Origin of the sequence: Micromonospora sp. NPDC005173 (genome assembly GCF_040608515.1) — a bacterium.
Lineage (GTDB): Bacteria > Actinomycetota > Actinomycetes > Mycobacteriales > Micromonosporaceae > Micromonospora.
Window position 1 is genome coordinate 1 of record NZ_JBEXIK010000024.1, and the last position, 101335, is coordinate 101335.

The 101335-nt window shown below is 71.2% G+C and carries 101 protein-coding genes and 1 riboswitch; of the genes, 22 read left to right on the forward strand and 79 right to left on the reverse strand.

The window, feature by feature from the left end; all coding sequences use genetic code 11:
* Positions 1 to 260: 260 nt before the first annotated feature.
* Positions 261 to 926 carry a helix-turn-helix transcriptional regulator gene (locus ABZV00_RS23775; protein ID WP_355609778.1) on the forward strand — a complete coding sequence of 222 codons (666 nt, stop codon included), beginning with the start codon at positions 261 to 263 and terminating at the stop codon, positions 924 to 926.
* Here the strand turns inward: ABZV00_RS23775 and ung are convergent.
* Positions 909 to 1625 (reverse strand): uracil-DNA glycosylase, encoded by a 717-nt coding sequence (gene ung, locus ABZV00_RS23780; protein WP_355609780.1) that lies wholly within the window; start codon positions 1623 to 1625, stop codon positions 909 to 911. The two genes, ABZV00_RS23775 and ung, sit on opposite strands and share 18 nt — an antisense overlap.
* A gap of 265 nt (positions 1626 to 1890) precedes the next feature.
* Between ung and ABZV00_RS23785 the strand changes: the two genes are divergently transcribed.
* Positions 1891 to 2796, forward strand: a complete 906-nt coding sequence (locus ABZV00_RS23785; RefSeq protein WP_355609782.1) for a lipase family protein — start codon at positions 1891 to 1893, stop codon at positions 2794 to 2796.
* Positions 2757 to 3167 (forward strand): lipase family protein, encoded by a 411-nt coding sequence (locus ABZV00_RS23790; protein ID WP_355609873.1) that lies wholly within the window; start codon positions 2757 to 2759, stop codon positions 3165 to 3167. Before ABZV00_RS23785 ends, ABZV00_RS23790 begins: the two co-directional genes overlap by 40 nt.
* Here ABZV00_RS23790 and tsaE read toward each other — a convergent pair.
* The 5 genes from tsaE to ABZV00_RS23815 all read right to left on the reverse strand — a co-directional run bounded on the left by tsaE (position 3164) and on the right by ABZV00_RS23815 (position 7954).
* Complete coding sequence (gene tsaE / locus ABZV00_RS23795; RefSeq protein ID WP_355609784.1) at positions 3164 to 3694, reverse strand: tRNA (adenosine(37)-N6)-threonylcarbamoyltransferase complex ATPase subunit type 1 TsaE; 531 nt, start codon at positions 3692 to 3694, stop codon at positions 3164 to 3166. The genes ABZV00_RS23790 and tsaE overlap by 4 nt on opposite strands.
* Positions 3691 to 4782, reverse strand: a complete 1092-nt coding sequence (locus ABZV00_RS23800) for an alpha/beta hydrolase (protein WP_355609875.1) — start codon at positions 4780 to 4782, stop codon at positions 3691 to 3693. Before ABZV00_RS23800 ends, tsaE begins: the two co-directional genes overlap by 4 nt.
* 70 nt (positions 4783 to 4852) lie before the next feature.
* Positions 4853 to 5971 (reverse strand): alanine racemase, encoded by a 1119-nt coding sequence (gene alr / locus ABZV00_RS23805; RefSeq protein ID WP_328420402.1) that lies wholly within the window; start codon positions 5969 to 5971, stop codon positions 4853 to 4855.
* Between the two features lie 89 nt (positions 5972 to 6060).
* Positions 6061 to 7530 carry an NAD(P)H-hydrate dehydratase gene (locus ABZV00_RS23810; protein ID WP_355609786.1) on the reverse strand — a complete coding sequence of 490 codons (1470 nt, stop codon included), beginning with the start codon at positions 7528 to 7530 and terminating at the stop codon, positions 6061 to 6063.
* 55 nt (positions 7531 to 7585) lie between these two features.
* Complete coding sequence (locus tag ABZV00_RS23815) at positions 7586 to 7954, reverse strand: holo-ACP synthase (protein WP_355609788.1); 369 nt, start codon at positions 7952 to 7954, stop codon at positions 7586 to 7588.
* A gap of 286 nt (positions 7955 to 8240) precedes the next feature.
* Between ABZV00_RS23815 and ABZV00_RS23820 the strand changes: the two genes are divergently transcribed.
* On the forward strand, positions 8241 to 8423 hold the full coding sequence (locus tag ABZV00_RS23820) for a hypothetical protein (protein ID WP_355609790.1): 183 nt from the start codon (positions 8241 to 8243) through the stop codon (positions 8421 to 8423).
* Entirely contained in the window at positions 8420 to 10012 is a 1593-nt protein-coding gene (locus ABZV00_RS23825) for an alpha/beta hydrolase (RefSeq protein ID WP_355609792.1), read from the forward strand. Before ABZV00_RS23820 ends, ABZV00_RS23825 begins: the two co-directional genes overlap by 4 nt.
* A gap of 153 nt (positions 10013 to 10165) precedes the next feature.
* Here the strand turns inward: ABZV00_RS23825 and glmS are convergent, their stop codons facing one another.
* The gene (gene glmS, locus ABZV00_RS23830) at positions 10166 to 12079 is read right to left on the reverse strand and encodes a glutamine--fructose-6-phosphate transaminase (isomerizing) (RefSeq protein ID WP_355609794.1); all 1914 of its coding nucleotides are present in this window, start codon (positions 12077 to 12079) and stop codon (positions 10166 to 10168) included.
* A gap of 823 nt (positions 12080 to 12902) precedes the next feature.
* On the opposite strand from glmS, the gene ABZV00_RS23835 reads away from it, so the two are divergent.
* Together ABZV00_RS23835 and ABZV00_RS23840 are read left to right on the forward strand one after the other, a co-directional pair.
* Positions 12903 to 13391 carry an MmpS family transport accessory protein gene (locus ABZV00_RS23835; protein WP_355609796.1) on the forward strand — a complete coding sequence of 163 codons (489 nt, stop codon included), beginning with the start codon at positions 12903 to 12905 and terminating at the stop codon, positions 13389 to 13391.
* 79 nt (positions 13392 to 13470) lie between these two features.
* A complete protein-coding gene (locus ABZV00_RS23840) occupies positions 13471 to 14628 on the forward strand; it encodes a pyridoxal phosphate-dependent aminotransferase (RefSeq protein WP_355609877.1) in 1158 nt (385 codons plus the stop codon).
* Here the strand turns inward: ABZV00_RS23840 and ABZV00_RS23845 are convergent.
* Entirely contained in the window at positions 14594 to 15226 is a 633-nt protein-coding gene (locus ABZV00_RS23845; RefSeq protein ID WP_355609798.1) for a PadR family transcriptional regulator, read from the reverse strand. The two genes, ABZV00_RS23840 and ABZV00_RS23845, sit on opposite strands and share 35 nt — an antisense overlap.
* A 75-nt stretch (positions 15227 to 15301) precedes the next feature.
* Between ABZV00_RS23845 and ABZV00_RS23850 the strand changes: the two genes are divergently transcribed.
* Positions 15302 to 18127, forward strand: a complete 2826-nt coding sequence (locus ABZV00_RS23850) for an FtsX-like permease family protein (protein WP_355609800.1) — start codon at positions 15302 to 15304, stop codon at positions 18125 to 18127.
* 6 nt (positions 18128 to 18133) lie between these two features.
* A complete protein-coding gene (locus ABZV00_RS23855) occupies positions 18134 to 18880 on the forward strand; it encodes an ABC transporter ATP-binding protein (protein ID WP_355609802.1) in 747 nt (248 codons plus the stop codon).
* Positions 18881 to 18904: 24 nt separating this feature from the next.
* On the opposite strand, the gene glmM is transcribed toward ABZV00_RS23855, so the two are convergent.
* The 7 genes from glmM to ABZV00_RS23890 form a co-directional block, all read right to left on the reverse strand.
* Positions 18905 to 20260, reverse strand: coding sequence for a phosphoglucosamine mutase (glmM, locus tag ABZV00_RS23860; protein WP_328420424.1), 1356 nt, complete (start codon positions 20258 to 20260; stop codon positions 18905 to 18907).
* Positions 20261 to 20376: 116 nt separating this feature from the next.
* Entirely contained in the window at positions 20377 to 20841 is a 465-nt protein-coding gene (gene rpsI / locus ABZV00_RS23865) for a 30S ribosomal protein S9 (RefSeq protein ID WP_328420426.1), read from the reverse strand.
* A gap of 20 nt (positions 20842 to 20861) precedes the next feature.
* Entirely contained in the window at positions 20862 to 21305 is a 444-nt protein-coding gene (rplM, locus tag ABZV00_RS23870) for a 50S ribosomal protein L13 (RefSeq protein WP_109815637.1), read from the reverse strand.
* Positions 21306 to 21514: 209 nt separating this feature from the next.
* Positions 21515 to 22864 carry a nitrate/nitrite transporter gene (locus ABZV00_RS23875; protein ID WP_355609880.1) on the reverse strand — a complete coding sequence of 450 codons (1350 nt, stop codon included), beginning with the start codon at positions 22862 to 22864 and terminating at the stop codon, positions 21515 to 21517.
* A gap of 174 nt (positions 22865 to 23038) precedes the next feature.
* On the reverse strand, positions 23039 to 23332 hold the full coding sequence (locus tag ABZV00_RS23880) for a hypothetical protein (RefSeq protein ID WP_328420431.1): 294 nt from the start codon (positions 23330 to 23332) through the stop codon (positions 23039 to 23041).
* Positions 23322 to 23609: a DUF6364 family protein gene (locus ABZV00_RS23885; RefSeq protein WP_355609805.1), complete on the reverse strand. Its 288-nt coding sequence runs from the start codon at positions 23607 to 23609 to the stop codon at positions 23322 to 23324. Before ABZV00_RS23885 ends, ABZV00_RS23880 begins: the two co-directional genes overlap by 11 nt.
* A gap of 57 nt (positions 23610 to 23666) precedes the next feature.
* Positions 23667 to 24392, reverse strand: a complete 726-nt coding sequence (locus ABZV00_RS23890; RefSeq protein WP_355609807.1) for a class I SAM-dependent methyltransferase — start codon at positions 24390 to 24392, stop codon at positions 23667 to 23669.
* Positions 24393 to 24612: 220 nt separating this feature from the next.
* Between ABZV00_RS23890 and ABZV00_RS23895 the strand changes: the two genes are divergently transcribed.
* The 5 genes from ABZV00_RS23895 to ABZV00_RS23915 are packed head-to-tail and all read left to right on the forward strand — an operon-like array spanning position 24613 to position 32210.
* Positions 24613 to 26832, forward strand: coding sequence for a molybdopterin oxidoreductase family protein (locus ABZV00_RS23895; RefSeq protein WP_355609809.1), 2220 nt, complete (start codon positions 24613 to 24615; stop codon positions 26830 to 26832).
* Positions 26829 to 28268, forward strand: a complete 1440-nt coding sequence (locus tag ABZV00_RS23900) for an FAD-dependent oxidoreductase (protein ID WP_355609811.1) — start codon at positions 26829 to 26831, stop codon at positions 28266 to 28268. Before ABZV00_RS23895 ends, ABZV00_RS23900 begins: the two co-directional genes overlap by 4 nt.
* Positions 28265 to 30778, forward strand: a complete 2514-nt coding sequence (gene nirB, locus ABZV00_RS23905) for a nitrite reductase large subunit NirB (RefSeq protein WP_355609813.1) — start codon at positions 28265 to 28267, stop codon at positions 30776 to 30778. Before ABZV00_RS23900 ends, nirB begins: the two co-directional genes overlap by 4 nt.
* A complete protein-coding gene (nirD, locus tag ABZV00_RS23910; RefSeq protein WP_355609815.1) occupies positions 30775 to 31122 on the forward strand; it encodes a nitrite reductase small subunit NirD in 348 nt (115 codons plus the stop codon). The genes nirB and nirD overlap by 4 nt, the downstream gene beginning before the upstream one ends.
* Complete coding sequence (locus tag ABZV00_RS23915; protein WP_328420445.1) at positions 31122 to 32210, forward strand: uroporphyrinogen-III synthase; 1089 nt, start codon at positions 31122 to 31124, stop codon at positions 32208 to 32210. The genes nirD and ABZV00_RS23915 overlap by 1 nt, the downstream gene beginning before the upstream one ends.
* A 42-nt stretch (positions 32211 to 32252) precedes the next feature.
* Here ABZV00_RS23915 and ABZV00_RS23920 read toward each other — a convergent pair whose 3' ends face one another.
* From ABZV00_RS23920 to ABZV00_RS23935, 4 genes are all read right to left on the reverse strand, one after another.
* Positions 32253 to 32876 (reverse strand): ATP/GTP-binding protein, encoded by a 624-nt coding sequence (locus ABZV00_RS23920; protein ID WP_355609818.1) that lies wholly within the window; start codon positions 32874 to 32876, stop codon positions 32253 to 32255.
* On the reverse strand, positions 32857 to 33222 hold the full coding sequence (locus tag ABZV00_RS23925) for a DUF742 domain-containing protein (protein ID WP_328420448.1): 366 nt from the start codon (positions 33220 to 33222) through the stop codon (positions 32857 to 32859). Before ABZV00_RS23925 ends, ABZV00_RS23920 begins: the two co-directional genes overlap by 20 nt.
* A gap of 89 nt (positions 33223 to 33311) precedes the next feature.
* Entirely contained in the window at positions 33312 to 33719 is a 408-nt protein-coding gene (locus tag ABZV00_RS23930) for a roadblock/LC7 domain-containing protein (RefSeq protein WP_007465177.1), read from the reverse strand.
* Complete coding sequence (locus tag ABZV00_RS23935; protein ID WP_355609820.1) at positions 33716 to 36829, reverse strand: nitrate- and nitrite sensing domain-containing protein; 3114 nt, start codon at positions 36827 to 36829, stop codon at positions 33716 to 33718. The genes ABZV00_RS23930 and ABZV00_RS23935 overlap by 4 nt, the downstream gene beginning before the upstream one ends.
* A 445-nt stretch (positions 36830 to 37274) precedes the next feature.
* Between ABZV00_RS23935 and ABZV00_RS23940 the strand changes: the two genes are divergently transcribed.
* Complete coding sequence (locus tag ABZV00_RS23940; RefSeq protein WP_328420452.1) at positions 37275 to 38456, forward strand: ABC transporter substrate-binding protein; 1182 nt, start codon at positions 37275 to 37277, stop codon at positions 38454 to 38456.
* A 107-nt stretch (positions 38457 to 38563) separates the two neighbouring features.
* Here ABZV00_RS23940 and ABZV00_RS23945 read toward each other — a convergent pair whose 3' ends face one another.
* On the reverse strand, positions 38564 to 39424 hold the full coding sequence (locus ABZV00_RS23945) for an ABC transporter permease (protein WP_328420454.1): 861 nt from the start codon (positions 39422 to 39424) through the stop codon (positions 38564 to 38566).
* 92 nt (positions 39425 to 39516) lie between these two features.
* Complete coding sequence (locus ABZV00_RS23950; RefSeq protein ID WP_328420456.1) at positions 39517 to 40548, reverse strand: ABC transporter substrate-binding protein; 1032 nt, start codon at positions 40546 to 40548, stop codon at positions 39517 to 39519.
* A gap of 271 nt (positions 40549 to 40819) precedes the next feature.
* Here ABZV00_RS23950 and ABZV00_RS23955 point away from each other — a divergent pair, with 271 nt between their 5' ends.
* The 4 genes from ABZV00_RS23955 to ABZV00_RS23970 all read left to right on the forward strand — a co-directional run bounded on the left by ABZV00_RS23955 (position 40820) and on the right by ABZV00_RS23970 (position 45457).
* On the forward strand, positions 40820 to 41605 hold the full coding sequence (locus ABZV00_RS23955) for an ABC transporter ATP-binding protein (protein WP_328420458.1): 786 nt from the start codon (positions 40820 to 40822) through the stop codon (positions 41603 to 41605).
* A gap of 2 nt (positions 41606 to 41607) precedes the next feature.
* Positions 41608 to 42558, forward strand: a complete 951-nt coding sequence (locus tag ABZV00_RS23960) for an LLM class F420-dependent oxidoreductase (protein WP_328420460.1) — start codon at positions 41608 to 41610, stop codon at positions 42556 to 42558.
* On the forward strand, positions 42555 to 42863 hold the full coding sequence (locus ABZV00_RS23965; RefSeq protein WP_355609824.1) for a cupin: 309 nt from the start codon (positions 42555 to 42557) through the stop codon (positions 42861 to 42863). The genes ABZV00_RS23960 and ABZV00_RS23965 overlap by 4 nt, the downstream gene beginning before the upstream one ends.
* Positions 42864 to 42940: 77 nt before the next feature.
* A complete protein-coding gene (locus ABZV00_RS23970; protein ID WP_355609826.1) occupies positions 42941 to 45457 on the forward strand; it encodes a hypothetical protein in 2517 nt (838 codons plus the stop codon).
* 77 nt (positions 45458 to 45534) lie between these two features.
* Here ABZV00_RS23970 and thiC read toward each other — a convergent pair whose 3' ends face one another.
* From thiC to thiE, 7 genes are all read right to left on the reverse strand, one after another.
* Positions 45535 to 47127 (reverse strand): phosphomethylpyrimidine synthase ThiC, encoded by a 1593-nt coding sequence (gene thiC / locus ABZV00_RS23975; RefSeq protein WP_355609828.1) that lies wholly within the window; start codon positions 47125 to 47127, stop codon positions 45535 to 45537.
* 17 nt (positions 47128 to 47144) lie between these two features.
* Positions 47145 to 47930 (reverse strand): bifunctional hydroxymethylpyrimidine kinase/phosphomethylpyrimidine kinase, encoded by a 786-nt coding sequence (gene thiD, locus ABZV00_RS23980; RefSeq protein WP_355609830.1) that lies wholly within the window; start codon positions 47928 to 47930, stop codon positions 47145 to 47147.
* A complete protein-coding gene (locus ABZV00_RS23985; RefSeq protein ID WP_355609882.1) occupies positions 47927 to 48553 on the reverse strand; it encodes a thiamine phosphate synthase in 627 nt (208 codons plus the stop codon). The genes thiD and ABZV00_RS23985 overlap by 4 nt, the downstream gene beginning before the upstream one ends.
* A 113-nt stretch (positions 48554 to 48666) precedes the next feature.
* A complete protein-coding gene (locus ABZV00_RS23990) occupies positions 48667 to 49446 on the reverse strand; it encodes a thiazole synthase (RefSeq protein ID WP_328420471.1) in 780 nt (259 codons plus the stop codon).
* Positions 49443 to 49643 (reverse strand): sulfur carrier protein ThiS, encoded by a 201-nt coding sequence (gene thiS / locus ABZV00_RS23995; RefSeq protein ID WP_355609833.1) that lies wholly within the window; start codon positions 49641 to 49643, stop codon positions 49443 to 49445. Before thiS ends, ABZV00_RS23990 begins: the two co-directional genes overlap by 4 nt.
* Complete coding sequence (gene thiO / locus ABZV00_RS24000) at positions 49643 to 50842, reverse strand: glycine oxidase ThiO (RefSeq protein ID WP_355609835.1); 1200 nt, start codon at positions 50840 to 50842, stop codon at positions 49643 to 49645. The genes thiS and thiO overlap by 1 nt, the downstream gene beginning before the upstream one ends.
* The gene (gene thiE, locus ABZV00_RS24005; protein WP_355609837.1) at positions 50836 to 51462 is read right to left on the reverse strand and encodes a thiamine phosphate synthase; all 627 of its coding nucleotides are present in this window, start codon (positions 51460 to 51462) and stop codon (positions 50836 to 50838) included. Before thiE ends, thiO begins: the two co-directional genes overlap by 7 nt.
* Positions 51457 to 51566: riboswitch (TPP riboswitch) on the reverse strand. It overlaps the preceding gene by 6 nt.
* A 311-nt stretch (positions 51567 to 51877) precedes the next feature.
* On the opposite strand from thiE, the gene ABZV00_RS24010 reads away from it, so the two are divergent.
* On the forward strand, positions 51878 to 57730 hold the full coding sequence (locus tag ABZV00_RS24010) for a ThuA domain-containing protein (RefSeq protein ID WP_355609839.1): 5853 nt from the start codon (positions 51878 to 51880) through the stop codon (positions 57728 to 57730).
* A gap of 71 nt (positions 57731 to 57801) precedes the next feature.
* The gene (locus tag ABZV00_RS24015) at positions 57802 to 58341 is read left to right on the forward strand and encodes a hypothetical protein (protein ID WP_355609841.1); all 540 of its coding nucleotides are present in this window, start codon (positions 57802 to 57804) and stop codon (positions 58339 to 58341) included.
* Between the two features lie 62 nt (positions 58342 to 58403).
* Here ABZV00_RS24015 and ABZV00_RS24020 read toward each other — a convergent pair whose 3' ends face one another.
* From ABZV00_RS24020 to ABZV00_RS24035, 4 genes are read right to left on the reverse strand one after another with little or no spacing between them, the layout of a single operon-like run.
* Complete coding sequence (locus tag ABZV00_RS24020; protein ID WP_328420482.1) at positions 58404 to 59366, reverse strand: aldo/keto reductase; 963 nt, start codon at positions 59364 to 59366, stop codon at positions 58404 to 58406.
* A gap of 37 nt (positions 59367 to 59403) precedes the next feature.
* Positions 59404 to 60204: a nucleotidyltransferase domain-containing protein gene (locus ABZV00_RS24025; protein WP_355609844.1), complete on the reverse strand. Its 801-nt coding sequence runs from the start codon at positions 60202 to 60204 to the stop codon at positions 59404 to 59406.
* Positions 60201 to 61880: an ATP-binding cassette domain-containing protein gene (locus ABZV00_RS24030; RefSeq protein WP_355609846.1), complete on the reverse strand. Its 1680-nt coding sequence runs from the start codon at positions 61878 to 61880 to the stop codon at positions 60201 to 60203. Before ABZV00_RS24030 ends, ABZV00_RS24025 begins: the two co-directional genes overlap by 4 nt.
* Positions 61881 to 61920: 40 nt before the next feature.
* Positions 61921 to 62526 carry a methyltransferase gene (locus ABZV00_RS24035; protein WP_355609848.1) on the reverse strand — a complete coding sequence of 202 codons (606 nt, stop codon included), beginning with the start codon at positions 62524 to 62526 and terminating at the stop codon, positions 61921 to 61923.
* Positions 62527 to 62628: 102 nt separating this feature from the next.
* On the opposite strand from ABZV00_RS24035, the gene ABZV00_RS24040 reads away from it, so the two are divergent.
* On the forward strand, positions 62629 to 63693 hold the full coding sequence (locus tag ABZV00_RS24040) for a hypothetical protein (protein WP_355609850.1): 1065 nt from the start codon (positions 62629 to 62631) through the stop codon (positions 63691 to 63693).
* Between the two features lie 68 nt (positions 63694 to 63761).
* On the opposite strand, the gene truA is transcribed toward ABZV00_RS24040, so the two are convergent.
* The 47 genes from truA to rplK form a co-directional block, all read right to left on the reverse strand.
* Complete coding sequence (truA, locus tag ABZV00_RS24045) at positions 63762 to 64592, reverse strand: tRNA pseudouridine(38-40) synthase TruA (protein ID WP_355609852.1); 831 nt, start codon at positions 64590 to 64592, stop codon at positions 63762 to 63764.
* A gap of 67 nt (positions 64593 to 64659) precedes the next feature.
* Entirely contained in the window at positions 64660 to 65217 is a 558-nt protein-coding gene (gene rplQ / locus ABZV00_RS24050; RefSeq protein ID WP_328420494.1) for a 50S ribosomal protein L17, read from the reverse strand.
* Positions 65218 to 65251: 34 nt separating this feature from the next.
* Positions 65252 to 66274 (reverse strand): DNA-directed RNA polymerase subunit alpha, encoded by a 1023-nt coding sequence (locus ABZV00_RS24055; RefSeq protein WP_089018953.1) that lies wholly within the window; start codon positions 66272 to 66274, stop codon positions 65252 to 65254.
* Positions 66275 to 66373: 99 nt separating this feature from the next.
* Complete coding sequence (rpsD, locus tag ABZV00_RS24060) at positions 66374 to 67000, reverse strand: 30S ribosomal protein S4 (RefSeq protein ID WP_089018952.1); 627 nt, start codon at positions 66998 to 67000, stop codon at positions 66374 to 66376.
* A 13-nt stretch (positions 67001 to 67013) separates the two neighbouring features.
* Positions 67014 to 67421, reverse strand: a complete 408-nt coding sequence (gene rpsK, locus ABZV00_RS24065; RefSeq protein WP_007073011.1) for a 30S ribosomal protein S11 — start codon at positions 67419 to 67421, stop codon at positions 67014 to 67016.
* A gap of 18 nt (positions 67422 to 67439) precedes the next feature.
* Positions 67440 to 67820, reverse strand: coding sequence for a 30S ribosomal protein S13 (gene rpsM, locus ABZV00_RS24070; RefSeq protein WP_184178702.1), 381 nt, complete (start codon positions 67818 to 67820; stop codon positions 67440 to 67442).
* A 266-nt stretch (positions 67821 to 68086) separates the two neighbouring features.
* A complete protein-coding gene (rpmJ, locus tag ABZV00_RS24075; protein WP_012184307.1) occupies positions 68087 to 68200 on the reverse strand; it encodes a 50S ribosomal protein L36 in 114 nt (37 codons plus the stop codon).
* A 91-nt stretch (positions 68201 to 68291) separates the two neighbouring features.
* Entirely contained in the window at positions 68292 to 68513 is a 222-nt protein-coding gene (gene infA, locus ABZV00_RS24080; RefSeq protein WP_007073013.1) for a translation initiation factor IF-1, read from the reverse strand.
* 300 nt (positions 68514 to 68813) lie between these two features.
* Positions 68814 to 69407, reverse strand: a complete 594-nt coding sequence (locus ABZV00_RS24085; protein ID WP_328420505.1) for a DUF1707 domain-containing protein — start codon at positions 69405 to 69407, stop codon at positions 68814 to 68816.
* A 173-nt stretch (positions 69408 to 69580) separates the two neighbouring features.
* Positions 69581 to 70432 (reverse strand): type I methionyl aminopeptidase, encoded by an 852-nt coding sequence (gene map, locus ABZV00_RS24090; RefSeq protein WP_355609856.1) that lies wholly within the window; start codon positions 70430 to 70432, stop codon positions 69581 to 69583.
* Between the two features lie 87 nt (positions 70433 to 70519).
* Positions 70520 to 71173, reverse strand: coding sequence for an adenylate kinase (locus tag ABZV00_RS24095; RefSeq protein WP_328420509.1), 654 nt, complete (start codon positions 71171 to 71173; stop codon positions 70520 to 70522).
* Positions 71174 to 72502: a preprotein translocase subunit SecY gene (gene secY / locus ABZV00_RS24100; RefSeq protein WP_328420511.1), complete on the reverse strand. Its 1329-nt coding sequence runs from the start codon at positions 72500 to 72502 to the stop codon at positions 71174 to 71176.
* A 233-nt stretch (positions 72503 to 72735) separates the two neighbouring features.
* Complete coding sequence (gene rplO / locus ABZV00_RS24105) at positions 72736 to 73179, reverse strand: 50S ribosomal protein L15 (protein ID WP_112584816.1); 444 nt, start codon at positions 73177 to 73179, stop codon at positions 72736 to 72738.
* Positions 73179 to 73361: a 50S ribosomal protein L30 gene (gene rpmD, locus ABZV00_RS24110; RefSeq protein ID WP_151488125.1), complete on the reverse strand. Its 183-nt coding sequence runs from the start codon at positions 73359 to 73361 to the stop codon at positions 73179 to 73181. Before rpmD ends, rplO begins: the two co-directional genes overlap by 1 nt.
* On the reverse strand, positions 73361 to 73975 hold the full coding sequence (gene rpsE, locus ABZV00_RS24115) for a 30S ribosomal protein S5 (RefSeq protein WP_328420521.1): 615 nt from the start codon (positions 73973 to 73975) through the stop codon (positions 73361 to 73363). Before rpsE ends, rpmD begins: the two co-directional genes overlap by 1 nt.
* A gap of 33 nt (positions 73976 to 74008) precedes the next feature.
* Positions 74009 to 74386: a 50S ribosomal protein L18 gene (gene rplR / locus ABZV00_RS24120; protein WP_354995205.1), complete on the reverse strand. Its 378-nt coding sequence runs from the start codon at positions 74384 to 74386 to the stop codon at positions 74009 to 74011.
* A gap of 8 nt (positions 74387 to 74394) precedes the next feature.
* Positions 74395 to 74937 carry a 50S ribosomal protein L6 gene (gene rplF, locus ABZV00_RS24125; RefSeq protein ID WP_328420525.1) on the reverse strand — a complete coding sequence of 181 codons (543 nt, stop codon included), beginning with the start codon at positions 74935 to 74937 and terminating at the stop codon, positions 74395 to 74397.
* 16 nt (positions 74938 to 74953) lie between these two features.
* Complete coding sequence (gene rpsH, locus ABZV00_RS24130; protein ID WP_007465270.1) at positions 74954 to 75361, reverse strand: 30S ribosomal protein S8; 408 nt, start codon at positions 75359 to 75361, stop codon at positions 74954 to 74956.
* Between the two features lie 116 nt (positions 75362 to 75477).
* Positions 75478 to 75663 (reverse strand): type Z 30S ribosomal protein S14, encoded by a 186-nt coding sequence (locus ABZV00_RS24135; RefSeq protein WP_007465272.1) that lies wholly within the window; start codon positions 75661 to 75663, stop codon positions 75478 to 75480.
* A gap of 1 nt (position 75664) precedes the next feature.
* Positions 75665 to 76231: a 50S ribosomal protein L5 gene (gene rplE, locus ABZV00_RS24140; protein WP_196929473.1), complete on the reverse strand. Its 567-nt coding sequence runs from the start codon at positions 76229 to 76231 to the stop codon at positions 75665 to 75667.
* Positions 76231 to 76551: a 50S ribosomal protein L24 gene (gene rplX / locus ABZV00_RS24145; RefSeq protein WP_355609861.1), complete on the reverse strand. Its 321-nt coding sequence runs from the start codon at positions 76549 to 76551 to the stop codon at positions 76231 to 76233. Before rplX ends, rplE begins: the two co-directional genes overlap by 1 nt.
* Positions 76548 to 76916: a 50S ribosomal protein L14 gene (gene rplN, locus ABZV00_RS24150; protein ID WP_015619002.1), complete on the reverse strand. Its 369-nt coding sequence runs from the start codon at positions 76914 to 76916 to the stop codon at positions 76548 to 76550. The genes rplX and rplN overlap by 4 nt, the downstream gene beginning before the upstream one ends.
* 97 nt (positions 76917 to 77013) lie before the next feature.
* Complete coding sequence (rpsQ, locus tag ABZV00_RS24155; RefSeq protein ID WP_328420534.1) at positions 77014 to 77292, reverse strand: 30S ribosomal protein S17; 279 nt, start codon at positions 77290 to 77292, stop codon at positions 77014 to 77016.
* Complete coding sequence (rpmC, locus tag ABZV00_RS24160; RefSeq protein WP_007465283.1) at positions 77289 to 77525, reverse strand: 50S ribosomal protein L29; 237 nt, start codon at positions 77523 to 77525, stop codon at positions 77289 to 77291. The genes rpsQ and rpmC overlap by 4 nt, the downstream gene beginning before the upstream one ends.
* Positions 77525 to 77950 carry a 50S ribosomal protein L16 gene (gene rplP, locus ABZV00_RS24165; RefSeq protein WP_007465292.1) on the reverse strand — a complete coding sequence of 142 codons (426 nt, stop codon included), beginning with the start codon at positions 77948 to 77950 and terminating at the stop codon, positions 77525 to 77527. Before rplP ends, rpmC begins: the two co-directional genes overlap by 1 nt.
* 3 nt (positions 77951 to 77953) lie before the next feature.
* The gene (gene rpsC / locus ABZV00_RS24170) at positions 77954 to 78826 is read right to left on the reverse strand and encodes a 30S ribosomal protein S3 (RefSeq protein ID WP_328420536.1); all 873 of its coding nucleotides are present in this window, start codon (positions 78824 to 78826) and stop codon (positions 77954 to 77956) included.
* Entirely contained in the window at positions 78826 to 79284 is a 459-nt protein-coding gene (rplV, locus tag ABZV00_RS24175) for a 50S ribosomal protein L22 (protein WP_089018943.1), read from the reverse strand. Before rplV ends, rpsC begins: the two co-directional genes overlap by 1 nt.
* 41 nt (positions 79285 to 79325) lie before the next feature.
* Entirely contained in the window at positions 79326 to 79607 is a 282-nt protein-coding gene (gene rpsS / locus ABZV00_RS24180) for a 30S ribosomal protein S19 (RefSeq protein ID WP_007465299.1), read from the reverse strand.
* Positions 79608 to 79619: 12 nt separating this feature from the next.
* Entirely contained in the window at positions 79620 to 80459 is an 840-nt protein-coding gene (rplB, locus tag ABZV00_RS24185; protein WP_053653944.1) for a 50S ribosomal protein L2, read from the reverse strand.
* 12 nt (positions 80460 to 80471) lie between these two features.
* Positions 80472 to 80774 (reverse strand): 50S ribosomal protein L23, encoded by a 303-nt coding sequence (gene rplW, locus ABZV00_RS24190; protein WP_007465304.1) that lies wholly within the window; start codon positions 80772 to 80774, stop codon positions 80472 to 80474.
* Positions 80771 to 81421: a 50S ribosomal protein L4 gene (gene rplD / locus ABZV00_RS24195; protein WP_234583436.1), complete on the reverse strand. Its 651-nt coding sequence runs from the start codon at positions 81419 to 81421 to the stop codon at positions 80771 to 80773. The genes rplW and rplD overlap by 4 nt, the downstream gene beginning before the upstream one ends.
* Entirely contained in the window at positions 81418 to 82083 is a 666-nt protein-coding gene (rplC, locus tag ABZV00_RS24200; protein ID WP_328420545.1) for a 50S ribosomal protein L3, read from the reverse strand. The genes rplD and rplC overlap by 4 nt, the downstream gene beginning before the upstream one ends.
* Positions 82084 to 82094: 11 nt before the next feature.
* On the reverse strand, positions 82095 to 82403 hold the full coding sequence (rpsJ, locus tag ABZV00_RS24205; RefSeq protein ID WP_007073037.1) for a 30S ribosomal protein S10: 309 nt from the start codon (positions 82401 to 82403) through the stop codon (positions 82095 to 82097).
* A 352-nt stretch (positions 82404 to 82755) separates the two neighbouring features.
* Positions 82756 to 83949, reverse strand: a complete 1194-nt coding sequence (gene tuf / locus ABZV00_RS24210; RefSeq protein WP_328420547.1) for an elongation factor Tu — start codon at positions 83947 to 83949, stop codon at positions 82756 to 82758.
* 213 nt (positions 83950 to 84162) lie between these two features.
* Complete coding sequence (fusA, locus tag ABZV00_RS24215; protein ID WP_328420549.1) at positions 84163 to 86259, reverse strand: elongation factor G; 2097 nt, start codon at positions 86257 to 86259, stop codon at positions 84163 to 84165.
* Positions 86260 to 86333: 74 nt separating this feature from the next.
* A complete protein-coding gene (gene rpsG / locus ABZV00_RS24220) occupies positions 86334 to 86804 on the reverse strand; it encodes a 30S ribosomal protein S7 (RefSeq protein WP_007465317.1) in 471 nt (156 codons plus the stop codon).
* Between the two features lies 1 nt (position 86805).
* Entirely contained in the window at positions 86806 to 87180 is a 375-nt protein-coding gene (gene rpsL, locus ABZV00_RS24225; protein ID WP_014440718.1) for a 30S ribosomal protein S12, read from the reverse strand.
* A gap of 521 nt (positions 87181 to 87701) precedes the next feature.
* On the reverse strand, positions 87702 to 88082 hold the full coding sequence (locus tag ABZV00_RS24230) for a hypothetical protein (RefSeq protein WP_328426107.1): 381 nt from the start codon (positions 88080 to 88082) through the stop codon (positions 87702 to 87704).
* Between the two features lie 461 nt (positions 88083 to 88543).
* Entirely contained in the window at positions 88544 to 88912 is a 369-nt protein-coding gene (locus ABZV00_RS24235; protein WP_355609865.1) for a hypothetical protein, read from the reverse strand.
* 93 nt (positions 88913 to 89005) lie between these two features.
* Positions 89006 to 92896 carry a DNA-directed RNA polymerase subunit beta' gene (locus tag ABZV00_RS24240; RefSeq protein WP_328420553.1) on the reverse strand — a complete coding sequence of 1297 codons (3891 nt, stop codon included), beginning with the start codon at positions 92894 to 92896 and terminating at the stop codon, positions 89006 to 89008.
* Positions 92897 to 92976: 80 nt separating this feature from the next.
* Positions 92977 to 96408, reverse strand: coding sequence for a DNA-directed RNA polymerase subunit beta (locus tag ABZV00_RS24245; RefSeq protein ID WP_328420555.1), 3432 nt, complete (start codon positions 96406 to 96408; stop codon positions 92977 to 92979).
* A 573-nt stretch (positions 96409 to 96981) separates the two neighbouring features.
* Entirely contained in the window at positions 96982 to 97365 is a 384-nt protein-coding gene (gene rplL, locus ABZV00_RS24250) for a 50S ribosomal protein L7/L12 (protein ID WP_328420557.1), read from the reverse strand.
* A gap of 55 nt (positions 97366 to 97420) precedes the next feature.
* Entirely contained in the window at positions 97421 to 97966 is a 546-nt protein-coding gene (rplJ, locus tag ABZV00_RS24255; RefSeq protein WP_328420559.1) for a 50S ribosomal protein L10, read from the reverse strand.
* A gap of 346 nt (positions 97967 to 98312) precedes the next feature.
* On the reverse strand, positions 98313 to 99002 hold the full coding sequence (locus ABZV00_RS24260; RefSeq protein WP_355609868.1) for a hypothetical protein: 690 nt from the start codon (positions 99000 to 99002) through the stop codon (positions 98313 to 98315).
* The gene (locus ABZV00_RS24265) at positions 98999 to 99811 is read right to left on the reverse strand and encodes an ATP-binding cassette domain-containing protein (protein WP_355609870.1); all 813 of its coding nucleotides are present in this window, start codon (positions 99809 to 99811) and stop codon (positions 98999 to 99001) included. The genes ABZV00_RS24260 and ABZV00_RS24265 overlap by 4 nt, the downstream gene beginning before the upstream one ends.
* Before the next feature lie 79 nt (positions 99812 to 99890).
* Positions 99891 to 100607, reverse strand: a complete 717-nt coding sequence (gene rplA, locus ABZV00_RS24270) for a 50S ribosomal protein L1 (protein WP_328420565.1) — start codon at positions 100605 to 100607, stop codon at positions 99891 to 99893.
* A gap of 79 nt (positions 100608 to 100686) precedes the next feature.
* Entirely contained in the window at positions 100687 to 101118 is a 432-nt protein-coding gene (rplK, locus tag ABZV00_RS24275; RefSeq protein WP_354964806.1) for a 50S ribosomal protein L11, read from the reverse strand.
* Positions 101119 to 101335: the final 217 nt, after the last annotated feature.

The window sequence follows — 101335 nt, forward strand, 5'->3', positions numbered from 1 at the left end:
CTCGGCGGCCACCGACCCGAACTACCCCGAAGATGACCACCCCACCCACACACCCGACACAAGACCCATATTTATGCCTCACAGGTATCACGCTCATCAGGGCGAGGCCCGCCGTCCGGAGCCGGGTCATCGCCGAGGCGATCCCCCGGCCAGGAATGTCGGCGAGTCATCAATCTTGCTCAGCGGTATCGCCGTCAGTTCGGCCTGGTCCACCATGCCGGGATGTCATCCACTCGCCTCGTCACCTCCTCGGTGCCACCGTGCGACGACAACGACACCTGCGCGAGCTGAGTCAGCGTGAGCTTGCCGAACTGGCCGGGGTCAGCCAGGCTGCGGTGGCCCGGATCGAAAGCGGCGACCGGGCGCCCAGCATCCTGGTGTTGGAGCGGTTGCTCGCCGCCATGGATGTCCAGTTGGCCGTCGGGGTCGAGCCGCTCGACGCCCACCTCGACGCCCGGATCGCCGAACTGGCCGCCCGACCGCTTGCCGAGCGCATCGACGAGCTTGGCCTGGATTGGGCGCTGGACCGGCTCGCCGACTTCCCGCAGGTGATCACCGGAGGCACGGCGGCGCTGTTGCAGGGCGCGCCGGTGCCCGTCGACGCACTGGAGATCGCCGTGCGTTGGCACGACTCGGAACGGTTCACCCGCTGGCTGGAGGCGGCCTACGGCCAGCGGTGGAACGCCCGTTGGGGTGAGTTCGGCGGGGTGCGGTTGGAGCCCGAGGAGCAGGGCGAACACCTCTGGTCGACCCGCTACGGCGAGATCAGGGCGACGATGTGCGACGAGCTGCCCGAGACGATCGAGGTGCGCCACGCTGGACGGGGTTACCGAGTGGTGCCGCTGGCCCAACTGGAGCTGACCGACCCGCGGGCCGGCGACCTGCTGCGCCGCTACCGGGCCCGGCAGCTAGCCAGCGGCCGGTAAGCCGGCGGTGCGCTCCCAGTCGATGGTGGGCAGGCCGGCGTCGGCGAGCGCCTTGTTGGCCGCGCTGAACGGGCGGCTGCCCAGGAAACCGCGCGGATTCATCGGGCTGGGGTGCCCGGCCTCCAGCACCACGTGCTGCGGGCTGGCGACCAGGGCGGCCTTCTTGCGCGCGTAGCCGCCCCAGAGCAGGAAGACCACCCGGGAATCCAGCGCGTCGAGCGCCCGGATGGTGGCGTCGGTGAACTCCTCCCAGCCGCGGTTGGCGTGCGAGCCGGGCGTGGCCTCACGGACGGTGAGGACGGAGTTGAGCAACAGCACGCCCTGCGCCGCCCAGCCACTGAGGTTGCCGCCGCGCGGCTTCGGCACGCCGAGATCCTCGCCCAGCTCCTTGAAGACGTTGCGCAGCGACGGCGGCACGGTCACGCCCTCCCGCACGCTGAAGCTGAGCCCGTGCGCCTGCCCCGCCTTGTGGTAGGGGTCCTGCCCGAGGATCAGAACCCGGCAGTCGGCCGGCGCGCAGAGCCGGTAGGCCGAGAAGAGGTCCTCGACCGGCGGGAAGACAGCGCGGGTGGCGTATTCCCCCGCGACGAACGCGGCCAGCTCCGCGGTGCGGGACGGGTCGAGGTGCGGGGTGAGCGCGGTATGCCAGCCCTGCGGCAGCAGCGCCGGCAGGTCCAGGGTGGGGCCGTCGTCGGACATCGGCAACCTTTCGTAGTCGATCGCCATCTTCCTACCAGTCGCCACCGACACCGCACGGCACCGGTCACTGAGCGACGACGCGGAGCCGACCCACGAAAGTTACCGTAGCGTAACTTACTGGCGGGTCACTTAAGGTATGGGCCGCTGTTAGCTTGCATTCACCTCCATCAATGCTCGTGAGGAGTGAACTGTGAGCCACAGGAACCCCCGTCCCCGTTCCTCTCGTGTGCTGGCCGTCGCGGCGGCAGCGGCAGTCTGCCTGGGCGTGTCCGGTGCACCGGCCGCCGCCGCCGACGGGTCGACGCCCGTCGTCTCCCGCGGTGTCACCATCCCCGCCTTCTACAACCCACCGGCCCAACTGCCCGCCGCCAACGGCACGCTGATCCGCAGCGAGCCCCTGCCGCTCGGCCTGAGCATTCCCGGGCTCGACGGTCGCCCGATGCCGGGCACGGCGACCCGGCTGATGTACCGGTCCACCGACTCCAACGGCCAGGCCGTCGGGGTGACCGGCGCCTACATCGAACCGTCGGCGGCGTGGCGGGGCACCGGCCCGCGCCCACTGGTGGCCGTCGCCTCCGGCACCATGGGCCAGGGCGACCAGTGCGTGCCCTCGCTGGCGTTGCAGTACCCGTTGACCCTGCGCGGCGACACCGTGTCGGTCGGCTACGAGTCCCTGGCCATCTACCGCCTCCTCTCCAGCGGCGCGGCGGTCGTCGTCACCGACTACGTCGGTCTGGGCGCCACCGACCGGGTGCACACCTACGTCAACCACCTCGACCAGGGGCACGCCCTGCTGGACGCGGCCCGCGCCGCGCGCGCCGTGCCGGGCGCGTCGGTCACCCGGGACTCACGCGTCGGCCTGTACGGCTACAGCCAGGGCGGCGGCGCCAGCGCCGCGGCCGCGGAACTTCAGCCCACCTACGCACCCGAGTTGCCACTGGCCGGCAGCTACGTTGGCGCGCCGCCCGCCGACCTGACCTCGGTCCTCAAGGGCATCGACGGCAGCGCCCTGACGGGTGCGCTCGGCTGGTCGATGAACGGCTTCGCCCAGTCCGACCCGGCCCTGCGGGGCGTCATCGAGGCGAACATCAACAGCACCGGCAGGGCGGTTCGCTGGCGGACGTGTCGACCATGTGCGTCGGCGACGTGCTCTTCGGTTACGGCTTCGTGAAGAGCACCAGCTGGACCGTCAGCGGCAAATCCGTCGGTGACGTCATCGCGGGCTCGCCCCCGGCGCAGGCGGCGCTCGACCGCCAGCGCATCGGCACGCTCAAGCCCGCCGGCCCGGTACGCCTGGTGACCGGCATCCAGGACGACATCGTTCCCCACCGGCAGGCCCGCCAGCTGGCCGTGGACTGGTGCCGCAAGGGTGCCAACATCACCTACGAGGCCATCAGCCTGCCGAACCTCGGGGACAAGATCCTCACCAACCACCTGGTTCCGCTCATCACCGACCAGGGCGACGCGGTGTCCTGGATGACCGACCGGCTCGCGGGCCGGACCGCCTACTCCAACTGCTGGACGATGCCCCTTCAGCCCTAGCGCTCCAGATCGGCCGGGCCGGCGCCCCTCGTCGATAGTGGCGAGGGGTGCAGGGCCGCCAGGCGCCGCGCCCAGTCGCCGCCGACCGGGTCCAGCTCGACCACCCGCGTGTCGTCGTCGCGGCGGTCGATGCGCACCCGCAGGTGGGCGTCGACCAACTGCTCGACTAGGCCCTCGCCCCACTCGACCACGGTCACCGACTCGTCGATCGAGGCGTCCAGGTCCAGATCGTCGATCTCGGCACGCGGGTCGGTGGCGTCGCCCAGCCGGTACGCGTCGGCGTGCACCAGGGCCACCCGACCGCCCCGGGCCAGGTCGGGTCGGTGCACCCGAGCGATCACGAACGTCGGCGAGGTGATGTCCCCGAGAACCCCGAGCCCGACGCCGATGCCCTGGGTGAGCGCGGTCTTGCCGGCGCCCAGCGGGCCGGTCAACAGCACCAGGTCACCGGCGCGCAGCAGCCCGGCCAGTTGGAGGCCGAACTCCCGAGTGTCTTCGACGGTCGACAGCTTGACGACGTGACTCACCGTTCCTCCGCGCTCTCCAGTGACTCGAGGAACCGCGCCAGCGCGGCGTTGACCTCGTCCGCGTGCTCCAGCATCACCACGTGTCCGCTGTCCTGGATCTGCACGAACTCGGCGTGCGGCAGCCGCCGGACGATCTCCTCGGAGTGGGTCACCGGAGTGATCATGTCCTTGTCGCCGACCACCACGAGCACCGGTGTGTCGGCCAGCGCCGCGAGCGCCGGGAAGCGCGAGTGGGTGGCCAGGGTCCGCAGATAGCGGGTCACCGTGTCGGCCGACGTCCGGGAGTTCATCATCTCCACGTAGGACACCAGTGCCGGGCTGGGCTTGCGGGTGCCGAAGCCGTACTTGCGGGTGAGCAGCCAGGCCACGTTCGAGGTCGACTTGCGGGCCTTGTCGATCACCGGCCCGCCGTACCGGGTGGCATTGCTCACCATGAACAGCACCGGGCCGCCGACCCGGCCGAGCAGCGCCGGCGCGACCAGCTTGGTCTCCGCGATCAGCCCGCCCGAGGTGGCCATCAGCACGGTGCCCACCACCCGGTCTCCGAACAGCTCCGGGAACAACTCGGCGAACGCCATGATGGTCATGCCGCCCATCGAGTGGCCGACCAGCACCAGCGGCCCGTCCGGGGCGGTCCGGTCGATCACCTGACGCAGCGTCCGGCCGAGCACCGCGAGGTCGTACTCGCCGGTCTCCAGCCGGCCGGACCGGCCGTGACCGGGCTGGTCGTACGCCACGATCCGGTAGTCGCCGCGCTCGGCGAGCATCTGCCGCTGGAAGTGGAACGTGCCCATGTCCAGGCAGAAGCCGTGCACCAGCACCACCGTCGGATGTCCGGAGACCGGGCGGGTCGGCTCGACCACCTCGACGTGGATGTCGGTGCCGTCCGGCAACTCCAGCCGGAACGCGTCGTCGTACCGCTGCTCGTCGAACTTCTCGTGCGCGTAGCGGTCGGCCGGGTCGGCCTTGAGCCGGCGGACCAGGGTGCGCTCGGTCGCGACGCCGGCGGCCAGGCCGGCCGCGGCCACCCCGACCGCGGCGCCGACGATTCCGGCGACCCGGCCAGCCGCGGTCCGCGGACGCGGGATGCGCCTCGCGCTCACGGTGCCACCTCGGTTCGCGACTGCGGGGCTCGCAACCCCGGCTCACTCCTCGCGCTCACGGCCGCTCGCCGTCGTAGACCCGGGGCACCCGGGTGCCGCCGAACCGGGTGACGATCTCGTAGTTGATGGTGCCGGCCGCTTCGGCCCAGTCGTCGGCCGTCGGCTCGCCGTTGGCGCCGCTGCCGAAGAGCGTCGCCACGTCGCCGTCGGCCACCGGGTCGTCGCCGCAGTCGACCACGAACTGGTCCATGCAGACCCGACCGGAGATGGTCCGCCGCGCGCCGGCGAGCTGCACCGGCCCGCTGTTGGACGCGTGCCGGGGTACTCCGTCGGCGTATCCGAGTGGCACCACGGCCAGGTTGGCGTCGGCCTCCGTGGTGTAGGTGTGCCCGTAGGAGACACCGGTGCCGGAGGGCACCCGCTTGGTGAGCATCACCCGGGCCCGCGCGGTCATCGCCGGGCGCAGCCCGTACGTCTCGCCGGCCACCGGGGAGAGGCCGTAGACGGCCAGGCCGGGGCGGACCAGGTCGAAGTGGGTGTCCGGGCGGGTCAGGGTCGCCGCCGAGTTGGCCAGGTGCCGCCAGCGCGGGCGGAGCCCGGCCCGCTCGACCATGGCCAGCCCCTCGTGAAAGACGGCCAGTTGCCGGTCGGTGGTCGGGTGGCCGGGCATGTCCGCGTACACGAAGTGGCTCCACACGCCGACCACCTCGACCAGGCCGTCGGCCTGCGCCTTGGCGGCGGCGTCCAGCAGCGCCGGCCAGTCCGCGACGGTCGCCCCACCCCGGGAGAGCCCGGTGTCGATCTTCAGGTGCAACCGGGCCGGGCGCTCGGCGCGCCGGCTCGCCTCGACCATCTCGTCCAGTTGCGGCAGGCTGGCCGCGCCCAGATCCACCCCGGCGCTGACCCCCTCGTGCAGCGGCAGCCCGGGAGCGAGCAGCCAGGCCAGCACCGGCGCGGTCACTCCGGCCCGGCGCAGCGTGAGCGCCTCGTCGAGGGTGCAGACACCGAGCCAGTCCGCCCCGGCGTCGAGCGCGGCCCGGGCGGCCGGAAGCATGCCATGGCCGTACCCGTCGCCCTTGACCACCGCCATCAGCTCAGCGGTGGTGCCGGAGCGGAGTCGGCTCACGTTCTCACGGATCGCGTCAAGATCGACGCGTACCTCGGCCTGCCACATACGCCCAGCCTACTTTCCGCCGTGATCACCGCGGGCGGCGACGCACGTCCCGGACACCGATCCGGTCGTCTCGTCCACAACCGTCTTGATCAGCCCAGCCGGGCGATAACCGGACGCAGCGCGATCGCCACGTCGGGCGCGGTCACCGGCCCGCCGCGGGCCGCCTCCCGGCCGGCCAGCCCGTGCAGGTAAGCCGCGGAGGCCGCCGCCCGCTCGGGGGGTAGGCCGGCCGCCAGCAGCGAGCCGAGCAGCCCGGCCAACACGTCGCCGGTGCCGCCGGTGGCCAGCGCCGAGGTGCCGGTCGGGTTGACGTACGCCCGACCGTCCGGGGTGCCGATCACCGTGCGGTCCCCCTTGAGCAGCACCACGGCGTTCATCCAGGCGGCCAGCCGCAGCGCGGCGCCGACCCGGTCGGCGCCGGGCTCCTCCCCGCAGAGCCGGCTGAACTCCCGATCATGCGGGGTGACCACGATCGGCGCGTCCCGACCGCGTAGCTGGTCGGCGAGCGAGCCGTCCACGAGCAGGGTCAGCGCGTCGGCGTCGAGCACCACCGGCACCGGCGCGGCCAGCACGGCGCGCAGCTCGGCCGCCGCGTCCTCGCCGGTGCCCAGCCCGGAGCCACAGACCCAGGCCTGCACCCGGCCCGCCTCGGCGACCCGCTCGGTGGCGATCACCGAGGGGTGCTGGTGCAACACCTCCGCCTTGGCGCCGCCGGCGTAGCGGATCATGCCGGTCGGCCCGGCCAGCGCCCCGCCGACGGAGAGCACCGCCGCGCCCGGGTAGGTCGCCGAGCCGGTGGCCACACCGACCACGCCCCGGCTGTACTTCTCCGACGCCGGGCCCAGCCGCGGCCACCAGTCGACCAGGTCGGACCACTCGGTGACCCGCATCGCCGGGGTGCCCCGCAGCCACGGCCGCAGCCCGATGTCGACCAGCTCCACCTGCCCGGCCAGCACGGCGGCGGGTCCGACGACCAGGGCGGGCTTCAGCGCGCCGAAGGTCACCGTCACGTCGGCGCGGACCGCGGTGGGCCGGCCGGACGCGGCCAGCGGCACGTGCCCGGTGTCCACCGCCACCCCGCTCGGCACGTCGACCGCCAGCACGGTGGCTCGGCCGCCGTCCCGCCCACGCAGCTCAGCGAGGCGCTGCACCACCTCGTCGGCGTTCGCCCGCAGCCCGCCCGTGCCGCCGATGCCGACGATGCCGTCGAGGACCAGGTCCACCGGGTCGACCGGTCGGTCCACCAGCCGGCCACCGGCGGCCCGCAGCGCGGCCAGCCCTGCGGCGTGCGCCCGCCCGGGGGCGAGCAGCAGAGCGGACACGGCGACGCCCCGGCGGGCCAATCGCTCCCCGGCGTACAACGCGTCGCCGCCGTTGTCACCGGAGCCGACCAGCAGCAACACCCGCCCGCCGTACAGACCACCCCGCTCGGCGAGCAGCAGCGCGGCCCGGCGGGCCAGCCCGGCAGCGGCCCGCTGCATCAGCGTGCCCTCCGGCAACGTGCCCATCAGTCCCGCCTCGGCCGCCCGTACGTCAGCCACCCGCCACACCGGTCTCATGCCACCGTGTCCCATTCCCCTCGCGGGCGGGCCGGGACGGCCCACCCGACCGACGTCACCGTTCCGCGACCACCATCGCCGACGCGATCCCGCCGTCGTGCGACAGCGAGAGATGCCAGCGGTTGACCCCACGCTCGAGCGCCACCGCCGCGACCGTGCCGGAGACGGTCAGCCAGGGGCGGCCGTCCGGGTCGGGCACGATCTCGCAGTCGTGCCAGCTCAGCCCGGACGGCGCGCCGAGCGCCTTGGCGACGGCCTCCTTGGCGGCGAAGCGGGCGGCGAGCGACTCCGGCGAGCGCGGGTTGCCGGAGCGGGTGTACCGCTCGGCCTCGGTGAAGAGCCGGTCGGCGAGCAGCGGCGTCCGCGCCAGTGCCCGGGCGAACCGGTCCACCAGGACGACGTCGATGCCGACAGCGACGATCACCAGTTCACCCTACCGGCGGCGAAGGCGGCAGATTAGCCGTCGGGCCCGCGGTGGGCAACGCCTGTGGACAGGCCGGGGTACGGCCGCAGCCGGCTGTCCACAGGGCACTTCCGGGCGTCCGTGCCGCGCCTAGCGTCGGCGCGTCGATATCGATCGTCCACGGGGGTGTGGTCATGACCGAGGAGCCGTTCGCCGTCCGGCCGGAGGAGCTGCGCGCCGTGGCCGTCGCGCTCGACAACGCGGCGCACCGCTTGGCGCTGGGCCTGGCCGGGTTGCCGGGCTGCTGGTGCCGGTGCCCGAGTGGCGGGCCGCCGCCGCCCTGGCTGAGCTGGAGGCGGCCGGGCACGCCTGGCTCTGCCGGCTGGGCACCCGGGTGGCGGCGACCGCCGGTGGGGTCCGGGCGGCGGCCGAGGCGTACGAGACGGTGGACGACCGGGCCGCCGGCCGGTTCGCCGGCCTGCCCCGGTGACCAGCGTCGGCTACCGGCAGCTCTGGGCCGCGGACCCGGGCGGGTGGCGGGCCGCCGGGGCGGCGTGGGCCGGGTTGACCGGGCCGGTCGAGCGGCGCGCCGGCGAGCTGGGTGGGGCCACCGGGCGGCTGCGGGACGGCTGGTCCGGTGCGGCCGCCACGGCGGCGGACGCCCGGCTCGCCGGCCTGCGCGACGAGCTGACCTCGGTCGTTCCCGCGTTGATCGAGGCCGACCAGGTGCTGGCCGAGTTGGCCGGCCGGCTGGTGGTGGCGAAGGCGCGGCTCGGGTCGGCGGTCGCCCTGGCCGATGCGTCCGGCCTGGTGGTGGACCGGGCGGGCGGGGTGCACGTTGATCCGACCCGGGTGCGGCCGACCGAGCGGGCCGGCCTGGCGGCAGCCCGGGTGGCGGCGGCGCTGCGGGACGCGCTCGACCGGGCCGGGGCGGCCGACCGCACGGCCGCCGACCGGTTGGACGAGTTGGCCCGAGCCGCCCGCTCCGGCTGGGCGTCCCCGCCACCGCCCGGCCGCCCGGCTCCCGGTGCCGCGCCGGCCCTGGCCCGAGCCTGGTGGGCGGGGTTGACCCCGGCGCAGCGGCGGTGGCTGGTCGCGCACGAGCCGACCCTGGTCGGCCGCCTGGACGGGGTGCCGGTAGCCGCCCGCGACCAGGCCAACCGGCTGCGACTCGGTGCCTGGCGCGAGGAATTGCTGGCCGAGCGGCGGCGGTTGCTGACCCGGGTGCCGCCCGGGCCGGCCGCGTCGGCCCGGCTGCGCGGGGTGGCCGCGCGGCTGGCCGGGCTGGAGGCGCTGGCTGGGCGGCTGGTGGCGGCCGGGGAGCCGCGGGCGTACCTGCTCGGGCTGGACGCGGCCGGGGAGGGGCGGGTGGTGATGGCACTCGGCGACCCGGACCATGCCGACCGGGTGTTGACCTATGTGCCGGGGATGACGGCGGGTCTGGACGACGCCCCCGGCGAGCTGGGCCGGGCGGCGCGGGTCCTGGACCGGTGTGCCGCGCTCGCCCCGGGTGAGCGCAGCTCGGCGGTGCTCTGGCTGGACTACGACGCACCGGACTTCCTGCCCGAGGCGGCCTCGGCCGGCCAGGCCCGCGACGCCGGGCCGGCGTTGCACCGCTTCCAGGAGGGGCTGCGGGCCAGCCACGAGGGACCGCCGGCCCGGCAGACCGTCCTGGGGCACAGCTACGGCTCGCTGGTGGTGGGCATGGCGGCCCGGGAGCACGGGTTGGCCGCCGACGCGCTGGTCTTCGTCGGCTCGCCCGGGGTGGGTGCGGCGCACGCCGCCGAGTTGGGCCTGCCGCCCGGGCAGGTCTGGGCCAGCAGCGCCCCCGACGACGTGATCCGGCTGGCCCGCCCCGCCGACGAGCTGGCCCGGCGGGCGCTGCTCGGCGCTGCCCCGCTCACCGCCGTACTCGGCTGGCCCGACCGGGGCGGGCACGAGCTGTGGTTCGGCCACGACCCGGCTGATCCCGGGTTCGGCGGGCGGGTCTTCCCCAGCGACCGGCGCGGGCACGCCGGCTACTGGGACCCGGGCAACCCGGCGCTCGACGGGATGGCCCGCGTCGTGCTGGGCCGCTGACGGTGGCCACTTGTCGGCGGCGAATGCCGGGCTCGCCCCGTTTGGCGGTCTCCTCGGTCAGGTCGGCCATCGGCGCCGGCACCGGCACCAGCTCGACAAGAAGCCCCGGCCACCGCGGGTGCGGCGACCGGGGCTCCGGAGGTCGGGCCTCGGTTACTCGACGGTGACCGACTTGGCCAGGTTGCGGGGCTGGTCCACATCGTGCCCCCGGGCAGCGGCGATCTCGGCGGCGAGCACCTGCAACGGCACCGTGGTGACCAGCGGGGCCAGCAGCGTCGGCGTACGCGGCACGTAGATCAGGTGGTCGGCGTACCGGACGACGGCCTCGTCGCCCTCCTCCGCGATCACGATGGTCCGCGCGCCGCGCGCCCGCACCTCCTGGATGTTGGAGACGACCTTGTCGTGCAGCATGCCCCGGCCCACCGGCGAGGGCACCACGCAGATCACCGGGGTGCCCTCGTCGATCAGCCCGATCGGGCCGTGCTTCAGCTCGCCGGCGGCGAAGCCCTCGGCGTGCATGTACGCCAGCTCCTTGAGCTTGAGCGCGCCCTCCAGGGCCACCGGGTAGCCGACGTGTCGGCCGATGAACAGTATCGTCGGCTCGGACTTCAGCTCCCGGGCCAGCTCGCGGACGGGCTCGATGCGGTCCAGCAGCTCGCGCAGCTTGCCCGGCATCTCCTGGAGCTGAGCCACCACCGCGCCCACCTCGTCGGCGAACTTGATCCCGCGCACCTGGGCCAGGTGCAGTCCGATCAGGTAGCAGGCGACGAGCTGGGTGAGGAACGCCTTGGTGGAGGCGACGGCGATCTCCGGCCCGCCATGGGTGTAGAGCACGGCGTCCGACTCACGGGGGATGGTCGAGCCGTTGGTGTTGCAGATCGCGAGCACCCGCGCCTTCTGCTCCTTGGCGTGGCGCAGCGCCATCAGGGTGTCCATGGTCTCGCCGGACTGCGAGATGACCACGATCAGCGTGGAGCGGTCGAGCACCGGGTCGCGGTAGCGGAACTCGCTGGCCAGCTCCACCTCGCAGGGGATCCGGGTCCAGTGCTCGATGGCGTACTTCGCCACCATCCCGGCGTGGTAGGAGGTGCCGCAGGCCACGATGAAGATCTTGTCCACGTCGCGCAGATCCTGGTCGCTGAGGCGGACCTCGTCGAGGGCGATCTCACCGGTCTCGGTGAGCCGGCCAAGCAGCGTGTCGGCGATGGCCTGCGGCTGCTCCTCGATCTCCTTGAGCATGAACCAGTCGTAGCCACCCTTCTCGGCGGCCGACGAGTCCCAGTCGACGTGGAAGTCCTTGCCGCTGGCGGGCTGGCCGTGGAAGTCGGTGATCTCGATGCTGTCACCGGTGATCAGGACGATCTGGTCCTGGCCCAGCTCGACCGCTTCCCGGGTGTGCTCGATGAACGCGGCGACGTCGCTGGCCAGGTAGTTTTCCCCGTCGCCCCGACCAACCACGAGCGGCGAGTTACGCCGGGCGCCGACGACCGCGCCGGGCACCGAGGCGTCGACGGCGAGCAGGGTGAAGGCACCCTCCAGCCGCTGGCAGACCACCCGCATGCCGGCGGCGAGCAGCTGTGGGCTGTCCGGCTGACCGGCTGCGCGCAGGTCGGCCAGGGCGGCGGAGAGCAGGTGGGCCGCGCACTCGGTGTCGGTGTCGCTGGTGAACTGGACGCCGTCGGCCTCCAGCTCGGTGCGCAGCTTGGCGAAGTTCTCGATGATGCCGTTGTGGATCACCGCGACCCGGCCGTCGGGGGCGAGGTGCGGGTGGGCGTTGCGATCGGTCGGGCCGCCGTGGGTGGCCCAGCGGGTGTGGCCGATGCCGGTGGTGCCGTCACCGATGCCGATCGGGCTGGCCGCGCAGGAGGCCGGGTCGTCGGCGGCCCGCTCGGAGAGCACCTTCTCCAGGTTGGCCAGCTTGCCGGCCTTCTTCTCGATCAGCAGCTGGTCATCGCAGACGATCGCGACGCCCGCCGAGTCGTAGCCGCGGTATTCCAGCCGCCGCAGCCCGTCGAGCACGATGCCGAGTGCGGGGCGCGCGCCCGCGTATCCCACGATTCCACACATGGCCCGCAGCCTAACCCAGTTTCGCTCATCATGGGTGCTCGAAAGTCGGCTAAACAATCACCGAATCTGAGCGATCAGTGGCTGGCGGGACGCAACGGGACGAGCTTCACCGGTCCGGTCGGGGCCCGGGCCGGGGGCGAGGGGGTTGCGGACGGTCTCCGGGTACGAAAGTCTCTCGGCGGGTTCGGCGCGTCCCTTCCCTGGCCCGTTCGTCCCATACCCACTCCCGCCCGGAGCAGCCATGTCCGACGCGCCCCCGCCCGATCCGTCCCCGACCCCGTCCCCGGAGCCGTCACCCGGCGCGACGCCGGGACCGTCCGCCGAGCCGCACCCCTCGGGAGCGGGCACCCCACCGCCGGACCCGACGGCACCGCACTCCTGGGCACCCCCGAGCCCGCTTCCGGCACCTGACCCGCTGGGCCCGGGCCAACCGTGGGCACCACAGGCCCCGTGGACACCGTCCCCGCCGGCCCCGTGGACACCCGGACCTCCGGCAGCGCCATGGACGCCGGATCCGCCCGCCGCCCCGTGGACACCGTCCCCGCCGCCCGCCTCCTGGACGCCGGGATCGCCGGACACCCCCGGGCCACCGGCAACCGCCTGGACGCCCGGACCGCCGGACACCCCCGGGCCGCCGGCAACGTCCTGGACGCCGGGAGCATCGGAGACGCCCTGGCCGCCGTCGGCCTCCGGTCCGCCGCCCGCCGGTTGGCCGCCGCCCGGCTATCCGCCGCCCTACGCCTACCCCGGGTACCCGCAGGTCGGCGGCAGCCCGTCCAGCGACACCGGTCGGGCGGTCGGGATCGTCGTCGCGGTCGTCGCGGTGCTCGTCCTCACCGTCTGTGGCTGCTTCTGCGTGGGCGGCCTGCTGCTCAGCGAGGGAGCCCCGGACCCGGTCGCCAGTGACCCGTACGACGGCCCGTACGGCGACGACGACGGCTGGGCCGCGCCCACCGCCGAGCCGACCACCGTGGTGCCGACCACCACCGCGCCCACCCCCACCAAGAAGCCGATCACCAGCCCGACCTCGGGGCCGGCACCGGTGACGGTGGTCTACGAGGTCACCGGAGCGGGCGAGGCGGACATCTCGTACTACGACGCCGAGAGCGACCTCATCCACGTCGACCGTGCGAAGCTGCCCTGGCGCACCACCATCCGGACCAACGGCCAAAGCCGGGTCATGGTGGAGGCCACCTGGCCCGGCGACGTGGGCGACAAACCGATCGACTGCACCGTCACGGTCACCGGCGCCGGCAAGCCGGTGATCAACAAGACCGAGGGGTACTGGCGGACCACCTGCACGACGGAGTGAGGCTGGGGTTCGGCCCGGGGGTGGCCGTAGGCTGGCGCAGGTGACGACGAGCACCGATGTCGACCCGCTGGTGGCCCGGATGCGGCCGTTCGGCACCACGATCTTCGCCGAGATGTCCGCCCTCGCCGTACGGACCGGGGCGGTCAACCTCGGCCAGGGCTTCCCGGACACCGACGGCCCACCCGAGATGCTGGCTGCCGCAGCCGAGGCGCTGCGTGGCGGGCAGAACCAGTACCCGCCAGGGCCGGGCATTCCCGCCCTGCGTGCGGCGGTCGCGGAGCACCAACGGCGGTTCCACGACCTGGCGTACGACCCGGACGGCGAGATCGTGATCACCGCAGGCGCGACCGAGGCGATCGCGGCCAGCATCCTCGCCCTCTGCGAGCCGGGCGACGAGGTGGTCTGCTTCGAGCCGTACTACGACTCGTACGCCGCCTCGATCGCGCTGGCCGGCGCGGTCCGGCGGCCGGTCACGCTTCGTCCCGCCGCCGACGGCCGGTACGCCTTCGACCCGGCCGCGCTGCGCGCGGCGTTCGGCCCCCGCACCCGGCTGGTGCTGCTCAACTCGCCGCACAACCCCACCGGCAAGGTCTTCACCCCGGCCGAGCTGGCAATGATCGCCGAGCTGTGCCAGGAGCACGGCGCGTACGCGGTCACCGACGAGGTGTACGAGCACCTGGTGTTCACCGACGCGGCGAGCCCGCACGTGTCGCTGGCCAGCCTGCCCGGGATGCGGGAGCGAACGCTGCGCATCTCCTCGGCCGGCAAGACCTTCTCCTGCACGGGTTGGAAGGTCGGCTGGGTGAGCGGTCCGGCGGCGCTGGTCTCGGCGGTGTTGCGGGTGAAGCAGTTCCTCACCTTCGTCAACGCGGCACCGCTGCAACCGGCGGTCGCCGTGGCACTGGCCCTGCCGGACGACTACTACACCGGCTTCCGGGACGGGCTCCAGCAGCGCCGTGACCAGCTCGTCGGCGGCCTCACCGACGCCGGGTTCGAGGTGCTGGTGCCGGAGGGGACGTACTTCGTCACCGCCGACGTCACCGCCCTGGGCGGCCGGGACGGGGTGGAGTTCTGCCGCTCGTTGCCGGAGCGCTGCGGCGTGGTGGCCGTACCGACCCAGGTCTTCTACGACGACCAGGAGGCCGGCCGGCGGCTGGTCCGCTTCGCCTTCTGCAAGCGTCCCGAGGTGCTGACCGAGGCGGTCACCCGGCTGCGCGCTCTGAGCCCGAGCCACTGACCGGCCCGGGGAGGGCCGACCCGGGGTCGCTCGACGACTGATCCGCCGTCGATGTCGCGAGCCGGGTCAGCAGTTGGCCCTCGTCACCGAGCAGCACCGACTCGGCGTCGTCCACGAACGACAGGTCCGCCGTCACGTGCCGGCTCGCGGCGGTGAGCAGCAACCCGACCACCGGGTCTTCGACGGCACGGCGTAGGCCGTCCAGATTGCGCAGCTCGCGCAGCAGGTGCCCGCGCTGGTTGCTGAGCACCGCGCGAACCGTGGCTGCCGAGCCGGACCGGGCGGCGGCGGTGACCTTGAGGAAGAAGTCGTCCCGGAATCCGCCGCTGCGCGGACTCGGCTCGGCCAACCACCGCGCCAACTCCGCGCGGCCGTCCGGGGTGATCTCGTAGACCACCCGGTCCGGCTTGATCGGCTGCGGTTGCCGTTCGGCGACGACCAGCTCGTCCCGGGAGAGCCGGTCGAGGATCTGGTAGAGGTGGCCGATGTTCAGCGGCCCCCACTGCGGGCCGACGGCTGCCTCGAACGCGCCCTTGAGCTGGTAGCCGTGGCTGGGGCCACCAGCGAGCAGGGCGAGGACGGCGTGCTGGATCGCCATGTCACCTCCGGTACGGGTCTTGCATTGTCACAATGTATCGCGCAGAGTGGGAGACAGCACACGGGGAGGCGCGACATGCTCGGCTTCATCTGGAGACAGCTGCGCGGCCGTGCGGGGCGGTCGGTGGCGCTGTTGGTCGGCGTGCTGGTGGCCACCACCGGCTTCGTGGTCCTGACCGGCGCCACCACCACCTCCCACCTGGACGTCATCGGCACGGTCGAGCGCAACACCCAGGTCGCCTACGAGATCCTGGTCCGTCCGAAGGGGACCCGCACTCCGCTGGAGGCCGAGCGCGGGCTCGTCCGCCCCAACTATCTCTCCGGGCTCTTCGGCGGCATCACCACCCAGCAGTACGAGCAGGTTCAAGCGGTCCCCGGCATCGAGGTGGCGGCCCCGATCGCGATGCTCGGCTATTCCACCACCCTGCTACCGACGCCGATCGACCTCACCGACGCCGTCGACCGATCGCTCGATCGTCAGGTCATCCGGGTCGACCCGACCTTCCACGCCGAACGCGGTCTCTCCAGCGCACCGGGCAAACCCCGGTACGTGTACGTGACCACGAAGCCGCTGATCTACCCCCGGCTCGACGGGGAGATCGACAGCAGTGCCGCGCCGTACTCCGATGGGCGGTCGTACCCCTGGTCGGACACCTGTGGGCTTACTACCCGGGAGGTACAGCCGGACGGGCGCAGCCTTCCCATCTGCGATCCGCAATTCGCTCTGCTCGGAAACCCGGGCACGCTCTCCGAGCGCGAGCACTGGTCCCTGGACGCCGTGCAACTGCTGCCCGACGGCCGGTTCCAAGGCCCGCCCTACCTGCTGGCGACCGACCGGGACGGCTCCTCGACACCCGCCGACCGGCTGGTGCTGGCGTACGACCTGACCGTGCCGTTCCTCCTGGCGGCGGTGGACCCGGCGGCCGAGGAACAGCTGGTCGGCCTCGACGATGCCGTGGTCACGGGCCGAGCCGTCCGCGTGGACGACACGGTCGCTGTCAGACGCCTCGGCACGGCGGAGAACCACGAGGTGCCGGTCCTCGTCACCAACCGACCCTTCATCGACGAGTCGCTGGCGGCCAGATTTACCCGGCTCGCGATCAGTCCCGTCGGCGTGGAGGCAATCGACCTGGAAAAGACGTTGAGCCGCCCTGGTGGGACTCCGGCCGGGTCCAGCCGGTACGACCTCACCGCCGGCCACCAGGCAATGCTGACCGAGGAGCTGTCGCCGGCCGGGTGCTGTGTCGGCCAACTGCAAACCGTCGTGCAGTCGGCCGACGTGCAGTACGACCGGCTACCCGACGGCAGCCTGCGCGCTCGCCAACAGCCGCCCGGCAACCCCGAGGTGTACGGCGAAGAGGAAGCCTTCAACCCGATGCCCCGACCCTGGCTCGCCGACGACAGCGGTTCGCGATCGGTACGGGCGCTGCCGCTACCCACGGGCGGAAACACCCCCAATCGCTTCTGGCGGGCCATCGGTGTCTTCGACCCGGGCCGGCTGACCGGGTTCAGCGACCTCGGCCAACTGCCGCTGGAGACCTACCAGGCGCCGATGGCGCAGGGTGCCGACGACCGCAGCCGGGCAGCACTGGGCGGTCAGCCACTGGCGCCCAGCGGCAATCCCGCCGGCTACCTCTCGGCGCCGCCGCTGCTCCTCACCAACCTCGGCAGCGTGCCGAAACTCCTTCAGGGCGGCGGCGGGCCACAGGCCAGGGCGCCGATCAGCGCGATCCGGGTGCGGGTGGCCGATGTGGGCGGCTACAGCGAGCATTCCGCCGAGCGGGTCCGGCTGGTCGCCGAGCAGATCGCGGCACGCACCGGGCTGGACGTCGACATCACGCTCGGCTCCTCGGCCGCACCACAGACCGTGGAGTTGCCCGCCGGCTCGTTCGGACGGCCGATGCTGCGGCTGACCGAGAACTGGTCGGCACTCGGCGTGGCATCGGTCATCACGCAGGCGGTGGACCGTAAGAGCCTGGTGCTCTTCGTGCTGGTGCTGGTGGTCTGCGTGCTGTTCCTCGGCAACGCGGTCAGCGCTGCCGTCCGCGACCGGCGCTCCGAACTGGCGGTGCTCTCCTGCCTCGGCTGGCCGGTCCGTCGGATCGCGGCGCTGATCCTCGGCGAGGTCGCCCTGCTCGGGCTCATCGCCGGCCTGTTGTCGCTGACGCTCGCGGTGCCGCTCGGGATGGCGCTCGGCATCGACGTCGACTGGCGGCGGTCGGCCCTGGCCGTACCCATCGCCCTGCTGCTCGCTCTGGCCGCGGGCCTGGTGCCGGCGCTGCGGGCCGCGCGCGCCCACCCGGCCGCCGCCCTCCGCCCGATGGTCGCTCCCGCCGGCTGGGCACGTCGGCCGCGGACCCTCTTCGGGCTGGCCCTGGTCAACCTGGCCCGCACCCCCGGGCGCACATTCCTCGGTGCCGGTGCGCTGGCGATCGGGGTGGCCGCGCTGACGCTGGTCGCCGCCGCCACGTGGGCGTTCCGGGGCGCAATCGTCGGCAGTCTGCTCGGCGACATGGTCTCGCTGAGCGTGCGCGGCGCGGACACCGTGGCCGCTGCCGCCACGGTGCTGCTCGGTGCCGCAGCGGTCGCGGACGTGCTCTACCTGAACATCCGCGACCGGGCCGCCGAGCTGGCCACCCTGCGCGCGATCGGCTGGACCGACGCCGAGCTGGGCCGGCTGGTCGGCTACGAGGGGCTGGCGCTGGGGATCGTGGGGGCGACGACCGGAGCGGCGATCGGCCTGGCCAGCGCGGGCTGGCTGATCGGCGACCTTCCCGGCGCGCTGGTCCTGGTCGCCGCGCTGACGGCGCTGGCGGGCGCGTTGGTCAGCGCCGTCGCCGCGCTGGTGCCCGCCGCTCTGTTGCCGCGCCTGCGGCCCGCCCGACTACTGGCAGAGGAGTAGCAGATCATGAGCGAGCAGAGCGGCAGCGCGATCGCGGTCGACCACCTGATCCGACAGTTCGGCACCGGCGCGGACCGGTTGACGGCCGTCGACGACGTGTCCCTGACCATCGCGGCCGGTTCGGTGGTCGCGCTGACCGGGCCGAGCGGGTCGGGCAAGTCGACGCTGCTACACCTGATCGGCGCGATCGAGCAGCCCGACAAGGGCACCGTCACCGTCGACGGCGTGGTGGTCAGCAGCCTGCGCAGGGCGGCGCTGGCACGCTTCCGGCAACGGGTCGGCTTCGTGTTCCAGCGTTATCACCTGCTGCCCGCGCTCACCGTGCTGGACAACGTGATCGCGCCCGTCCTCCCCCGCCGGGGCCGGGGCGATCACGCGGCCCGAGCCCGGGAGTTGCTGGACGCGGTTGGCCTGGCCGGGCGGGAGCGCGCCCTGCCGGCGCAGCTCTCCGGCGGTCAGCAGCAGCGAGTCGCCATCGCCCGGGCGCTGATGGGCGCACCGGGCCTGCTCCTGGCCGACGAGCCCACCGGCAACCTCGACTCGACCACCGGCGGGCAGATCCTCGATCTGCTGCTCCACCTTCGCGACCGGCACGGCATGACCATCCTGCTGGCCACACACGAACAGGCCATCGCCGCCCGCTGCGACCGACTGGTCCGTCTGAACGACGGACGTGTCACCGAGGACCTGGACCTCACCGACGGCGAGGACCCGGCCGAGACGTACGAGCGGGCGGCCCGGCTACGGCTGTGACGCCGCAGCGGTACGGCGGCGGTTTCAGCCGACAGGGCTGGCGGTGCGCACCTGCTCGGCGATCCGCTCGGCGACCTCGCGGGCGGTCTGCTCGGTGGCTGCCTCGACCATCACCCGGACCAGCGGCTCGGTGCCCGACGGGCGCAGCAGCACCCGGCCGGTCTCGCCCAGTTCCGCCTCGACCCGCTCGACCTCGGCGCGTACGGCCGGTGCGTTGGCGCCGACGGTCCGGTCGCCGACGGGCACGTTGATCAGCACCTGGGGCAGCTTGGTGACCACCGAGGCCAGCTCGGCCAGGGACCGGCCGGTGGCCGCCATCCGGGCCATCAGGTGCAGGCCGGTGAGCACCCCGTCGCCGGTGGTGGCGTGTGCGGGCATGACGATGTGGCCGCTCTGCTCGCCGCCGAGCGCCAGCCCGGAGCCGCGCAGCTCCTCCAGCACGTACCGGTCGCCGACCTTGGTCTCGATCAGCCGGATGCCCTGTGCGGACATGGCCAGCCGCAGCCCGAGGTTGCTCATCACGGTGGCCACCAGGGTGTCCTGGGTGAGCGTGCCGGCGTCCCGCATGGCCAGCGCGAGGATCGCCATCACCTCGTCGCCGTCGACCTCGTCGCCGTCGGCGGTGACCGCCACGCAGCGGTCGGCGTCACCGTCGTGGGCGATGCCCAGGTGGGCGCCGTGTTCGACCACGGCCTCGCGCAGCGCCTCGATGTGGTTGGAGCCGCAGTCGTCGTTGATGTTCAGCCCGTCCGGCTCGGCGTGGATCGCCACGACCTCCGCGCCAGCCTCCCGGTAGGCGACCGGGGCTACCTCGGCGGCGGCGCCGTTGGCGCAGTCGACCACGACCTTGATCCCGTCGAGCCGGTGCGGCACGGTGCCGACCAGGTGCTGGACGTAGTGGTCCGCACCGTCGAGCAGGTCGTGCACCCGGCCGACGCCGGCGCCGATCGGCCGGTCCCAGGCGGTGGTGGCGTTCGTCTCGACGGCCGCCTCGATCTGCATCTCGATCTCGTCGGGCAGCTTGTGCCCGCCGGCGGCGAAGAGCTTGATGCCGTTGTCCGGCATCGGGTTGTGTGACGCGGAGAGCATCACGCCGAGGTCTGCCTTGGCCTCTGCGGTGAGGTACGCCACCGCCGGGGTGGGCAGCACGCCGACCCGCACCACGTTGGCACCGGCGCTGGTGAGCCCGGCCACCACGGCAGCCTCCAGCATCTCCCCGCTGGCCCGGGTGTCCCGGCCGACCACCGCGAGCGGCGGATGGCTGCGGTCCGTCTCGGCGAGAGTGTGCGCGGCGGCCACGGCCAGCGCGAGCGCCAACTCGGGGGTGAGATCCGCGTTCGCCCGCCCGCGTACGCCGTCCGTGCCGAACAACCGACCCATAGCCGCCAACCTCCGATGACACTGCCGTTAAGGAGAAAGCGGAACGGCCGGCCCACCTCCCCGTTGGAGGGGAGGCGGACCGGCCGTCCGTCAGAAGTACAACGCGCTGGCGAAGATCAGCGCTTCGAGTACTGGGGAGCCTTACGGGCCTTCTTGAGGCCGTACTTCTTGCTCTCCTTGACCCGGGCGTCCCGAGTGAGGAAGCCGGCCTTCTTCAGGGCCGGGCGGTCGTCCGGCTCGTTCACGATCAGCGCCCGGGCGATGCCCAGCCGCAGCGCGCCGGCCTGGCCGGTGGTGCCGCCGCCGCGCAGGTTGGCGATGACGTCGAACTGCTCGGGCTTCTCGGCGGTGACCAGCGGGTCCTTGATCAGCTGCTGGTGCACCTTGCTCGGGAAGTAGGCCTCAAGGTCGCGGCCGTTGCAGGTGATCTTGCCGGTGCCCGGAACGATACGGACCCGGACGATGGCCTGCTTGCGCCGACCCACGGTCTGGATCGGGCGGTCACCACGCGGCGCGCGGGCGACGGGCGCGGGCGCCTCGGTGGCCTCGGGGGCAACCTCGGTCTCGGTGATGTCGGTCATGCTGCTTCCTTCGCCCGCGCTCACTGCGCGATCTGCTTGATCTCGAACGGCATCGGCTGCTGAGCGCCGTGCGGGTGCTCGGCACCGGCGTAGACCTTCAGCTTCTTGATCAGCTGGCGGCCGAGCTTGTTGTGCGGGAGCATCCCCTTCACGGCCAGCTCGATGGCCCGCTCGGGGCGCTTGGTCAGCAGCTCGTCATAGCCGACCTGCTTCAGACCACCCGGGTAACCGGAGTGGCGGTAAGCAACCTTGGTCTGGCGCTTGTTGCCGGTCAGCGCAACCTTGCCCGCGTTCACGATGACGACAAAGTCGCCCGTGTCGACGTGCGGCGCGAAAGTCGGCTTGTGCTTACCACGCAGCAACGTGGCGGCGTGGGTGGCCAGGCGGCCCAGCACGACATCAGAGGCGTCGATGACGTGCCACTGACGCTCGATCTCACCCGGCTTCGGGCTGTACGTACGCACAGGTCTACCTTGTCTCGTCGTCGGTCTGGGGTCGCGCGCCGAGGTGACCAGATCTTGCAGGCCGGACCAGCGCGCACGAACGACCAAGCGTACCTGATAGGGCACGCCTCTGGATGTCGTACAACAGCAGGCAACGATACCGGGCGCCCGGTCGGCAGGTCAAAACGGGGGTACGGCCCCGCGCGGCGACCCAACGGCCGTGGCCCAGCTCACACGCCAGCGAGCCCTTCGGCCCTCGGACGACGATACGCGACCCAGGTCACCACGACACACAGCGCGTACCAACCGATGAACGCCAGGTAGGCGGCGTCGGCCTTGCCGGAGCCGAGGAACGACTGACGGAACGCGACGTTGACCAGCACCCCGCCGGAGGCGCCGACCGCGCCGGCGATCCCGATCAACGCGCCGGTCATGCGCCGCGCCCAACGGGCGGCGCCCTCCGGGTCGCGCCGGCCCGCGGCCACCGCGTCCGCCGCCCGGGCCCGGAAGATGGCCGGGATCATCTTGTACGTGGAGCCGTTGCCGATGCCGGAGAAGACGAAGAGGGCGAGGAACCCGGCCAGGTAGAGCCCGAACGAGCGCTCCCGAGCCGCGTACAGCACCGCTCCGGCGCCGGCCGCCATCGCCACGAAGTTCCAGAAGGTCACCCGGGCTCCGCCGAGTCGGTCGGCGAGGTGCCCGCCCAGCGGCCGGATCAGCGAGCCCACCAGCGGGCCGAGGAAGGTCAACCAGGCAGCGTCGACGGGGGTCGGGAACCGCTCGGCGAACTGGAGCTGGAGCACCTGACCGAACGCGAAGCCGAACCCGATGAACGAGCCGAAGGTGCCGATGTAGAGGAGCGACATGATCCAGGTGTGCGGGTCGCGGGCGGCCTCGCGCAGCGCGCCCGACTCGTTGCGCGCCCCGGGCACGGTGTCCAACCAGCGGGCCGCCGCCAGCGCGGCCAGCACGATCAGCGGCAGGTAGACCGCCGGAACCAGCCGGGGGTACGCGGCACCGGCGGTGGCCAGTACCGCCAGCCCGACCAACTGCACCGCGGGTACGCCCAGGTTGCCGCCGCCGGCGTTGAGCCCGAGGGCCCGGCCTTTGAGCCGCTGTGGATAGAACAGGTTGATGTTCGCCATCGAGGATGCGAAGTTGCCACCTCCGACGCCGGTGAGGCAGGCGAGCACCATCAGCGTGGTGTAGGACACCCCGGGCTCCAGCAGCAACGTCATCGGCACCGCGGGCACCAGCAGCAGCAGTGCGCTGACGATCGTCCAGCGCCGCCCACCGAAGCGGGCCACCGCCAGCGTGTACGGCAGCCTCAGCACTGCGCCCAGCGCGGCCGGCACTGCGGTGAGCAGGAATTTCCCGGCCGGATCGATGCCGTACTCGGGGCCGAGGAAGAGCACGGTCACCGACCAGAGGCTCCACACCGAGAAGCCGACGTGCTCGGCGAAGATCGAGACCCAGAGGTTGCGCCGGGCGATCGGTGCGCCCGTTGTCCGCCAGAAGTCGGGGTCCTCGGGGCGCCAGTCGTCGAGGCGGTGCCGGTGCCCCGTGGCGCCCGGCGGCACGGCGGTGACTGCGGTGCTGGTGAGCGTGCTCACTGCGGCTCCTCCTCGTCGATGTGACCAGGGGGAACGCTAGGAACACCGGGTTACCGGGCGGTGCCCGTCGCGGGTCGGCCCGGAAACGGTAACCGCACCGCGGGCCGGCAGCGGTAGTGAGCGGGGCACCCCGGTCGGAGGTCAGAGCTCCTGGAGGATGCGCAGCGCGCGGCCGACCCGGAGCATGGTGTCGGTGTCGGCGACGTCCACGCAATCGGTGAACCACTTCTTCATCGGCGAGGAGAGGCGGTCGGGCATCACCACGTAGCGGCCCATCGTCACGGCGAGCGGGGAGTCCCGCAGCAGCGACTCCTCGACCACCTCGACCACGATCACGATCGGCACGTCGGTGGAGTTGTAGACGTCCGAGCTGATCACGAGTCCGAGGCGTTCCCGAGCGCCCTCGATGCGCCAGACCTCACCCCTACGCAGCACGCGGCCGGCCGCGGAAGAGCAGGTCGTCGACCATACCCACCTCGCGGGCGTCGGCGAGGGCGGCGGACTCCAGGTCCATGCCGGCACGACCCACGGCGGCGGCGTGCGCGGTGAAGACCTCGCGCAGCGCCTTCTCCCGGGCGGCCTGGTCCATCCACGCGGAGAGCGACAGCCCTTCGCGCTTGGCGAACCGCCGGGCCTCCTCGATCGTCTCGTCTGTGAACGACAGAGTCACCTTGGCAGTCATGCCGAGGAGACTACCCATCGGTATGACCATCAGTCATCCGCGCGCCCGCCAACTCACCCCCGGTCGTCGAAACGCACATTCCGGCCCTCACCGGGTCGACTCGGCAGCCCGGCCGCCGAACACCGCGAAGCGCCATTCCTTGAAGTAGCAGTCGACGTCGACCAGGCCTGCCTCGGCGAGCCACTGGCACTGCTCGGCGACCGTCGTCGGCCGGTCGTGCCGCATCCGCTCCCGGGCGGGGGCGATCTCCTCGGGGGGCGAGCCCAACTCGGTGATCCGTGCCGTCCACACCTCGTCGTAGCGCCGGTCCAGGGCCGGGGTCGGGCCGGCCACCTGCTCGGCGTTGACGAACACCCCGCCGGGCACCAGCGCCGCGGAGGCCCGCCGGTAGAGCGCACGCTTGTCGGCGTCGTCCAGGTGATGGATCGCCAGCGCGCTGACCACCGCGTCGTACCGACCGGCCGGTAGCGGGTCGGCCAGGCTGGCCCGGACCGTCCGGTGCGGCATGGACCGGGCGTTCAACTGGTCGGCGGCGCGGGCGAGCATCGCCGGTGCGGCGTCCACCAGGGTCAGCCGCACCCCTGGCACCGCCTCGGCGAGCAGGAGCGAGAGCAGGCCGGTGCCGGCGCCCAGGTCCAGCACCTCCGGGGCACGTCCGGCGGCCAGTGCGGCGCGCAGGGGTGGAGCGGCCACCTGGACGGCGGTGCCGTAGAAGGCGTCGAAGCAGGGCACCAGTCGCCTGCGTGCCTCGTCGTAGCTGCCGGCAACCGCGTCGAAGGCGTCCGCCACGCTCATCGCACTCTCCCATTTCATGAGAAAACCTTCCCATATGTTAGACGCGAACCGCGTGACTGGCGTAGCACCGACCGCACGGTGAGACGCGGACGGCGCAGGCCACGGCTGGCGGACAGCAGGCCGACGGACACCACCCACCCGTCACGTCCGCTGCCCCTGTGCGGTGTGAGCCCCACTTGACAGGACCGAAACAGAAGAGACCCGGACCGGAAACCGCCCGGCGGCACGCTTTCCCGACATGACAGACGGTGCGCGGTCGGCAACTCGCCCGGGGCGGACGCCCCGAGAGGTGGCGACACACTGCCCGTACTGCGCGCTCCAGTGCGGCATGGTGCTGCGCCAGGACGCCGACGGGGTGACGGTGCACCCCCGCCAGTTCCCCACCAACCGGGGCGGGCTCTGCCAGAAGGGCTGGACCGCCGCCGACCTGCTCGACCACCCGGAGCGGCTGACCACCCCGCTGCTGCGCGACCCGGCCACCGGCGAGCTGCGCCCGGCCAGCTGGGACGCCGCGCTGGATCGGGTCGTCGCCGGCATCCGCACCGTCCAGGACGGCGCCGGCCGGGACGCGGTCGCCGTCTTCGGCGGCGGTGGCCTGACCAACGAGAAGGCGTACGCGTTGGGGAAGTTCGCCCGCATCGCGCTGCGCACCCGGCACATCGACTACAACGGACGGTTCTGCATGTCTTCGGCGGCGGCTGCCGGCCTGCGCGCCTTCGGCGTCGATCGGGGGCTGCCGTTCCCACTGGCCGACCTGGGCCAGGCCGACACCCTGCTGCTGGTCGGCGCGAACCCGGCGGAGACCATGCCGCCGCTGGTGCGCTGGCTCACCGAGCAGCGCCGTAACGGTGGCCGGCTGATCGTCGTGGACCCCCGGGTCACCGCCACCGCCCGCCTGGCCGATCTGCACCTGCAACCGTTGCCCGGCACCGACCTCGCGGTGGCCAACGCGCTGCTGCACATCGCGCTCATCGAGGGCTGGATCGACCAGACGTACGTGGCCGAGCGGACCACCGGCTTCGAGGTGGTCCGTCGCAGTGTCGCCGCCTGGTGGCCGGCCCGCGCGGAGCAGCTCTCCGGGGTGCCGGTGGCCGACCTGGAGGCGACCGCCCGGGCGCTGGGCACCGGCGGGCGAGTGATCATCCTGACCGCGCGCGGTGCCGAACAGCATGCCAAGGGAGTGGACACGGTCACCGCGTACGTGAACCTGGCGCTTGCCGTGGGCCTGCCCGGCCGGACCGGCTCGGGGTACGGCTGCCTCACCGGCCAGGGCAACGGCCAGGGCGGGCGGGAGCACGGGCAGAAGGCCGACCAGCTCCCCGGCTACCGGCGGATCGACGACCCGGTGGCCCGGGAGCACGTGGCCGGGGTCTGGGGGGTACCGGCCGACGAGCTGCCCGGCCCGGGTGTGCCCGCCTACCAACTGCTCGACTCCCTCGGCACTCCCGACGGTCCCCGCGCGCTACTGGTGTTCGGCTCGAACCCGGTGGTCTCCGCGCCCCGGGCGGCCCGGATCGAGCGCCGGCTGCGCGACCTCGACCTGCTGGTCGTCGCCGACCTGCTGCTCTCCGAGACGGCCGCGCTGGCCGACGTGGTGCTGCCCATCGCGCAGTGGGCCGAGGAAGACGGCACGATGACCAACCTGGAGGGTCGGGTGCTGCGTCGGCACGCGTTACGCCCGCCGCCACCGGGCGTCCGGACCGACCTGGCCATCATCTCCGACCTCGCGGTCCGGCTGGCCGCTGCCGACCCGGCGGCTTCCGGCGCGGCTGACCCGACAACCGAGGCGCGGAGCCGACCCTCGGCCATCGGGCCGGCCGCGGGGGGACCCGATGCCCGACCGGACGCCATCGCGGCGGCTCGGTTCCCGGCCGACCCGGCCGCCGTCTTCGCCGAGCTGCGCCGCGCCTCCGCCGGCGGGGCCGCCGACTACGCCGGCATCAGCTGGGCCCGGATCGATGCCGCTGACGGCGTCTACTGGCCCTGCCCGGCCGAGGATGGGCCGGACACGCCACGGCTCTTCACCGACCGGTTCGCCACCCCGGACGGCCGGGCCCGGTTCCACCCCGTCGACCACCGGCCAGCCGCCGAGGAGGTCTGCGCCACCTACCCGCTGCACTTCACCACCGGCCGGGTGCTGGCCCAGTACCAGTCCGGCACCCAGACCCGCCGGGTGGCCGCGCTGCGCCGCGCCGCGCCCGAGGCGTTCGTCGAGCTGCATCCCGACCTGGCCGCCCGGCTGGGCATCGACGACGGCGACCCGGTGCGGGTCACGTCGCGCCGAGGCGAGATGCTCGCTCCGGCCCGGCTCAGCGCGGGGATCCGACCAGACACCGTCTTCGCCCCGTTCCACTGGGCCGGGGTGGCCCGCGCCAACTCAGTGACCAACGACGCGGTGGACCCGATCTCCGGGATGCCCGAGTTCAAGATCTGCGCGGTCAGGGTGGAGAAGGCATGACCGCCCGAGTGGTGATCGTCGGCAACGGGATGGCGGGCGCCCGGCTGGCCGGCGAGCTACGCGTCCGGGAAGGGGACCGGAAGGTCACCGTGCTCGGGGCGGAGCCGCACCGCGCGTACAACCGAATCATGCTCTCCACGCTGCTGGCAGGTCGGATCGGCGAGCCGGACGTGGAGCTGACCGAGGCCGCCGTGCACGGCGTCGACCTGCGCATCGGCGTACCGGTGACCGCGGTGGACCGGTCCGCCCGGGAGGTCCGCACCGCGCACGGCGAACGGATCTCCTACGACCACCTGGTGCTGGCCACCGGCAGCCGGGCGGTGGTGCCGCCACTGCCCGGCCTCGACCGGGGCGACCTACCGGAGCGAGTGGTCCCGTTCCGCACCCTGGACGACTGCCGGCGGATCCTCGCCGCGGCGGACGGCGCGCACAGCGCACTCGTGCTCGGCGGCGGGCTGCTCGGCCTGGAGGCCGCCCGAGGGCTCGCCACGCGCGGGCTGGCCACAACCGTGGTGCACCCGACCGGGCACCTGATGGAACGGCAGCTCGACCCGGCGGCCGGCGCCGTGCTCGCCGGCACGCTCGCCGGTCTCGGCGTCACCATTCAGCTCGCGGTGCCGGCGACCGGCGTGGCCGCGGACGCCGACGGCGTACGCCTCGACCTGGCCGATGGCCGATCGCTGCGCGCCGACCTGCTGGTGCTCTCCTGCGGGGTACGCCCGGACACCGCCCTCGCCGAGGCCGCCGGGTTGACCCTGCGACGCGGCGTGGTGGTGGACGACCGGCTGCGCACCAGCGACCGGCGCATCTCGGCGATCGGCGACTGCGCCGAGCACGACGGCGCGCTCACCGGACTGGTCGCACCCGCCTGGGCCCAGGCCCGGGTGCTCGCCGATGTGCTGACCGGGGCGGACCCGTTGGCCCGGTACCGGCCACGGCCTGTGGTGACCCGACTCAAGGCGGCCGGGATCGACCTGGCCGCGATGGGCGACGCGGTGGGTGGCGAGCCGGGCGAGGAGCTGACCTTCACGGACCCGACCCGGGGCACGTATGCCCGGTTGCGGATCCGGGACGAGCGACTGATCGGCGCGATCCTGCTCGGTGACAACCCGGCGGTCGGCACGGTGATCCAGCTCTTCGACCGCGGTCACCCGGTGCCGGCCGACCGGCGGACGCTGCTGTTGGGCCGGTCGCTCGGCGCGACCGGTGCGGCACCGGCCGCGTCACCGGCGCTGATGCCGGACGCGGCCACCGTCTGCCAGTGCAACACGGTGACCAAGGGCGCGCTGGTGCGCAGCTGGCGCTCCGGGGCCCGGACGGCCGGCGCGGTGGCGGCGGCGACCCGAGCCGGCACCGGCTGCGGCGGATGCCGGGACGCGGTGGGCGGGATCGTCGACTGGCTGGCCGAGGCGGAATCGGTGGAGGTGGCGCGATGAGCGGCGGTGACCTGGTCGTCATCGGCAATGGGATGGTCGGGCAGCGCTTCGTTGACGCGCTGCGCGCCCGTGACCCGCAGGGGCGCTGGCGGGTGACCGTGCTGGGCGAGGAGCGACGTCCGGCGTACGACCGGGTGCGGCTCTCGGCGTTCTTCGACGGGGTGAGCGAGAGTGAGCTCAACCTGCACACCCCGCACGACGGGGTGCGGCTGCGTCTCGGTGAGCCCGCCACCGCCATCGACCGAAGCCGGCGGGTGGTGACCACCGCCACCGGCGAGTACCGCTACGACATGCTGGTACTGGCCACCGGGTCCTACCCGTTCGTGCCGCCGGTGCCCGGCACGGAGCTGCCCGGAGTCTTCGTCTACCGGACCCTGGACGACCTGGCGGCGATCCAGGCGTACGCCCGAGGCCGGCGGGCCGGCGCGGTGATCGGCGGCGGGCTGCTCGGGCTGGAGGCGGCGAACGCCCTGCGGCTGCTCGGCCTGAGCACCGACGTGGTCGAGTTCGCGCCCCGGTTGATGCCGGTGCAGGTGGACCAGGCCGGCGGTGCGATGCTCCGCCGCTACGTCGAGGAGCTGGGCGTGCGGACCCACCTCGGGGTCGCCACCACCGCGATCCGGCCCGGCCCGGACGGCGCCGTTGCCGCCCTGGGGCTCTCCGACGGTGCTGATATCGACGCCGATCTGGTGGTGGTGGCCGCCGGCATCCGGCCCCGGGACGAGCTGGCCCGAGCCGCCGGCCTGCCACTGGGTCCGCGCGGCGGGGTGCTGGTCGACGCGACCTGCCGCACCGCCGACGAGCGGATCTGGGCGGTCGGCGAGTGCGCGGCGGTCGACGGCACCTGCCACGGCCTGGTCGCACCGGGATACGCGACGGCCGAGGTGGTGGCCGACCGGCTGGTGGGCGGCGCGGCGACCTTCCCGGGCGCGGACAGCGCGACCAAGCTGAAGCTGCTCGGCGTCGACGTGGCCTCGTTCGGCGACGCGCACGGCACGACCCCGGGCTGCCTGGACGTCACGTTCACCGACCCGGCCACCCGGGTCTACGCGAAGCTGGTCCTCTCCGACGACGCGCACACCCTGCTCGGCGGGGTGCTGGTCGGCGACGCCAACGCGTACCCCACGCTGCGGGCGAGCGTGGGTGGTCCGCTGCCGGCCGCGCCGCTGGCGCTGCTCGCCGCGGACGGCGGCGGCGCGGACGCCGGCGCGCTGCCCGCCGCCGCCCAGGTCTGCTCCTGCAACGCGGTGACCCGGAGCGACGTGGACGCCGCCATCGCCGGCGGCTGCGCGGACGTACCGGCGTTGAAGGCGTGCACCAGGGCCGGCACCAGCTGTGGCTCCTGCGTGCCGACGCTGAAGCAACTCCTGGACGCGGCCGGGGTGGCGCAGTCCACCGCGCTCTGCGAGCACTTCGACGTCAGCCGGCGGGAGCTGTTCGAGATCATCCGGGTGCGCGGCATCCGCACCTTCTCCCGGCTGGCCGCCGAGCACGGTCGGGGGCGCGGCTGCGACATCTGCAAGCCGGTGGTGGCTTCGATCCTCGCCTCGCTGGGCGCCGGGCACGTGCTCGACGGGGAACAGGCGTCGTTGCAGGACACCAACGACCACTTCCTGGCCAACCTGCAACGCGACGGCAGCTACTCGGTGGTGCCCCGGATCCCCGGCGGCGAGATCACCCCCGAAAAGCTGATCGTGATCGGTGAGGTCGCCCGAGACTTCCAGCTCTACACGAAGATCACCGGCGGGCAGCGGATCGACCTGTTCGGGGCGCGGGTGGAGCAGTTGCCGCAGATCTGGCGGCGGCTGGTGGACGCCGGCTTCGAGTCCGGCCACGCGTACGGCAAGGCGCTGCGCACGGTGAAGTCCTGCGTCGGAGAGACCTGGTGCCGGTACGGGGTGCAGGACTCGGTGGGGTTGGCCGTGGCGCTGGAGCTGCGCTATCGGGGGTTGCGTGCCCCGCACAAGATCAAGTCAGCGGTCTCCGGCTGCGCTCGGGAGTGCGCCGAGGCACGTAGCAAGGACTTCGGCATCATCGCCACCGAAAGCGGCTGGAATCTCTACGTCGGTGGCAACGGTGGCTTCCGGCCCCGGCACGCCGATTTGTTCGCCACCGACCTGTCGACGGAAGCGCTGATTTCGCTGATCGACAGATTCTTGATCTATTACATCCGCACCGCCGACCGACTGCAGCGCACGGCCGGCTGGATCGAGGCGATGGACGGCGGCCTGGACCACCTGCGCTCGGTGATCGTGGACGACTCGCTGGGCCTCTGCGCCGAACTGGACGCGGCAATGGCCCGGCACGTGGCGTCGTACTCCGACGAGTGGCGCGACGTGCTGGACGACCCGGATCGGCTGCGCCGCTACACCTCCTTCGTCAATGCTCCCGAGGTACCCGACCCGTCGATCACCTTCGCGCGGGAACGCGGCCAGCCGGTGCCGGCGGGCGGCCACACCCCGGCCCGACCCCAGCCGGTCGCGCTGGGCCTGCCGGAGGTGCGGCGATGAACCACGCCACCACGCTGGGCTGGGTCCCGGTCTGCCCTCTCGACCGGCTGCAACCGGACCGGGGGGTCGCCGCCCTGGTCGACGGGGTGCAGGTCGCCCTCTTCCGGACCGCGGACGGGCTGTTCGCGATCGACAACCGCGATCCGGTCTCCGGGGCGTACGTGCTGTCCCGGGGCATCGTGGGCAGCCGCAGAGGGGTGCCGACGATCGCCTCGCCGCTGCACAAGCAGGTGTACGACCTCCGCACCGGGCACTGCCTCGACCTGCCCGGGGTGGCCGTGACCCGGCACGACGCGCGCTGCCGCGGCGGGCTGGTCGAAGTGCGGCTGCGACAGGAGGGCTGATGCGGGAGGAACTGGCCGGCTTCACCATCGGGGTGACCGCCGACCGGCGGCGCGACGAGCTGGCCGCGCTGCTCGAACGGCGAGGCGCCCGGGTGGTGCTCGCCCCGGCACTGCGGATCGTGCCGCTGTCCGACGACACCGAGCTGCGCGAGGCGACCCGGGCCTGCCTGGACCAGCCACCGGACATCCTGATGGCCAACACCGGCATCGGCATGCGTGGGTGGCTGGAGGCGGCCGAGGGCTGGGGGCTGGCCGAGTCGCTGCGCTCGGTCCTGGCCAGCTCGTACGTGGTCGCCCGGGGCCCCAAGGCACGCGGTGCGGTCCGGGCCGCAGGGCTGCACGATCAGTGGTCGCCTGCCTCGGAGAGCTGCGACGAGGTGGTCGACCACCTGCGCCGGCGCGGCGTGGCCGGGCAGGTGATCGCCATGCAACTGCACGGCGAGCGGCAGCCGGAGTGCACGCTCGCGCTGGAGGCGGCCGGTGCCACGGTCATCGAGGTGCCGGTCTACCGCTGGGCCCCGCCGACCGACCCGGCGCCGCTGCACCGACTGATCGACCTGATCGCCGGCCGGCTGGTGGACGCGGTGACGTTCACCTCGGCGCCGGCGGCCGAGGCGCTGCTGCGGGCGGCCGGGGACCGCACCGACGCAATGGTGTCCGCGTTTCACAAGGACGTACTGGCCAGTTGCGTCGGCGCGGTGACCGCCGAGCCGCTGCTGCGGCGCGGGGTGCCGGTCTGCGCGCCCAGCCGGGCCCGGTTGGGCGCGCTGGTACGGACCATCGTCGAAGAGCTGCCCCGCCGGACCATGACGTTCAAGGCCGATGGGCACCTGCTCACCCTGCGCGGGCACGCCGCGGTGATCGACGGCGAGCTGCGCCCGCTCGCCCCTGCCCCGATGGCGGTGCTGCGGGCGCTGGCCCAGTCGCCCGGCCGGGTGCTGTCGCGCACGGCGCTGCTGCGGGCCCTGCCCCGTGGCGCGGACGAGCACGCGGTGGAGATGGCCGTGGCCCGGCTCCGGGCCGCCCTGCGCGCTCCCCGCGTGGTGCAGACCGTGGTCAAGCGCGGCTACCGGCTCCGGGTCGACTGACGCGTCGCGGCCGGCCGGAACGGACCGGCCGGCCGCCTCGGGTCAGCCGACCGGCGTGGGGAAGCCTCGACCCTGCTCGGACTGGAGCCGGAGCATGGCGTGCTCGACCACCGTCACCAGCACCTGCTTGACCGACTCCCGGTGCCGGGCGTCGGTCATCACCAGCGGCACGTGCGGCGAGATGGCCAGCGCCTCGCGGACCTCGTCCAGCTCGTACTGGGGAGCGCCGTCGAACCGGTTCAGCGCCACCACGTACGGCAGGTTGCGGTTCTCGAAGTAGTCCAGCGGGGCGAACGCATCGGTGATCCGGCGGGTGTCCACCAGCACGGCGGCACCCACCGCACCCCGGATGATCTCGTCCCACATGAACCAGAACCGGGTCTGGCCGGGTGTGCCGAAGAGGTACAGGATCAGGTCCTGGGCCATGGTGATACGGCCGAAGTCCATGGCGACCGTGGTGGTCTCCTTGCCCGGCACCTTGGACGGGTCGTCGATGCCGACGCCGGCCGCGGTCATCACCGCCTCGGTGGTCAGCGGTGTGATCTCGGAGATCGAACCGACCAGTGTCGTCTTGCCGACGCCGAAGCCGCCCGCGACGACGATCTTCGCGGAGACGATTCCCCGGCTCTGCCGCCCCCCAGCGGGGTCATAGCCTGCGAAGTCCACTTAGCACCCTTCCAAGCAGTTCCATTCGCTCCTCGAATCCCTCGGCGGGAGCAGCAGTGTGTAACGTCAGCAGGCTCTCGGTCACCATGTCGGCGACCAACACCCGGGCGACGCCCAGCGGCATCCGGGTGTACGCGGCGATCTCCGCCAGCGACTGTGCCCGGCCTTCACAGACCGTGGCGATGCGGTGCTTGTCATGCCCGGCGAAGCGGGACTCGGCGACCTGGGTGGGAGAAGCCGTGAGGACCGCCTCGAGAGCGATGTCCTGCCGGGGTTCGGTACGACCACGGGTGACCGCGTACGGACGCACCAGAGCGCCGCGCGGGTCAGCGCGTCGTTGGTCCATCCCCGATCACCTCCTCGTCCCCTGCGGAGCCGGTCCACACCGCCTCCCATCCCTGGTCCGGCACGCGGTCCGCGCGCCGTGTCTAGGCGCTACGAGCGCACCGCGTCCCGTGGCAGCGGCACCAGCGCGGCACCCACCCGTTCGACCAGCAGCGCCATCTCGTAGCCCACCTGGCCCACGTCGCAGCTACGCGCGGCCAGCACGGCCATCGACGAGCCGTCGCTGATCGACATGAGGAAGAGGTAGCCGCTGTCCATCTCGATGACGGTCTGCAACACCCCGCCCGCGCTGAACATCCGGGCCGCGCCCTCGGTCAGGCTCACCACGCCGGAGGTGATCGCGGCGAGCTGGTCCGCCCGGTCCCCGGGCAGATCCCGGGAGGAGGCGAGCAGCAGCCCGTCGGCGGACACCGCCACCACGTGGGCGATGCCCGCCACGCTGTCGGCGAAGTTGGTGAGCAGCCAACCCATGTCCTGCATGGCAGCTGGCCTGTTCATCGGCTCTCCTTGGTCGAGGTGCTGTTCAGGTCCGTACCGGCCGTCCGGCCGCGCTGTACGCCGCGGTGGTAGGCCGACAACAGGCCGCGTACTTCATCGGGGGTCCGCCGGCTGCGATCCCGGCCGCTCTTCGGTTCGATACCGCCCGGCACGAGCTGCGCCTGCGGCACCCGCTTGGGCAGCCCGGAGCGCGTTGTTCCGGCCGGGGCCGGCTCGGCGGCCCGGCTGGCCCGGGACCAGCCCTCGTCCGCCGCCGTCCGCCAGGCGTCCGGGTCCGTGGCCGGCCTGGCGGGCGTGCTCGGAGCGGCGGGCGCGGATGGCGCCGTTCGGGCGGCCGGCGGAGGGTTGTACGACGGCGGCGCCGTGCCGGCTCCACCCGTGTCGAACCCGTTGATGCTCCCGGTGCCCGACGGCCCGAGACCGTCGGCGTTGGAACTGCCCGGGGTACGGGTGGGCAGCGGCGGTCGGGCCGGTGCCGCGGCCGGCGCGGACGCGGTTGCCGGGTAGCCGCCGTTGCCCGTGCGCAGACCCGCATCGGCCGACCCGGCGCTGACGGTGGCCGGCGGCGAGTCGAACTTCGGTCGGGTGAAGATCGCGGTGGCGTCGTCGCCGTGCGACCGGAACCAGACCGCCTCCATCTCCCGGAAGATCGGCGCCTCGGCGGGGAACTCCGGCCGGGTGTTGATCGGTGCGGCCGGCGCCGGCAGTGTGGCCGGCGGTGCGACCGCGCCGGGACCGGCGACCGGCCCGACCGGCAGCACCGGAGCGCTCCGCCCGTCGGTGGCGTCCGCCGCGGAGCCGCGCCGGGGCAGCGGGTCGATCGTCGGGTAGGCCACGGTCGGGCTGCCCACCGAGGCACCCGTGGTGTTGCCGTACGCCGGCCGGGCCGGCGCGGCCGGGGCCGCCGTGTTCGCTCCGCTGAAGCTACCGGCCTGCACGGCCGGGGCGGTGTCCCGCGCATCCAGCGGGGACTGCCACTGTGCCGGCGCCGGCGCGCTGGTCCGCCACTGGTCGGGCAGCGTCGCTGCCGCGGTGGTGGCGCCGGCGAACGGCTCGCTGTGGCCGGCCGGGGTGAGCGGCGCCTGCTCGACCGCCATCGGCTGGCGTGGCCGGGTGAGCACCTGGTCGCGGCCCCGGTTGGCGGGCAGCACCACGGTGGCGGCGGGCAGCGTCACCTGAGCGACCGTGCCGCCTTCGACGTTGCGGCGCAGCTCCACCCGGATGCTGTAGCGGGAGGCGAGCCGGCTCACCACTGCCAGACCCATCAGCCGGAACGCGGCGACGTCCACGCTCGGTGGCGCGGCCAGTCGCCGGTTGAGTGAGTCGAGCTGCTCGTCGCTGAGGCCGAGCCCTCGGTCCTCGATCTGGATCAGCACGTAGTCGCGGATCCGGCGACCGTCGGCGACCACCGTGGTGTTCGGCGGCGAGAACCGGGTGGCGTTGTCGAGCAGTTCAGCGACGAGCCGCACGACGTCGTTGACCGCGTGCGCGGCGACCGAGATGTCGGTGTCGACGGTGCCGAACTCGATCCGGTTGTACAGCTCCACCTCGGACTGGGCGGCGCGCAGCACGTCCACCACCAGCGCGTCGTCGCGACGCGGTACGGCGGAGTCGGCGCCGGCCAGGACCAGCAGGTTCTCGTCGTTGCGGCGCATCCGCGTGGCCAGGTGGTCCAGCTCGAAGAGCTGCGCCAGCCGCTTCGGGTCCTCCTCGCCGCGCTCGATCGCGTCCAGCTCACCGATCATCTTGTCGACCAGGCTCTGACTACGGCGGGCCAGGTTGAGGAACATCGCCGAGACGCTGGTACGCAGCGCGGCCTGCTCAGCCGCGACCCGGACCGCCTCCCGGTGCACGACGTTGAATGCCAACGCCACCTGACCGACCTCGTCGCGGTTGGTGAGCTGGATCGGGTCCCGGACCTGCCGGACGATCTCCTCCACCCCGCCGTCGCCCACGCTGCCCATGTTCTGCAGCCGCTTGACCGCGTCGGGCAGGTCGTGGTTGGCCACCGAGAGCGCGCCCTCACGCAGCCGTCGCAGCGAGTGGTTCAGCGACCGGGCCAGCACCACGGCCAGCGACACGGCGATGATCAGGGTCAGCAGCACCAGCACCGACTCGACCACAGCCTGCTGGATGACGTCCGAGCGCGCCTGGTCGGCCTGCTCGAACAGCCGGTTCTGCAGTTGGACCTCGGCCCAGCGCATCAGGTCGTTGACCGCGCCGATGGCGGCGGTGGCGTCCTGCACGCCGACCAGCGAGCGCCGCCCCACCGAGCGGGTGATGTCGGTGGCCACCCGGTCGGCCAGGCCGACCGCGTCGCCGGAGACGGTGCTGTTGACCAGGGACCGCTGCACCGGGTCAGCGGCGAGCGAGAAGGAGACCAGGGCCTCCTGTTGGCTGGTCAGCGTGGCCACGAAGGAGGAGAACTGCTCCGAGTCGAGCTGGCCGGCGGTCAGCGCGGTGAAGGCGACCGCCTGCTCCTCGGCGACGGACGCCTTGGCCCGCGCGAAGGCGGCGACCGCCCGGCGGCTGTCCGACAGGCTCTCCTCGCCAGGCAGCTGGGCCAGCCCGTCGCCGTAAGCGACCAGGTCGGTGAGGATGACGCCGTAGCGCAGCACCGCCTCGGCGACGGCCATCTGCCGACGGTCGAGCACCTCCTGACGGGTGGCGTCCAGGGTGGCCAGGTGGTCGTCGATGGCCGCCAGCCGGCCCCGCAGCGCCGCCGGCACCTCGCCGATCCGGCCCCGCTCGGTGCGGTACTCGTCCACCCGCTGCTGCGTCTGGCGGACCCGCAGGTTGTACGAGTCGGCCGGCTGCTGCGGGGTGGCCAGGTAGGCCGCCGCGGCCATCCGCTCGGAGTGGAGGTCCTGCGTCAGCGCGCTGACGTCGATGGAGAGTGCGGTGAGTGACCGCGCCCGAGTGGCGTCGAGGGCGCCCTCGCCAACCGAGATCAGCCGGACCGTGGCCAGCGCGATCACTGCCGCCACCGGGACGACCAGGATCAGCGCCAGCTTGGACCGGATCCGGGCGTCACGCAGTCTCGGCAACCGTCGGCGCGAGGGCCGAGCGCTGTCGCCGAGCGCGGGCAGGGTCGTCGGTCCGGTGCTCACGACATCGCCTCCGTCGTTTCTTCCCCGCCTGACCCGCCGAGCCGTGCCGTAGGCGGAGGGGACCACGCGCGGCACGGCCGCGATTTCATCAGAGAAGATCCTGTTTGGGAAGCCGCAGTGAGGCAGGAAACGGTCGGACGGCGCGCAACCCGTGATCCGGTCAACTGATACCTTCATTTCCGCAAGCCCCTGAACAGGGCATGTGACTCCAGAGTGGTCACGCGTGTATGCAAAGTGAGCTTTTGCAAACATTGCGTTACCCCAGCATGTGGGATGGTCGTCCCGAAAGTGCAACCAGGGTCCGCGCTTGACCACAGCGCCGGCCATTGGCAAGGTTTTGCAGGCTTCGCGTCACACCGTACGGCAGACCGATCCCGTCCCTCTACTGAGGACGGATTAGCGGCGGTGACCGGGCAGCGCCCGCGCCCGCACCTGGAGGACTGAGTTGAGCCCCATCCGCTCCGCGACCATCGCGGCGCTCGCATCGGCCGTAATGGCCACCACGCTCACCGGCTGCCAGTTCGGCGAGGCAGAGCAGGACACTAGTCCGATCGTGATCGCCGCGGACCTCGAACTCTCCGGCGCCGCCGCCCCCGTCGGGCGGGCATACCAGCGCGCGCTGGAACTCAAGAGGGACCAGTTGAACTCCTCCGGAGCACTGAACGACCGGAAGATCGAGCTGAAGGTGAAGGACAACCGTTCCGACGCCGCCGAGTCACTGCGCAACGTCGTCGACTTCAGCAGCGATTCCCGGGTCAGCGCCATCATCATGGGTGGCTGCAACGAATGCGCGGTCGGCGCGGTCGGGACCATCAACGAGAAGAAAATCCCCACCATTGCCCTCGCCGCTTCCGGGACGATCGCCAGCCCGGCCGCCGAGCGGCGCTACATGTTCAAGCTGGGCCCGAACGCCGTGGACAGCGCCTCCGCGCTCACCACAGAACTGCGCCGCAAGAACATCCGCAAGGTGGGTCTGCTCTACACCGACGATGACTACGGCCGGGAGGGCGCCGTCGCGCTCCGCCGCGAACTGACCAAGGCCAATATCAAGCCGGTCGGCGAGGAGTCGGTGAAGACCACCGACACCGAGGTCGGTCAGCAGGTCGGACGGCTCGCCGAGGAAAAGCCCGACGCGCTGGTCATCTGGACCCCGCCGGAGCAGGCGACGCTCGCCGCCACCAGCGCCCAGCAGGCCGCCTTCCGTGGGTCGCTCTTCTTCGACGCGGGCGCGGCCGGCGACCTCTTCCTCGGCGCGGCGGCCCAGGCCACCGAGCGCGCCACGCTGATCTTCACGCAGACCATGGTGATCGATGACGTGATCGCCACCACACCGGCCAAGGCGGCCCGGCGGCAGTGGTTCCAGGACTACACCGCGCGATTCGGCGGGTACAACGGGTCCTCGTCCTTCGCCGCCGACGCGGTCCAGCTGATCGCCGATGCCGAGCTGCGTGCCGGCGGTCCGGTCGGGAAGGTGGACCGCGACGGCCTCCGCGACGTGCTGGAAACATCCCAGATGGACGGTCTCTCCGGCCCGATCCGGATGACGCCGGACAACCACTCCGGGCTGATGCCGCAGGCGCTCACCACGCTGGTTGCCCGCAACGGCCGGTGGCGGCTGGCGGGCTGAGGGCGACTAAAAAGCCAAAGGGCCACACCGTTCTCCGACGCTCTCGGGCGTCGAAGGGCGGTGTGGCCCTGCCGTATCCGGCTCGGCTTCGGCGATGACCTCGGTGGTCAGCGGCTGCTGGTGGTCTCCCGTACCCAGGGCAGGGCGAGCCGCTCGACCAGCACCAGCGTCGAGTAGAGCAGGATGCTCACCAGCGCCACCAGCATGATCGCCGACCAGGCGGTGGCGGTGTCGCCGACACCGGCGTACTGGAGGATGACGTAGCCCAGGCCAGTCTCGCCGGCCTGGAACTCACCGATCACCGCGCCGATCGCCGCCAGTGGCATGGCCACCTTTAGCCCGACGAAGATCTGCGGCAGCGCGGCCGGGAAGCGCACCTTGCGGAACGCCTGCCAGCGGGAGGCGTTCCAGGAGCGCACCAGCTCGGCCAGGTCGGCCGGGGTGGTGGTCAGCCCGGTCGCGGTGGAGAGCACGATCGGGAAGAAGCAGAGCAGGAACACCATGGTCAGGATCGGCTTCTGACCCCAGCCGAGTGCGACCACCAGCAGCGGACCCAGTGTGATCTTGGGTACCGCGTTGATGGCGACCAGCAGCGGGGTGAACATCCGCTCCACCGTGCGGGAGCTGGCCAGGGAGAGTCCGATCAGGACACCCGCCGCCGCCGACAGGACGAAGCCGATCAGGATCTCCAGCAGGGTGTCCCAGGTGTGCTCCAGCATCCGGGCCGGCTTGTCGGTGAAAGCGGCGAGCACATCGCCCGGCGGTGGCAGGGCCGCCGGGTGGACCAACTCCAGCCGGGCGATCAACCACCACGCCGCCAGGGCGACCAGGAGGCCGGCCACGGGCAGCAACGCCGCCCCGGCCCCGGAGCGGAGGCCGGCGCCCCGACCCGCTCGCCCCACCTCGGGGCCGGCACCCGGGGGCGTGGGCACCCCCGCCACCGGCTCCGCTGCCCGGACGTCGGTCATCTTGTCCTCCTCGAAATCCCACGGCCCAATGGGCCGACGGGGGTACGCCCCACCGGAATCGGCGGGACGTACCCCCTGGTGACGGCGCGCGATCAGGCCTTCGGCGTGAGGCTGAAGTCGATGATCTGCTCGGGGGTGATGTTCTGCTTCAGGGCGCCAGCGCCCTGCAGGATCGCGATGCTCTTGGCTACCCGGCCGTTGTCCAGGGTGCCGATCGCGGTGCCGGAGTTACCGGAGCGGACGTACGCCGCCATCAGCTCAAGCTCGGCGGCGGCCGAGGCCGGGTTGGTGGCGTCGACGTTCTTCTTCAGGATGTCGGCGGCCTCCTTCGAGTTCGCCAGGCTGTACTCGAGGCCCTTGAGCAGCGCCGCGGTGAACCGCTTCACCATCTCGGGCTTCTCCTTGGCGATCTTGGAGGAGGTGATCAGCACGTTGCCGTAGAGGTCCTGCATCACGTTGCTGTACGGCAGCATGACGGCCTTCTTCTTGGCCACCGCCTCGATGGTCGGCTGACCCACGACGAACTGGCCGATGCCGTCCACCGAACCGGAGGCGAGCGTGCCGATCAGCGCCTGCGCCTCACCGTTGACCCAGGTCACCTTGTTGACGTCCACGCCGGCGAGCCGGGCGTACGTCGGGAACAGGTTGCGGACCACGGACCCGGGAGTGTCGGCGAGCTTCTTGCCCTCCAGGTCCTTCGGGGAGGCGATGTTCTTGCCCTCGACGGTGGCGATGCCGGCCATCGTGCGCTGCTGGATCGCGGCCACCGCGACGAAGTCCTTCGCCTGGCCGTTGCCGAGCTGGAGCAGACCGCCGGTGAGGTCGATCGGCCCGAAGTCGGCCTGGCCACCGACGACGGTCTGGATCACACCACCGGTGCCCTGACCGGCCTTGATCTCGACGTCGAAGCCGGCCTCCTTGAAGAAGCCCTTGTCCTTCGCCACCCAGGCGTAGGAGTCACGGCCGAAGTTACCGAAGGAGGTGAGGTAGGTCACCTTCTCCAGAGCCCCGCCATTGCCGCCCTTGGCGTCGTCGGACGAGTCCGACCCGCTGCTGCAGGCGGAGACGAGGGCGAGGGCGGTGGCCAGCGCGGCCGTAGCGACCGTACGGGTCAGCCTTCTCATCAGTGCACCATGTCCTTTCCGACCGGGGCCGGCAGGCCACCGGAGGGGGTTGTCGTGGCGGGACCGGCGAGGGGGGTGGAAGCCGGGCACCGCCGTCGTGAGGGGACTCTTCGCGGGCACAGCGTACGAGAAACCCACCTTTGCGACGCCAGGCGTACCGCGTTGCGGAACGGAAACAACCTGACGACCACCCCGGACGGTGCGATAGGGAGACGAGCCGGATAACCTTTGCCGGATTCCTGACCGTCCACTCAGCGGAGGTCCGCCGGAGATGATCCGACTGTCCGGGGTGTCCCGTACCTTCGAGGGCCGATCCGGCCGGGTGGAGGCGTTGCGGGGCATCGACCTCGACGTCGCCGATGGCGAGTTCGTCGCCGTGCTCGGGCGCTCCGGGTGCGGCAAGTCCACCCTGCTGCGGCTGGTCGCCGGGCTGCTCCCGCTGACCGCCGGCGAGATCACCGTGGCCGGTACGCCGATCACCCGGCCCCGCCGGGACATCGCCATGCTGTTCCAGAAGCCGGCGCTGCTGCCCTGGCGCACCGTGCTGGACAACGTCCTGCTGCCGGTGGAGATCTTCGGCTGGAGCCGCGCCAAGCACCGCGAGCGGGCCCGGCGACTGCTCGACGTGGCCGGGCTGTCCGGCTTCGAGAAGCGGCTGCCGCACGAGCTCTCCGGCGGCATGCAGCAGCGGGTGTCGCTGTGCCGGTCGCTGATCGGCGAGCCCCGGGTGATGCTGATGGACGAGCCGTTCTCCGCGCTCGACGCTCTCACCCGCGAGGAACTCTCGGGCGAACTCCAGCGGGTGCACATGGAGAACCGGCCGAGCATCATCTTCGTCACCCACTCGATCGACGAGGCGGTGCTGCTCGCCGACCGGGTGGTCGTGCTGAGCCCCCGGCCCGGCCGGATCCGCAAGGTGGTCGAGGTGAACATCCCCCGGCCCCGCACCCTGGGCCGCAACGCCCACCTCGCGGACGTCGCCCAGGTCAGCGCCGACCTGCACGAGCTGTTGATGGAACGTGACCAGCCGGCCGTGGCCGGCGCGGAAGGACGATGAACATGCGGGTGTCGGTCTTCACCGAACCGCACCGGGGCGCCAGCTACGACGACCAGCTCCGGTTCGCCCGGCTGGTCGAGGCGGGCGGCTTCGAGGGCTTCCTCCGCGCCGACCATTACCAGTCGATGGGCACCGACCCGGGCCTGCCCGGCCCCACGGACGCCTGGCTGACCCTCGCCGCGCTGGCCCGCGAGACCCAGCGGATCCGGCTCGGCACCCTGGTGACGTCGGCCACCTTCCGGCCACCCGGTCCGCTGGCGGTGATGGTCGCGCAGGTCGACCAGATGAGCGGCGGCCGGGTCGAGCTGGGTATCGGCGCTGGCTGGTACGAGCGCGAGCACCTCTCGTACGGCATCCCGTTCCCGGCGGTGGCCGAGCGCTTCGACCGGCTGGCCGAACAGCTTGAGGTGATCACCGGGCTGTGGCGGACCCCGGCGGGCGAGACGTACAGCTACTCCGGCGACCACTACCAGCTGGTGGACGCCCCTGCCCTGCCGAAGCCGGTGCAGGTGCCCGGGCCGCCGATCATCGTGGGCGGGCGCGGACCCAAGCGCACCCCCGAGCTGGCCGCCCGGTACGCCGACGAGTTCAACATGCCGTTCAAGTCCGTGGCGGAGACCGCCGGGGCGTACGAGCGGGTGCAGGAGGCGTGCGACCGGACCGGCCGGACCGAGTCCGGACGGGCACCGCTGGTGCTCTCCGCCGGGATCGTGGTGGCCATCGGGCGGACCGACGCGGAGGCGCAGCGGCGGGCCGCGCCACTGCACGAGAAGAGCGCTCTGCCCCCGGAGGACCCGGTGGTCGGCTCGCCCGCGCAGCTCGTGCAGCGGATCGGCGAGTTCGCCGCGATCGGCGCCACCCGGGTCCACCTACGCCTGATCGATTTCGCTGACCTCGACCACCTTGAGCTGATCGCCGCCGAGGTGCTCCCGCAACTGGACGGAGAACGATGAGCGACGTGATCGACGGCACCGAACTCGGGCCGGTGGGCCAGGAGATCGTGTACGAGAACGATCGGGTCCGGGTCTGGCACATCCGGCTCGAACCGGGCGAGCGACAGCCGCTGCACCGGCACGACCACCCCTATCTGGTGGTGGCGATCGAGGGCGCGAAGAACGTCATTCAGACGGTCGACGGCACCCGGATCGACGCCGACGAGCCCACCGGCGGAGTGGTCTACCGGGACCCGGGCGCGGTGCACATGCTCACCAATGTCGGGGACACGACTTACCTGGCTCGGCTGGTCGAACTCAAGTAGACCCGCCGGCGGCGGGCCGCCCCGCCGCGCGGCGCGCCGGTGGCGATCGGGTGTACCGGGTGCGTAACGTGCCGGACATGGCCTTTCGGACCTGGGGCAGACTGCTGCTCACGGCGCTCGGGGTGAGCGTGCTGGCCGGAGCCGGCCAGCTCGGCGTCGCGTACGGTTTCGGCATCGTCCGGCTCACCGGCGCCTTCACCGGTACGACCGTCAACCAGTGGCCGGCCCAGCTCGTCTGGGTGGGCTGGTTCGCCGCGAACGCCGCAGTGGTCGGCGCCGTCCTGACCGGACGGCTGGCCCGCCGGGACGGGCTGCCGACCACCACCGGTCGGCAGTTGGCCGTCGGGGGTGCCGCCGCGCTCGGCGCCACCATCGTCGCCCCGCTCTGCATGCAGCCGGCCCGGGCCGCCGAGTTGATCTCCGTGGACCCGGTCTGGGCGGTCGGCATCTGCGCCGTGCTCGGCGCGGTGATCGGGGCCGGCGCGGCTATCGCCGTCCTGCTCCGACCCGAGCTGGGCTGGAACATGGCGGCCGTGGCCGGCATCGTCTGGGTGCTTGCCCTGATCTCCGTCCTGCCGTCGCTCGGCACCACCGGCCCGCTGCCCACGGTCCGGCTCGGCGTACTCGAGCCGAGCTGGCTGGACGACGGCGCGGCACAGCGGCTGGGGCTGCTCCTGCTGCCCACCACGGCACTGCTCGCCGGTGCGGCGACCGCCGGCTTTTCCCGCTGGCGGGGCCAGATCCCGCTGATCAGCGGGGCCACCGGGGTGGCCGGCCCGGCGCTGGTGGCATTCGCCTATCTGACCGCCGGCCCCGGCGACGCGGTGGACCGCTACCAGGCCACCCCCTACTACGGTGCGCTGATCGCCGTCCTCGCCGGCGTGCTCGGCGCGACCGCCGCCGCCCTGCTGCGCTGGCCGGTGCATCCCCGCACCTCCGATCCGCAGGCGATCGAACCCACCGACATCCTGCGGCCGCTGCCCGCCGGCCGAGCCCTGCCCGGCGCCGAGCCGGCGGGTTCGGCCGACGACCGGGAAACCGTCGCGCCTACCGGCGTCGAACTGGCCGGCACCGGCCAGGACCGGCGCGACGGCGACTCCACCGGCACCGTCCGCACCGTCCCGGCACACTGGGACTGGCCGGTTACCACGGCGAGCGGCCAGCACGGTCCGGTCCCCATCGACCCGACCGGCCCCGAGGACGCCACCGTTCCCCGACCGGCCGGCCGCCCCCGCCACCACACCGACGCCGCACCGGACCCCGCCGTGACCGCCCCAGCGGGCGAGCCGATCACCGGTCGGACGGCCACCGGCGAGCCGGTCCAGGACGGCCCGGCCGGGGGCCGGTCACCCCGCCGCGCCGGTGGTCATACCCCGAGCGAGGCCGCCCCGGCGGCCACCACCGCCACGTCGGACCGGACCGACGCCAAGGCCGCCAGTCCGACGGGCAGCCCCGGCGATGACGGTGCGGCCAGCACCGCAGTGCCGGCCACGACCAGCACGGCCACGTCGACCAGCACGGCCACGACCGACATGGGCACGACCGACACGGGCACGGCCGCCGCCCCGGCACCCAAGCCGCGCCGGACGCGCAAGCCGAAGGCCACCCCGGCGGAGACGACCACGGACGTGTCCGACGGCACGACCGCTGCGGACACCGCGAAGGCCAGCCGGCCCGGCAAGGGAACGGGTGCCGGGTCCGGCAAGGCCAGCACTGTTTCCCGACCGGGCAAGGAGACCCAGGGCACCGCATCCGGCCGAGGCACCGGGACTCCGGCAACCCCGGTCGCCGCCACCGGCCCGGGGACGACCTCGGAGCCGACCGTCACGGTCGACCCGGCGGCGAGCTCGGAGCCGGCCGTCACGGCCGACCCGGCCACTCAATCCATTGCCGCCAACACGGCCGGGACCGACCGGGCCACCGACACCGAGCGATCCGTGACCGAGAGCGGTTCCGTCGGTCCGCTGTTCGGGACGGCGACCGCCGGCAACCCGGCGGCGGACCGGTGGACGCCGGCCACGTCGGTCTGGCCGGTCACCGCGGCATCCACGGCAACGCCGCAGACGAATGACGGCGGACCGACCGCCTCGGACGCCGCGACCGGGCCCGAGGAGCCCGAGTGGACGCCCCGGCCCCGGCACCGCGCCCCGCTGCCAGACCTGGGCCGAGCCACCCGTTGGGACGCCTTCACAGCCCCCCGACCCGCCGGGCCGGCCGACCCGGAGGACAGCTCGGCGGGACCCGCCACCCCGACCTCGGCGTCTCCGGTCATACCGGAGCAGGCCGCCGGGCCGCCCCAGGCGGGCGACGCCACCGGCGGCCCGCCGAGCGCCGACGGTGGCGCGGCCGCGCCGACGGATGACGCCGAGCAGCCCTCCCGCCGGGGACGGATCGGTGGCCTGTTCCGCCGCAACCGGTCCCGGGCCGACGAGGAGAGCCAGACCGCACCGGATACGGCGGAGCCGCTGCCGACGCAGGACGAGGAGTTCGTCGACTGGGTCGCCGGCCTGAGCAAGCCGGTGGCGGACAACGAGCCGGAGCAGGAGAACGGTCGTCGCTCGCTGCGCTCCACCGGTCGACACCACCGCGACTGACCCCGACCGGCGACCTGCACCGCCGCACCCGAGCGCCGGCCCGCCACCTTTCGAGCGGGCCGGCGCCGTGCGGTTGATCAGGCCAGCGGCAGGTAGACCCGGCCACCGCCGGAGACGAACTCCTCCGACTTGTCCTTCATGCCACGGGCCGCGTACTCCTTGAGCTCCTGGGTGATCTTCATGGAGCAGAACTTCGGGCCGCACATCGAGCAGAAGTGCGCCGTCTTCGCCGGCTCGGCGGGCAGCGTCGCGTCGTGGTACGAGCGCGCCGTCTCCGGGTCCAGCGACAGGTTGAACTGGTCCTCCCAGCGAAACTCGAACCGCGCCTTCGACAGCGCGTCGTCCCACTCCTGCGCGCCGGGGTGCCCCTTGGCCAGGTCCGCCGCGTGCGCCGCAATCTTGTACGCGATCACGCCCGCCTTCACGTCGTCCCGGTCCGGCAGGCCCAGGTGCTCCTTCGGAGTGACGTAGCAGAGCATCGCGGTGCCGAACATGCCGATCATCGCGGCGCCGATCGCCGACGTGATGTGGTCGTACGCCGGGGCGATGTCGGTGGTCAGCGGGCCGAGCGTGTAGAACGGCGCCTCGTGGCACCACTCCTGCTGCAGGTCCACGTTTTCCTTGATCTTGTGCATCGGCACGTGCCCCGGACCCTCGATCATCACCTGCACGTCGTGCTCCCAGGCCACCGTGGTCAACTCGCCGAGGGTGCGCAGCTCGGCGAACTGCGCCTCGTCGTTGGCGTCGGCGATCGAGCCGGGCCGCAGCCCGTCGCCGAGGGAGAAGGTCACGTCGTAGCGGGCCAGCAGCGCGCACAGTTCAGCGAAGTTCGTGTAGAGGAAGTTCTCCTCGTGGTGCGCCAGGCACCAGGCCGCCATGATCGAGCCGCCCCGGGAGACGATCCCGGTCACCCGGTCCACCGCCAGCGGCACGTACGGCAGCAGCACCCCGGCGTGCACCGTCATGTAGTCCACGCCCTGCTCGGCCTGTTCGATCACGGTTTCCCGGAACACCTCCCAGCTGAGCTTCACCGGGTCGCCGCCGACCTTTTCGAGGGCCTGGTAGATCGGCACCGTCCCGATCGGCACCGGCGAGTTCCGCACGATCGCCTCGCGGGTCTCGTGGATCCGCTTGCCGGTGGACAGGTCCATCACGGTGTCCGCACCCCAACGGGTGGCCCAGGTCAGCTTCTCCACCTCCTCGGCGACCGACGAGCTGACCGCCGAGGTACCGATGTTGGCGTTCACCTTGACCAGGAACGCCTTTCCGATGATCGCCGGCTCGCACTCCGGGTGGTTCACGTTGAGCGGCAGCACCGCCCGACCGGCCGCGATCTCGGCCCGGACGAACTCCGGGTCGACGTTCTCCCGGATCGCCACGAACTCCATCTCCGGCGTCACCACTCCGGCCCGCGCGTAGGCGAGCTGGGTCGGGCGGCGCCCGGCCACCCCGGCCAGTGGCGTACCCGCGCCCCGCACCGGGGCGACGTCACCCCGCTCGGCGATCCACCGACCCCGCAGCGGCGGCAGCCCCACCTCCGGGTCCGAGCCGGGGCCGGACGTGTCGTAGAGCCGTACCGGTGGATGGTCGCCGGTCAGCGCCACCTCGGCGAACGGCACCCGGAGATCCGGCCGCGACCCCTCGACATACACCTTGCCTCGTGCCTGCATGACAGCCTCCCTGGTGATCAAGCGGACCAGCCGAAATGGTCCAGCGGCCCGCGTCCCGCGCCCAGCTCCCAACTCCGCGCGCCGGTCAGCGCGCGGAGCACGTATTCCTTGGCGGCCCCGACCGCCGCCGGCACCGGATCGCCCAGCGCGAGCCGCACGGCGATCGCCGCCGAGAACGAGCACCCGGTGCCGTGGGTGTGCCGGGTGGCCACGCGTGGGGCGCGCAGCAGGGTGGTCACGCCGCCGCCGTGCAGCACGTCGACCGCCTCTCCCCCGTCCAGGTCGCCGCCGGTGACCACCACGTGCTCCGGACCGCCGGCCGCGAGGGCCTCGGCGGCCACGACCATCCCGGCCACGTCGTCCACCGGGCGTCCGGTGATGGCCGCGGCCTCCGCGCAGTTCGGCGTCGCCACCCGGGCGTACGGAAGCAGCCGCTCCACCGCACTGACCACGCCGAGCCGGTGGCCGCTGGTGGCGACCAGCACCGGGTCGACGACGAGCTGAGGCAGCCGGCCGTCCCGAGCGGCCTCGGCCACCACGTCGGCGACGGCGGGGGTGCCGAGCATCCCCGTCTTGACCGCACGGACCGTGAAGTCGCTGAGCACGCTGTCGAGCTGTTCGGTGACCGTGCGCGGGGGCAGCGGCAGGACGGCGTCGACGCCCCGGGTGTTCTGTGCGGTGACGGCGGTGAGGACGCTGGTGCCGTACACGCCGAGCGCCGCGAAGACCTTGAGGTCGGCCTGGATGCCGGCGCCGCCGCCGGAGTCGGAGCCGGCGATGGTGAGCACTGTGCTCGGTGTCATCTCGGGTCTCCGGTGGTTGCTGTTGGTTGCTGCGGCCGACCGTGCCCACTCCGGGTTTGCGTCATCGGGGTGACCGCCTTTTCGAAGGCTCTGGTCAGGGTCGTGGCTGCTTCGGTGGGGTCTTCGGCTCGCATGATTGCGCCGAGTACCGCTACTCCGATGGCTCCCGCCTCTACGCAGGCGGTGACCTGGGCCGGGGTTTCGATGCCTCCCAACGCGAGGGTCGGCACCGGGCTGGCCTGGATCAGCTCTTGCAGCCCTGCCGTGCCCAGGGGTGGGCCGTAGCCCGGCTTTGTCCTGGTGGGGTGGACCGGGGAGAGGGTGGTGTAGTGCTCGGTGGTCAGGCGGCGCAGCTCGGACTGGTTGTGGCAGGAGCGGCCGACCAGCGGGTGGGTCGGTGGCGGGTACGGGCCGGCGGCGGGCAGGTGGACGGCGTCGCCACCGAGCGGGTCGGGACCGGCCACGATCAGGGTTCCGCCGGCTTCGCTGAGGATCGCGCGCAGGTCGGCGGCGAGGGCGGCGCGCTCGGCGCGGGGCAGATCCTTCTCCCGCAGCACCACCCATCGCACTCCCCCAGCCACGGCCCCCGCCACGACCAGGTCAAGCGGCCCCCGCGCCACCAGCCGATCCGTCAACACCACGACGCCCGACGGCACGGTCCCCGTCGAGGTCTTGGAAGAATCGGGTCCAAGATCTGCGGGGCTTCGTCCCGGCGCCGACGGAGGTGGGGTGGGGGTCACAGGTCGGGTCTTCCCTCGTCCGGAGTGGACGGGAGGGCGTGGAAGCGGCGGGCGATCCGTCCGGCGCCTGCGGCCAGGCGGCCCGCCTCGACCGCGTACCGCATCGCGGTGGCCATCGTCACCGGATCGGCGGCCCGGGTGACCGCGCTGGCCAGCAGCACCGCGTCGCAGCCCAGCTCCATGGCCAGGGCCGCGTCGGACGCGGTGCCGATGCCGGCGTCGAGGATCACCGGCACGTCCACGCCCTGCCGGATCAGCCGGATGTGGTGCGGGTTGCCGATGCCGAGCCCCGAGCCGATCGGCGCGCCGGCCGGCATCACCGCGGCGCAGCCCACGTCGGCCAGCCGGCGCGCGAGCACGGGGTCGTCGCTGGTGTACGGCAGCACGGTGAAGCCGTCGGCGACCAACTCCTCGGCGGCGCGGAGCAGTTCCACCCCGTCGGGCAGCAACGTCCGCTCGTCGCCGATCACCTCCAGCTTGATCCAGTCGGTGTCGAACGCGTCCCTGGCCAGTCGGGCCACCTTCACCGCCTCGGGGGCGGTGTAGCAGCCGGCGGTGTTCGGCAGCAGCCGTACCCCGCACCGGTCCAGCAGCTCCAACAGCCCACCGGCTGAGCCCGGGGCGGTGTCCACCCGGCGCAGGGCGAGGGTGACCAGCTCCGTGCCGGACGCCCGGATCGCCTGCTCCAGCACGTGCAGATTCGCGGCTCCGCCGGTGCCGAGGATCAGCCGCGAGGTGAACGTCACTCCGCCCAGCTCGAACGGCACGCCGCTCACCCGCCCTGCGCGGCGGTGAGCACCTCGACCCGGTCACCGTCGCGCAGCACCGTCGCCGGCCAGCCGGCCCGGGGCACCACCTCGCCGTTGACCGCGACCGCCACCCCGCGCTGCTGGGGTGCGACGTCGCGGACCAGGTCGGCCACCGACGCGCCACCTGGGACGCTGCGTCCGGCCCCGTTCACCGTCAACTCCATCAGTCCTCCTCCATCGTCCGATCGCCAACACCGACGGCACCGGACCCAGCCAGCCCACCGACACCGACCGCGCCGGTGGATTCCGGGGAGTTGCTGGAGAAGCGGTCGGGCCGGAAGGGCGCGAGCAGCGGGTCGGGCACGCCGGTGGTCACCAGGTCGGCGATCAGGTCGGCGGTGACCGGGGTGAGCACGATGCCGTGCCGGTGGTGCCCGGTGGCGGCCAGCACGTCCGGCCGGCCGGGCAGCGGCCCGAGGATGGGCGCGTTGTCCGGGGTGCCCGGGCGCAGCCCGGCGACCGCCTCGACCAGGTCGTACTCGGCCAGCTCGGGGAGCAGGTCGACGCCGGCACGGAGCAGGCGCAGCACCGCGCCGGCGGTGACCGTGGTGTCCGACCGCTCCTCTACCGTCGCGCCGAGCACCACCTCGCCGTCGACGCGGGGCACCAGATAGACCTGCTCGCCGTCGGCGTACCCCCGGATCACGTGCCGGAAGCCCGGCGCGACGCCGTCGGGCGCGCGCAGCCGGAGGACCTGGCCCTTCACCGGCCGCACCGGCAGGCCGGTGAGGGCGGCCGCGCCGCAGCCGGCGGCGACCACGGTGATCCGGGCGTCCACCTCGGAGAGGTGCCGGACCGGCTGCGGCACGAGCACCGCGCCGGACCGCCGGGCGGCCGTGCGCAGCGCCGGCACCAGCAGCCGGGGGTCAACCTGGTGGTCGGTGGGCGCGAGCGCGCCGCCGCGCACCCGCGGCGCAAGCGCCGGCTCGCGGTCGCGCAGCTCGGTGGGGCGCAGCGGGGTCACCGGCAGTCCCAACCCCTGCTGGTACGCCCAGAGCCGGCGCGCCTCGGCCAGGTCGTCGCCGGTCAGCCCGACCATCAGGGTGCCCTCGGTCCGGTAGCCGAACTCGGCGCCGGTCGCCTCGGTCAGCTCGGCGGCGAACGCCGGCCAGCGGGCGGCGGACGCCAGCAGCAACCCGGTCAACTGCCGTTCACCGAAGTACGCCTCGGCGACCGGGGAGAGCATGCCCGCGGCCACGGCCGACGCCCCCGAGCCGGAGGCCGGATCGTGCACCTCCACTCGCAGCCCGCGCGCGGCGCACCGCCAGGCGATCGCCAACCCGATCGGGCCCGCCCCCACCACCGCCACGTCCGGCCGGACCCGGTCGTCGGATCGCGTCGACGGGGACCGGCCGGTCAGCACGTCAGCGCCCCGAGCAGCTCGGCGGTGGCCCGGGCGGGATCGGCGGCGGCGGAGATCGCGCCGACGACGGCCACCCCGTACGCCCCGGCGTCCCGCAGCGCCGGCACCCGGTCGGCGGTCACCCCGCCGATCGCGATGACCGGCACGTCGACGGCGCCGGTGACCGCGCGTACCCCCGCTGGGCCGATCGGGTCGGGTAGCCCGGACTTGGTGCTGGTGGCGTGGCACGGCCCGACGCCCAGGTAGCTCGCTCCGGCGGCGACCGCCTCGACCGCCGTCCCCGGCGCGCGGGCGGTGGCTCCCAGCACACGGGTGGGGCCGAGCACCCGGCGGGCGGCGGCGACCGGCAGGTCGTCGGCCCCGACGTGCCCACCGGCGGCGCCCACCGCCAGCGCCACGTGCAGCCGGTCGTTGACCAGGCAGTTCGCCCCGTACGGCGCACAGAGCGCCAGCACCCGGCGGGCCAGGTCGTACGCCTCGCGGTCGGTAGCGGAGTCCTCGACCCGGACCTGCACCACCAGGTCGGCGCGGGCCGCTGTGAGGGCGGCCCGGACCACGGTGAGCGGATCCCGCCCGGGTCGGGTGTCGGTGATCAGATGCAGTCGCCCAAGGGACGGCACGGCAACTCTCCTCCCTGCGCCGGCATTACCCGGATCAGGTTCGACGGTCGGGGGCTGTCAGCCCCCCTCTCAGCCCGGTACACCGGGCTCCCGTGGGTTACTTGCGTGTCACCGTACGACAGTTCCGCCGGTCTGCCAAGGCGGGGTCGGCGGCTGGTCGGCGGGCCCCGGCCGTGGCGCGTGGCGAGATCCGTTGGGCGCTTCATGCGGTCCTGTTCGGAATGTCGCCTGCCGTTGCAGAACCGTTACCCGTCGGCATCTTGCCCGACATTGATCCAGCCGAATTAATTTGTTCAGCGATTCGACAAAATGCTGGAGTGGGCGCCCTGGCACGGCGCCCGCACCGGCTCCATCTGGGACGGTCTTCGGCGAGCCGGCCCCCGCGATCCCTGTCCACCGCGACATAGGAGGCGGCGTGTCCGATTCTCGTCGTGCCCGCGTACCCATCACTGCGACCCTGATCTCCCTTGCCCTCGCCTCGACGACCCTGTTCGGGCTGCCGGCGCAGGCGGCTCCCGCCGCGCAGGCCGCACCGGCCGCACAGGCCGCGCCAGCGGTCGTGCAGGCCGCCCCGGCCACCCAGCCACTCCCCCGGGCGGCCCAGGCCGCCGACGAGCCCTTCTCCGTCCTGGTGTTCTCCAAGACGGCCGGCTTCCGCCACGACTCCATCCCCACCGGTCTCGCCGCCATCCAACAACTCGGCGCTGCCAACGGATTCACCGTGGACAGTTCGGAGGACGGTGCCGCGTTCACCGATGCCAATCTGGCGAAGTACAAGGCGGTGATCTGGCTCTCCACCACCGGCGACGTCCTGGACGCCGAGCAGCAGGCGGCGTTCGAGCGTTACGTGCGTGCCGGCGGCGGTTACGTCGGCATCCACGCCGCCTCGGACACCGAGTACAGCTGGGCCTGGTACGGCGACCTGGTCGGCGCGTACTTCGCCAACCACCCGGCGAACCAGCAGGCCACGGTCAAGGTGGAGGACCACGCCCACCCGTCCACCGCTGAACTGCCGGACCGCTGGTCCCGGTTCGACGAGTGGTACAACTACCAGACCAACCCCCGGCCGGACGTGCACGTGCTGGCCACCCTGGACGAGAAGAGCTACACCCCGGGTGCCGGCGCGATGGGCGCCGACCACCCGATCGCCTGGTGCCAGGACTTCGACGGCGGTCGTTCCTGGTACACCGGGGGCGGGCACACCCGGGAGTCGTACGCCGAGCCGGAGTTCCTCAACCACCTGCTCGGCGGCATCCGGACCGCCGCCGGCGTGGCGGACGCCGACTGCGGCGCCTCGAAGACCACGAGCTTCGAGAAGGTCGCCCTGGACAGCAACACCAGCAACCCGATGGAGCTGGACATCGCGCCCGACGGGCGGGTCTTCTACATCGAGCGCGACGGCCGGGTGCAGATCGTCAAGCCGGACACCGGCAGCACCGTCACCGCCGTCGACCTGGACGTCTTCACCGGCAACGAGGACGGCCTGATCGGCATCCGGCTCGACCCGGACTTCGCCACCAACAAGTGGGTCTACCTCTACTACGCCCCGAACGACGGCATCGCGCGCAACCTGCTGTCCCGGTTCACCGTGACCGGCGACACCATCGACCCGGCCAGCGAGAAGCAGGTGCTGCGGGTCGACACCCAGCGCAACACCTGCTGCCACGCCGGCGGCAGCATGGCGTTCGACGGCGACGGCAACCTCTACCTGGCCACCGGTGACAACACCAACCCGTTCGAGTCCAGCGCGTACACGCCGATCGACGAGCGGCCGGGACGCCAGGACTTCGACGCGCAGCGCACCTCTGGCAACACCAAAGACCTGCGCGGCAAGGTGATCCGGATCCACCCGGAGGACGACGGGACGTACACCGTCCCGGCGGGCAACCTCTTCCCGTCCGGCACCGAGAAGACCCGTCCCGAGATCTACGCGATGGGCTTCCGCAACCCGTTCCGGATCGGCACCGACCCGGGCACCAACACCCTCTACGTCGCGGACTACGGGCCGGACGCCAACGCCGACAACCCGAACCGGGGCCCCCGGGGCCTGGTCGAGTGGAACATCGTCACCCCCGGCAACTACGGCTGGCCGTACTGCACCGGAACGAACGAGGCGTACAACGACTACACGTTCCCGTCCGGCCCGAGCGGGGCGAAGTTCGACTGCGCGGCTCCGGTCAACAACTCGCCCAACAACACCGGCCTGGCCAACCTCCCGCCGGTCGTACCGGCGACCGTCGACTACGGCTACGCCGGTGACGCGCGGTACCCGGAGATCGGCGGCGGCGGAGCCCCGATGGGCGGCCCGGTCTACCGGTACGACGCCGACCTCGACTCCGACCGGAAGTGGCCGGCGTACTACGACGGCAAGGCGCTGCTCGGCGAGTGGAACCAGTCGAAGATGTACACCATGCAGGTGACCGCCGACGGCAAGTCGTTGGTGGACATCAACCAGCTGCTCACCGGGATGAGCATGATCCGGCCGATGGACTTCGAGTTCGGCCCGGACGGCGCGCTCTACCTGATCGAGTGGGGCAGCGGCTTCGGCGGCAACAACGACAACTCCGGCGTCTACCGGATCGACTACATCGCCGGTGACCGCGCACCGATCGCGGTGGCGGCGGCCACCCCGACGTCGGGGCCCGCACCGTTGACGGTCGCCTTCTCCAGCGCCGGCTCGCGGGACCCGGACGGTGGCACGCTCACCTACGCCTGGGCCTTCGGCGACGGGCAGACCTCCACCGAGGCCAACCCGACGCACACCTACGCCACGGCGGGCAGCTTCACCGCCCAGCTCACCGTCACCAACCCGAAGGGCCGTACCGCGGTGGCCAACGTGCCGGTCACCGTGGGCAACACCGCGCCGACGGTGACCATCGAGTTCCCGCCGGACGGCGGCTTCTTCGACTGGGGTGACCAGGTCCGCTACACGGTCACGGTGACCGACCCGGAGGACGGGCAGATCGACTGCGACCGGGTGCAGCTCCAGGTGCTGCTCGGTCACGACGAGCACGCCCACCCGCTGGAGCAGCACACCGGCTGCACCGGCACGGTCCAGACGTCGCTCGCCTCCGGGCACGGCGCCGAGGCGAACGTGTTCGCGGTCTTCGAGGCCACCTACACCGACGAGGGTGGCGCTGGTGGGGCCGGACCGCTCACCGGGCGGGCCATCGAGCAGTTGCAGCCCAAGCGCAAGCAGGCCGAGTACTTCACCGCCACCGGGCGGGCGCCGGTGAGCACCGGCGGCGGCGACGCCGGCGTGCAGCGGGAGACCACCGGCGACACCGCCGGCGGCGGCCAGAACATCGGCTTCATCGAGGACGGCGACTGGTGGTCGCTCGCCCCGGCGAACCTCACCAACATCACCGACATCCGGTTCCGGGCCGCCTCGGCCACCTCCGGAGGCCGGATCGAGGTCCGCGCCGGTGCGGTCGACGGACCGGTGGTCGCCACGGCCACCGTCCCGGGCACCGGCGGGTGGCAGACGTACACGGACGTGACCGCGCCGGTGACCGGCGCCGGGAGCGGCACGCTGTACTTCGTCGCCCGGGACGCGAACGGTGGCGCGGGATCGCTGCTCAACGTCAACTGGATGGACTTCCTCGGCCGCGGCGTCACCGAGAACGCGCCGCCGGCGGTGAGCGCCACCGCCACCCCGGCCACCGGCACCGCGCCGGTAACCGTCGCCTTCGACGGCACGGCCACCGACGCCGAGGGTGACACCCCGCTGACGTACGCCTGGGACTTCGGTGACGGCGGCACGGCGACCACTGTGGACGCCAGCCACACCTACACCAGCCCGGGCACCTTCACCGCGACCCTCACGGTGACCGACAGCAAGGGCGCCAGGGCGTACGCCACGGTGCCGGTGCGGGTGGACGCGCCGAACACGTCCTGCTTCGGGGCGCGCTCGGACGACTTCACCGGCGCCAGCCTCGACAAGAGCCGGTGGACCAGCGTGGTCCGGGAGAACCAGCTCTACTCGGTCTCCGGCGGCGCGCTGCGGCTGCCCACCGCGGTGGGCGACCTCTACGGCGGCCGCAACGACGCCACCAACCTGGTGCTCCAGCCGGCTCAGAGCGGAGCCTGGCAGGTGACCACCCGGGTCACCCTGCCGGTGACGACCAACTACCAGCAGGCCGGCCTGCTGGTGTACGGCGACGACGACAACTACGCCAAGCTGGACCTGCTCTACTCGGGCAGCCGGCGGGTGGAGTTCATTCGCGAGACGGCCGGCACGCCCCGCAACGAGGCCGCCGACAGCACCGCGGCACCCGCCGGTGACACCCTGCACCTGCGGCTCAGCAGCGACGGGACGAACCTGACCGCGGCCGTCTCGGCCGACGGGCAGACCTTCACCCCGGTCGGCCGGTCGGCCGCACTCGCCGGCATCACCAACCCGCGGATCGGGCTCTTCGCGCTCAACGGCGGCACCGAGGCGCCGGTGGTGGACGCCAGCTTCGACTGGTTCCAGATCACGCCGGACGCCCCGGCCGGACCGGTCGTGCCGTCGGACGAGTTCACCGGCGACACGCTGGACAAGTGCCGGTGGAACGCGATCCTGCGGGAGGACCCGAACGGTTACCGGGTCACCGGTGGCGCGCTGCGGGTCGACGTGCCCAACGGTGACATCTACGGCGGCGACAACACCGGGCCGAAGAACTTCATCCTCCAGACCGCGCCCTCGGGCGACTGGACCCTGGAGACGAAGGTCGACGGCAGCCTGCTGAACGAGCAGTACCAGCAGGCCGGCCTGATCGTGCACGGCGACGACGACAACTACCTGAAGTTCGACTACATCGCGGACAACCAGCCCGGCCAGCCGGTGACGCGGCGGATCGAGTTCCGCAGCGAGATCGGCGGGACGGTCCAGAACCCGCAGCCCGAGGCGGGCAACCTGACCAGTGCGGTGTGGCATCTGCGGCTGGCCCGCAGCGGCGACACCTTCACCGCGTCGTACTCGGCTGACGGGACGACCTGGACCGCGTTGACCGCGCTCACCAACAGCGCGGTCGGGGCCACCCCGAAGGTCGGGCTGTTCACCCTCGGCGCCAACCAGACCGCCTCGAAGACCGCCGGGTTCGACTACTTCCGGCTCAGCACCGAGGTGGCCGACGAGACCGCACCGGTGACCACGGCGGCGGTCTCCGGCACCCCGACCGACGGTTGGTACACCGGGCCGGTGACGGTCACCCTGACCGGCGTCGACGAGGCCGGCGGCAGTGGGTTGGCCGGTACGGCGTACCAGCTGGACGGGGCCACCACCTGGACGGATTACACCGCTCCGGTGGCGGTCAGCGGGGACGGCGAGCACGAGCTGCGGTTCCGCTCGACCGACGAGGCGGGCAACGTGGAGTCGACGAAGACCGTCGCGGTCAAGATCGACGCCACCGCGCCGGTCACCTCGGCGACGTTCGCTCCCGCGAACGACGCCGGCTGGCACAACGGGACCATCCCGGTCGTGCTGACCTCGACCGATGCCGGGTCCGGGGTCAGCACGGTGGAGTGGTCGCTGGATGGTGGCGCCTGGACGCCGTACTCGGCACCGGTCGAGGTGACCGGTGACGGGCAGCACGAGCTGCTGTTCCGGTCCACCGACAAGGCGGGCAACGCCGAGACGCTCAAGTCGGCGGTGCTGCGGATCGACGGCACCAAGCCGACGCTGCTGGTGTCCGGGATCGCCGATGGTCAGCTCTACGGGGACAGCCAGGATGTCCGGGTGTCCTGGCAGGCCGTCGACCCGACCTCGGGCATCGCGACCGTGGTCGGCGACCTGGACGGCCAGCCGTACGTCAGCGGCACTCTGCAGGCCATGTACGAGCTGCCACTCGGCCTGCACGAGCTGACCGTGACCGCGACCGACAAGGCGGGCAACAAGACCACCTCGGCGGTCCGGTTCTTCGTCACCACCTCGTTCCGGGACATGCAGAACCTGCTGGACCGGTTCAAGGCGACGGGGCGGCTGTCGGCCAAGGCGCACAAGCAGTTGACGGCGAAGCTCGACGCGGCTCGGAAGGCCGAGGCGTCCGGCAAGGACGCTCAGGCGATCAAGCAGCTGACCGCGTTCCGGGCGCTCGCCGCCGACGCCACCCTGGTGGCGGAGGCCGAGATCCGGGACGTCCTGATCCGGGACGCCGACGCCATGATCGTCCGGCTCGGCGGCGCGGCCAGCCAGGCCGGGGTCCGGGCCAATGACGGCGAGCCGGTCAAGGGTGCCGGGCGGCTCGGTGGCGACGCCACCCGGCTCGCCCCCGGTCGCCAGCTCTGATCCGACGAGGCCCCTCCCCGACGCTCCGGTGCCGGGGAGGGGCCTCCCTCATCCGTAGTGAGGAGACGTCCGTGACGCGTATCCGCAAGGGATTCGCCGCCCTGCTCGTCGGACTGGCCCTGATCCTGTTCTCGGCGGCTCCGGCCGCAGCGCACACCGGCAAGCTCAAGCTGACCGTGGCCGGCGACGGGGCCGACGGGGTCACTGTGCAGGCCACCTACGCCGACGGGCATCGGCTGGACAAGCCGGTGCGGTTGACCCTCACCGGCACGGGCCCGGAGGGTCGGCGGCTCGGCCCGGTGCAGTTGGAACCGGCACCCGAGGGGCAGGGCTTCTACAGCAGCGGCCCGCTACTCTCCCCCGGCACGTGGCGGGTGACGGTGAGCGCCCCGGCGCCGAACCCCGGTCAGGCCGGGGCCGAGGTGCAGGCGCGGCCGGCGCAGTCGCCTCCGCCGGCTCCCGCGCGGGTCGCCGTGACGGCGCCGGCGGCGGCCGACGGTCGCGCCGCCGCGGACGGGAGCGCCTGGTGGTGGCCGGTCGGGCTGGCCGCCCTGGTGCTCACCGCGCTGGCGGTGGCGGTGGCGATGCTGGTCAGCCGCCGCCCCGACTGACCGTCAAGGGTGATCGGGCCGGGCCGCCATGAGCGGCCCGGCCCGCCGCCCGACAACGCGACTCAGAGGATGGCGCGCAGCGCCGCCAGGTCCTCGTCCGTGGGCTCCCAGGTGCCGGCGGCGGCGTTGGCGTGCACCTGCTCGGGCGTGGTGGCCCCGGCGATCACCGAGGTCACCGCCGGCTGGGCGGCCAGCCCGCCGATCGCCACCTGGAGCATGGTCAGCCCCCGCTCGGCCGCGTACGCCTCGATCGCCTCGATGGTGTCCCAGTCGGCGGCCGCGAGCCGTTCGGCGTACCGGCCACCGCCGGAGAGCCGGCTGCCGGCCGGCGGCTGCCCGTCGCGCCGGTACTTGCCGGTGAGCAGACCGTTGGCGAGCGGGAAGAAGGGCAGCATGCCGAGCCCGAACCGCTCACAGGCCGGGATCACCTCGGTCTCCACGGACCGCTCCACCAGGCTGTAGTGGTTCTGCGCGCTGATGAAGCGGGCCCGGCCGTTGGACGAGGCGACCCAGTCCGCGTCGGCGATCTGCCACCCGGCGAAGTTGGAGTTGCCCAGGTAGCGCACCTTGCCGTCGCGGACCAGGTCGTCCAGGGCCGCCAGCGTCTCGTCGATCGGGGTGCCCGGGTCGGGCTCGTGCATCTGGTAGAGGTCGATGTGGTCGGTGCCGAGCCGGCGCAGCGACGCCTCCACCGCGCGGGCGATGTAGCGCCGCGAACCCCGGGCACCGAAGTCCGGCCCGTTCAGGCCGTTCATGTCCATGCCGAACTTGGTGGCCACCACCACGTCGTCCCGGCGGCCCTTGAGCGCCTGCCCGAGCAACTCCTCGGAGCCGCCCTGCGGCTCGCCGTAGATGTCGGCGGTGTCGAACAGGGTGATCCCGGCGTCCAGGGCGGCGTCCACCACCGCGCGGGTACCGTCGAGGTCGAGCTTGCGGCCAAAGTTGTTGCAGCCGATGCCGACCACGGACACCACGAGCCCGGAGTCGCCCAGCCGGCGATAGGTCATCTCAGTCACGAGATCCACCCTATGCCGGCCGGTTGTGGGCCACCTCGGCGGCGGCTCAGCCGACCACCTCGGTGACCAGCTCGCGGGCGGCGCTGAGGGTGGCGGTCAGCTCGGCGGGGCTGCGGCCGACGGCGCCGAGCAGTGCCTGCGCCCGCTGCTCGAAGTCCGGCGGCGCGCCGGGCAATCGCCCCGCGGCGGCGATCATCCCCTTCTCGTTGACCAGCCACCGGCCCGCTCGGGCGTGCAGCACCTGGGCGAGCACCCCGACCACCCGGAACAGGCAGCCGGCGACGTACCCGCTGTCCCCGCCGGCGCTGGCCTTGGCCGCGCCGGCCAGCAGGAACCCGGCCTCCCAGCCGCCGGCCACCAGCGCGTCGGCCAGCGCGGGCGGATACTCCCGGGTCTGCTCCTTCAGCCGGGTCAGCTGGCCGGTCGGGTCCGCCAGCACCTGGCACAGCGCCACCTCGCCCAGGTAGGCGGACGAGTAGAACCCGAGCGGGTGCCCGGCCTGCACCCCGACCTCGTACCGACCGGCCCGGCAGTCCGTCCAGACGCGGTGCACCCGGTCGAGGTCCCGGTAGATCCAGTCCACGGCGGACCCGTCGACCCGCAGCCATCCACCGCCGTCGACCCAGCGGCCCCAACCACCCGGGGCGGTGAGCGCGACGTCGGTGTCGTCGGCGACCGTCGCGGCGACCGCACGCAGCGCCGGCACGTCCAACTCACCCCGGTAGTACAGACCCAGGTCCCAGTCGGAGTCCGGGCGATGCTCGCCGCGTGCCCGGCTACCGCCGAGCGCCACGGCCACCACCCCCTCGACGGCGCACAGCCGGTCGGGCAGGTCGGCGGGGATCACCCGACGTCCCAGACCGGCTCCGGGGTCTCCGCCACCTCGCTGTCCCCACGGAACAACACGAACCGGTCGAAGGAGCGGGTGAACCAGCGGTCGTGGGTGACCGCGATCACGGTCCCCTCGAACGCGTTCAGGCCCGCCTCCAGCGCCTCGGCGCTGGCCAGGTCGAGGTTGTCGGTGGGCTCGTCCAACAGCAGCAGGGTCGCCCCGGACAGCTCCAGCAACAGCACCAGGAACCGGGCCTGCTGCCCACCGGAGAGGGTGCCGAAGCGCTGGTCGCCCTGGGCGGCCAGCTCGTACCGGCTGAGCACACCCATCGCGGCGTGCCGGTCCATCCCGGTCCGGTGCTCGTCGCCCCGCCAGAGGATCTCGACCAGCGTCCTCGACATAAGCTCCGGCCGGTCGTGGGTCTGGGAGAAGTGCCCGGGGCGGACGCGGGCACCAAGCCGGGCCGTGCCGTCGTGCGCCACCGGGGCGAGCGCGCCCGCACCGTCGACCGGCCCGTTCGCCGGGTCGGGGTCGGTGCCGCCCCGGGCCAGCAACCGCAGGAAGTGCGACTTGCCGGTGCCGTTGGCACCGAGCACAGCCACCCGGTCGCCGTACCAGATCTCCAGGTCGAAGGGGTAGGTCAGGCCGTCCAGCTCCAGCTGCTCGCAGACGACCGCGCGCTTGCCGGTCCGCCCGCCGGTCAGCCGCATCCGGATGTCCTGGTCCTTCGGCGGTACGGGCGGCGGCCCGGCCTCCTCGAACTTGCGCAGCCGGGTCTGCGCGGCCTGGTAGCGCGAGGCCAGCCCGTCGTTGTACGCCGCCTTCTGCTTGTACATCAGCATCAGCTCGCGCAGCTTCTGGTGTTCCTCGTCCCAGCGCCGGCGCAGCTCGTCGAGACGGGCGTGTCGGGCCACCCGCGCCTCGTACCAGCTGGCGAAGCCACCCGGGTGCACCCAGGCGCTGCCGCCCTCCACGGCGACCACCCGGTCGGCGGTCTGGGCCAGCAGCTCGCGGTCGTGCGAGACGTAGAGCACCGACTTGGTCGACTCGCGCAGCCGCGCCTCCAGCCAGCGCTTGCCGGGCACGTCGAGGAAGTTGTCCGGCTCGTCGAGCAGCAGCACCTCGTCGGGGCCGCGCAGCAGCAGCTCCAGTGCGAAGCGCTTCTGCTGTCCACCGGAGAGGGTGCGGACCGGCCGGTCCCGGACGCCGTCCCAGGACAGGTCGAGCACGATGGTGGCGACGGTGTCGAAGAGCACCTCGGCGTCGTACCCGCCGGCCTCACCCCAGGCGCCCAGCGCGTCGGCGTACGCCAGCTGGGCCTTGCCGGCGGCGGTGCTGTACTTGCCGCGGACCTCGGCCGCCCGCATGGCCGCCTCGGTCTCGCCGAGCCGGCGGCCGGCCTCGCGCAGTGCCGGTGGGGCCAGCGACAGCGCCATGTCGGCCAGCGTCGACTCGTCGCCGATCATGCCGATGAACTGGCGCATCACGCCCAGCCCGCCGGCCCGCGCGACGGCGCCGGTACGCACCGGCAGGTCGCCGGCGACCATCCGCAGCAGCGTCGTCTTACCCGCGCCGTTCGGCCCGACCAGGGCGACCTTGCTGCCCTCCCCGACCCGGAACGACACGTCGGCGAAGAGTTCCCGACCGTCGGGCAGGATGTGCCCGACCGCTGCCACATCCACGTATCCCACGCCGGGATCCTGCCCCAGTGAGGGCCGGGGGGACATCCAATTACCGGGTGACCCGCAGCACTCGGAAGCCCTTCTGGCTGGCGCACCGCTCAACCTGCCAGCCCTGTTCGGTGAGCCAGCGGTGCAGTGAGTCGCCGCCGAGGTGCCGGGCGACCACCAGCCAGCCGACGCCGTCCGGGGCGAGCCGGGGCAGCCAGCGCAGCAGCAGGTCGTGCAGCCCGTCCTTGCCGATCCGGATCGGCGGGTTCGACCAGAGCTGGGCGAAGCGGATCTCGGCCGGTACGTCGTCCGGCGCGCTGACCCGGACCCGGTCGGCGGCGCCGACCCGGACCGCGTTGGCCGCGGTCAGCTCGCGGGCGCGGGCGTTGACGTCGACCGCCCAGACGGTGCTCGCCGGTGCCGTGTCGGCCAGCACACTGGCGATCGGCCCGAACCCGCAGCCGAGGTCGAGCAGGTCGCCGGTGGTGTCGGCGGTGGGCAGCTCGGCCTTCCGCAGGAGCACGGCGGTGCCCGGGTCGAGACGGCTGGCGGAGAAGACCCCGCCGGCCGAGGCGAGCCGGTAGTCGCGGCCGGCCACGGAGAACTCGACCTCGCGCGGCGGGGCGTCGCTGGCGGGCTGAGCGCTGAAGTAGTGGTCGCCGGTCACGCCGGCAATTCTCGCACCGGCCCGGGCACGCCATGACACGGCCCACGCGTACATTTCCCATTATTACCCCCTAAAGGGACAATGCCTCTTACTCTGGGCGACATGGTGTATCGGTACGAGTCCGATGAGGACGCTTTCGAGGAGTACCCGGAGCCCGGGTCCGACCTGGCGGTGCCCGGCGGCCCGCCCCCGCCGGCCGGGCCCTCTCCGTCGCGCTTCCCCACCCCGTCGCTGCGCCGGCCGAACCAGATCGCGCTGCCGTCGTCCCAGCCGCCGCCGGTCCGTGCCGACATCCCGCCCGCCGCGCCTCGCGACCAGGTCTACACCTCGGCACAGCCGATCGAGGCGCCCCCCGAGCGCAGCGGTGGCCGACTCTGGCAGGTGCTGATCGGCGGCGCGGCCGTCCTGGTCCTGCTCGCGCTCTGCGGCCTGGGCGTCGCCGCGCTGCTGATGGATCGCGACCCGCAGCCGCAGGCCACCCCGACCTACCAGCCGAACGCCGCCGCCGCGTCCGCCGCCCCGGCGGAACGGCAGGACCTCGACTCCCGGGACACCGACCAGGCTCCGCTCACCGCCAAGGAACTCTTCCCCGGCAAGGAGCTGAAGGTCACCGACGGCCAGCCGGCCTACAAGGTGCTCAAGACGCACTCAAGCGGCAGCTGCGCCGTCGCCGCCACCGACGAGGTGGCCGACCTGCTGGTCCGGCTCGGCTGCAACCAGGTGGTCCGGGCCACACTGCGGACTCCCGACGGCGACCACCTGGTCACCACCGGGCTGTTCAACCTGACCGACAAGGTCAGCGCGGAACGGGTCCGGGACCGGATCCGGCAGCTGCTCGACGAGCGGCAGGGCCGATTCCGGGGCCTGGTCGGCAGCGACGGCGACGGCAGTGACGTGGTGGCCACCGCCCCGGCGCGGGTCGGCTGGCAGGTCCGCGGCCACTACCTGGCGTACGCGCTGGTGGTCCGTGCGGACGGGACCGCGGTCAAGTCCGGGGACACCAAGGTCCGGGAAATCCTCTTCGACATGATCGAGCTGCACCTCAGTCAAGGCGTGCTGCACAAGCGGGTCGACGGCGGCACGGCCGGGCAACCGACCCCGGGCCCGACGGAGAGCGGCGCAACGCAGAGCGGCGGCACCCGCAACGACAGTCTGCCGGGCGACTGACCTCGCCCCGCCGGCTACGGTCCCGGCCGTCGGCGGTCCAGCCCTCGATCGGGACCCGGTCGGCGCGGTCAGCCCTCGACCGGGACCCGTAGCCGGCGGGTGAGGTCGGCGCGGCGGGCGTACTCGGCCGGGTCGGCCGGGTAGCCGACCTCGACCAGGGTCAGTCCGTGCGCCGGCGCGACGGTCACCTCGCTGGACCGCTCCTGGCGGGTGAGCAGGCTGCCCGGCCACTCCACCGGGCGGCGGCCGTCCCCGGCCACCAGCATCGCCCCCACCAGGCTGCGCACCATGGCCTGGCAGAACGCGTCCGCCTGCACGGTGGCGACCAGGATGCCGTCCGGGTCACGGCGCCAGTCCAGCCGGGTCACCTCGCGCAGGGTGGTCGCGTTCTCCTTGCGCCGGCAGTACGCGGCGAAGTCGTGCTCCCCGACCAGGCCGGTCGCCGCGGCGTTCAACGCGGCCAGATCCAGCGGCCTCGGCCAGGCCAGCACCTCGTGCCGGCGCAGCGGCTCCGCGCCGTACCGGGCGTCGGTGACCCGGTACTCGTAGCGGCGGAAGGTGGCCGAGAAACGGGCATCGAAGTCGGCCGGCATCTCGGTCATCGCCCGTACCCGCACGTCGGTGGGGAGCAGCCGGGCCAGCCGGCGCAGCAGCCGCTGCTCGTGCTGCCGCCACACGTCGGCGGGGAGGTCCAGGTGGCAGACCTGCCCAGTGGCGTGCACCCCCGCGTCGGTCCGCCCGGCCACGGTCAACCCGGTGGCCGTGCCGGCACCGAGCACCAGGTCCAGGGTCTCGACGAGCACCCCGGCGACCGTGCGCCGGGTCGGCTGGGCGGCCCACCCGGAGAAGCCGGTGCCGTCGTACGAGACGTCCAGCCGCAGCCGGATCCGCTCGTCCACCTCGTACCTCCAGTTATGGGTCGGGCCCGACACCCCGATGGGGTGCCGGGCCCGACGTTGCCCTTGATCAGGCCTTGTTCTCGGTGGCCTCGTCGCTGTCCTCGCGGGCGGCGGCGGTGTCACCGGACGCCGACACCGGCGCCTCGGAGTCCTGGTCGGCCTGGGCCGACTGCGGGGTCTCCTCGGCCGGGGCGAGCGCCTCGACCTTGTCCTGCTGCGCGGCCTTGCGGGCGGCGGTCTTCTTGTTCGCCTTCGGCTCGGCGACCTGAAGCTCCTCCACCAGCTCGATGATCGCCATCGGCGCGTTGTCACCCTTGCGCGGACCGGTCTTCACGATCCGGGTGTAGCCGCCGGGGCGGTTGACGTACCGGGGCGCGATCTGGTCGAACAGGGCGTAGACCACGTCCTTGTCCTTGACGACGCCCAGCACCCGCCGCCGCGCGGCCAGGTCACCGCGCTTGGCCTTGGTGATGAGCTGCTCGGCCAGCGGACGCAGCCGCCGGGCCTTCGTCTCGGTGGTCTTGATCTTGCCGTGCTGGAACAGCGCGGTGGCCAAGTTGGCCAGCATCAGCCGCTCGTGCGCGGGGCTGCCGCCGAGGCGGGGGCCCTTGGTGGGCGTGGGCATGCTTGGTGCTCCTCAGTTGTGGCGGCAGCGCGGACTAGAGCTGCTCGGTCTCGCGGTAGTCGTCGGTGTCGTAGTCGGCCTCGCCGAAGGTGTCCACGACGTGCGCCGGGTCGAAGTTCGGGGCCGAATCCTTCAGCCCCAGGCCCATCCCGGCGAGCTTCATCTTGACCTCGTCGATCGACTTCTGACCGAAGTTGCGGATGTCGAGGAGGTCGGCCTCGGTACGCCCGATGAGCTCACCAACGGTGTTGATGCCCTCGCGCTTGAGGCAGTTGTAGGAGCGGACGGTGAGGTCCAGCTCCTCGATCGGCAGGGCGAGGTCCGCCGCCAGCTGGGCGTCCTGCGGGGACGGCCCGATGTCGATACCCTCGGCGGTCTCGTCCAGCTCCCGGGCCAGCCCGAACAGCTCCACCAGCGTCGAGCCGGCGGAGGCCAGCGCGGTACGCGGGCCCATCGACGGCTTGGTCTCGACGTCGATGATCAGCCGGTCGAAGTCGGTGCGCTGCTCGACGCGGGTCGCCTCGACGCGGTAGGTCACCTTGAGCACCGGCGAGTAGATCGAGTCGACCGGGATGCGGCCGATCTCGGCGCCGGACTGCTTGTTCTGTGCAGCCGTCACGTAGCCCCGGCCCCGCTCGACGGTCAGCTCCATGTCGAGCCGGCCCTTGCCGTTGAGGGTGGCGAGCTTCAGGTCCGGGTTGTGCACCGAGACGCCGGCCGGGGGCTGGATGTCACCCGCGGTCACGTCGCCCGGGCCCTGCTTGCGCAGGTACATGCTGACCGGCTCGTCGTGCTCGGAGCTGACGCACAGCTCCTTGATGTTCATGACGAGCTCGACCACGTCCTCCTTGACACCGGGGATCGTGGTGAACTCGTGCAGCACGCCGTCGATCTTGATCGAGGTGACCGCGGCACCCGGGATCGACGACAGCAGCGTGCGCCGCAGCGAGTTGCCCAGGGTGTAGCCGAAGCCCGGCTCCAGCGGCTCGATGGCGAACCGCGACCGGGTCTCGTTGATCGACTCCTCGGAGAGGGAGGGTCGCTGGCTGATGAGCATGGTTTCTCTTCTCTTCCGGGACGCCCGCTATTTGACGCCCACGACACAAACTGTTCCGGTGGCCCGCCCCGGAGGGCGGGCCACCGCAACGAGCTCCGACTACTTGGAGTAGAGCTCGACGATCAGCTGCTCCTGGACCTGCGTGTCGATGACCTGCCGGGCCGGGAGGGAGTGCACCAGGATCTTCATCTGGCTGGGGATGGCCTCGAGCCAGGCCGGCACCGCCCGCGAACCCGCCTGAGCCTGCGCCACGATGAACGGGGTGAGCTCCTTGCTCTTGCCCCGGACCTCGATGATGTCGTGCTCCTTGACGCGGTACGACGGGATGTCGACCTTCTTGCCGTTCACCGTGAAGTGACCGTGCTTGACCAACTGGCGGGCCATGTCCCGCGAGTGGGCGTAGCCGGCCCGGTAAACGACGTTGTCCAGCCGCGACTCGAGGATCTGCAGGAGGACCTCACCGGTCTTGGCCTGCTTGCCAACGGCTTCCTCGTAGTAACCGCGGAACTGCTTCTCCAGCACGCCGTAGACACGACGGGCCTTCTGCTTCTCACGGAGCTGGAGCAGGTACTCCGTCTCCTTGGTGCGGCCGCGGCCGTGCTGCCCGGGCGGGAACGGCCGGGACTCGAACGGGCACTTCGGGCCATCGCACTTGCTGCCCTTGAGGAACAGCTTCATCTTCTCCCGCCGGCAACGGCGGCAGTCAGCACCGGTGTAACGAGCCATCTCTCTCTACCTCTCAGACCCGGCGACGCTTCGGCGGACGGCATCCGTTGTGCGGCTGCGGGGTGACGTCGGAGATCTGCCCGACCTCGAGGCCCACGGCCTGCAGCGAACGGATGGCGGTCTCCCGGCCGGAGCCGGGGCCCTTGACGAACACGTCGACCTTGCGCATGCCGTGCTCCATGGCCCGACGCGCGGCGGCCTCGGCGGCCAGCTGCGCGGCGAACGGAGTCGACTTGCGGGAGCCCTTGAAGCCCACCTGGCCCGCGGAGGCCCAGGAGATGACCGCACCGGTCGGGTCCGTGATGGACACGATGGTGTTGTTGAAGGTGCTCTTGATGTGCGCCTGCCCGTGGGCGACGTTCTTGCGTTCCTTGCGCCGGACCTTCTTTACAGCGGCTCCGGCACGAGCCTTCGGTGGCATAAGTCTGTGCGCTCCTAGTTACTTCTTGCCGGGCTTCTTCTTGCCGGCGACGGTCCGCTTCGGGCCCTTCCGGGTCCGCGCATTGGTCTTGGTCCGCTGGCCACGCACGGGCAGGCCCCGGCGGTGCCGGATGCCGGCGTAGCAGCCGATCTCGACCTTGCGGCGGATGTCAGCGGCGACCTCGCGGCGCAGGTCGCCTTCAACCTTGTAGTTGCCCTCGATGTGGTCGCGGAGCTGAACGAGCTCCTCGTCCGTGAGGTCCCGAGCGCGCTTGTCCGGCGAGATGCCGGTGGCGGCGAGCGTCTCCAGGGCGCGGGTACGACCCACGCCGAAGATGTAGGTGAGCGCGATCTCCATCCGCTTTTCGCGGGGGAGATCCACGCCGGCTAGACGTGCCATGTGCGGGCGTACTCCTCGTGATGTGTGGCGGAGGTGTGGACCCGTCCCACCCCGCTACCGGCCGTCCCGTCTTTCCGACGCTGTCAGCGCCGGCGACCGGGATCGGTCGTTGCCCGAGCGGGCCCCGGCCTCCGACCGGGGGTCAGCCACGCAGAAGTACGTCTCGCGTACCGCTCGTGGCTGGGACGAGCATTTGTGTTGTGTGCGTCGCTGGGGATCTGCCCGGACCAACACCACCCGGCCGTGATCCGGCCGGACGGGCTGAGTCAGCCCTGGCGCTGCTTGTGGCGCGGGTCGGTGCAGATCACCATGACCCGGCCGTGCCGGCGAATCACCCGGCACTTGTTGCAGATCCTCTTGACGCTCGGCTTGACCTTCACGGTTGCCTTACTTCCCATCTGGCCCGGGGACGCGCAGAGCACGAGACCGGACGTCGAAGACGGACACGGGACTTCCCGGCCGCCGTCAGGACTACTTGTAGCGGTAGACGATGCGCCCGCGGGTCAGGTCGTACGGCGAGAGTTCGACGACGACCCGGTCCTCCGGCAGGATGCGGATGTAGTGCTGCCGCATCTTGCCGCTGATGTGAGCCAGCACCTTGTGGCCGTTCGCGAGCTCCACCCGGAACATAGCGTTCGGCAGGGGCTCGATGACCCGACCCTCGATCTCAATGGCTCCGTCTTTTTTCGGCATGTCCTCCGCTGTCCTGACGTCGATTGCTCCGGGCGGCCCACAACGTCTTACGCGGGAAACTGACCAAGAATCAGAAGCCCGCGCCAGCCGCGGCTCCAGGTCCCACCGAAGCGCAGGGTGGGCATGCCGGAGTGGACGCTGTGCGCCGAGCTGAAAGTGTACGCCGGCCTGCGGGCGGTCGCCAAACCGGCCACCCACCGCACCGCCGTGTCGGCCGCCGGTCCCCCGTCCGAGCGTCCGATGATCTCCGCGGGCGGTCGCCGGCCGGGGTCACCAGACCGGCTCCCCCACGCCGGCGGATCAGCCGGCCGGTCGCGGCTCGTCCCGTTCGTCCGGTCCACCGGCGCGCAGCTCCCGTCGGCGGTCCCGCTTCGCCCGCTTGCGCTGCCGGCGGCGCTCCCGCTGGATCGCCTGGCGCCGCGGCTCTCCCCCGGTCAGCCCGGTGACCGTGCGGACCACCAGCACCGCGCCCCACGGCCCGGCCACCCAGGCCGGCCAGAAGTAGAGCAGTTCCCGGCTGAGCAGCGAGGTCACCGCCCAGATGGTCACCACGATGGCGATCACCCGCAGGTACGGCAGCCACACCTCGGCGAGCCAGCGGGCGGTGACGCCACCGGCCGCCACCGGGGCGGGCTGGCCGCCCGTACCGCCGGCCAGCAGCCCGGCAGCCGGCGGGGTGACCGCCGCCAGCGCCGACTGCTCCGGGGGCGTCACCGGTGGCAGGTCGGTGAGCAGCACGTCCAGCTCGGCGTAGGTGCGCGCGGCGTAGGCCCGCTGCAACCGCTCGTCGTACTCGTGCAGGTCCAGTCGGCCCTCGCCGAGGGCCACCCGCAACCGGTCCGCAACCGCCTCACGGTCCGCGTCAGCGGCTCGCATCCCGTCCCGCCCGTCCATGCCGGCAAGCATGCCACCGACACGCCAGCGGCGTCCCACCCGGTCGTTCCGCCTTGATCCACCCGGGTCGCCGCGACCTCCGGCGCTGGCCCTGCCGGCGCTGGCCCTGCCGGCGCTCGCCTGACCGGGTCGCCAGCCCGGCGCTCGTCCGGCCGGGTCGCGGTAGGTGTTGGTCAGGGGGCGGTCGAGGCGGCGGGCTGGCGTGCGGTGACCAGGTCGCCGAGTCGGGCCCGGCCGCCGTCGAACGCGGTGAGCACCCAGACTCCGTCGGGCAGCAGCGCCATCGAGTGCTCGACGTGGGCCGCAACCGAGCCGTCCCGGGTGACCACCGTCCAGCCGTCGGCGAGCTCGACCGTGCGCGGGGACGCCATGGTGATCATGGGCTCGATGGCCAGTGCCATGCCGGGGACCAGCCGTGGGCCCTTGCCCGGACGGCCGTGGTTGAGCACGTGCGGGTCCTGGTGCATCTCGGTGCCGATGCCGTGCCCGCCATAACCGTCGACGATGCCGTACCGGCCGCCCTTGCGGACCGCGGTCTCCACCGCGTGGGAGATGTCGGTGAGCCGCCCCTTGCCGCTGGCCGCACCGCGTGCGGCGGCGGCGATGCCGGCCCACATGGCGTCCTCGGCAACCTCGGCCATCTTGAGCAGCGCCGGGTCGACGTCGCCGACCCCGACGGTGATCGCGGAGTCGCCGTGCCACCCGTTCAGCACCGCACCGCAGTCGATCGAGATCAGGTCACCGTCCCGGAGCACCTGCCCCGGCGAGGGGATGGCGTGCACGACCTGCTCGTTGACCGAGGAGCAGATCGACGCCGGAAACCCGTGGTAGCCCTTGAACGACGGGACGCCACCCGCCTCGCGGATGGTCGACTCGGCGATGGCATCCAGGTCGGCCGTGCTCACACCGGGGGCCACCGCGTCGCGCATCCGGCGCAGCGCCTCGGCCACCACCAGCCCGGCGGCCCGCATCTTCTCGATCTGGTCAGGGGTCTTCAGCTGGATGTCCAGCTGGGGACGACGCATGGAGCCATTACCTTTCGTTGCCGAACAGCGGGGCACGTCGCACGTACCCCGCTGTTCGCACTCTATCCGCCGTGGCCCGGCGGGACCTCAGCCGCCGTACGACCGCAGCGCGTCGATGGCCCGGGTGGTGACGTCCTCCACCGGGCCGGTGGCGTCGATTCCGACCAGCTTGCCCTGAGCGCCGTAATAGTCGACCAGAGGGGCCGTCTTCTCGCTGTACTCCCGCAGCCGGGTGGCAATGGTCTCCGGCTTGTCGTCGTCGCGCTGGAACAGCTCGGCGCCGCACCGGTCACAGATGTCGGGCCGGGTGGTGGCGTCGAACTCGACGTGCCAGATCTTGCCGCAGCCCCGACAGGTACGCCGGCCGGAGAGCCGCCGGATCACCTCGTCGTCGTCGACCACCAGCTCCAGGACCAGGTCCAGTGCGGTGCCCAGGTCGGCGAGGAGCTTGTCCAGCGCGGCGGCCTGCGGAGTGGTCCGCGGGAAGCCGTCGAGCAGGAACCCCTCGCTGGCGTCGGGCTCGGCCAGCCGGTCCCGGACCATGTTGATGGTCACCTCGTCCGGAACCAGCTCGCCAGCGTCCATGTACCGCTTCGCCTCGATGCCGAGCGGCGTGCCCTGGGTGACGTTCGACCGGAAGATGTCCCCGGTCGAGATCTTCGGCACCGAGAGATGGGCGGCGACGAACTCGGCCTGTGTGCCCTTGCCCGCGCCCGGTGGGCCAACCAGAACGAGTCTCATCTACCGCAGGAACCCTTCGTAGTTCCGCTGCATGAGTTGGCTCTCGATCTGCTTCACGGTCTCCAGACCGACGCCGACCATGATGAGCACAGCGGTGCCGCCGAACGGGAAGTTCTGGTACTGCTGGTTGTCCAGCCAGATGAAGAAGAAGTTCGGCAGGATCGAGATGACGCCGAGGTAGAGCGCGCCCGGCAGGGTGATCCGGCTGAGGATGAAGTCCAGGTAGTCGGCGGTCGGCTTGCCCGGGCGGATGCCCGGCACGAACCCGCCGTACTTCTTCATGTTGTCTGCGACCTCGGTCGGGTTGAACGTGATCGAGACGTAGAAGTACGTGAAGAAGATGATCATCAGGAAGTAGACCGTGATGTAGATCGGGCTACTCGGGTTGACCAGGTTGTTCTGGATCCACGCCTGGGTCTTGCCCGGGTCGGTCTGATCGAAGAACTGCAGGGCCAGCTGCGGCAGGTAGAGCAGCGACGAGCCGAAGATGACCGGGATCACACCGGCCTGGTTGACCTTGAGCGGGATGTAGGTCGAGGTGCCGCCGTACATCCGCCGGCCGATCATCCGCTTGGCGTACTGCACCGGAATGCGGCGCTGTGCCTGCTCGATGAAGGTGACCGCGGTGATGACCACCAGGACCAGCGCGATGACCAGGGCGAACATGTCCCAGCCCTTGCTGGTCTTGATCTGCCAGCCCTCGCTGGGCAGCCGGGCCGCGATCGAGGTGAAGATCAGGACGGACATGCCGTTGCCGACGCCTCGGTCGGTGATCAGCTCACCGAGCCACATGACCATGCCGGTACCAGCGGTCATGGTCATCACCAGGATGACCAGGGTCAGCCAGTCCGGGATGCCGGTGCCCGTGGGGATGATCGGGAACTGGTCGCAGCGGTTCTGGAAGAGCTGCCCCGAGCGGGCCAGCGCCACGAACGCCGAAGCCTGCAGCACACCGAGACCAAGGGTCAGGTAGCGGGTGTACTGGGTGATCTTTGCCTGGCCGGCCTGGCCCTCCTTGCGGAGCTGCTCCAGGCGCGGGATCACGACGGTGAGCAGCTGCAGGATGATCGACGCGGTGATGTAGGGCATGATGCCCAGCGCGAAGACCGAGAGCTGTAGCAGCGCTCCGCCGGAGAAGAGGTTGAGCAGGTTCAGCACACCCGTCGACTCACCCTGGAGGGTGTCGAGGCACTTCTGCACGTTGCCGTACGAGACGCCCGGACTGGGGAGCGTTGCACCCAGCCGGTAGACCGCGATGATGCCTACTGTGAACAGCAGCTTCTTGCGCAGGTCAGGCGTACGGAACGCACTGAGAAAGGCGGACAGCAACTTCTTCCTCCTGCGCGAGGCGGGCCGCCGGTGATCCCTGGCGGGTCGGGGTGGATCCCGGGCGAGCGCCCGGAATCCATGGCTGGGATGGGACTCTAACAGCCTCATCCCGGTCCGGGCAGATGCGCCCGGCTACATAAACCGATTCCGATATTACCGGGCGCATACGCCCCAGGCAGACCATGGCGCCCGCCAGTTGCTCACAACTGGACGGGCGCCATGGGTTGTACGCCTTACAGCTCGGTGGTGGAGCCACCGGCGGCGGCGATCTTCTCCTTGGCCGACGCACTGAACGCGTGCGCCGACACCTGGAGCGCCACCCCGCCGAGGTCCCCGGTGCCGAGGACCTTGACCGGGTGGCCCTTGCGGACCGCACCGGACTCGACCAGCTCCAGCGGGCCAACCTGGCCGCCGTTCGGGAACAGCTCGGCGAGCCGGTCCAGGTTGACCACCTGGAAGACCACCTTGAACTTGTTCTTGAAGCCCTTCATCTTCGGAAGGCGCATGTGGATGGGCATCTGCCCACCCTCGAACGCCGCCGAGATGTTCTTGCGGGCCTTGGAACCCTTGGTACCGCGACCAGCGGTCTTGCCCTTGGAACCCTCACCGCGACCCACACGGGTCTTCGCGGTCTTGGAACCGGGCGCCGGGCGCAGGTGGTGCACCTTGATCGTCATTACTCGACCTCCTCGACCTTCACGAGGTGGCTCACAGTGAAGATCATGCCGCGGATCTCGGGCCGGTCCTCCTTGACCACCACGTCGTTGATCCGCTTGAGGCCGAGCGAACGCAGCGAGTCACGCTGGTTCTGCTTGGTCCCAATGCCGGATCGGAGCTGGGTGACCTTCAGACGTGCCATCAGTGCGCCACCCCCGCACGCGACGCCAGCATGGCGGCCGGCGCGACGTCCTCCACCGGCAGGCCACGACGCGCCGCGACCTGCTCGGGGGACTCAAGCCCCTTCAGGGCCGCCACGGTGGCGTGCACGATGTTGATCGGGTTCGACGAGCCGAGGCTCTTCGAGAGCACGTCGTGGATCCCGGCGCACTCCAGCACGGCGCGCACCGGACCACCGGCGATGACACCCGTACCGGCCGAGGCCGGCTTGAGCAGCACGACGCCTGCGGCGGCCTCGCCCGTGATCGGGTGCGGGATCGACTGACCGATCCGCGGGACCTTGAAGAAGTGCTTCTTGGCCTCCTCGACACCCTTGGCGATGGCCGCGGGCACCTCCTTGGCCTTTCCGTAGCCCACGCCGACCGTGCCGTCGCCGTCGCCCACGATCACCAGGGCGGTGAAGCTGAAGCGACGACCACCCTTCACGACCTTGGCGACGCGGTTGATCGCGACGACCCGCTCGAGGTGCGGGGTCTTCTCGACGGGCGCGTTTCCGCGGCCGCCCTCACGGCGGTTGTCGCGGCGACCACCCTCGTTGCCACCGGACCCGCCGCCACGGCGCTGTTGACCTGGCATCAGCAGCCTTCCTTATCTCTCGTGACGGGGTTGTTAGAACTCGAGCCCGGCTTCGCGGGCAGCATCGGCAAGCGCGGCGACTCGCCCCGCGTACCGGTTGCCACCGCGGTCGAAGACGACCTTGGAAACGCCGGCGGCCTTGGCCCGCTCGGCGAGCAGCGCGCCCACCTTGCCGGCAAGGGCGCTCTTGTCGCCCTCGGCACCGCGCAGCGAGGCGTCCAGGGTCGACGCCGACGCCAGGGTGTGACCCTTGGTGTCGTCGACGACCTGGGCGACCATGTGCCGCAGGGAGCGGGTGACGACCAGGCGCGGACGCTCGGCCGTACCGCTGACGTTCTTGCGGACGCGGAAGTGCCGACGCGCACGCCCAATGGCGCGCTTGGCGGCGACACCGCGGCGGCGCTTGAGCAGCGTGGCGCTCACTTCTTACCTGCCTTTCCGGCCTTGCGGCGGATGACCTCGCCCTGGTACTTCACGCCCTTGCCCTTGTAGGGCTCCGGCGGACGGATCTTCCGGATGTTGGCGGCGATCTCGCCGACCTGCTGCTTGTCGATGCCGGCCACGTGGAACAGGGTCGGCCGCTCCACCGTGAAGGTGATGCCCGCCGGCGCGGGAACAACCACCGGGTGCGAGAACCCGAGCGCGAACTCGAGATCCGTGCCCTTGGCGGTGACCCGGTAACCGGTGCCGGCGATCTCCAGGCTCTTGCGGTAGCCCTCGGTCACGCCGACGATCATGTTGGCGATAAGCGTACGGCTCAGGCCGTGCAGTTCCTTGGCCTTGCGCTCATCGTTCGGGCGGTTGACGCTCAGCTGCCCATCCTCGGCCCGCTCGATCGTGATCGGCTCGGCGAGGGTGTGCTGGAGCTGGCCCTTCGGGCCCTTGACCTTGACGGTCTGCCCGTCGATCGTGATGTCGACGCCGGCTGGCACCGGGATCGACTTACGTCCAATTCGCGACATTTCTACCTGTCTCCCGTTACCAGACGAAGGCGAGGACTTCCCCGCCAACACTCCGCTTGCGGGCCTGCCGGTCGGTCAGCAGCCCCTGGGACGTCGAAATGATCGCCACGCCCAGCCCACCGAGCACCCGGGGGAGCCCGTCCGACTTGGCGTACACCCGGAGACCGGGCTTGGACACGCGCTTGATGCCGGCCAGGCTCCGCTCGCGGTTCTGGCCGTACTTCAGCTCGACGACCAGTCGCTTGCCGACGGCGCCCTCCTCGGGCTCCTCGACCGACCAGGTGGCGATGTAACCCTCGGCCTTCAGGACCTCGGCAATGTTCGCCTTGATCTTGGAGTAGGGCATCTTCACCTGGTCGTGGTACGCCTGGTTGGCGTTACGCAGACGCGTGAGCATGTCTGCGATCGGGTCGGTCATCGTCATGGATTTCGTCAGCCTTTCTCGCCGGGGTTCCCGGGGCATCGACCCCGGGCCTACGGCGAAGAGCAATACCTAATCGGTGCAGGAGTTCCCGGCCTACAGCCGGGACGCGGTCGCCCTTACCAGGAAGCCTTGGACACACCCGGCAGCTCACCGCGGTGGGCCATCTCCCGGATGCACACCCGGCAGAGACCGAACTTGCGGTAGACCGCCTTCGGACGCCCGCACCGCTGGCAGCGGGTGTAGGCGCGAACCGAGAACTTCGGCTTCGCGGCCGCCTTGATGATCAGCGCCTTCTTGGCCATCTCAGTTCTCCTTGAACGGGAAGCCCAGGAGCTTGAGCAGCGCCCGGCCCTCGTCGTCGGTCGTGGCGGTGGTGACCACCGTGATGTCCATGCCCCGCTGGCGATCGATCCGGTCCTGGTCGATCTCGTGGAACACCGACTGCTCGGTCAGGCCGAACGTGTAGTTGCCGTGCCCGTCGAGCTTGCGCCCGTCCAGACCGCGGAAGTCGCGGATACGCGGCAGCGCGATGGACAGCAGCCGGTCCATGAACTCCCACATCCGGTCGCCGCGAAGGGTCACCTTCGCGCCGATCGGCATGCCCTCGCGGAGCTTGAACTGCGCGATGGACTTGGTCGCCCGCCGCACCTGCGGCTTCTGGCCGGTGATCGTGGCGAGGTCGCGGACCGCGCCGTCGATCAGCTTGGCGTCGCGAGCAGCCTCGCCGACACCCATGTTGACGACGATCTTGACCAGCCGCGGCACCTGCATGGGGTTGCCGTAGCTGTGCTGCTCACGCAGCTGCGCCGCGATCTCGTTGCGGTACCGCTCCTTGAGGCGCGGCATGGTCTTTTCGGTAGCCGTGGTCATCACAGGTCCTTACCGGTGCTACGCGCGATGCGGACCTTCTGGCCGTTGTCGTCGATCCGGTAACCGACGCGGGTCGGCTTGCCGTCGGAGTCCAGGACCTGCACGTTCGAGACGTGGATCGCGGCCTCCTGGGTGACGATGCCGCCGGTCTTGGCGCCACGCTGGGTGGTGCTGATGCGGGTGTGCTTCTTGACCCGGTTCACGCCCTCGACCAGGACCTTGTCCTGCCGCGGGTAGGCCGCAATGACCTTGCCCTTGGCACCCTTGTCCTTGCCGGTGATGACGACGACCGTGTCGCCCTTCTTGACCTTCACGGTCACAACACCTCCGGCGCGAGGGAAATAATCTTCATAAACCGCTTGTCCCGCAGCTCCCGGCCCACCGGGCCGAAGATGCGGGTACCGCGCGGGTCCCCGCCGTCCTTGATGATGACGGCGGCGTTCTCGTCGAAGCGGATGTACGAACCGTCCGGCCGCCGCTTCTCCTTGGCGGTGCGGACGATGACCGCCTTGACGACGTCGCCCTTCTTCACACCGGCACCCGGGATCGCGTCCTTGACGGTGGCCACGATGACGTCGCCGATGCTCGCGTAGCGCCGACCGGAGCCACCGAGAACCCGGATGCACAGGATCTCCCGAGCACCCGTGTTGTCGGCGACGCGCAGTCGCGACTCCTGCTGAATCACGTCTATCTCCTATGTCTGCCGGTTCTCCGGCCGCCGTGGCGGCCGGAGCCTGGCGGAACCAACGCCCGACGCAACGCCGGGCGAGCTCGAGCTTTCGCTACTTGGCCTTTTCCAGGACTTCCACGATCCGCCAACGCTTGGTGGCGCTCAGCGGCCGGGTCTCCATGATCAGGACCCGGTCGCCGGTGCCGGCGGCGTTCTGCTCGTCGTGGACCTTCAGCTTGCTGGTCCGGCGCATGATCTTGCCGTACAGCGCGTGCCTGACCCGGTCCTCGACCTCGACCACGACGGTCTTGTCCATCTTGTCACTCACCACGAGGCCCTCACGGACCTTGCGGCGAGCCCGCACGGTGGCGGTGGTGTTCTCGTCGGTCATGATGCAGTCACCTCAGTCGGCGCGGCCGAGAGCCCCAGCTCACGCTCACGCATGATCGTGTAGATCCGGGCGATCTCCCGACGGATGACCTGCAGCCGCCGGTTGTTGTCCAGCTGCCCGGTTGCGGCCTGCACGCGGAGGTTGAACAGCTCCGCCTTGGCCTCCCGCAGCTTCGTGACCAGCTCCTCTTCGGAGAGCTCACGCAGCTCGGTCGCCTTAACGCCCGCTGCCATCAGGATTCACCCACTTCGCGCGTAACAATGCGGCACTTCATCGGGAGCTTGTGGATCGCGCGACGCATGGCCTCTCGCGCAATCTGCTCGTTGGGGAAGGACATCTCGAAGAGCACCCGCCCCGGCTTGACGTTCGCGACCCACCACTCGGGCGAGCCCTTACCGGAACCCATCCGGGTCTCGGCGGGCTTCTTGGTGAGGGCCTGGTCCGGGAAGATCGTGATCCAGACCTTGCCACCACGCTTGATGTGACGGGTCATCGCGATACGCGCTGACTCGATCTGGCGGTTGGTCACGTACGCCGGCTCGAGAGCCTGGATCCCGAACTCGCCGAACACCACCCGGTTACCACCCTTGGACGCGCCACTGCGGTCCGGGTGGTGCGGCTTGCGGAAGCCCTTCGGGGGCTTGCGCGGCATCAGCATCTGTCAGCCCTCCTGCTGCGTTTCTGCCGGAGCGGAAGCCTTGGCGGCGACAGCAGCGCTGTCGACCGGCTCGCCGCTCGGAGTCTCGGCCTGCTGCGCGATGGTGGTCGCGGCAGCCCGGCCGGCCTCGGTGCCACCGGCAGTCGTGCCGGACGAACCGGACCGACCACGGCGCGGCCGCTCCGGACGGTCGCCACGCTCACCACGACGCGGACGAGACGGACCCGCCTCGGCCGGAGCCTCCCGGCCCGGAACCGCGTCGCCCTTGTAGATCCAGACCTTCACGCCGATCCGGCCGAAGGTGGTACGAGCCTCGAAGAAGCCGTACTCGATGTTGGCCCGCAGCGTGTGCAGCGGAACCCGGCCCTCGCGGTAGAACTCGGTCCGGCTCATCTCGGCGCCGCCGAGACGACCCGAGACCTGCACCCGAATGCCCTTGCAGACCGGGTTCTTCATCGCGGACTGCATGGCCTTGCGCATCGCCCGACGGAAGCTGACCCGGCTGGACAGCTGCTCGGCCACGCCCTGCGCGACAAGCTGTGCGTCCGACTCGGGGTTCTTCACCTCGATGATGTTCAGCTGCACCTGCTTGCCGGTGAGCTTCTCGAGCTCGCCGCGGATCCGGTCGGCCTCCGCACCCTTACGGCCGATGACAATGCCCGGCCGCGCGGTGTGGATGTCGACCCGGACCCGGTCGCGGGTGCGCTCGATGTCGACCTTGGAAATGCCGGCGCGCTCCAGGCCCTTGGACATCATCCGGCGGATTTTGACATCCTCGCCGATGTAGTCCTTGTAGAGCTTGTCCGCGAACCAGCGGGACTTCCAGTCGGTCGAGATGCCGAGCCGGAACCCAGTGGGGTGAACCTTCTGACCCATTACTCGGCGTCCTCCGTCTTGCTCTGCGCTTCGGCCGGTGCGGCCTGCGTCGCCGGGGCGGCCTTCTTCGCCGCGGCCTTCCTCGGCGCTGCCGGCGCGACCGCCTCGACCGCCACGGTGATGTGGCAGGTGCGCTTGCGGATCCGGTACGCCCGGCCCTGCGCCCGCGGCTGGAACCGCTTCATCGTCGGGCCCTCGTCCACGAACGCCTCGCTCACGAGCAGCGCATCGGGGTCCAGCCGCTCGTTGTTCTCCGCGTTGGCGATCGCGCTAGCGAGCACCTTGTACACCTGCTCGCTCGCAGCCTGCGGCGCGAACTGCAGCACCGTGAGAGCCTCCTTCGCGGGCAGGCCGCGGACGAGGTTGACCACCCGGCGCGCCTTCATCGGCGAGATGCGCACGTGCCGCGCAACCGCCCGCGCGCCCGGAAGCACCGGAGCGTCGCCCTTTCCTGGCATCGCTGTAACCCCTTGTTCCCTCTATCCGTATGCCCGCGGCGTCAGCGCCGACGGCTCTTCCGGTCGTCCTTCTCGTGACCCTTGAACGTGCGGGTCAGCGCGAACTCGCCGAGCTTGTGCCCGACCATCGCCTCGGTCACGAACACCGGGACGTGCTTGCGTCCGTCGTGCACCGCGATCGTGTGCCCGAGCATCTCCGGGATGATCGTCGAGCGCCGCGACCAGGTCTTGATCACGTTCTTCGAGCCCTTGTCGTTCTGAACTTCCACCTTCTTGAGCAGGTGGTCGTCGACGAACGGGCCCTTCTTCAGGCTGCGAGGCATGTCTTATCTCCCTCAGCCGCGCTTACGCGTGGCGTAGCGACGGCGGACGATCAGCCGGTCACTCGGCTGGCCCTTACGGCGGGTGCGGCCCTCGGGCTTACCCTGCGGGTTGACCGGGTGGCGACCACCGGAGGTCTTACCCTCACCACCACCGTGCGGGTGGTCGACCGGGTTCATGGCGACACCACGGACGGTCGGGCGCTTGCCCTTCCACCGCATCCGGCCGGCCTTGCCCCAGTTGATGTTCGACTGATCGGCGTTGCCGATCTCGCCGACGCTGGCGCGGCAGCGCACGTCCACCCGCCGGATCTCACCGGACGGCATACGCAGGGTCGCGTACGCGCCCTCCCGGCCGAGCAGCTGGATACCGACGCCGGCGGACCGGGCCAGCTTGGCCCCGCCACCCGGACGCAGCTCCACGTTGTGAATCGTGGTACCGACCGGGATGTTGCGCAGCGGCAGGTTGTTGCCGGGCTTGATGTCGGCGCCCGGGCCGGACTCGACGCGGTCGCCCTGCTTCATGTCCTTCGGCGCGAGGATGTACCGCTTCTCGCCGTCGGCGTAGTGCAGCAGCGCGATGCGCGCCGTGCGGTTCGGGTCGTACTCGATGTGAGCGACCTTCGCCGGCACGCCGTCCTTGTCGACCCGCTTGAAGTCGATCAGACGGTACTGGCGCTTGTGACCGCCACCGTGGTGCCGCGTGGTGATCCGGCCGTGGGCGTTACGCCCGCCCTTCTTCGGCAACGGAGCCAGCAGCGACTTCTCCGGCGTGGACCGGGTGATCTCGGCGAAGTCGGCGACACTGGAGCCTCGTCGGCCCGGCGTCGTCGGCTTGTATTTACGGATAGCCATTGTCTACACCCCTCAGCTGACCGGGCCGCCGAAGGCCTCGATACGGTCACCGTCAGCCAGCTTCACGATCGCCCGCTTGGTCGCCTTGCGCTGACCGAAGCCGGTCTTGGTGCGCTTGCGCTTACCCTGGCGGTTGAGCGTGTTGACCGTCAGGACGCGGACGTTGAAGATCTGCTGGATAGCGATCTTGATCTCGGTCTTGTTCGCGTCCGGGTGCACCAGGAAGGTGTACCAGTTCCGGTTCAGCTCGCTGTAGCTCTTCTCCGAGACGACCGGCGCCACGATGATGTCGCGCGGGTCGGCGATGGTGCTCACTTGCCACCCTCCTCGGTGGTCTCGGCGGGCACGCCCAGGAACTCGTCCAGGGCGTCCTTGGTGAAGACCACGTCGTCGGCCACCAGCACGTCGTACGTGTTCAGCTGGCCGGACTCGATCAGGTGCACCCGCGGCTCGTTGCGCAGGGACACCCAGTTCAGCTCGTCGGTGCTGCTCAGCACGACCAGGACCCGACGGGCCTCGGTGAGCTTGGTCAGCGTGGCCAGGGCCGCCTTGGTCGACGGCTTCTCGCCCGAGACGAACGCCTCGACGACGTGCACCTGCCCGGCGCGGGCCCGGTCGGAGAGGGCACCCCGCAGCGCGGCGGCCTTCATCTTCTTCGGGGTCCGCTGGCTGTAGTCGCGCGGCACGGGACCGTGCACCACGCCACCGCCGGCGAACTGCGGCGCGCGGATCGAGCCCTGCCGGGCGCGACCGGTGCCCTTCTGCTTGTACGGCTTCTTGCCGCCACCGGCGACCTCGCCGCGGGTCTTGGCCTTGTGCGTGCCCTGTCGGGCCGCCGCGAGCTGGGCCACCACGACCTGGTGCATCAGCGCGACGTTGGCTTGCACGTCGAAGATGTCAGCCGGCAGCTCGACGGAGCCGCTGGTGCTGCCTTCGACGGTGCGCACGTCAACGGTGGTCACTTGGCCGCACCGCCCTTCTTCACCTTGCTCTTGGCCGCGGTACGGACCAGAACCAGCGCGCCCTTGGGACCAGGAATGGCACCACGGACGAGCAGGAGGTTGTTCTCGGTGTCGACCGCCTGGACGGTGAGGTTCTGCACGGTGTACCGCACGCCACCCATCCGGCCGGCCATCCGGGTGCCCTTGAAGACACGACCCGGAGTGGCGCAGGCGCCGATGGAACCGGGCGAGCGGTGCTTGCGCTCGACACCGTGGCTGGCACGCAGACCGTGGAAGCCGTGCCGCTTCATCGGACCGGCGTAGCCCTTGCCCTTGGTCTTGCCGGTGACGTCGATCGTGACGCCGGCCGGGAACTCGTCGACCGTGACCTCCTGGCCGAGCGAGTACTCCCCAGCGTCCGTGGTGCGCAGCTCGACGATGTGCCGGCGCGGCGCCACGTCCGCCTTCGCGTAGTGCCCGCTGATCGGCTTCTTGACCTTGCGCGGGTCGATGATGCCGTACGCCAGCTGGACCGCGGAGTAACCGTCCTTCTCGGCGCTACGAACCTGGCTGATGACGCACGGGCCGGCCTCGACCACGGTCACGGGAACAACACGGTTGTTGTCCCAGACCTGGGTCATGCCGAGCTTGGCGCCCAGGATCCCCTTGACTTGCCTGTCCATTTGTCCGGTCCCTACAGCTTGATCTCGATGTCGACGCCAGCCGGCAGGTCGAGGCGCATGAGCGAGTCGACCGTCTTCGGAGTCGGGTCGATGATGTCGATCAGCCGCTTGTGCGTGCGCATCTCGAAGTGCTCGCGCGAGTCCTTGTACTTGTGCGGCGAGCGGATAACGCAGAAACGGTTGATCTCCGTGGGCAGCGGCACCGGGCCCGCGACCTGCGCCCCGGTGCGCGTCACCGTCTCGACGATCTTCCGAGCCGAGGAGTCGACGACCTCGTGGTCATAGGCCTTGAGCCGGATGCGGATCTTCTGTCCCGCCATGGTGGCTTCTGTTCCTTCTCTCGATGCCGCTGTGTTGCGGGCGCCTGTGCCGGCTGGCACAGGCCCACTTCGCCGACCCCCGCGGTCGGGCGTGTCGCGCCCTCGGGCCGGGCTCCGCCCCGGAACTCCGGAGCGGTCCTGACCGCGCGGTGGGTCAAGGCGCCGATCGCATTACGCGACCTGAACGCCGTGCGAGGGTGGTTGGCGACCCAGGGTCACCAACCACCCCAACGCTCGACTGTGCCGCCACCCGGAGGTTCAGCGAAGGCCGAACACAGGCGACGAACTGTCGTTACGCAACCTGACTAGTATGCCGCACGACCGGCGGCGGGTCTAATCGGGGTTACCTAGTTCACTTCAAGATCTTGGTGACGAACCCGGCGCCGACGGTGCGGCCACCCTCGCGGATCGCGAACTTGAGGTTGTCCTCCATGGCGATGGGCTGGATCAGCTTCACCGTCATGGAAGTGTTGTCACCCGGCATGACCATCTCGGTGCCCTCGGGGAGGGTGACGACACCGGTGACGTCCGTGGTCCGGAAGTAGAACTGCGGGCGGTAGTTCTGGAAGAACGGGGTGTGCCGGCCGCCCTCCTCCTTGGAGAGGATGTAGACCGTCGCCTCGAACTCCGTGTGCGGGGTGTTCGAGCCCGGCTTCACGACGACCATGCCGCGCTCGACCTCGTCGCGCTTGGTGCCACGCAGCAGCAGACCGACGTTCTCGCCTGCGCGGGCGTCGTCCAGGGTCTTCCGGAACATCTCGATCGCGGTGACCTTGGTCTTGAAGCTCTTCTCCCGGATACCGACGAGCTCAACATCCTCGTTCGGCAGGAGAACGCCGCGCTCGACCCGACCGGTGACGACGGTGCCACGACCGGTGATCGTGAACACGTCCTCGACCGGCATCAGGAACGGCTTGTCGACATCGCGCTCCGGCTGCGGGATCGAGGTGTCGACCGCGGTCATCAGGTCCAGCAGCTTGCCGGTCCACTCGGGGTCACCCTCGAGGGCCTTCAGCGCCGAAACCCGCACGACCGGCAGGTCGTCACCCGGGTACTCCTGCGAGGAGAGCAGCTCGCGGACCTCGAGCTCGACGAGCTCCAGGAGCTCCTCGTCATCGACCATGTCGCTCTTGTTGAGCGCCACGACGATGTACGGCACACCGACCTGACGGGCCAGCAGCACGTGCTCGCGGGTCTGCGGCATCGGGCCGTCAGTCGCCGCCACCACCAGGATCGCGCCGTCCATCTGCGCGGCACCGGTGATCATGTTCTTGATGTAGTCGGCGTGCCCAGGGCAGTCGACGTGCGCGTAGTGCCGCGACTCGGTCTGGTACTCGACATGCGCGATCGAGATCGTGATGCCGCGGGCCTTCTCCTCCGGCGCCTTGTCGATCTCGTCGAACGGCGTGTAGGGGTTCAGGTCCGGGTACTGGTCGTGCAGGACCTTGGTGATGGCCGCCGTCAGCGTCGTCTTACCGTGGTCGATGTGACCAATGGTGCCGATGTTGACGTGCGGCTTAGTCCGCTCGAACTTAGCCTTCGCCACTGGTGTCCTCCTGTGGACTTCTTGGTTCGTACGCCCGGCGCGCCGGTCGGCGCTTAGGACTCTGTCGACAGCCTTTCCGGCCTGAACGACCGGAGAGCTTTTGTGGGTTCTGCGGCGATGAAGCCTACAGGCCCGGTCTCACGCAATCCGATCGTGGTGGCCGCGGGCGGGTGAAACCTCCCGCGACCAACCACGAATCACCTGCTCAGAGCGTTACTCGCCCGTTGCCTTGGCGATGATCTCCTTCGCGACGCTCTGCGGAACCTCGGCGTAGGAGTCGAACTGCATGCTGTAGCTAGCCCGGCCCTGGGTCTTCGACCGCAGGTCGCCGACGTAGCCGAACATCTCCGACAACGGCACCAGAGCCCGGACGATGCGGGCGCCACTGCGCTCCTCCATCGCCTGGATGATGCCACGGCGGGAGTTGAGGTCGCCGATGACGTCACCCATGTTCTCCTCAGGAGTGGTGACTTCAACGGCCATCATCGGCTCGAGCAACGCGGGGTCGGCCTTGCGGGCCGCCTCCTTCATCACCATCGAACCGGCGATCTTGAATGCCATTTCCGAGGAGTCGACCTCGTGGTACTGGCCGTCCAGCAGGGTCAGCTTCACACCGACCAGCGGGAAGCCTGCCAGGATGCCGTACTGCAGGGCGTCCTGCGCACCGGCGTCCACCGACGGGATGAACTCCCGCGGGATGCGGCCACCGCTGACAGCGTTGGCGAACTCGTAGGTCGGCGAGTCGTTGTCCAGCGGCAGCGGCTCGACGCTCACGATCACGCGGGCGTACTGGCCGGAACCACCGGTCTGCTTCTTGTGGGTGTACTCGATCTTCTCCACCTTGCGGCGGATCGTCTCGCGGTACGCCACCTGCGGCTTGCCGACGTTGGCCTCGACGTTGAACTCACGCCGCATCCGGTCGACAAGGATGTCCAGGTGCAGCTCACCCATGCCGGAGATGACCGTCTGACCGGTCTCCTCGTCCAGCCGGACGCGGAAGGTCGGGTCCTCCTCGGCCAGCCGCTGGATGGCCGTGCCCAGCTTCTCCTGGTCGGACTTGGTCTTCGGCTCGATCGCCACCGAGATGACCGGCTCCGGGAAGGTCATCGACTCCAGGATCACCGGGTTCGCCGGGTCGGAGAGGGTGTCGCCGGTGGTGGTCTGCTTGAGACCCTGCACGGCGATGATGTCGCCGGCCTGCGCCGACGGACGCTCTTCCCGCTTGTTGGCGTGCATCTGGTAGATCTTGCCGATCCGCTCCTTGCGGTCCTTGGTGGAGTTGACCACCTGGGAGCCGGACTCGAGCAGGCCGGAGTAGACCCGGACGTAGGTGAGCTTGCCGAGGTGCTTGTCCGTCTGGATCTTGAAGGCCAGGCCGGAGAAGGGCTCCGACTTGGACGGCTTCCGGATCAGCGGGGTCTCGCCATCGGGAGCCGTACCCTCGATGGCCGGAACGTCCAGCGGCGACGGCAGGAAGTCGACCACGGCGTCGAGCATGGGCTGGACGCCCTTGTTCTTGAACGCCGAGCCGCAGAGCACCGGGTTGGCCTTGCCAGCGATGGTGGCACGCCGGATGGCGGCCTTGATCTCCTCAACGGAGACCTCGTCGCCTTCCAGGTACTTCTCCATCACCGAGTCGTCGACGTCGGCCAGGGTCTCCATCAGCTTCTCGCGCCACTCGGCCGCGGAGTCGGCCAGCTCGGCCGGGATCTCCTCGATCGCGTAGTCGTCACCCTTCTGGGTCTCCCCACGCCAGGTGAGAGCGCGCATGCCGATCAGGTCGACGACGCCGATGTGGTCGCCCTCGAGCCCGATCGGGATCTGGAGCACCAGCGGGGTGGCGTTGAGCCGGTCGATCATCATCTGCACGCAGCGGAAGAAGTCGGCGCCGGTCCGGTCGAGCTTGTTGACGAAGCACATCCGCGGGACGTTGTACTTGTCGGCCTGCCGCCAGACGTTCTCCGTCTGCGGCTCCACGCCGGCGACACCGTCGTAGACCGCGACCGCACCATCCAGCACCCGCAGCGACCGCTCGACCTCGACCGTGAAGTCGACGTGGCCAGGCGTGTCGATGATCTGGATCGTGTGGCCCTTCCACTCACACTTGGTAGCAGCGGAGGTGATGGTGATACCACGCTCCTGCTCCTGCTCCATCCAGTCCATGACGGCAGCGCCCTCGTGGACCTCACCGATCTTGTACGTGATGCCGGTGTAGAACAGGATCCGCTCGGTGGTCGTGGTCTTACCGGCATCGATGTGCGCCATGATGCCGATGTTGCGTACGTTGGCGAGCGCGTCTGCGGCGGCCACTTCAATCCCTACTTATCGTCGTCTCGACTCAACTGGTGGCGGTTCCGGCGCCCGAGGGCGCCGGAACCAGGGTGTTACCAGCGGTAGTGCGCGAAGGCCTTGTTGGACTCGGCCATCTTGTGCGTGTCCTCGCGCCGCTTGACGGCGGCACCGAGGCCGTTGCTCGCGTCCAGCAGCTCGTTCATCAGCCGCTCGACCATGGTCTTCTCGCGCCGGGCGCGGGAGTAGGTGACCAGCCAGCGCAGGCCCAGCGTGGTCGCCCGGGTGGGACGGACCTCGACCGGAACCTGGTAGGTGGCGCCACCGACACGACGGCTGCGCACCTCGAGGGTCGGCTTGACGTTGTCCATCGCCCGCTTGAGGGTGACGACCGGGTCGGTGCCGGACTTCTCGCGGCAGCCCTCGAGGGCCGCGTACACGATGGATTCGGCGAGCTGACGCTTGCCACGGAGCAGGATCTTGTTCACCAGCTGGGTGACCAGCGGCGAGTTGTACACCGGGTCAGCGACCAGTGGCCGCCGCGGAGCGGGTCCCTTACGCGGCATGTCAGCTCTTCTCCTTCTTCGCGCCGTAACGGCTGCGCGCCTGCTTGCGGTTGCGGACACCCTGGGTGTCCAGCGAGCCGCGAACGATCTTGTAACGCACGCCGGGGAGGTCCTTCACCCGGCCGCCGCGAACGAGCACGATCGAGTGCTCCTGCAGGTTGTGACCGACGCCCGGGATGTAGGCGGTCACCTCGATCTGGCTGCTGAGCTTCACACGAGCGACCTTGCGCAGCGCCGAGTTCGGCTTCTTGGGGGTGGTGGTGTACACGCGGGTGCACACGCCGCGCCGCTGAGGGGAACCCTTCAGCGCCGGGGTCTTGGTCTTGCTCGTCTTTGCTTGGCGGCCCTTTCGGACCAGCTGCTGGATCGTGGGCACCGGGTTTCTCCGCTCCCTTCGGCCGCAGTCTTGCGGCCGCGCCGTCTGCTCGTTAGCCGGCCTGATGACCGGCTCTCCTACATTCCGACCAGGGCCACCTTGCGGCGGTCCCGGCACCCGCGGTCGGGCGTGTCGCCCAGCTCACGGTCCCGGTGCGGACGCTTTCGCGGCGTACCGGGGTCTGTCACCGGCACGCGGGTCGCCCCGCCCCGGATCTTTGGCTTGTCGTGCCGCCGTCCGGACTCCGGAACCAGCGCACGCACGAGTTGCCCGGGCACGCCCGGGCACAAGGGGAAAGACTACCTACCACAGCCGCACAGGTCAAAACGGAATGGCCCGGCGAATGACTCACACCCGCCAGCCGGATCTCGTCCTGCCCCGTCGCCCGCGATGGGCACCTACGACTACAAGTGTACCGGCTTCCCCGCCGGACCACCCGTCGCCCCCATCCCGGGCACCCGCGACCTGGTGCGCCACCTGCGCTGCCCCCCGCCGGAGGGCTGATCCGACGGTGACCAGCCTCACGCCAGGGAGATCACCAGCGCCAGGCCCAGGCCCAGCAGGCTGAGCAGCGCTCCCCCCGCACCGCAGCTGATCCCCGCCACCGCCAGGCCGCGGCCGGTGAAGCGGACGGCGGGTGGTGGAGCCGGCCGGCGGATCTGCCGCTGACCGAGCAGGCCGGCGACGACCGCGGCCACCCCGGCCAGCACGCCGAGTACGGCGAACGCCCCGGACGCCCACGCCCCTCCGTAGTTCGAGAAGGCCACCCCGAAGCAGGTCACCAGCAGCGCGACGAGGAGCGACGCGATCCCGGCCACCAGCGCCCCGACGGCCAGCCCGGAGGTGACCGGTGGCACGTCCAGGTACACCACGCCGAACGGCGTGCCGGGTACCTGCTCCACCCGCTTCGGCGGCCGGCGCTGGTCGTCGGTCGGTGGCGGCGGCACCGACCGGCCCGGCGCCGCACCCCATGCGGGGGCATGACCCGCCGGCGGCTGTCCCCAGCCCGTAGGCGCCCCATACCCGCCCGTCGGTCCGGACGACGGCGCGGGCGGTGGTGGCGTGCCCCCACCCGGCACGGACGGGATCGGGGCACCCCACTGAGGCGAGGACGCCGGCGCCGTACCCGGGTCGGGGAAGGCGGCGGGCGAGCCCGGCTGCCCGGTCGGATCGGGCCGCGCCCAGCCGCTCGGCTCGGACGGGCCCGGGGCCCGGTCCGGCGCGCCAGGATTCCCGGCTGGTTCGTCCGGGGGCCGCGCCGGTTCCGTCACGAGGTCCTCCTGTCGACAGGGCCGCCACCGCCGCGCGGCGGACACCGGCCAGGCTACCGCCGGGGGCGCCGCCGCCGGCGGCTGCGGGCCGCTCAGTCCATGTTCGAGGGGTAGTCGTGGCCGAACGGCGCACCGGCCAACCGGACCACGCCGACCACCACCGCGGCCACCACGCTGACCGCGACCAGCACCAGACCCGCCCAGGCCATCCGCTCCCCGCGCCGCAGCCAGGCCCCGCCGGTCAGAAAGCCCCCCGAGGCGTACGCCTCCCGGCGCGCCTGCCTGGCCAACTGGAGCGCCACCGTGGCGGGTACCACCCCGCCGATGAACAGGCCGGTCAGCAGGCCGAGCAGGCCCAGCGCGAAGACAGCCCGCGCCTTCGTGCTGCGGGCCGGGTCGGGATCGAGCGGGTGGCGCGGGCTCTGCTGCGCCACGGACACCTGCCCGGGTGCGGTCGTCATGCCTCCATCATGCCGAACCCGGCCTGCGGGTGGGCAGGTCCGGACGCGACGAGACCCCCGGCGGATGCCGGGGGCCTCGTCGTGCGTTGGTGCTTAGCGGTACGACCCGAAGTCGAAGTCGTCCAGCGGCACAGCCTGCCCGCTGGCCGGCCCGAACCCGTAGTCGGTCTCCGGGTACCCGGTCATCGAGTAGACCTTGGCCTTGGCCTCCTCGGTCGGCTCCACCCGGACGTTGCGGTACTTGCTGATACCGGTACCGGCCGGGATGAGCTTGCCGATGATCACGTTCTCCTTGAGGCCGACCAGCGAGTCGCTGCGCGAGTTGATCGCAGCGTCGGTCAGCACCCGGGTGGTCTCCTGGAAGGAGGCCGCGGAGAGCCAGGAGTCGGTGGCCAGCGAGGCCTTGGTGATACCCATCAGCACCGGACGGCCGGCGGCAGGCTCGCCGCCCTCCGAGACGAGCCGGCGGTTCTCCGACTCGAACAGTGCCCGGTCGACCAGCACACCCGGCAGGAACTCGGTCGAGCCGGAGTCGATGACCGTCACCCGCTTGAGCATCTGGCGAATGATGATCTCGATGTGCTTGTCGTGGATGAGCACACCCTGCGAGCGGTAGACCTCCTGGACCTCCTGGGTCAGGTGGACCTGGACCGCCCGCGGACCCATGATCCGCAGAAGCTCGTGCGGGTCGATGGTGCCCTCGGTCAGCTTCTCGCCGACCGCGACGTGACCGCCGTCGTGGGTCCGCAGCCGGACCCGCTTGGAGATCTTGTCGTAGACGATCTCCTCGCTGCCGTCGTCCGGAACCACGATGATCTTCCGCGAGCGCTCGCCGTCCTCGATCCGGATCCGGCCGGGGGTGTCGGCGATGGGCGCCTTACCCTTCGGGACCCGAGCCTCGAAGATTTCCTGGACACGCGGCAGACCCTGGGTGATGTCCTCACCCGCGACACCACCGGTGTGGAAGGTACGCATCGTCAGCTGCGTACCCGGCTCACCGATCGACTGGGCGGCGATGATGCCGACCGCCTCGCCGACGTCCACGGTCTTGCCGGTCGGCAGCGAGCGCCCGTAGCAGGCACCGCAGACACCCAGCTTCGACTCGCAGGTGAGCACACTGCGCACCCGGACCGTCTCCACGCCGGCGGCGACGATCTTGTCGACCCCGATGGAGTTGATGTCCTGACCCCGCTCGGCGACGACGGTGCCGTCCGGCCCCTTGATGTCGTCGGCCAGGGTACGGGCGTGCACGCTGGTCTCGGCGTGCTCGTGCACGACCAGCTTGCCACCCTCCAGGCGCTCACCGATCTGCATCGGGATCGCCCGGTCGGTGCCGCAGTCCTCCTCGCGGATGATCACGTCCTGCGAGACGTCCACCAGACGACGGGTCAGGTAACCCGAGTCAGCGGTCCGCAGCGCGGTGTCGGCGAGACCCTTACGGGCACCGTGCGTGGAGATGAAGTACTCCAGCACGGACAGACCCTCCCGGTAGCTGGCCTTGATCGGCCGCGGGATGATCTCGCCCTTCGGGTTGGCCACCAGACCACGGATCGCCGCGATCTGCCGGAGCTGGAGCAGGTTACCGCGGGCACCCGAGTTGATCATCTTCCACAGTGGGTTCTCCTGCGGCAGCGCGGTGTCCATCTCCTTGGCGACCTCGTTGGTCGCCTTGGTCCAGATCTCGATGAGCTCGCCGCGACGCTCCTCGGCGGTCATCAGACCACGCTGGTACTGCTTGTCGATCCGGTCGGCTTCCTTCTCGTACTTCGCCAGGATCTCCGCCTTGCGCGGCGGAGCGATGACGTCCTCCATGCCGATCGTGACGCCGGACCAGGTGGCCCAGTGGAAACCGGCCTCCTTGAGCCCGTCCAGGGTGGCGGCAAGCGCCACCTTGGGGAAACGCTCGGCGAGGTCGTTGACGATCGCGGAGAGCTGACCCTTGCGGATCTCGTAGTTCACGAAGCGGTAGCCCTGCGGCAGCGTCTCGTTGAACAGCACCCGACCCAGCGTCGTGTCCACGGTCAGCGGGTCACCCTCGACCCAGCCCTCCGGGGCGGTCCACTGCTCGGCACCGGCGCCGTTGTCGACCCCGGTCACGCCGCGCAGCCGGATCCGCACCGGCGCCTGCAGGTGCAGCTCACCGTTGTCGAACGCCATCCGCGCCTCGGCGTCCGAGCTGAATGCCCGGCCCTCGCCCTTCTCACCAGGGGTGAAGTGGGTGAGGTGGTAGAGACCGATGACCATGTCCTGGGTGGGCATGGTGACCGGCTTGCCGTCGGCCGGCTTGAGGATGTTGTTCGACGACAGCATCAGGATCCGCGCCTCGGCCTGGGCCTCGGCGGACAGCGGCACGTGCACCGCCATCTGGTCACCGTCGAAGTCGGCGTTGAACGCCGTGCAGACCAGCGGGTGGATCTGGATCGCCTTGCCCTCGACCAGCTGCGGCTCGAAGGCCTGGATGCCCAGGCGGTGCAGGGTCGGCGCCCGGTTGAGCAGTACCGGGTGCTCGCCGATGACCTCTTCCAGCACGTCCCACACGACCGGGCGCTGCCGCTCGACCATCCGCTTGGCGGACTTGATGTTCTGCGCGTGGTTGAGGTCGACCAGCCGCTTCATCACGAACGGCTTGAACAGCTCCAGCGCCATCTGCTTGGGCAGACCGCACTGGTGCAGCTTGAGCTTCGGGCCGACCACGATGACCGAACGGCCGGAGTAGTCGACGCGCTTGCCCAGCAGGTTCTGCCGGAACCGGCCCTGCTTGCCCTTGAGCATGTCGGACAGCGACTTGAGCGGGCGGTTACCCGGACCGGTGACCGGCCGGCCGCGGCGGCCGTTGTCGAACAGTGCGTCGACGGCCTCCTGGAGCATCCGCTTCTCGTTGTTGACGATGATCTCGGGCGCGCCGAGGTCGATCAGCCGCTTGAGGCGGTTGTTCCGGTTGATCACGCGGCGGTACAGGTCGTTCAGGTCCGAGGTCGCGAACCGGCCACCGTCGAGCTGCACCATCGGGCGCAGGTCCGGCGGGATGACCGGGACGCAGTCCAGCACCATGCCGAGCGGCGAGTTGCGGGTGTTCAGGAACGCCGCCACGACCTTGAGCCGCTTGAGCGCCCGGATCTTCCGCTGGCCCTTGCCGGACCGGATGGTCTCCCGCAGGCTCTCGGCCTCGGCGTCGAGGTCCATGTTCTGGACCAGCGCCTTGATCGCCTCGGCGCCCATGGAACCGGTGAAGTACTCACCGAACCGGTCGCGCAGCTCGCGGTAGAGCAGCTCGTCGGTGACCAGCTGCTTCGGCTCCAGCTTGCGGAAGGTGTCCAGCACCTCGTCCAGGCGGTCGATCTCGCGCTGGGCCCGGTCGCGGATCTGGCGCATCTCGCGCTCTCCGCCCTCCTTGACCTTGCGCCGGACGTCCGCCTTGGCACCCTCGGCCTCCAGCTCGGCCAGGTCGGCCTCGAGCTTGGCGGCCCGCTTCTCGATCTCCGAGTCGCGGCTGTTCTCGGACTGCCGCTTCTCGGCCAGGATCTCGTTCTCGATCGTCGAGAGGTCACGGTGACGCGACTCCGCGTCCACGCTCGTCACGACGTACGAGGCGAAGTAGATGATCTTCTCGAGGTCCTTGGGGGCGAGGTCCAGCAGGTAGCCCAGCCGGCTCGGCACGCCCTTGAAGTACCAGATGTGGGTCACCGGAGCGGCCAGCTCGATGTGGCCCATCCGCTCACGACGGACCTTGGAGCGAGTCACCTCGACGCCGCAGCGCTCACAGATGATGCCCTTGAACCGGACGCGCTTGTACTTACCGCAGTAGCACTCCCAGTCCCGCTGCGGACCGAAGATCTTCTCGCAGAAGAGCCCGTCCTTCTCCGGCTTGAGGGTGCGGTAATTGATCGTCTCAGGCTTCTTGACCTCGCCGTGCGACCACTGACGGATGTCGTCGGCGGTGGCGAGACCAATGCGCAGCTCGTCGAAGAAGTTGACGTCGAGCACTATGTCCCCTATGTCGTCGTCTGTACTGCTAATTCTCGGGCGAGGTCGGGGGCCGGCAGGCCGGCCCCCGACCGCTCACCTCAGACCTCTTCGACCGAGCTCGGCTCGCGCCGGGACAGGTCGATGCCCAGCTCCTCAGCGGCCCGGAACACCTCGTCGTCGGTCTCGCGCATCTCCAGGGCCACACCGTCGCTGGACAGCACCTCAACGTTGAGGCACAGCGACTGCAGCTCCTTGAGCAGCACCTTGAACGACTCCGGGATGCCCGGCTCCGGGATGTTCTCGCCCTTGACGATGGCCTCGTAGACCTTCACCCGGCCGAGCACGTCGTCGGACTTGATCGTGAGCAGCTCCTGCAGGGCGTACGCGGCGCCGTACGCCTGCATCGCCCAGCACTCCATCTCACCGAAGCGCTGACCACCGAACTGCGCCTTACCACCCAGCGGCTGCTGCGTGATCATCGAGTACGGGCCGGTCGACCGTGCGTGGATCTTGTCGTCGACCAGGTGGTTGAGCTTCAGGATGTAGATGTAGCCGACCGCGATCGGGTCCGGCAGCGGCTCACCGGAGCGACCGTCGAACAGCTGCGCCTTACCACTGGAACCGATCAGCTGGTTGCCGTCCCGGTTGGGCAGGGTCGACGAGAGCAGACCGGCGATCTCCTCCTCGCGGGCGCCGTCGAAGACCGGGGTGGCCACGTTCGTGTCCCCCTCGGACTCGTGCGCGCCGATCGACCGCAGCTGCTTCTTCCAGGACGCGTCGTCGCCCTCGACCTTCCAGCCGGTCTTGGCGACCCAGCCGAGGTGGGTCTCGAGCACCTGGCCGATGTTCATCCGGCTCGGCACACCCAGCGGGTTGAGCACGATGTCGACGGGGGTGCCGTCTTCCAGGAACGGCATGTCCTCGATCGGCAGGATCTTGGAAATGACGCCCTTGTTACCGTGCCGGCCGGCGAGCTTGTCGCCGTCCTGAATCTTCCGCTTCTGGGCCACGTACACCCGGACCAGCTCGTTGACGCCCGGAGGCAGCTCGTCGCCGTCCTCGCGGGAGAAGGTACGCACACCGATGACCGTGCCGGTCTCGCCGTGCGGCACCTTCAGCGAGGTGTCCCGGACCTCACGCGCCTTCTCACCGAAGATCGCGCGAAGCAGCCGCTCCTCCGGGGTCAGCTCGGTCTCACCCTTGGGCGTGACCTTGCCGACCAGGATGTCGCCGGGGACGACCTCCGCACCGATCCGGATGATGCCGCGCTCGTCGAGGTCAGCGAGCATTTCCTCGCTGACGTTCGGGATGTCGCGGGTGATCTCCTCCGGGCCGAGCTTGGTGTCCCGAGCGTCGACCTCGTGCTCCTCGATGTGGATCGAGGTGAGCACGTCCTGCTGCACGAGGCGCTGCGACAGGATGATCGCGTCCTCGTAGTTGTGGCCTTCCCAGCACATGAACGCCACGAGCAGGTTGCGCCCGAGCGCCATCTCGCCCTCGTCGGTGCAGGGACCGTCGGCGATGACCTGACCGGCCTCGACGCGGTCGCCCTCGAAGACGACCGGCTTCTGGTTGACGCAGGAGCCGGCGTTGGAGCGGCGGAACTTGTGCAGCAGGTACGTCCGGCGGTGGCCGTCGTCCTGGTGGATGGTGACGTAGTCGGCGCAGAGATCCTCGATCACACCGCCGACCTCGGCGACCACCACGTCGCCAGCGTCGACCGCGGCCCGGTACTCCATGCCCGTACCCACCAGCGGCGCCTCGGCCTTGACCAGCGGCACTGCCTGGCGCTGCATGTTCGCGCCCATCAGTGCCCGGTTGGCGTCGTCGTGCTCGAGGAACGGGATCATGGCGGTCGCGACCGAGGTCATCTGCCGCGGCGACACGTCCATGTAGTCGACGGCGCCGGGGACGACGTCCTCGGTCTCGCCGCCCTTACGACGACACAGGACCCGGTCCTCGGCGAAGGTGCCGTCGGCCCGCAGCGGCGCGTTGGCCTGGGCCTTGACGAACCGGTCCTCCTCGTCCGCGGTCAGGTAGTCGATCTGGTCGGTGACCCGACCCTCGATGACCTTCCGGTACGGCGTCTCGATGAAGCCGAACGGGTTGACCCGGGCGAAGGTGGACAGCGCGCCGATCAGGCCGATGTTCGGGCCTTCCGGCGTCTCGATCGGGCACATCCGGCCGTAGTGGGACGGGTGCACGTCACGGACCTCGAAGCCGGCCCGCTCCCGGGACAGACCACCCGGGCCGAGCGCGCTCAGCCGACGCCGGTGGGTCAGGCCCGCCAGCGGGTTGGTCTGGTCCATGAACTGGGACAGCTGCGACGTCCCGAAGAACTCCTTGATCGCCGCCACCACCGGGCGGATGTTGATCAGGGTCTGCGGGGTGATCGCCTCGACGTCCTGCGTGGTCATCCGCTCGCGGACGACCCGCTCCATCCGGGACAGGCCGACCCGAACCTGGTTCTGGATCAGCTCACCCACGGTGCGCAGGCGCCGGTTGCCGAAGTGGTCGATGTCGTCGGCCTCGTAGCCATCCTCACCGGCGTGCAGCCGGCAGAGGTACTCCACGGTGGCGACGATGTCGTCCTCGGTCAGCGTGCCGGTGGTGATTGGCACGCCGACTTCGAGCTTCTTGTTGAACTTGTAGCGCCCGACCTTGGCGACGTCGTACCTCTTCGGGTTGAAGAAGAGGTTGTCGAGCAGGGTCTGGGCGTTCTCGCGCGTCGGCGGCTCGCCAGGGCGGAGCTTGCGGTAGATATCGAGCAGGGCCTCGTCCTGGCCGGCGATGTGGTCCTTCTCGAGCGTGGTCATCATCAGCTCGGACCAGCCGAACCGCTCGCGGATCCGCTCGGCCGACCATCCGACGGCCTTGAGCAGGACGGTGACGGCCTGCCGACGCTTGCGGTCGATGCGTACGCCGACCGTGTCGCGCTTGTCGATGTCAAACTCCAGCCAGGCACCCCGGCTCGGGATGACCTTGACGCTGGAGAGGTCGCGGTCGGAGGTCTTGTCCGGCTGCTTGTCGAAATACACGCCCGGGGACCGGACGAGCTGGCTGACCACGACGCGCTCGGTGCCGTTGATGACGAAGGTGCCCTTGGGCGTCATCATCGGGAAGTCACCCATGAACACCGTCTGGCTCTTGATCTCGCCAGTGGTGTTGTTGGTGAACTCCGCGGTCACGAAGAGCGGAGCGCAGTAGGTCAGGTCCTTCTCCTTGCACTCCTCGATCGAGGCCTTGACCTCGTCGAAGCGCGGCGCCGAGAAGGAAAGTGACATGGTGCCGGAGAAGTCCTCAATGGGACTGATCTCTTCAAGGATCTCCGCGAGACCCGAGCGTGCGTGCGGGTCGTCCGCCGACCGGCCCTGCCAACCCTCGTTGCCGACGAGCCAGTCGAAGGACTCGTTCTGAATGGCGAGGAGGTTGGGGACCTCGAGGTGTTCGGTGATCCTGCCGAATGAAACTCGGCGGGGAGCGAATGCGCTCGACGTACGACTGGTCTTCGCAGGGCGGGAAGCTGCCAAGATGCGTCCTTCCGAGGACCGGTGCTGCAGAACGGCTGGTACGCGTGCACTCCAATGACCCCACCAGAAATATCCGTAAACGGACATTTCCGAGCAGGGGTCTAGTCGGAAGGCAGCGCAAACTAGCAGTGTAGCCGAGAGGCTAACCGCTGTCCAGCCCACCCCGCAGGCCGTTTGCGGAACGTGCCTCGGCCCCCGGAAAACCGGGGTCTGCCGGGCCGCTCGGAACGCAACGTTCCCGCTGGGCCGCTCGGGTTGCAGCGGCTGATGGTGCCGCCGTTGTCATTACCCACTTCGTGGCCGTCGCAAGCGCGGTGTCTTGCTGGTGCCAGCGTGCCTGGCAGCCCGGGGTCGCGTCAAGGGCCGCTATCCGGGTTGTCCGTTCTTTCCCACCGGAGAGCGACCCGCCGCACTCGTCCGGGTACCACAGCGGCGGTCTTCGGCACCCAGCTCAGGACGGTTGCCAAAGGCCCACCAACACCGCGGGCGGCGATCCGTGTCGGATCGCCGCCCGCCGCGACGCGATCGTGTCCCGGCTCAGCGAGCCGGGCACAGCGCTGGTGGAACGTCAGGTCACTTGAGGGTGACCTTGGCGCCCTCGCCCTCGAGCTTGGCCTTGGCCTTGTCGGCGGTCTCCTTGTTGACCTTCTCCAGGATGGCCTTCGGAGCGGACTCGACCGCGTCCTTGGCCTCCTTGAGGCCCAGGCCGGTCAGCTCACGCACGACCTTGATGACCTGGATCTTCTTGCCACCGTCAGCCTCGAGGATGACGTCGAACTCGTCCTTCTCCGGCTCGGCCTCGGCGGCGGCCGGGGCGGCACCCGGGCCGGCAACGGCGACCGGAGCAGCGGCGGTGACCTCGAAGGTCGTCTCGAACTGCTTCACGAACTCGGAGAGCTCGATCAGCGTCATCTCCTTGAACGCGTCGAGCAGCTCGTCGGTGCTGAGCTTCGCCATATCTGGCGTCCTTTCCTGAATCTAATAAAGTAAGAACTGGTGCGCTCGGACGGCCTCAGGCCGCCTCGGCGCTCTCCTTCTCGCGCTTGTCCTGCAGGGCAGCCGCCAGACGGGCGGTCTTCGACAACGGGGCCTGGAACAGGGCCGCAGCCTTGCTCAGGTTGCCCTTCATCGCGCCGGCCAGCTTGGCCAGCAGCACCTCGCGGGACTCCAGGTCGGCGAGCTTCGTGACCTCGGCCGCGGAAATGGCCTTGCCCTCGAAGACACCGCCCTTGATGACGAGCTTCGGGTTGGCCTTCGCGAAATCGCGAAGCCCCTTCGCCGCCTCGACGACGTCGCCCGAAACGAAAGTCAGCGCGGTAGGACCGGTGAACAGCTCGTCGAGGCCAGTGATGCCCGCGTCCGTCGCAGCACGCTTCGCCAGCGTGTTCTTCGCGACCATGTAGCTGGTCTCGGCACCGAGCGAGCGCCGCAGCTGGGTGAGCTGGGAAACCGTCAGACCGCGGTACTCGGTCAGCACGGTGGCACCCGAGCTGCGGAAGCTCTCGGTCAGCTCAGCGACGGCCGTGGCCTTGTCGGCCCGGATCGGCTTGTCCGCCATGTCCCTCCTCTCTCGTTACTCGAGGCTGGTCCCCGTCGTGGCCGAAGCCGGAACGGGGGCGGAGGCAGCACGACAACGAGAAAAGCCCCGGCGCAGGGCGCACGGGGCGAGGGCCGGCGGATCGTCACGGTCGGCGGACCATGCTCACTGCCGAGTTACGCTTGCCGCCCTGCGCGGGTCGCCCGATGTCGCGGGACCTTCGACCGTGCCGAAGCACGGTGACCAGCGGTCTCTGGGTGGTTCCTCATCCATGACAACACGGATGACGTTTGAAGAGTACGCGACCCCATGACCAGCACCAAATCGCCCCGTGTGAGACAGGCCACCACCGGTTGTCCCGGGCGCCTCAGCCCCGGGCCCGCCGCCGCCACAGGTAGCCGCCGACGGCCGCGCCGCTCCAGACCACGGCCCAGGCGGTGAGCCCGAGCAGAGTGAGCGCGGCGGCATCGCCCGCGGTGGTCCGCGCCGTGGCCATGATCGGCGGCGCCAGCCAGGGAGCCACCGAACCGGCCAGGCCGAGCACCACCGCACCGACGCAGCCGAGGGCCAGCACCGCGACGCCGTACCCGGCACCGCCCACGGACGCCCGGCTGGCCAGGGCACCGAGGGCCACCCCGGCGGGTATGGCCAGCAGATGCGCCCACAGCCCGAGCGCGACGCCCACCGGCACCGACCGGTCCGTCGGGTCGACCGGGCCGGTGACCCCACCGACCAGCCACGGGAAGACCAGCGCGACGGCCACCGCGATCAGCGCCGCAACACCGGCGGCGAGCAGCCCGGCCACCCGCTCCCGGGCCACCCCGACCGTGACCTGGGCCAGCCGGCGCTGCACGTCCGGCTCAACGTCTAACAGGATCTTGGTCTGCCAGGCGAGCACCGGGAAGAGCACCACCGCGGAGACGCCGTACGCCTCCGCCGGCTGGGCCCGGCCGCCGCCGTACAGGGTGCCGAGTGCGACCAGGCCGGCGAGCAGCGGTGCCACCGCCCGTCCGGTACGCAGGAAACCGGCCAGCCGCAGCCGGATCAGGGCGCTCACCGGGCCTCCCCGACGGTTGGTTCGACCGCCACGCCCGCACCGTCCACGGCCACCGGCTCCCCCAACGGGGCCGTCGACGCGTCGGGACGTACCCGCAGCACGTGGTGGCCCTCGGCGCGCAACCGGGCGACGGTGCCGGCTACCCGCGCGGCCGGCACCGCGACCTCGACCACCGCGATCGTCTCGTCCGGTGGCGACGTCTCCTCGGTCACGGTGCCGTCGGCCACCATCCAGCGGCGAGCGCCCGGCAGCCGGACCGTTTCACCGCGGTGGTCGCTCACCAGGACCGCACCGCCGGCGATCAGCACCTCGTGGATCAACTCGGGCACCAGCTCGCGAGTGGTGGCGTCCAGGCCCTCCCACGGCTCGTCGAGGACCAGCAGGCCCGGCGGACGCAGCATCGCCTGGGCCAGGCCCACCTTCTGCGCGGTGCCCTTGGACAGCTCCGGCAGGCCGACCGCGCGGAACGCGGCCAGCCCGAGCCGGTCGGTCCAGGTCGTCACCGCCTCGTCGGCCGCCGCGCGGCCCAGCCCGACCATCCGGGCCATCCCGGTCAGGTAGCGGACCACGGTGAAGGGCTGGTCGGCCGGGAAGCGCTCCGGCACCCAGCCCACCCGGCCGGGCCGGTCGGTGACCCGCCCCCGGCCCGGCCGGAGCACGCCGGCGGCCACCTGGAGCAGGGTCGACTTGCCCACCCCGTTCCGGCCCAGCACGACCGCCACCTCACCCGGACCGATCCGCACGTCCACGCCCCGCAGCACCCACGGCCCACGCCGGTGGTACCGCAACCAGACGTCCTCCAGTCGCATGCGGTCGAGCCTGCCACACCTGAGACGCGCCGGGGCGCCGCCACAGTGTGGCGGCGCCCCGGTGGAGCGGAGTGTCGGCTCAGGCCTCGGCCGAGCCCTCCTGCAGGTTCTTCACCACGTTCGGGTCGACCGGGACGCCCGGGCCCATCGTGGTGGTGAGGACGACCTTCTTGAGGTACTTGCCCTTCGCCGAGGATGGCTTGGCGCGCAGCACCTCGTCGAGCACCGCCGCGTAGTTGTCCACCAGCTGGCTCTCGGTGAAGGAGGCCTTGCCGATGATCAGGTGCAGGTTGGAGTGCTTGTCCACCCGGAAGGTGATCTTGCCGCCCTTGATGTCCTGCACCGCCTTGGTGACGTCCATGGTCACCGTGCCGGTCTTCGGGTTCGGCATGAGACCGCGCGGGCCCAGGATCCGCGCGATCCGGCCGATCTTGGCCATCTGGTCCGGCGTGGCGATCGCCGCGTCGAAGTCGAGCCAACCACCCTGGATCCGGGCGACGAGCTCGTCGGTGCCCACCTCGTCCGCACCCGCCGCGGCGGCCTCTTCGGCCTTCGCGCCGGCGGCGAAGACGATCACGCGGGCGGTCTTACCGGTGCCGTGCGGCAGGTTGACCACGCCGCGGACCATCTGGTCCGCCTTGCGGGGGTCGACGCCGAGGCGCATGGCGACCTCGACCGTGGCGTCGAACTTGACGTTGGTGGTCTCCTTGGCCAGCTTCACGGCCTCAGAGGGGGTGTAGAGCTTGGACCGGTCGATGACATCGGCGGCCTTGAGGTAGCTCTTGCTGCGCTGCATTGCTGATTACTCCTGTGGTCTCTGGCGGGCCGCTCGGCGCGGGCCCTCCCACGGTTCGGGTCGTTGGCCGGGGCCGACGTCAGTCGTTGACGGTGATGCCCATCGACCGGGCGGTGCCGGCGATGATCTTCTCGGCCTGGGCCAGGTCGTTGGCGTTGAGGTCGGCCATCTTCTTCTCGGCGATCTCACGCAGCTGGGCGCGGCTGACCGAGCCGACCTTCTCGCTCTGCGGGACGCCGGAGCCCTTCTGCACACCAGCGGCCTTGATCAGCAGCCGGGCGGCGGGCGGGGTCTTCAGAACGAAGGTGAAGGACCGGTCCTCGTACACGCTGATCTCGGCGGGGACGATGTCGCCCCGCTGGGACTCGGTCTGCGCGTTGTAGGACTTGCAGAACTCCATGATGTTCACGCCGTGCTGGCCGAGCGCGGGGCCGACCGGCGGCGCCGGCGTGGCCTGGCCCGCCGGCAGCTGAAGCGTGAACGTCTTGACGAGCTTCTTCTTCGGAGGCATGTCACTTCCTGGGGCTTGGAGCTGGGAAAATGCGGCTGACGCCGCCCTCGAGGCGCGCACGGTCAGCGCGGTGCGACAGCGGCGACGTTCAAGAGTAGCGCAGGCCGCAGCCCACTCGTCCGCCGAGGTCGAGCGGGAGGGCGTACGCCGACGTCGGCGGCGGGCCGGGCGCCCTGGAAGACGCCGACCGCGCCGTGCCCGGGCGAGGTCACCAGCG

Coding starts and splice junctions, on each gene's coding strand:
- ung (WP_355609780.1), bottom strand. CDS start 1,625: ATGTCCGACGACGGCCCCACCCTGGACCTGCCGGCGCTGCTGCCGCAG.
- ABZV00_RS23790 (WP_355609873.1), top strand. CDS start 2,757: ATGTGCGTCGGCGACGTGCTCTTCGGTTACGGCTTCGTGAAGAGCACC.
- alr (WP_328420402.1), bottom strand. CDS start 5,971: ATGTGGCAGGCCGAGGTACGCGTCGATCTTGACGCGATCCGTGAGAAC.
- ABZV00_RS23810 (WP_355609786.1), bottom strand. CDS start 7,530: ATGAGACCGGTGTGGCGGGTGGCTGACGTACGGGCGGCCGAGGCGGGA.
- glmS (WP_355609794.1), bottom strand. CDS start 12,079: ATGTGTGGAATCGTGGGATACGCGGGCGCGCGCCCCGCACTCGGCATC.
- ABZV00_RS23840 (WP_355609877.1), top strand. CDS start 13,471: ATGCGGCCGTTCGGCACCACGATCTTCGCCGAGATGTCCGCCCTCGCC.
- ABZV00_RS23845 (WP_355609798.1), bottom strand. CDS start 15,226: ATGGCGATCCAGCACGCCGTCCTCGCCCTGCTCGCTGGTGGCCCCAGC.
- ABZV00_RS23850 (WP_355609800.1), top strand. CDS start 15,302: ATGCTCGGCTTCATCTGGAGACAGCTGCGCGGCCGTGCGGGGCGGTCG.
- ABZV00_RS23855 (WP_355609802.1), top strand. CDS start 18,134: ATGAGCGAGCAGAGCGGCAGCGCGATCGCGGTCGACCACCTGATCCGA.
- glmM (WP_328420424.1), bottom strand. CDS start 20,260: ATGGGTCGGTTGTTCGGCACGGACGGCGTACGCGGGCGGGCGAACGCG.
- rpsI (WP_328420426.1), bottom strand. CDS start 20,841: ATGACCGACATCACCGAGACCGAGGTTGCCCCCGAGGCCACCGAGGCG.
- ABZV00_RS23885 (WP_355609805.1), bottom strand. CDS start 23,609: ATGGTCATACCGATGGGTAGTCTCCTCGGCATGACTGCCAAGGTGACT.
- ABZV00_RS23890 (WP_355609807.1), bottom strand. CDS start 24,392: ATGAAATGGGAGAGTGCGATGAGCGTGGCGGACGCCTTCGACGCGGTT.
- ABZV00_RS23895 (WP_355609809.1), top strand. CDS start 24,613: ATGACAGACGGTGCGCGGTCGGCAACTCGCCCGGGGCGGACGCCCCGA.
- ABZV00_RS23900 (WP_355609811.1), top strand. CDS start 26,829: ATGACCGCCCGAGTGGTGATCGTCGGCAACGGGATGGCGGGCGCCCGG.
- nirB (WP_355609813.1), top strand. CDS start 28,265: ATGAGCGGCGGTGACCTGGTCGTCATCGGCAATGGGATGGTCGGGCAG.
- nirD (WP_355609815.1), top strand. CDS start 30,775: ATGAACCACGCCACCACGCTGGGCTGGGTCCCGGTCTGCCCTCTCGAC.
- ABZV00_RS23915 (WP_328420445.1), top strand. CDS start 31,122: ATGCGGGAGGAACTGGCCGGCTTCACCATCGGGGTGACCGCCGACCGG.
- ABZV00_RS23925 (WP_328420448.1), bottom strand. CDS start 33,222: ATGGACCAACGACGCGCTGACCCGCGCGGCGCTCTGGTGCGTCCGTAC.
- ABZV00_RS23930 (WP_007465177.1), bottom strand. CDS start 33,719: ATGAACAGGCCAGCTGCCATGCAGGACATGGGTTGGCTGCTCACCAAC.
- ABZV00_RS23945 (WP_328420454.1), bottom strand. CDS start 39,424: ATGACCGACGTCCGGGCAGCGGAGCCGGTGGCGGGGGTGCCCACGCCC.
- ABZV00_RS23950 (WP_328420456.1), bottom strand. CDS start 40,548: ATGAGAAGGCTGACCCGTACGGTCGCTACGGCCGCGCTGGCCACCGCC.
- ABZV00_RS23955 (WP_328420458.1), top strand. CDS start 40,820: ATGATCCGACTGTCCGGGGTGTCCCGTACCTTCGAGGGCCGATCCGGC.
- ABZV00_RS23960 (WP_328420460.1), top strand. CDS start 41,608: ATGCGGGTGTCGGTCTTCACCGAACCGCACCGGGGCGCCAGCTACGAC.
- ABZV00_RS23965 (WP_355609824.1), top strand. CDS start 42,555: ATGAGCGACGTGATCGACGGCACCGAACTCGGGCCGGTGGGCCAGGAG.
- ABZV00_RS23970 (WP_355609826.1), top strand. CDS start 42,941: ATGGCCTTTCGGACCTGGGGCAGACTGCTGCTCACGGCGCTCGGGGTG.
- thiC (WP_355609828.1), bottom strand. CDS start 47,127: ATGCAGGCACGAGGCAAGGTGTATGTCGAGGGGTCGCGGCCGGATCTC.
- thiD (WP_355609830.1), bottom strand. CDS start 47,930: ATGACACCGAGCACAGTGCTCACCATCGCCGGCTCCGACTCCGGCGGC.
- thiS (WP_355609833.1), bottom strand. CDS start 49,643: ATGGAGTTGACGGTGAACGGGGCCGGACGCAGCGTCCCAGGTGGCGCG.
- ABZV00_RS24040 (WP_355609850.1), top strand. CDS start 62,629: ATGGTGTATCGGTACGAGTCCGATGAGGACGCTTTCGAGGAGTACCCG.
- rplQ (WP_328420494.1), bottom strand. CDS start 65,217: ATGCCCACGCCCACCAAGGGCCCCCGCCTCGGCGGCAGCCCCGCGCAC.
- ABZV00_RS24055 (WP_089018953.1), bottom strand. CDS start 66,274: ATGCTCATCAGCCAGCGACCCTCCCTCTCCGAGGAGTCGATCAACGAG.
- rpsD (WP_089018952.1), bottom strand. CDS start 67,000: ATGGCTCGTTACACCGGTGCTGACTGCCGCCGTTGCCGGCGGGAGAAG.
- rpsK (WP_007073011.1), bottom strand. CDS start 67,421: ATGCCACCGAAGGCTCGTGCCGGAGCCGCTGTAAAGAAGGTCCGGCGC.
- rpsM (WP_184178702.1), bottom strand. CDS start 67,820: ATGGCACGTCTAGCCGGCGTGGATCTCCCCCGCGAAAAGCGGATGGAG.
- infA (WP_007073013.1), bottom strand. CDS start 68,513: ATGCCGAAAAAAGACGGAGCCATTGAGATCGAGGGTCGGGTCATCGAG.
- ABZV00_RS24085 (WP_328420505.1), bottom strand. CDS start 69,407: ATGGACGGGCGGGACGGGATGCGAGCCGCTGACGCGGACCGTGAGGCG.
- map (WP_355609856.1), bottom strand. CDS start 70,432: ATGCGTCGTCCCCAGCTGGACATCCAGCTGAAGACCCCTGACCAGATC.
- ABZV00_RS24095 (WP_328420509.1), bottom strand. CDS start 71,173: ATGAGACTCGTTCTGGTTGGCCCACCGGGCGCGGGCAAGGGCACACAG.
- rplO (WP_112584816.1), bottom strand. CDS start 73,179: ATGACGATCAAGGTGCACCACCTGCGCCCGGCGCCCGGTTCCAAGACC.
- rpmD (WP_151488125.1), bottom strand. CDS start 73,361: ATGGCACGTCTGAAGGTCACCCAGCTCCGATCCGGCATTGGGACCAAG.
- rpsE (WP_328420521.1), bottom strand. CDS start 73,975: ATGCCAGGTCAACAGCGCCGTGGCGGCGGGTCCGGTGGCAACGAGGGT.
- rplF (WP_328420525.1), bottom strand. CDS start 74,937: ATGTCGCGAATTGGACGTAAGTCGATCCCGGTGCCAGCCGGCGTCGAC.
- rpsH (WP_007465270.1), bottom strand. CDS start 75,361: ATGACGATGACCGACCCGATCGCAGACATGCTCACGCGTCTGCGTAAC.
- ABZV00_RS24135 (WP_007465272.1), bottom strand. CDS start 75,663: ATGGCCAAGAAGGCGCTGATCATCAAGGCGGCCGCGAAGCCGAAGTTC.
- rplE (WP_196929473.1), bottom strand. CDS start 76,231: ATGACCACGGCTACCGAAAAGACCATGCCGCGCCTCAAGGAGCGGTAC.
- rpsQ (WP_328420534.1), bottom strand. CDS start 77,292: ATGACCGACGAGAACACCACCGCCACCGTGCGGGCTCGCCGCAAGGTC.
- rpmC (WP_007465283.1), bottom strand. CDS start 77,525: ATGGCAGCGGGCGTTAAGGCGACCGAGCTGCGTGAGCTCTCCGAAGAG.
- rplP (WP_007465292.1), bottom strand. CDS start 77,950: ATGCTGATGCCGCGCAAGCCCCCGAAGGGCTTCCGCAAGCCGCACCAC.
- rpsC (WP_328420536.1), bottom strand. CDS start 78,826: ATGGGTCAGAAGGTTCACCCCACTGGGTTCCGGCTCGGCATCTCGACC.
- rplV (WP_089018943.1), bottom strand. CDS start 79,284: ATGCCAGGAAAGGGCGACGCTCCGGTGCTTCCGGGCGCGCGGGCGGTT.
- rpsS (WP_007465299.1), bottom strand. CDS start 79,607: ATGCCTCGCAGCCTGAAGAAGGGCCCGTTCGTCGACGACCACCTGCTC.
- rplB (WP_053653944.1), bottom strand. CDS start 80,459: ATGGCTATCCGTAAATACAAGCCGACGACGCCGGGCCGACGAGGCTCC.
- rplC (WP_328420545.1), bottom strand. CDS start 82,083: ATGGACAGGCAAGTCAAGGGGATCCTGGGCGCCAAGCTCGGCATGACC.
- rpsJ (WP_007073037.1), bottom strand. CDS start 82,403: ATGGCGGGACAGAAGATCCGCATCCGGCTCAAGGCCTATGACCACGAG.
- rpsG (WP_007465317.1), bottom strand. CDS start 86,804: ATGCCGCGTAAGGGACCCGCTCCGCGGCGGCCACTGGTCGCTGACCCG.
- ABZV00_RS24235 (WP_355609865.1), bottom strand. CDS start 88,912: ATGACGACCGCACCCGGGCAGGTGTCCGTGGCGCAGCAGAGCCCGCGC.
- rplL (WP_328420557.1), bottom strand. CDS start 97,365: ATGGCGAAGCTCAGCACCGACGAGCTGCTCGACGCGTTCAAGGAGATG.
- rplJ (WP_328420559.1), bottom strand. CDS start 97,966: ATGGCGGACAAGCCGATCCGGGCCGACAAGGCCACGGCCGTCGCTGAG.
- ABZV00_RS24265 (WP_355609870.1), bottom strand. CDS start 99,811: ATGCGACTGGAGGACGTCTGGTTGCGGTACCACCGGCGTGGGCCGTGG.
- rplA (WP_328420565.1), bottom strand. CDS start 100,607: ATGCAGCGCAGCAAGAGCTACCTCAAGGCCGCCGATGTCATCGACCGG.
- rplK (WP_354964806.1), bottom strand. CDS start 101,118: ATGCCTCCGAAGAAGAAGCTCGTCAAGACGTTCACGCTTCAGCTGCCG.